This is a genomic window from Marinomonas gallaica (genome assembly GCF_001639745.1).
Taxonomy (GTDB): Bacteria; Pseudomonadota; Gammaproteobacteria; order Pseudomonadales; family Marinomonadaceae; genus Marinomonas; species Marinomonas gallaica.
Map to the genome: position 1 here is coordinate 1 of NZ_LTAX01000010.1, position 115343 is coordinate 115343.

Annotated in this window: 112 protein-coding genes and 3 tRNA genes (1 of these 115 running past the window's edge); 67 read left to right on the top strand and 48 right to left on the bottom strand. The window is 44.0% G+C overall.

Annotation, left to right across the window (positions count from 1 at the left end; genetic code table 11):
* Positions 1–2 precede the first annotated feature (2 nt).
* The 9 genes from AYW76_RS10770 (at position 3) to AYW76_RS10810 (ending at position 7116) form a co-directional block, all read left to right on the top strand.
* Positions 3–77, top strand: a tRNA-Gly gene (locus tag AYW76_RS10770).
* 57 nt (positions 78–134) lie between these two features.
* Positions 135–210 (top strand) — tRNA-Glu (locus AYW76_RS10775).
* 63 nt (positions 211–273) lie between these two features.
* A tRNA-Glu gene (locus tag AYW76_RS10780) sits at positions 274–349 on the top strand.
* Between the two features lie 44 nt (positions 350–393).
* Positions 394–1191 carry an aminodeoxychorismate lyase gene (gene pabC, locus AYW76_RS10785; protein WP_067219679.1) on the top strand — a complete coding sequence of 266 codons (798 nt, stop codon included), beginning with the start codon at positions 394–396 and terminating at the stop codon, positions 1189–1191.
* Positions 1191–2219, top strand: coding sequence for an endolytic transglycosylase MltG (gene mltG, locus AYW76_RS10790; protein WP_067219683.1), 1029 nt, complete (start codon positions 1191–1193; stop codon positions 2217–2219). The genes pabC and mltG overlap by 1 nt, the downstream gene beginning before the upstream one ends.
* 8 nt (positions 2220–2227) lie before the next feature.
* Positions 2228–2860 carry a dTMP kinase gene (gene tmk, locus AYW76_RS10795; protein ID WP_067219686.1) on the top strand — a complete coding sequence of 211 codons (633 nt, stop codon included), beginning with the start codon at positions 2228–2230 and terminating at the stop codon, positions 2858–2860.
* Positions 2857–3792 (top strand): DNA polymerase III subunit delta', encoded by a 936-nt coding sequence (gene holB / locus AYW76_RS10800; RefSeq protein WP_067219691.1) that lies wholly within the window; start codon positions 2857–2859, stop codon positions 3790–3792. The genes tmk and holB overlap by 4 nt, the downstream gene beginning before the upstream one ends.
* A 5-nt stretch (positions 3793–3797) precedes the next feature.
* Positions 3798–4595: a TatD family hydrolase gene (locus AYW76_RS10805; protein ID WP_067219695.1), complete on the top strand. Its 798-nt coding sequence runs from the start codon at positions 3798–3800 to the stop codon at positions 4593–4595.
* Positions 4596–4656: 61 nt separating this feature from the next.
* Positions 4657–7116 (top strand): Lon protease family protein, encoded by a 2460-nt coding sequence (locus AYW76_RS10810; RefSeq protein ID WP_067219699.1) that lies wholly within the window; start codon positions 4657–4659, stop codon positions 7114–7116.
* Here the strand turns inward: AYW76_RS10810 and AYW76_RS10815 are convergent.
* Positions 7113–7421: a hypothetical protein gene (locus tag AYW76_RS10815; RefSeq protein ID WP_231872598.1), complete on the bottom strand. Its 309-nt coding sequence runs from the start codon at positions 7419–7421 to the stop codon at positions 7113–7115. The two genes, AYW76_RS10810 and AYW76_RS10815, sit on opposite strands and share 4 nt — an antisense overlap.
* Positions 7422–7515: 94 nt before the next feature.
* Between AYW76_RS10815 and AYW76_RS10820 the strand changes: the two genes are divergently transcribed.
* The 7 genes from AYW76_RS10820 (at position 7516) to AYW76_RS10850 (ending at position 15221) form a co-directional block, all read left to right on the top strand.
* A complete protein-coding gene (locus AYW76_RS10820; protein WP_197467807.1) occupies positions 7516–9369 on the top strand; it encodes a methyl-accepting chemotaxis protein in 1854 nt (617 codons plus the stop codon).
* A gap of 108 nt (positions 9370–9477) precedes the next feature.
* The gene (locus AYW76_RS10825) at positions 9478–9909 is read left to right on the top strand and encodes a cytochrome b562 (protein WP_067219705.1); all 432 of its coding nucleotides are present in this window, start codon (positions 9478–9480) and stop codon (positions 9907–9909) included.
* Positions 9910–9979: 70 nt separating this feature from the next.
* Positions 9980–10312: a hypothetical protein gene (locus AYW76_RS10830; protein WP_067219708.1), complete on the top strand. Its 333-nt coding sequence runs from the start codon at positions 9980–9982 to the stop codon at positions 10310–10312.
* A gap of 69 nt (positions 10313–10381) precedes the next feature.
* On the top strand, positions 10382–11437 hold the full coding sequence (locus AYW76_RS10835; protein WP_067037942.1) for an AraC family transcriptional regulator: 1056 nt from the start codon (positions 10382–10384) through the stop codon (positions 11435–11437).
* A gap of 107 nt (positions 11438–11544) precedes the next feature.
* The gene (locus AYW76_RS10840) at positions 11545–13248 is read left to right on the top strand and encodes an acyl-CoA dehydrogenase family protein (protein WP_067219712.1); all 1704 of its coding nucleotides are present in this window, start codon (positions 11545–11547) and stop codon (positions 13246–13248) included.
* Positions 13249–13406: 158 nt separating this feature from the next.
* Positions 13407–13856 (top strand): YaiI/YqxD family protein, encoded by a 450-nt coding sequence (locus AYW76_RS10845; RefSeq protein WP_067037946.1) that lies wholly within the window; start codon positions 13407–13409, stop codon positions 13854–13856.
* A 75-nt stretch (positions 13857–13931) separates the two neighbouring features.
* A complete protein-coding gene (locus AYW76_RS10850) occupies positions 13932–15221 on the top strand; it encodes an NAD(P)/FAD-dependent oxidoreductase (RefSeq protein WP_067219715.1) in 1290 nt (429 codons plus the stop codon).
* 104 nt (positions 15222–15325) lie between these two features.
* Here the strand turns inward: AYW76_RS10850 and AYW76_RS10855 are convergent, their stop codons facing one another.
* The gene (locus AYW76_RS10855; RefSeq protein WP_067219718.1) at positions 15326–16966 is read right to left on the bottom strand and encodes an alpha-glucosidase; all 1641 of its coding nucleotides are present in this window, start codon (positions 16964–16966) and stop codon (positions 15326–15328) included.
* An 80-nt stretch (positions 16967–17046) separates the two neighbouring features.
* Positions 17047–17928 (bottom strand): LysR family transcriptional regulator, encoded by an 882-nt coding sequence (locus tag AYW76_RS10860; RefSeq protein ID WP_082866198.1) that lies wholly within the window; start codon positions 17926–17928, stop codon positions 17047–17049.
* 93 nt (positions 17929–18021) lie between these two features.
* Between AYW76_RS10860 and leuC the strand changes: the two genes are divergently transcribed.
* The 7 genes from leuC (at position 18022) to AYW76_RS10895 (ending at position 25462) form a co-directional block, all read left to right on the top strand.
* Positions 18022–19446, top strand: coding sequence for a 3-isopropylmalate dehydratase large subunit (leuC, locus tag AYW76_RS10865; protein ID WP_067219721.1), 1425 nt, complete (start codon positions 18022–18024; stop codon positions 19444–19446).
* A gap of 9 nt (positions 19447–19455) precedes the next feature.
* On the top strand, positions 19456–20106 hold the full coding sequence (leuD, locus tag AYW76_RS10870) for a 3-isopropylmalate dehydratase small subunit (protein ID WP_067219727.1): 651 nt from the start codon (positions 19456–19458) through the stop codon (positions 20104–20106).
* 9 nt (positions 20107–20115) lie between these two features.
* The gene (gene leuB, locus AYW76_RS10875) at positions 20116–21195 is read left to right on the top strand and encodes a 3-isopropylmalate dehydrogenase (protein WP_067219730.1); all 1080 of its coding nucleotides are present in this window, start codon (positions 20116–20118) and stop codon (positions 21193–21195) included.
* Between the two features lie 76 nt (positions 21196–21271).
* Positions 21272–22390, top strand: a complete 1119-nt coding sequence (gene asd / locus AYW76_RS10880) for an aspartate-semialdehyde dehydrogenase (RefSeq protein WP_067219734.1) — start codon at positions 21272–21274, stop codon at positions 22388–22390.
* Positions 22391–22531: 141 nt separating this feature from the next.
* Positions 22532–23587, top strand: a complete 1056-nt coding sequence (locus tag AYW76_RS10885; protein ID WP_067219738.1) for a DUF262 domain-containing protein — start codon at positions 22532–22534, stop codon at positions 23585–23587.
* Positions 23577–24257 carry an MAE_28990/MAE_18760 family HEPN-like nuclease gene (locus AYW76_RS10890; protein WP_067219742.1) on the top strand — a complete coding sequence of 227 codons (681 nt, stop codon included), beginning with the start codon at positions 23577–23579 and terminating at the stop codon, positions 24255–24257. The genes AYW76_RS10885 and AYW76_RS10890 overlap by 11 nt, the downstream gene beginning before the upstream one ends.
* 785 nt (positions 24258–25042) lie before the next feature.
* On the top strand, positions 25043–25462 hold the full coding sequence (locus AYW76_RS10895) for a hypothetical protein (protein WP_067219745.1): 420 nt from the start codon (positions 25043–25045) through the stop codon (positions 25460–25462).
* 391 nt (positions 25463–25853) lie between these two features.
* Here the strand turns inward: AYW76_RS10895 and AYW76_RS10900 are convergent, their stop codons facing one another.
* The 4 genes from AYW76_RS10900 to AYW76_RS10915 all read right to left on the bottom strand — a co-directional run bounded on the left by AYW76_RS10900 (position 25854) and on the right by AYW76_RS10915 (position 29197).
* Entirely contained in the window at positions 25854–26558 is a 705-nt protein-coding gene (locus AYW76_RS10900; RefSeq protein ID WP_156489066.1) for a transposase, read from the bottom strand.
* A gap of 264 nt (positions 26559–26822) precedes the next feature.
* Positions 26823–27797, bottom strand: coding sequence for a transposase (locus AYW76_RS10905; RefSeq protein ID WP_067219754.1), 975 nt, complete (start codon positions 27795–27797; stop codon positions 26823–26825).
* Positions 27798–28011: 214 nt separating this feature from the next.
* Complete coding sequence (locus tag AYW76_RS10910; protein ID WP_067219758.1) at positions 28012–28758, bottom strand: helix-turn-helix domain-containing protein; 747 nt, start codon at positions 28756–28758, stop codon at positions 28012–28014.
* Positions 28751–29197, bottom strand: a complete 447-nt coding sequence (locus AYW76_RS10915) for a carboxymuconolactone decarboxylase family protein (protein ID WP_067219762.1) — start codon at positions 29195–29197, stop codon at positions 28751–28753. Before AYW76_RS10915 ends, AYW76_RS10910 begins: the two co-directional genes overlap by 8 nt.
* Positions 29198–29701: 504 nt before the next feature.
* Here AYW76_RS10915 and AYW76_RS10920 point away from each other — a divergent pair.
* Complete coding sequence (locus AYW76_RS10920) at positions 29702–30079, top strand: hypothetical protein (protein ID WP_067219765.1); 378 nt, start codon at positions 29702–29704, stop codon at positions 30077–30079.
* Between the two features lie 160 nt (positions 30080–30239).
* Positions 30240–30923, top strand: coding sequence for a hypothetical protein (locus AYW76_RS10925; RefSeq protein ID WP_067219768.1), 684 nt, complete (start codon positions 30240–30242; stop codon positions 30921–30923).
* A gap of 179 nt (positions 30924–31102) precedes the next feature.
* On the opposite strand, the gene AYW76_RS10930 is transcribed toward AYW76_RS10925, so the two are convergent.
* A complete protein-coding gene (locus AYW76_RS10930; RefSeq protein WP_067219772.1) occupies positions 31103–32227 on the bottom strand; it encodes an App1 family protein in 1125 nt (374 codons plus the stop codon).
* A 269-nt stretch (positions 32228–32496) separates the two neighbouring features.
* Between AYW76_RS10930 and AYW76_RS10935 the strand changes: the two genes are divergently transcribed.
* Positions 32497–34209, top strand: coding sequence for a thiamine pyrophosphate-dependent enzyme (locus tag AYW76_RS10935; RefSeq protein WP_067219775.1), 1713 nt, complete (start codon positions 32497–32499; stop codon positions 34207–34209).
* Positions 34210–34381: 172 nt separating this feature from the next.
* On the opposite strand, the gene AYW76_RS10940 is transcribed toward AYW76_RS10935, so the two are convergent.
* The 4 genes from AYW76_RS10940 to AYW76_RS10955 all read right to left on the bottom strand — a co-directional run bounded on the left by AYW76_RS10940 (position 34382) and on the right by AYW76_RS10955 (position 40463).
* Positions 34382–35257 (bottom strand): mechanosensitive ion channel family protein, encoded by an 876-nt coding sequence (locus AYW76_RS10940; RefSeq protein ID WP_067219778.1) that lies wholly within the window; start codon positions 35255–35257, stop codon positions 34382–34384.
* 236 nt (positions 35258–35493) lie between these two features.
* A complete protein-coding gene (locus AYW76_RS10945) occupies positions 35494–37500 on the bottom strand; it encodes a GTP-binding protein (protein WP_197467809.1) in 2007 nt (668 codons plus the stop codon).
* Between the two features lie 238 nt (positions 37501–37738).
* On the bottom strand, positions 37739–39049 hold the full coding sequence (locus AYW76_RS10950; RefSeq protein ID WP_067219785.1) for an aminotransferase class I/II-fold pyridoxal phosphate-dependent enzyme: 1311 nt from the start codon (positions 39047–39049) through the stop codon (positions 37739–37741).
* 322 nt (positions 39050–39371) lie between these two features.
* On the bottom strand, positions 39372–40463 hold the full coding sequence (locus AYW76_RS10955) for an alkene reductase (RefSeq protein WP_067219788.1): 1092 nt from the start codon (positions 40461–40463) through the stop codon (positions 39372–39374).
* A gap of 292 nt (positions 40464–40755) precedes the next feature.
* Here AYW76_RS10955 and AYW76_RS10960 point away from each other — a divergent pair, with 292 nt between their 5' ends.
* Positions 40756–41673, top strand: coding sequence for a LysR family transcriptional regulator (locus tag AYW76_RS10960; RefSeq protein WP_067219791.1), 918 nt, complete (start codon positions 40756–40758; stop codon positions 41671–41673).
* A gap of 25 nt (positions 41674–41698) precedes the next feature.
* On the opposite strand, the gene AYW76_RS10965 is transcribed toward AYW76_RS10960, so the two are convergent.
* The 5 genes from AYW76_RS10965 to AYW76_RS10985 form a co-directional block, all read right to left on the bottom strand.
* Complete coding sequence (locus AYW76_RS10965; protein ID WP_067219795.1) at positions 41699–42475, bottom strand: DUF3307 domain-containing protein; 777 nt, start codon at positions 42473–42475, stop codon at positions 41699–41701.
* Complete coding sequence (locus AYW76_RS10970; protein WP_067219798.1) at positions 42468–43121, bottom strand: MarR family transcriptional regulator; 654 nt, start codon at positions 43119–43121, stop codon at positions 42468–42470. The genes AYW76_RS10965 and AYW76_RS10970 overlap by 8 nt, the downstream gene beginning before the upstream one ends.
* Positions 43122–43430: 309 nt before the next feature.
* On the bottom strand, positions 43431–44483 hold the full coding sequence (locus AYW76_RS10975) for an AI-2E family transporter (RefSeq protein ID WP_067219802.1): 1053 nt from the start codon (positions 44481–44483) through the stop codon (positions 43431–43433).
* A gap of 307 nt (positions 44484–44790) precedes the next feature.
* On the bottom strand, positions 44791–45030 hold the full coding sequence (locus tag AYW76_RS10980; protein ID WP_067219805.1) for an RNA recognition motif domain-containing protein: 240 nt from the start codon (positions 45028–45030) through the stop codon (positions 44791–44793).
* Between the two features lie 286 nt (positions 45031–45316).
* Positions 45317–46423: a DcaP family trimeric outer membrane transporter gene (locus AYW76_RS10985; RefSeq protein WP_067219809.1), complete on the bottom strand. Its 1107-nt coding sequence runs from the start codon at positions 46421–46423 to the stop codon at positions 45317–45319.
* Positions 46424–47189: 766 nt separating this feature from the next.
* On the opposite strand from AYW76_RS10985, the gene AYW76_RS10990 reads away from it, so the two are divergent.
* Complete coding sequence (locus tag AYW76_RS10990) at positions 47190–47774, top strand: YqaA family protein (protein ID WP_067219812.1); 585 nt, start codon at positions 47190–47192, stop codon at positions 47772–47774.
* Positions 47775–47852: 78 nt separating this feature from the next.
* On the opposite strand, the gene AYW76_RS10995 is transcribed toward AYW76_RS10990, so the two are convergent.
* Positions 47853–48710: a PA4780 family RIO1-like protein kinase gene (locus AYW76_RS10995; protein WP_067219815.1), complete on the bottom strand. Its 858-nt coding sequence runs from the start codon at positions 48708–48710 to the stop codon at positions 47853–47855.
* Between the two features lie 229 nt (positions 48711–48939).
* On the opposite strand from AYW76_RS10995, the gene AYW76_RS11000 reads away from it, so the two are divergent.
* Together AYW76_RS11000 and hpf are read left to right on the top strand one after the other, a co-directional pair.
* Positions 48940–49593, top strand: a complete 654-nt coding sequence (locus AYW76_RS11000) for an adenosylcobinamide amidohydrolase (protein ID WP_067219819.1) — start codon at positions 48940–48942, stop codon at positions 49591–49593.
* A 292-nt stretch (positions 49594–49885) separates the two neighbouring features.
* Entirely contained in the window at positions 49886–50281 is a 396-nt protein-coding gene (gene hpf / locus AYW76_RS11005; protein WP_067038016.1) for a ribosome hibernation-promoting factor, HPF/YfiA family, read from the top strand.
* A 214-nt stretch (positions 50282–50495) separates the two neighbouring features.
* On the opposite strand, the gene acnB is transcribed toward hpf, so the two are convergent.
* The gene (gene acnB / locus AYW76_RS11010) at positions 50496–53096 is read right to left on the bottom strand and encodes a bifunctional aconitate hydratase 2/2-methylisocitrate dehydratase (RefSeq protein ID WP_067219823.1); all 2601 of its coding nucleotides are present in this window, start codon (positions 53094–53096) and stop codon (positions 50496–50498) included.
* 227 nt (positions 53097–53323) lie between these two features.
* Positions 53324–55042 carry an SUMF1/EgtB/PvdO family nonheme iron enzyme gene (locus tag AYW76_RS11015; protein ID WP_067219827.1) on the bottom strand — a complete coding sequence of 573 codons (1719 nt, stop codon included), beginning with the start codon at positions 55040–55042 and terminating at the stop codon, positions 53324–53326.
* A 95-nt stretch (positions 55043–55137) separates the two neighbouring features.
* Here AYW76_RS11015 and miaE point away from each other — a divergent pair, with 95 nt between their 5' ends.
* Together miaE and AYW76_RS11025 are read left to right on the top strand one after the other, a co-directional pair.
* On the top strand, positions 55138–55749 hold the full coding sequence (gene miaE / locus AYW76_RS11020; RefSeq protein WP_067219831.1) for a tRNA-(ms[2]io[6]A)-hydroxylase: 612 nt from the start codon (positions 55138–55140) through the stop codon (positions 55747–55749).
* Between the two features lie 120 nt (positions 55750–55869).
* Positions 55870–56181, top strand: coding sequence for a hypothetical protein (locus AYW76_RS11025; protein ID WP_067038023.1), 312 nt, complete (start codon positions 55870–55872; stop codon positions 56179–56181).
* A 53-nt stretch (positions 56182–56234) separates the two neighbouring features.
* Here AYW76_RS11025 and AYW76_RS11030 read toward each other — a convergent pair whose 3' ends face one another.
* The 4 genes from AYW76_RS11030 to queC form a co-directional block, all read right to left on the bottom strand.
* Positions 56235–57014, bottom strand: coding sequence for a UDP-2,3-diacylglucosamine diphosphatase (locus tag AYW76_RS11030; RefSeq protein ID WP_067219835.1), 780 nt, complete (start codon positions 57012–57014; stop codon positions 56235–56237).
* A 4-nt stretch (positions 57015–57018) separates the two neighbouring features.
* The gene (locus AYW76_RS11035) at positions 57019–57516 is read right to left on the bottom strand and encodes a peptidylprolyl isomerase (protein WP_067038026.1); all 498 of its coding nucleotides are present in this window, start codon (positions 57514–57516) and stop codon (positions 57019–57021) included.
* A gap of 34 nt (positions 57517–57550) precedes the next feature.
* A complete protein-coding gene (gene queE / locus AYW76_RS11040; RefSeq protein ID WP_067219839.1) occupies positions 57551–58201 on the bottom strand; it encodes a 7-carboxy-7-deazaguanine synthase in 651 nt (216 codons plus the stop codon).
* Positions 58202–58292: 91 nt separating this feature from the next.
* The gene (gene queC / locus AYW76_RS11045; protein WP_067219842.1) at positions 58293–58952 is read right to left on the bottom strand and encodes a 7-cyano-7-deazaguanine synthase QueC; all 660 of its coding nucleotides are present in this window, start codon (positions 58950–58952) and stop codon (positions 58293–58295) included.
* Between the two features lie 176 nt (positions 58953–59128).
* On the opposite strand from queC, the gene AYW76_RS11050 reads away from it, so the two are divergent.
* The 5 genes from AYW76_RS11050 to cysS all read left to right on the top strand — a co-directional run bounded on the left by AYW76_RS11050 (position 59129) and on the right by cysS (position 64278).
* Complete coding sequence (locus AYW76_RS11050; protein WP_067219847.1) at positions 59129–60076, top strand: bifunctional helix-turn-helix transcriptional regulator/GNAT family N-acetyltransferase; 948 nt, start codon at positions 59129–59131, stop codon at positions 60074–60076.
* Positions 60073–60795 (top strand): AzlC family ABC transporter permease, encoded by a 723-nt coding sequence (locus tag AYW76_RS11055; protein ID WP_067219852.1) that lies wholly within the window; start codon positions 60073–60075, stop codon positions 60793–60795. Before AYW76_RS11050 ends, AYW76_RS11055 begins: the two co-directional genes overlap by 4 nt.
* Positions 60788–61117: an AzlD domain-containing protein gene (locus tag AYW76_RS11060; protein ID WP_082866200.1), complete on the top strand. Its 330-nt coding sequence runs from the start codon at positions 60788–60790 to the stop codon at positions 61115–61117. Before AYW76_RS11055 ends, AYW76_RS11060 begins: the two co-directional genes overlap by 8 nt.
* Before the next feature lie 100 nt (positions 61118–61217).
* Complete coding sequence (locus tag AYW76_RS11065; RefSeq protein WP_067219856.1) at positions 61218–62888, top strand: glutamine--tRNA ligase/YqeY domain fusion protein; 1671 nt, start codon at positions 61218–61220, stop codon at positions 62886–62888.
* A gap of 7 nt (positions 62889–62895) precedes the next feature.
* On the top strand, positions 62896–64278 hold the full coding sequence (gene cysS / locus AYW76_RS11070) for a cysteine--tRNA ligase (RefSeq protein ID WP_067219858.1): 1383 nt from the start codon (positions 62896–62898) through the stop codon (positions 64276–64278).
* A 72-nt stretch (positions 64279–64350) separates the two neighbouring features.
* Here the strand turns inward: cysS and AYW76_RS11075 are convergent, their stop codons facing one another.
* Complete coding sequence (locus AYW76_RS11075) at positions 64351–64788, bottom strand: universal stress protein (protein ID WP_067038044.1); 438 nt, start codon at positions 64786–64788, stop codon at positions 64351–64353.
* A gap of 54 nt (positions 64789–64842) precedes the next feature.
* On the opposite strand from AYW76_RS11075, the gene AYW76_RS11080 reads away from it, so the two are divergent.
* Positions 64843–65319: a hypothetical protein gene (locus AYW76_RS11080; protein WP_067219861.1), complete on the top strand. Its 477-nt coding sequence runs from the start codon at positions 64843–64845 to the stop codon at positions 65317–65319.
* Here the strand turns inward: AYW76_RS11080 and AYW76_RS11085 are convergent.
* On the bottom strand, positions 65294–66073 hold the full coding sequence (locus AYW76_RS11085) for a DNA topoisomerase I (RefSeq protein WP_067038048.1): 780 nt from the start codon (positions 66071–66073) through the stop codon (positions 65294–65296). The genes AYW76_RS11080 and AYW76_RS11085 overlap by 26 nt on opposite strands.
* A 179-nt stretch (positions 66074–66252) precedes the next feature.
* Here AYW76_RS11085 and topA point away from each other — a divergent pair, with 179 nt between their 5' ends.
* From topA to AYW76_RS11100, 3 genes are read left to right on the top strand one after another with little or no spacing between them, the layout of a single operon-like run.
* Complete coding sequence (topA, locus tag AYW76_RS11090) at positions 66253–68883, top strand: type I DNA topoisomerase (protein ID WP_067219865.1); 2631 nt, start codon at positions 66253–66255, stop codon at positions 68881–68883.
* Positions 68880–69356: a DUF6586 family protein gene (locus AYW76_RS11095; protein ID WP_067219868.1), complete on the top strand. Its 477-nt coding sequence runs from the start codon at positions 68880–68882 to the stop codon at positions 69354–69356. The genes topA and AYW76_RS11095 overlap by 4 nt, the downstream gene beginning before the upstream one ends.
* Positions 69356–69625: a hypothetical protein gene (locus AYW76_RS11100; RefSeq protein ID WP_231872599.1), complete on the top strand. Its 270-nt coding sequence runs from the start codon at positions 69356–69358 to the stop codon at positions 69623–69625. The genes AYW76_RS11095 and AYW76_RS11100 overlap by 1 nt, the downstream gene beginning before the upstream one ends.
* A 77-nt stretch (positions 69626–69702) precedes the next feature.
* Here AYW76_RS11100 and lexA read toward each other — a convergent pair whose 3' ends face one another.
* Positions 69703–70326: a transcriptional repressor LexA gene (lexA, locus tag AYW76_RS11105; RefSeq protein ID WP_067219871.1), complete on the bottom strand. Its 624-nt coding sequence runs from the start codon at positions 70324–70326 to the stop codon at positions 69703–69705.
* Positions 70327–70396: 70 nt separating this feature from the next.
* On the opposite strand from lexA, the gene dinG reads away from it, so the two are divergent.
* From dinG to AYW76_RS11180, 16 genes are all read left to right on the top strand, one after another.
* Complete coding sequence (gene dinG / locus AYW76_RS11110; protein ID WP_067219875.1) at positions 70397–72520, top strand: ATP-dependent DNA helicase DinG; 2124 nt, start codon at positions 70397–70399, stop codon at positions 72518–72520.
* Positions 72521–72608: 88 nt separating this feature from the next.
* Positions 72609–73937: a DEAD/DEAH box helicase gene (locus AYW76_RS11115; RefSeq protein ID WP_067038058.1), complete on the top strand. Its 1329-nt coding sequence runs from the start codon at positions 72609–72611 to the stop codon at positions 73935–73937.
* A 9-nt stretch (positions 73938–73946) separates the two neighbouring features.
* The gene (locus tag AYW76_RS11120; protein ID WP_067219878.1) at positions 73947–75365 is read left to right on the top strand and encodes a protein adenylyltransferase SelO; all 1419 of its coding nucleotides are present in this window, start codon (positions 73947–73949) and stop codon (positions 75363–75365) included.
* Between the two features lie 21 nt (positions 75366–75386).
* Entirely contained in the window at positions 75387–76418 is a 1032-nt protein-coding gene (locus tag AYW76_RS11125) for an NAD(P)H-dependent glycerol-3-phosphate dehydrogenase (protein WP_067219881.1), read from the top strand.
* Positions 76411–76692: a DUF4389 domain-containing protein gene (locus AYW76_RS11130; protein WP_067219885.1), complete on the top strand. Its 282-nt coding sequence runs from the start codon at positions 76411–76413 to the stop codon at positions 76690–76692. Before AYW76_RS11125 ends, AYW76_RS11130 begins: the two co-directional genes overlap by 8 nt.
* On the top strand, positions 76682–77161 hold the full coding sequence (gene sixA / locus AYW76_RS11135; RefSeq protein WP_067219888.1) for a phosphohistidine phosphatase SixA: 480 nt from the start codon (positions 76682–76684) through the stop codon (positions 77159–77161). The genes AYW76_RS11130 and sixA overlap by 11 nt, the downstream gene beginning before the upstream one ends.
* Positions 77162–77176: 15 nt before the next feature.
* Positions 77177–78037, top strand: coding sequence for an alpha/beta hydrolase (locus AYW76_RS11140; protein ID WP_067219892.1), 861 nt, complete (start codon positions 77177–77179; stop codon positions 78035–78037).
* A gap of 27 nt (positions 78038–78064) precedes the next feature.
* A complete protein-coding gene (locus tag AYW76_RS11145) occupies positions 78065–78865 on the top strand; it encodes a DUF4892 domain-containing protein (protein WP_067219895.1) in 801 nt (266 codons plus the stop codon).
* A gap of 18 nt (positions 78866–78883) precedes the next feature.
* A complete protein-coding gene (locus AYW76_RS11150; RefSeq protein ID WP_067038072.1) occupies positions 78884–79822 on the top strand; it encodes a patatin-like phospholipase family protein in 939 nt (312 codons plus the stop codon).
* A 79-nt stretch (positions 79823–79901) separates the two neighbouring features.
* Complete coding sequence (locus AYW76_RS11155; RefSeq protein WP_156489067.1) at positions 79902–80651, top strand: hypothetical protein; 750 nt, start codon at positions 79902–79904, stop codon at positions 80649–80651.
* A 53-nt stretch (positions 80652–80704) separates the two neighbouring features.
* Entirely contained in the window at positions 80705–81613 is a 909-nt protein-coding gene (gene prmB / locus AYW76_RS11160; protein WP_067219900.1) for a 50S ribosomal protein L3 N(5)-glutamine methyltransferase, read from the top strand.
* 9 nt (positions 81614–81622) lie between these two features.
* Positions 81623–82723 (top strand): chorismate synthase, encoded by a 1101-nt coding sequence (aroC, locus tag AYW76_RS11165; RefSeq protein WP_067038077.1) that lies wholly within the window; start codon positions 81623–81625, stop codon positions 82721–82723.
* A 59-nt stretch (positions 82724–82782) separates the two neighbouring features.
* The gene (gene yjjX / locus AYW76_RS11170) at positions 82783–83334 is read left to right on the top strand and encodes an inosine/xanthosine triphosphatase (protein ID WP_067219903.1); all 552 of its coding nucleotides are present in this window, start codon (positions 82783–82785) and stop codon (positions 83332–83334) included.
* Complete coding sequence (gene yjjG, locus AYW76_RS11175; protein WP_067219905.1) at positions 83331–84032, top strand: pyrimidine 5'-nucleotidase; 702 nt, start codon at positions 83331–83333, stop codon at positions 84030–84032. The genes yjjX and yjjG overlap by 4 nt, the downstream gene beginning before the upstream one ends.
* 472 nt (positions 84033–84504) lie before the next feature.
* Complete coding sequence (locus AYW76_RS18970) at positions 84505–84630, top strand: DMT family transporter (RefSeq protein ID WP_269448103.1); 126 nt, start codon at positions 84505–84507, stop codon at positions 84628–84630.
* A 288-nt stretch (positions 84631–84918) separates the two neighbouring features.
* Entirely contained in the window at positions 84919–85113 is a 195-nt protein-coding gene (locus tag AYW76_RS11180; RefSeq protein ID WP_067038091.1) for a hypothetical protein, read from the top strand.
* A gap of 40 nt (positions 85114–85153) precedes the next feature.
* On the opposite strand, the gene AYW76_RS11185 is transcribed toward AYW76_RS11180, so the two are convergent.
* Positions 85154–85915 carry a CLCA_X family protein gene (locus AYW76_RS11185; RefSeq protein WP_067219908.1) on the bottom strand — a complete coding sequence of 254 codons (762 nt, stop codon included), beginning with the start codon at positions 85913–85915 and terminating at the stop codon, positions 85154–85156.
* A 205-nt stretch (positions 85916–86120) separates the two neighbouring features.
* On the opposite strand from AYW76_RS11185, the gene AYW76_RS11190 reads away from it, so the two are divergent.
* Positions 86121–87332 (top strand): sugar transporter, encoded by a 1212-nt coding sequence (locus AYW76_RS11190; RefSeq protein ID WP_067219911.1) that lies wholly within the window; start codon positions 86121–86123, stop codon positions 87330–87332.
* On the opposite strand, the gene AYW76_RS11195 is transcribed toward AYW76_RS11190, so the two are convergent.
* From AYW76_RS11195 to AYW76_RS11205, 3 genes are all read right to left on the bottom strand, one after another.
* Positions 87313–87651: a hypothetical protein gene (locus AYW76_RS11195; protein WP_067038097.1), complete on the bottom strand. Its 339-nt coding sequence runs from the start codon at positions 87649–87651 to the stop codon at positions 87313–87315. The genes AYW76_RS11190 and AYW76_RS11195 overlap by 20 nt on opposite strands.
* Before the next feature lie 122 nt (positions 87652–87773).
* A complete protein-coding gene (locus tag AYW76_RS11200; RefSeq protein ID WP_082866202.1) occupies positions 87774–90314 on the bottom strand; it encodes a heavy metal translocating P-type ATPase in 2541 nt (846 codons plus the stop codon).
* The gene (locus AYW76_RS11205) at positions 90311–90745 is read right to left on the bottom strand and encodes a MerR family DNA-binding protein (RefSeq protein WP_067099432.1); all 435 of its coding nucleotides are present in this window, start codon (positions 90743–90745) and stop codon (positions 90311–90313) included. Before AYW76_RS11205 ends, AYW76_RS11200 begins: the two co-directional genes overlap by 4 nt.
* Before the next feature lie 153 nt (positions 90746–90898).
* On the opposite strand from AYW76_RS11205, the gene AYW76_RS11210 reads away from it, so the two are divergent.
* Positions 90899–91783 (top strand): AEC family transporter, encoded by an 885-nt coding sequence (locus tag AYW76_RS11210; RefSeq protein WP_067219915.1) that lies wholly within the window; start codon positions 90899–90901, stop codon positions 91781–91783.
* A gap of 39 nt (positions 91784–91822) precedes the next feature.
* Here AYW76_RS11210 and AYW76_RS11215 read toward each other — a convergent pair whose 3' ends face one another.
* From AYW76_RS11215 to sbcB, 5 genes are all read right to left on the bottom strand, one after another.
* Positions 91823–92317 (bottom strand): DUF411 domain-containing protein, encoded by a 495-nt coding sequence (locus AYW76_RS11215; RefSeq protein WP_067219918.1) that lies wholly within the window; start codon positions 92315–92317, stop codon positions 91823–91825.
* Positions 92318–92903: 586 nt separating this feature from the next.
* Positions 92904–93938 (bottom strand): dihydroorotase, encoded by a 1035-nt coding sequence (pyrC, locus tag AYW76_RS11220; RefSeq protein WP_067219920.1) that lies wholly within the window; start codon positions 93936–93938, stop codon positions 92904–92906.
* A 109-nt stretch (positions 93939–94047) separates the two neighbouring features.
* A complete protein-coding gene (locus tag AYW76_RS11225; protein WP_067219923.1) occupies positions 94048–95889 on the bottom strand; it encodes a DEAD/DEAH box helicase in 1842 nt (613 codons plus the stop codon).
* A 149-nt stretch (positions 95890–96038) separates the two neighbouring features.
* The gene (locus AYW76_RS11230) at positions 96039–97064 is read right to left on the bottom strand and encodes an AI-2E family transporter (RefSeq protein ID WP_067219926.1); all 1026 of its coding nucleotides are present in this window, start codon (positions 97062–97064) and stop codon (positions 96039–96041) included.
* A gap of 23 nt (positions 97065–97087) precedes the next feature.
* Positions 97088–98536: an exodeoxyribonuclease I gene (gene sbcB, locus AYW76_RS11235; protein ID WP_067219930.1), complete on the bottom strand. Its 1449-nt coding sequence runs from the start codon at positions 98534–98536 to the stop codon at positions 97088–97090.
* 76 nt (positions 98537–98612) lie between these two features.
* On the opposite strand from sbcB, the gene AYW76_RS11240 reads away from it, so the two are divergent.
* A complete protein-coding gene (locus tag AYW76_RS11240; RefSeq protein ID WP_067038116.1) occupies positions 98613–99116 on the top strand; it encodes a YchJ family protein in 504 nt (167 codons plus the stop codon).
* Here the strand turns inward: AYW76_RS11240 and AYW76_RS11245 are convergent, their stop codons facing one another.
* The 3 genes from AYW76_RS11245 to AYW76_RS11255 are packed head-to-tail and all read right to left on the bottom strand — an operon-like array spanning position 99117 to position 103461.
* Positions 99117–100145 carry an HD domain-containing phosphohydrolase gene (locus AYW76_RS11245; protein ID WP_156489068.1) on the bottom strand — a complete coding sequence of 343 codons (1029 nt, stop codon included), beginning with the start codon at positions 100143–100145 and terminating at the stop codon, positions 99117–99119.
* Positions 100146–100184: 39 nt separating this feature from the next.
* Positions 100185–102938 (bottom strand): hybrid sensor histidine kinase/response regulator, encoded by a 2754-nt coding sequence (locus AYW76_RS11250; protein WP_067219937.1) that lies wholly within the window; start codon positions 102936–102938, stop codon positions 100185–100187.
* 13 nt (positions 102939–102951) lie between these two features.
* The gene (locus AYW76_RS11255) at positions 102952–103461 is read right to left on the bottom strand and encodes a molybdopterin-dependent oxidoreductase (RefSeq protein ID WP_067219941.1); all 510 of its coding nucleotides are present in this window, start codon (positions 103459–103461) and stop codon (positions 102952–102954) included.
* Positions 103462–103763: 302 nt separating this feature from the next.
* Between AYW76_RS11255 and aroA the strand changes: the two genes are divergently transcribed.
* On the top strand, positions 103764–105041 hold the full coding sequence (aroA, locus tag AYW76_RS11260; protein ID WP_067219945.1) for a 3-phosphoshikimate 1-carboxyvinyltransferase: 1278 nt from the start codon (positions 103764–103766) through the stop codon (positions 105039–105041).
* A 48-nt stretch (positions 105042–105089) separates the two neighbouring features.
* Here aroA and AYW76_RS11265 read toward each other — a convergent pair whose 3' ends face one another.
* The 3 genes from AYW76_RS11265 to AYW76_RS11275 are packed head-to-tail and all read right to left on the bottom strand — an operon-like array spanning position 105090 to position 107870.
* Positions 105090–106520 carry a phosphohexomutase domain-containing protein gene (locus AYW76_RS11265; protein WP_067219949.1) on the bottom strand — a complete coding sequence of 477 codons (1431 nt, stop codon included), beginning with the start codon at positions 106518–106520 and terminating at the stop codon, positions 105090–105092.
* Between the two features lie 11 nt (positions 106521–106531).
* Complete coding sequence (locus AYW76_RS11270) at positions 106532–106753, bottom strand: hypothetical protein (RefSeq protein ID WP_067219952.1); 222 nt, start codon at positions 106751–106753, stop codon at positions 106532–106534.
* 10 nt (positions 106754–106763) lie between these two features.
* Positions 106764–107870 (bottom strand): mannose-1-phosphate guanylyltransferase, encoded by a 1107-nt coding sequence (locus AYW76_RS11275; protein ID WP_067219954.1) that lies wholly within the window; start codon positions 107868–107870, stop codon positions 106764–106766.
* A gap of 113 nt (positions 107871–107983) precedes the next feature.
* Between AYW76_RS11275 and AYW76_RS11280 the strand changes: the two genes are divergently transcribed.
* Complete coding sequence (locus AYW76_RS11280) at positions 107984–109285, top strand: tyrosine-type recombinase/integrase (protein WP_231872600.1); 1302 nt, start codon at positions 107984–107986, stop codon at positions 109283–109285.
* Between the two features lie 7 nt (positions 109286–109292).
* Here the strand turns inward: AYW76_RS11280 and AYW76_RS11285 are convergent, their stop codons facing one another.
* From AYW76_RS11285 to moaC, 4 genes are read right to left on the bottom strand one after another with little or no spacing between them, the layout of a single operon-like run.
* A complete protein-coding gene (locus tag AYW76_RS11285) occupies positions 109293–109514 on the bottom strand; it encodes a hypothetical protein (RefSeq protein ID WP_067038189.1) in 222 nt (73 codons plus the stop codon).
* A 37-nt stretch (positions 109515–109551) separates the two neighbouring features.
* Positions 109552–109995, bottom strand: coding sequence for a molybdopterin synthase catalytic subunit MoaE (gene moaE, locus AYW76_RS11290; RefSeq protein ID WP_067219957.1), 444 nt, complete (start codon positions 109993–109995; stop codon positions 109552–109554).
* Between the two features lies 1 nt (position 109996).
* Positions 109997–110251, bottom strand: a complete 255-nt coding sequence (locus AYW76_RS11295; RefSeq protein ID WP_067219961.1) for a MoaD/ThiS family protein — start codon at positions 110249–110251, stop codon at positions 109997–109999.
* A complete protein-coding gene (gene moaC, locus AYW76_RS11300) occupies positions 110244–110726 on the bottom strand; it encodes a cyclic pyranopterin monophosphate synthase MoaC (RefSeq protein ID WP_067038196.1) in 483 nt (160 codons plus the stop codon). The genes AYW76_RS11295 and moaC overlap by 8 nt, the downstream gene beginning before the upstream one ends.
* Before the next feature lie 129 nt (positions 110727–110855).
* Between moaC and AYW76_RS11305 the strand changes: the two genes are divergently transcribed.
* Both AYW76_RS11305 and trmJ read left to right on the top strand, forming a co-directional pair.
* On the top strand, positions 110856–112148 hold the full coding sequence (locus AYW76_RS11305) for a J domain-containing protein (RefSeq protein ID WP_067219964.1): 1293 nt from the start codon (positions 110856–110858) through the stop codon (positions 112146–112148).
* A gap of 29 nt (positions 112149–112177) precedes the next feature.
* Positions 112178–112948, top strand: coding sequence for a tRNA (cytosine(32)/uridine(32)-2'-O)-methyltransferase TrmJ (gene trmJ, locus AYW76_RS11310; protein ID WP_067219967.1), 771 nt, complete (start codon positions 112178–112180; stop codon positions 112946–112948).
* Positions 112949–113074: 126 nt separating this feature from the next.
* Here the strand turns inward: trmJ and AYW76_RS11315 are convergent, their stop codons facing one another.
* Positions 113075–113515, bottom strand: a complete 441-nt coding sequence (locus AYW76_RS11315; RefSeq protein ID WP_067219971.1) for a tellurite resistance TerB family protein — start codon at positions 113513–113515, stop codon at positions 113075–113077.
* On the bottom strand, positions 113508–113939 hold the full coding sequence (locus AYW76_RS11320; protein ID WP_067219974.1) for a DUF6942 family protein: 432 nt from the start codon (positions 113937–113939) through the stop codon (positions 113508–113510). The genes AYW76_RS11315 and AYW76_RS11320 overlap by 8 nt, the downstream gene beginning before the upstream one ends.
* Positions 113940–114072: 133 nt before the next feature.
* Between AYW76_RS11320 and AYW76_RS11325 the strand changes: the two genes are divergently transcribed.
* The 3 genes from AYW76_RS11325 to AYW76_RS11335 all read left to right on the top strand — a co-directional run.
* Positions 114073–114471 (top strand): YeeE/YedE family protein, encoded by a 399-nt coding sequence (locus tag AYW76_RS11325; RefSeq protein ID WP_067219977.1) that lies wholly within the window; start codon positions 114073–114075, stop codon positions 114469–114471.
* 10 nt (positions 114472–114481) lie between these two features.
* Positions 114482–114901 (top strand): DUF6691 family protein, encoded by a 420-nt coding sequence (locus tag AYW76_RS11330; RefSeq protein WP_067219981.1) that lies wholly within the window; start codon positions 114482–114484, stop codon positions 114899–114901.
* 252 nt (positions 114902–115153) lie between these two features.
* A protein-coding gene (locus AYW76_RS11335; protein ID WP_067220059.1) for a type III PLP-dependent enzyme crosses the window boundary here: on the top strand, positions 115154–115343 show its 5' end (the start). Its footprint extends 977 nt past the window's final position; the window shows 190 of its 1167 coding nt (coding positions 1–190); its start codon is at positions 115154–115156; its stop codon lies beyond the right edge, outside the window.

The following is a 115343-nucleotide window of genomic DNA, read 5'->3' on the forward strand; positions in this document are numbered from 1 at the left end:
ATGCGGGAATAGCTCAGTGGTAGAGCACAACCTTGCCAAGGTTGGGGTCGCGAGTTCGAGCCTCGTTTCCCGCTCCAAGTTCTCCTTGCGAGAAAATCCTCGAAAGAGGGTGCTTCTACGGAAGCAAATGATGTGTCCCATTCGTCTAGAGGCCTAGGACACCGCCCTTTCACGGCGGTAACAGGGGTTCGAACCCCCTATGGGACGCCACCGACTTTCTTTTATGAATGTGGCTCGGTGTAAAATATAGTCACTGAAGTACGCTTCAATTACGTCCCATTCGTCTAGAGGCCTAGGACACCGCCCTTTCACGGCGGTAACAGGGGTTCGAACCCCCTATGGGACGCCATTCTTCAATCTGATATGATTCACCTTTCGTTTGAGATCAATCATATGCAGTGGTTCAGAAACTATCTTCCTGACTCCTCGCTATCCATCACTGACCGTGGTTTATCCTACGGAGACGGATTATTTGAGACAATTGCAACGCATTCAGGATACATCCCAAAACTCGCTATTCATCAAGCTCGCATCAAACGCGGCTGTCGCCGATTAGGCTTTAATATTTCGCCTGAGCAATGGCAAATTTGCTGGGCCTTTATTGCTCAACAAGCGCTTAAAAATCCCAATTGCGGCATCAAGCTCATGCTCACGCGTGGTTCCGGTGGGCGAGGTTATAGACCGCCTACGGATGCAGCTTACGAGTTCCTTGTCGGTGTCTTTGATGCGCCTAATTACTCACAGCAACGAAGTGAGGGGGTATCGCTTGTTATGTCTCGTATTCAAACATCGATTAACCCTTCTTTAAGCGGCATGAAGCATTTAAATCGATTGGAAAACGTACTTGCCAAACAAGAACTGGCTGATCGTGCTTATGAAGCGGTTATGTTGGACGCGAATGGACATGTTATAGAATGTGTTCAAAGTAATATATTTTGGATTACACGTGGTGAACTGTTCACGCCAGCGCTTTCAAAATCAGGCGTTCAAGGAAGTTGTCGAACAAGTATACTGTCAAATTTTGTCGGTAGTGTTAATGTCGGTCATTTTTCATTGGCCAGTCTTCAGCAAGCCGATGAGATCTTTGTTAGCAATGCCCTTAGTGGTATTTTGCCTGTTGTAAAGTTTGATGATCGTATTCTTCAGCTTGGTAAACTAACCCGAACACTAATGGATCAAGTAAATACATAATGAAATTCGTTAAATGGATCGCCCTCGCTATCGTATTAGCCATCACTTTAACTGCAGTTGCTGCAACGTGGGCCTATAATGCGCTAACAGAGCCTATGATGGTGTCTGAAAAAGCAACCTTTGATGTGAAACCCGGGGCGTCGATTATAAAGCTTGGCCATCAGTTGTCAGAACGAGGATGGATTCAGTACCCTCAGCTTACCCGTTTGGCATTTAAGTTGGATCCAACCTTGGTGCCTAAAGTGGGGAAATATGAGATTAAACCAGACATGAGTTTAATGGATGCCTTGGCCTTATTTGATTCTGGCGACACATTGTTTTATCCCATTACCTTACTGGAAGGTCATACATTTCGTGATTATCTTGCTGCGATGAAAGCGAAGGGTAATATCGAAATGACCTTATCCGAGCTTACGGATAAGCAAATAGCTGAAAAGATGGGGTTAGAGAGCAACTCGCCAGAAGGTATGCTGTTTGCCAATACCTATCGCTATCACGATGGCGATACGGACTTAGATATTTTCATGCAGGCGAATGCATTGCTTGAAGCCGCATTGGATAAAGAATGGTCTGGCAAAGCGAAAGACTTACCGTACAAGACCCCTTATGAAGCATTAATCATGGCGTCTATCATTGAAAAAGAAACCGGTGTAGCAGATGAACGGCCTTTAATTGCACGCGTCTTTATCAGTCGCTTAGAAAAAGGCATGCGTTTGCAAACCGACCCAACGGTGATCTATGGTATGGGCGATCGCTACAAAGGTAATATCACTCGTGCCGACTTACGTCAGCATACACCTTACAATACTTATCAAATCAATAGATTGCCGCCAACACCGATTGCCAATGTGGGTGTTGAGGCGATTAATGCAGCGTTAAACCCAGGTGAAACCAAAGCACTGTATTTTGTAGCGAAAGGCGATGGTTCGCATGTTTTCTCGAATACATTGAGAGAACACAACAATGCGGTTGCGCGTTACCAGCGTTTTCAAAGACGTAAAGACTACACGTCTGCACCGGCGCAATAGAGGTTATTATGAACGCACAATTTATTTCTCTTGAAGGCGGTGAGGGGGCAGGAAAAAGCTCTGCGATTCAGTGTATCGAAGCGTGGCTAACTGAGCACGAAATCCCGTATGTATTGACGCGAGAGCCTGGTGGCACACCGATGGCTGAAGAAATTCGCGAGTTAGTTCTGTCTGCTCGTGATGAGCAGGTGGCTCCTAATACGGAACTGTTGTTGGTCTTTGCCTCCAGAGTTCAGCATTTGAATGAAAAGATACAGCCAGCACTGGCACAAGGAAAATGGGTTATCAGTGATCGTTTTGTTGATTCGAGTTATGTCTACCAAGGTGTAGCGCGTGGTATTAACGAATCCGTTATTGATAACTTAGTCGACACCTTTCTTAAAAATCAATTGCCGAATAAAACGTTGTTATTAGATGTCCCGGTAGAGTTAGGGCTGCAGCGCGTACAATCGCGCGGTGAATCAAACCGTTTGGATGGCGAGTCGTTAGCGTTTCATCAAAAAGTGCGTGATGGTTTTTTGCATCGGGCCAGTCAAGATCCAGAGCGTTTTGTGGTAGTGGATGCCAGTCAATCTATCGCATCGGTAGAAGCTCAAATAGTGGCTCAGCTAAATGCACTCTTGGCTGGACATAACGCATGAGTGTTTTAGCGCCTTGGCTTATGGCTTATTATGAGCAAGCGCAAGAGTGGCGTCGTTCGGGCAAGTTTCATCATGCGTTACTGATTAGTGGTATTAACGGTGTTGGCCAGAATGCCTTCGCAGAAGCGCTAACGAAGCTTTTATTGTGTGAACACATTGACCGCGCACCCTGTGGCAAGTGTCATAGTTGCCAGGTCGCACAAGCGGACACCCATCCGGACTTACAAATACTTGATGGGCAAGACGGCGGAATAAAAGTGGACGCCGTTCGACAAGTGGCAGCAAAAGTCGCCAATAAACCACAGCTGGGTTATTCAAAAGTTGTGCTAATACATGAAGCGCATCGTATGAACACCAATGCGGCTAACGCAATTCTGAAAGCGCTCGAAGAGCCGCCAGCGGCTACCTACTTTGTATTGACTACGCATACCTCCCGCGCCCTAATGCCTACCATTTTGAGTCGTTGTCAGCGTATGTTGCTCCCGACACCGAGTGAAGTGCAGGTGACGGAGTGGCTATACCATGAAGCTAAGGTAGATGTTTCCAAACTCATGTGGTTCTCGCAGACGCCTTATCATTTGTTGGCGTTATCTACGTCCAATAGCTTTGATATGTTACAGCAGCTTCCTGATTGGTTAGAGCAGTGGTTGCAAGGCGGGATGCGTACTGACGAGTTTGCTGGGAAGGCTAATAAAGACAATACGGCTGATTTTATTGATGGCTTATTAGCTTTACTCAGTGCCGCGGTGCAGTATTCTGCGTCGGGACAATGTAATGCTTTAGTGCAAGGTGCCTGTACAAGTTTATTAACACGTTACGATATCTATCGATTAATGGGCTTTGTTCAAAGTCTAACCGAATTGAAATCGCAACTTGATAAAACCCATTTAAACCCCACTATACAAATAATTGGCGAATTAAATTCTTGGTAAGGTAAATGTTAGTAGATTCTCACTGTCACTTAGACAAACTTGATATAAATGCTTATGAAAACGGTACCGAAGGTGCTATTGATGCGGCACGTGATGCGGGGGTAAATCAGATACTGACAATCTCTGTGGATCTTGACAGCTTTGAGAATGTTTATAAGTTTACAGATCGTTCTGGAATCATCGCCAGTTGCGGTGTTCACCCATTGCATAAAGAAGGTTTGCTGCAAGATCCTGAATCGTTGCTTGAACTGGCACGTCGCCCCAAAGTTGTGGCCATTGGTGAAACAGGGCTAGACTATTTTTATGACAAAGAGCCGGAGCTGCATCAAGCGCAAAAAGACAGTTTTGCCGTGCATTTAGATGTGTCGGGGCAATTAGCGCTACCGACGATCATTCATACTCGTGATGCGAAGCAAGACACGTTAGATTTAATCAAAAGTCATGGTGATCAAAACGTAGGTGGCGTATTGCATTGCTTCACCGAAGACTATGCCATGGCTAGGAGTGCTTTAGATTTAAACTACTTAATTTCTATCTCAGGCATTGTTACATTCAAAAATGCTGAGGATTTACGCGACACTGTGCGCAAATTACCCTTAGAGTCATTGATTGTAGAGACGGATTCTCCCTATTTGGCTCCCATTCCACATCGAGGTAAAAAGAACGAGCCGAAGTATGTTCGTGATGTGGCTCAGTTCGTTGCGGATATTAAAAAAATTCGCTTAGAAGAACTTATGGAAATCAGTTCTTCTAATTTCCATCGTAAGTTCTCTAAAGTGAATCGTAACGACGTACTTAACTAATAATTACACCATAATACAGTGTTCAGTGAGCCTGAGCGCTGTCCTCAAAAGGACCTGTTAGATGTCAGAAATGGTTCAACCTTTAGCGCCGAGCGCGCTGGCTGCCAAATTACAAGAAGGCAAATTGCCCTTCAAAACATTAAATGAATTAGAGTCACTAAGCGGTATTTTAGGTCAAGAGCGAGCAGTAGAAGCGATTCAATTTGGTGTGGCAATGCACCGCCCAGGTTACAATATTTTTGTCATGGGTGGCTCTGGAACCGGGCGTTCATCTTATGTGACTAGCTACCTAAAAAGCGAAGCGAAACGTAAAGAGTCGCCAAGCGAATGGGTCTACGTCAATAATTTCAAAGATTACCGCACCCCAAAAGCGATCGAATTTAAACCTGGTCAATCGAAAGAATTTGAGCAAGACATTCGTGCACTGATCGATGGCTTAATGGGAACATTCCCAGCAGCGTTTGAAAACCCAAACTACCAAGAGCAAAAAGGCGCTATTGATCGCGTCTTCAATGAACAATATGAAACAGCGATCAACCGAGTTGAGCGTCATGCTTCAAAGATTGGCGTAGCCATGTTTCGCGATGCCTCGTCAGTTAGCTTTGCGCCTATGCGTGAAGGCAAAGCATTAGATGAAGCTGACTTTGCCACCTTGTCAGATGAAGAGCGTGATGCGTTCCAAGCGGGTGTGTCTGAATTAGAAGGCATGTTGAACAATGAGCTGCTTAGCCTGCCAACATGGAAACGAATTTCTTACGAGCAACTGCGTGAGCTGAATCTTGAAACAGTGAAAGAAGCACTGGATCCATTGATTGAACCGCTTTTCAACAAGTATCTTGAAGAAGAAGCCGTCCAAAGCTTCTTAAAAGAAATGCGCGAAGACTTAGATAAAGTCATTATCGACCAGTTTGTTGACGATAAGGCATCTGATAATCGCGATGAAACCAGCCGTCGTGCCATGTACGAAGAAATGTACCTGCCTAATGTAGCGGTGACACACACTTCAGATGGCGGTCAGCCCGTGGTCTATGAGCCACATCCAACGTATCGCAACTTATTCGGTCAGGTTGAGTACAGCTCTGATCAAGGTATGTTGATCACAAGCTACCGTTTGATCCGCTCTGGCAGCCTACATGCTGCGAATGGCGGCTATCTGATTCTAGACGCTGAGAAGCTACTGACAGACCATTATTTGTGGGAAGCACTGAAGCGCGCTCTAAAAAGCAAAACGTTGAAGATTGAGCACCCCTATGCAGACATGGGTCTAATGAATACGACCACCTTGTCACCTGAAGACCTTCCGTTACAAGTGAAAGTGGTGTTGATTGGTTCTCGTGATATTTATTACTTATTACAAGATGCAGATCCTGATTTCCAAGAGATGTTTCGCGTATTAGTCGACTTCGATGACTCGCTAAAACGTAACGAAGAAACAGAATTGGCGTTCGCTCGATTGTTAAAAGACCGTATTGCCAAAGAAGGGTATTCCGATGTCTCGCAAAAAGGTGTCGCGCGTCTGATCGAATACAGCAGCCGTTTAGCTGAACACCAGAAAGAAATGGCGGCTAAGATCGGCGATGTATTTGAGTTATTAGGTGAGGCGGACTTTAACCGTCAACTTGCGAAAGACGATGTGATTACTGATGTGCACGTAGCGCGCGCATTGGCGGCTAAAAAAGACCGTACCGGCCGTGTTGCCGAGAAAATCATTGAAGAGATCGTAGACGGCACCATCTTGCTTGACAGTGATGGCGAAGCCATCGGTAAAATCAATGGCCTTACTGTCATGCAGATTGGTGACAGCAGTTTTGGTGCGCCCGCTCGTATCTCTACGACAGTGTATCCAGGTGGTAAAGGCATCATCGATATCGAACGTGAATCCAATTTAGGGCAAAACATTCACTCTAAAGGCGTGTTGATTTTGTCTGGTTTCTTGGGTCATCGTTACGCGCAAAGATACCCACTGGATATTTGTGCATCGATTGCAATGGAGCAGAGCTACGGCTATGTCGATGGCGACAGCGCTTCAACCGCTGAGTTGTGTTGTTTGTTGTCAGCATTGGTGAATGTACCATTACGTCAAGATCTAGCGATTACAGGCTCATTGAATCAATACGGGCAGGTTCAGGCGATCGGTGGTGTGAATGAGAAGATTGAAGGTTTCTTTAACGTTTGTAGTGCTCGTGGCCTAACGGGAACGCAAGGTGTCATTATTCCTAAATCAAACGTGATCAACTTGATGTTGAGTGATGAGGTGATTGAGGCCGTTGAAGCGGGTAAATTCCATGTTTACGCGATTGAAAATGCCGATGAAGCACTGCATTTGCTAACGGGAATTGAACCGGGTGTTCAAGACTCGGAAGGCAATTACCCAGAAGGCACGTTATCGAATATGGTTTTGAATCGACTAGAAGAGATTTCTAAATTGGGTCATGAAGACGATGAAGAATCAGAAGGCGAGTCGGACAAAGAAAAAGCTAAGTCAGACAAAGATAAATCAGACGACACTAAAAAGTCTTAATACTTGCCTTGGGTGCGTTTGATGAAGCCTGCTTTGCAGTCATCTGAAACGAGCCAAAAAAGCGTGTAATAGAGGTCGCCACTACGAAAGTAGGTGGCGACCTCTTTTCGTTTACTGGGATGATGACGCTTAAGAACTCTTGGTTTTCGAAAACTGTCGCCACCTACGATACTCCCCGAAGCCTGTATTGCGGCTTCAATAGCATTTCGATCAGAGCATTCCGCGGCCTTAGCTGTATTTAAGGAAAAAATACCGACTACGATAATGAATGCTGCGCACACATGTATATACTGTTTTCTGTTCATGGCATAACATTCAGTTATAGGATTAGGGGATTGTTTAACATATCTGCTGATTATAACGATTTCTATAAAACTTCTAAATAAAATGGAGTGGTCAATGACTCTTAGGCGTAAATTTTCAATGTTGGTTTTTGGTTGTGCTGTTTTGACAGCATTTGTTGTATGCAGTATCAGCTACATACAACTTAAAAGCTCTATTGAACAAAATATACGTAATGAAATATCTGCCATAGGTAATGGGCAAGTTGAAAAAGTAGTCGAGTGGACATCGTCTAAAGAAGCTGCCGTATCCGCACTTGCAAATTACTTGTCCACTTCAGAGGTTTCTCAGCAGTCTTTACAGCAAGCCACTGAAGCGGGCCGTTTTGCAATTGCCTATTTTGGTTCAGAGAAGGGTGTGATGTTGCAAAGCGATCCAAACGACATATTGCCTTCCGATTACGACCCAAGAAAGCGTCCTTGGTACAAAGCAGCTAAAAGTAAACAGGGCGTGATCTTTACATCGCCTTATGTGGGTGCTTCTACAGGTAAACTGATGATTACAGCTGCACAATCTGTCATTAAAAATGGGCAGCAAACGGGTGTCGCTGGCGCAGATATTAATCTTGATGATGTCACAAGTGGTATTCTGGATGTCAAACTGGCTGGCAATGGACACGCTTATTTGGCCGATAAAGACGGTTTAGTGTTGGCAGACAGTCAAAAAGAAAATTATAACAAGCGCGTGGAATCAGTATTTGGTTACCCATTATCTGATCTTACTAATGGGCAATTGGTGACGCTTGATGGTGATCTAATTGCCAAGTTTGATGTGCCGAACAGTAACTGGACGATTGTGTTTGAATTGGATCGTAAGGCTGTCATGGCGCCACTTAATACATTGCTATTCACTTTAGTGCCCGCGGCACTGGTGATTGCATTAATTATCTCAATGTTAATTTCGGTCATCAGTTCAAAGTTGCTGGTTGGTATTACTCAAGTCAGCGCAGCCTTAGAGGAAATCAGCAAGGGTGAAGGGGATTTAACGAAACGAATTGAAGTAGACAGTAAGGATGAGGTCGGCCAATTAGCGGCCCACTTTAACGGGTTCCTTGGTACGTTGAGCGGTTTGATTGCTGACATTAAATCGATGTCCAGTAGCCTGAACACGTTAGCGCACGACTCTAAAGCGTTATCGCAACAGTCTAGTAAAGAGCTTAACGTACAGCTGAATGAAATCACTATGGTCGCAACCGCAGTCAGTCAGTTATCGACTGCCACTCAAGAAATTGCCATTAATGCTGAACATACGGCCGGAGCCTCTCAAGAGGCGGCTGAAAACAGCAATGAAGGCAGCCGTATTGTCAATGTTGCCCAGACTGAAATAAAAAGCTTGGCGGATGAGGTGCATCAAGCTTCAGAGATAATTGCTAATCTTGGCGTGCATGTCCAAGGGATAAGCTCTATTTTGTTAACCATTCAAGACATCGCTGAGAAAACCAACTTGTTAGCCTTAAATGCGGCGATTGAAGCTGCTCGGGCTGGAGAGCAAGGTCGAGGTTTCGCTGTTGTGGCTGATGAAGTGCGACTGTTATCTCAACGCACTCAAAGTTCAACAGAAGAAATTCGTGATAAGATTGAAGGCTTAAATTCTGTTACATCTAGCGTAGTATCTTCAATGGAGCGTTCAACTACGATTGCGGACGGTGCAGTAAGTGAGTCAGCGGCCGCGGCCATCGCCTTGGATTCTATTCTTCAAGCGGTGCACAAAATAAGTGATATGGCGATGCAAATAGCCAGTGCGGCGGAAGAGCAAAATATTGTGACGACAGATATCTCTAAAAATAGCGAGTCAATTCAAGAGATTTCTCAGCGTTTATCTGGTGAAGCGAACAAAACGGCAGACGGTGCGGAGTCACTGGCGCAGCTCGCTGATCGCCTAGAGCATCAAATTGCACGCTTTAAAGTGTAAACAATAGGTTCCTGAAGCATTTTTTTATACGTTTCAGGAACCTTAATGCGTAAATCGGTTCTATAGAGTGTTTTTCGAAGATAACTTAACAAATACAGGAGAGAGAGGATGTTAAGTAAGAAAGTTTTAGTAAGTGGATTACTGTTATCTGTTAGTGGCTTGACGTTTGCTAATCAGTCCTGTGATGACACGGCACTTCATGAAGACATGTCGACGTTGAAAACTGAAATGAAAAGTCTGGCTTTTGACGTGAAAAAAGACAATTACGCGTCTGCTGAAGAGCGTATCGACACGATTATCACGGTGTTGCGTGATGCTCGTGAAGAAACGCCTTATCTTTTTGAAGAAAAGGGTCTGAGTGGAGATAAGTTGGCCGCACGTCAAGCCGATTACCAATCCGTTATTGATGACACTATTGCCGCCTTCATGGCGTTAGATGGTGCGTTAGAAGCGAAAGACAGCAGTAAAGCTAAGACCATGCTGGGTGAAATCGGCAACTTGCGTAAAAAAGGTCACCGAGCATTCAAAACTGATTGCTAATGAGTTTGTGTTCAGCGTGACCTAATTGAACTTGATTGCTACAATAGGTGTCTTGTTAGAGAGGTTAATTATGGCTCGCGTGAAAAAGTCCCGTAGTCTGAAAGGGAAACTTGGTAAAACTGGTACCAAGGAAATGCATAAAGAGCAGAAGAAGGCTCGCAAAGCTGCGAATCCTACTCGTTTTGATGCAAAGAAAGAAAAGCAACGTAAAGAGCAAGCTAAGAAAAAGCTTGAGCGCCTTGGCCTATTGCCAGAGCCTGAGGCAGTTCAGCAAAAAGTTCGCCCGAAACGCTTCACGTTTACTCCTAAAGTGGATGAAACAGCGAAGAAGGTGGATACGAAGGTTAGCGAAGAAGATACTGTCGTTAACGATTTGCTTGATGCGTTCACTGAAGAAAACTAATAATAAAACTAAAAGGCTGCATTCCTATGCAGCCTTTTTTTGTGCTTGATATTTTTAAGGAAGCTTTGGATGGAAATAAAAGCGACTGTTCCTGCACAGAGTGTTCGATATCTTCTTAATGCGGTTGAAAATCAAGGTTGTGATATTGCACCGCTGTTAAACGAAGTAGGGTTATCGCGCTCTGAAGTAGAAGAAGCGAAAGGTATCTCTGTATACCTTTATGGTTTGTTATATCAACGTATCATGCAGATGATGAACGATGAGTCGTTCGGTATATTAAGCGGTGGCCGAATGCCAAAAGGCTCATTTCGTATGATGTGTCTGTGTATTCTGCATTCAAAAAATCTTGGCCAAGCCCTTAAACGCTGCAGTGATTTTTATGAAATCTGTCGTGGTCCAACCATCAAGCCAATCGTCGTTAAAAAAGGGCGCTTCGCGAAAGTGACGTTTGCTCCGATCGAGTCACTTGAAGAGGGCGCTAATATTTCTCTAGATAAGGCGTTTGATTCCCCAGAACGTGTTCGTACCACCCTCTCAATGTGGCATCATTTTATCAGTTGGTTTATTGGTCGCCGTTTGGTATTAAAAGCGGCTTATTTTACCGCCACACGTCCAGACGACGTGGAGTATTATCAGACGCTATTCCAATCTGATGTGAAGTTCTCGCAACATGGCAATGCATTAGTATTTCCTGCCTCTTATCTAGACATGCCTTTGGTGCAGAACGACGACAGTTTACGCAGCTTCCTCAAAACGGCACCTTATCAGCTGTTAGTAATGGTCGATAATGACAACAGTTTGAAGTCTCGGGTGATTTCCATTTTGGGAAAAGATTTCTCACAAGAAATGCTGTCAGCCGAAGAAGTTGCATCCATGTTGAATATGAGTGTTTCAACGTTACGTCGTCGCCTGACTGACGAAGATACCTCTTTTCAGCAAATCAAAGATGAGTGCCGTAAAGAGGCGGCGATCACCTATATCAACGCACCGCAGCTGTCGTTTAATGAAATTGCAGCATTGATGGGATTTGAGGAGCCGAGTGCTTTCTATCGCTCGTTTAAGAAGTGGACGGGCATGACACCAGGTGAATATCGTAAACATGCCGATTATCAAACACTGAATTAACCCGTGTTGCCTGTGAGCCTATTTGTCAGCAAATTAGCAACCATTTGCCATTGTTGAATAGGCTCTAATTATCCACTCTTAAAAATAAAAATATGAGGAGTCGATCAATGAGTGGTTACCGCTATCCAGCCCAAGAAGTACAGTTTTGCTTAGAGCATATTGCAGGCATTGAGCGACTGGAACCGCATTTCCCAAACTATGGCGCCGACCTTCTTGAGCCTATTTTATCCGAGGCCGCTAAGTTTTCTGAACAGATCGTTGCGCCGAGTAATCGATTAGGTGACGTAACACCTCCTAAAATGGTGGAGCGTTGCGTTCAAGAAACGCCAGAATTCAAAGCGGTATACGAAGCCCTCCAAGACGCAGCATGGACAACACTGAGTGCCCCAGAGCAATACGGTGGACAAGAACTTCCGCGCGCACTAGAAGTCGCCTTCAACGAAGGTATTCAGTCTTCTAATTTATCTTTTTCGTTGTGTCCGCTGCTGACTCAGGGGGCTGTTGACGCGATTGATACCCACGCGAGCGATGAATTAAAAAACACTTACTTGCCAAACATGATATCTGGTAAATGGACCGGCACCATGAACTTAACTGAGCCAGGTGCGGGCAGTGATTTGGCAGCCATTAAAACCAAAGCGGTTCGTGATGGCGAGCAATATCGAATTTACGGACAAAAAATCTACATCACTTGGGGAGACCACTTGATGAGTGAAAACATCATTCATTTGGTGTTGGCTCGTCTACCGGATGCACCTGAGGGTGTGCGGGGAATTTCGTTATTCTTAGTACCTAAATATCTGTTGGACGACAACGGTCATCCAGGTCGCCGCAACGACGTATACCCCTTATCGATCGAGCACAAAATGGGCATTCATGGATCACCAACCTGTGTGATGCAGTTTGGCGAAAGCGAAGGCGCCATTGGTTACCTTGTCGGCCAAGAGAATAAAGGCCTTGCCGCCATGTTTACGATGATGAATAACGCGCGCCAGAGTGTGGGATTACAAGGCTTAGCCGTAGCAGAAGCGGCCTATCAAATGGCTTTGTATTATTCCTTTGATCGTGTTCAAGGTGCAGCAAAAGGTTCGAAAGAAAAAGTTGCTATTGCTGAGCATGGCGATGTGAAACGTATGTTGTGGCAAATGGCGAGTACCTTATCGGCGATGCGAGCCTTGATGTACACCGCCTCAGTGGAAAGCGATTTATCTGACCAAAATGGACAGCATTTGGCTCGAACGGAACTCTATACCCCGATCGTTAAAGGCTGGCTGACAGAAATGGCGCAAGAGATCGTTTCGCTGGCGGTGCAGGTGCATGGCGGCATGGGTTACATTGAGGAAACTGGCGTGGCTCAGCTCTTTCGAGATGCGCGAATCTTGCCTATCTATGAAGGAACCAATGGTATTCAGGCGTTAGACCTTGTGGGAAGGAAACTTCAGGGAGACCAAGGGGCTGCATTAACGGCTTTAATCGAAGACATTCGTACCGACGTGAGTCATTTTAGTGGAACGGCGCATTCAGATACTCTTGCTGACTATGTGAACCTTATCGAGCAATCGAAAGCGATGTTGTTAAGCAATGAGGTTGAATCAAGCGAAGCGGCATACGACTTCATGATGCTCTCTGGTTTTACCATTGGTGGCTGGTTGCTGCTGAAAGGCAATCAAAGTGATCAAGCAAGCGCCGCTTGGCAAGCCAAAACCGAATTTTACTTTAAACATGTCATTGGTCGTGGGCGATACTATTTTGATTCGCTTAAACAATTTGGACCTAGTGAGCCGATACCTTCTGCAGAACTGCTGAAGTAATAATAATCGTAAATAATATATTTATATTACGTTACTGTGCGGGCAGTGATTGCCCGCTATAACTGAAAATAATGATATTTTATAAAAACCATCACTTTCCCTATAGCCAAACAAACGCTGAGTCCGCAATAATAGAACTCTTAGTTAAGGAGTTCTCAATGCAAATATGGGTGGACGCCGACGCGTGTCCTAATGCAATCAAGCCAATTCTTTTTAAAGCGGCTGAACGCTGTGAAGTGCTTTGTACTTTTGTTGCGAATATGGCTGTCGCCTTACCACCGAGTAAATGGCTGGTGCGAAAAGTTGTGCCAAGTGGTTTTGATGAAGCCGATACCTACATCGAAGAAAATGTTTCCCCTGGTGATGTCGTTATTACCTCCGATATCCCGCTTGCCTCTGACTGTATTGCCCGTGGTGCGTTAGTGTTAACGTCCAAAGGTGAGCAGTACACCACTGATAACATCAAACAAAAGCTTGGTATGCGTGACTTTATGGATCAAATGCGTTCTAGCGGGTTTGATACCGGCGGCGCTGCGCCGTTTGGCGATAAAGATAAAGCAGCCTTTGCCAATGCGCTGGATCGACTGCTAGCGAAACGCGTACACTAAATCATTCCTCTGTTGAGGAGTGATTTGCTAAGCAACTCCAATGCTTAGCAAATCATTCACAGTTTGGGGTTTAATATGAAAAAAATTGTAGTATTAGGTGGTGGTGCAGGGGGCTTAGAACTTGCAACCCGTTTAGGTCATAGCCTAGGCAAGCGTAAGCATGCTCAAATCACCTTAATTGACCGTTCTCAGACGCATATTTGGAAACCGCTGTTGCATGAAGTGGCCACCGGATCCATTGATATCAACACTGATGGTCTTAACTATCGTGCTCACTCAACGAAACACCACTACACATTTAAGCTGGGCACCGCCTATGAAATTGACGCCATTAACAAGACGATTAGCCTTACTTCTATAAGCGATGATAAAGGCCACGAAGTCTTACCTGCTCGAAAAGTTGATTATGATATTTTAGTGTTGGCTGTAGGCAGTGTTAGCAATGATTTTGGCACGCCTGGGGTAGCAGAACACTGTTATTTTCTAGACTCTCATCGCCAAGCGGAACGCTTTCAACAAGCGCTTTTAACGCAGTTCTTGCGAATTCATCAACTTCCTGGAGATCAAAAATTAAATATCTCTATCGTAGGAGGTGGTGCAACTGGCGTAGAGTTATCTGCTGAGCTTTTCCATGTGGCAGAGCTGCTTAAATCGTATGGCATGGAAGAAATCACTTCTGAAAAGGTAAACGTGGAGCTCATTGAGGCAGGGGCTCGTATTCTTCCGGCGCTCCCTGAACGTATCGCTAACAACGCTAAGAAGGAGCTGGAGCAACTTGGTGTAAATGTCCTCGAAGATACCTGTATTACTGAGGCAAGTTACGAAGGCTTGATGACAAAAAAAGGCGAGCTTCACAAAGCAGATTTAATGATTTGGGCAGCTGGTGTAAAAGCGCCGAAATTTCTCAGCGAAATTGAAGGCCTTGAAACCACTCGTAACAATCAAGTGTTGGTAAAAGGTACGCTGCAAAGCACGAGTTATGATGATCTGTATGTGATTGGTGACTGCTGCGCCTGCAAGCAAGCCAATGGTTCATTCGTGCCACCGCGTGCTCAATCTGCTCATCAAATGGCGGCTTTAGTACACGATAATATTGTGGCCGAGTTCAAAGGGCAGCCTCTACAAGAATACGAATATAAAGACTATGGCTCATTGGTCAACCTCAGCAAATACAGCACAGTTGGCAGCTTAATGGGCAATCTGATGAAAGGGTCTATGTTTATAGAAGGCCGTTTGGCTCGTTTCGTATACGTATCCCTCTATCGCTTGCACTTAATTGCCATCCACGGCTGGTTTAAAGCGATGATTATTATGGCTGCGCAACGCGTTGGCAAAGTTGTTAAGCCAAAACTTAAGCTTCATTAGGCGCTAACGTTATAAGGCAGTCGGATTAAAAAAGGGGTTACTTCAATGAAGTTTCCCCTTTTTTGTGCCTATTTTATGATAACTGTATATTTAAACAGTATTGTTTACATGACGGTTTTAGTGATTTTTCCAAGGTAAACGGAATTAGATGGCAATATAAGCTTGCTGTTCTCATATTGACCAACTCTCAATCCCTCAGGCATAACGATATCTGTGACCTCATAACTTAAAGGGGAAGTGAAGTGCCCCTGATCGCCTACGTTAATGCCGACAAGAAGCATTTCTTCATCATGGGTACGGGTGAAGACCAAGATATCCTGATCGCTAAACAAGAACTCGATATCACCAGAGATCAGCGCCGGGTGGTGCTTTCTAAAATGTAAAAAGTCCCGATACGCGTGCAGAACAGAATGTCGATCACCCTGTTGTTCTGAAACGGCTAAAGGTAGGTGTAGGTCGCTGATCGGCAACCAAGGAGAATGATTGCTCGAAAACCCTCCAGTCGGTTGCTTTTCCCATGGCATCGGTGTTCGACAGCCATCTCGGCCTTTAAATTCTGGCCAAAAATTGATGCCAAATGGATCTACTAATTGATCGAATTCAAGCTGCGCTTCAGGTAGACCCAGCTCTTCTCCTTGGTACAGACACACACTACCGCGAAGCGACAATAGCATGGCCATATACACTTTGCTTTTTGCAGCACAGGCTTTGCCTTGGTTCCAGCGCGACGCCACACGCTCGACATCGTGGTTACTCATAGACCAGCAAGGCCAACCGCTTTCAAGCCCTTCCTCGATGGTCGTCATAGTGTTATGAATATGGGTCATGCTGCTGTCATGCGTGAGTAAATCAAACGAATAGCACATGTGCAGCTTGTTGTTACCTTGTGTGTATTCAGCCATGGTTTTCAATGAAAAATCACAGCCTACTTCGCCAACCGTTGTTATGCCTGTGTATTCATCCAGTAGTGCTCGCAGCCGCTCTAAAAAGGCAATGTTTTCGGGGCGTGATTTATCGTACAGGTGCAATTGGTAGCCATAAGGATTGTCCAAACTGACGCCAATACTGCCTTCGACAACCTCTTGTTTTGGCGGATTATCGCGCAGTTCAAGATCATGGAAGAAATAATTCGCCGTGTCTAAGCGGAAGCCGTCGACACCTCGATCTAACCAAAAGCGTACGCTGTCGAGTAACGCGTCTACAACCTGCGGGTTATGGAAATTTAGATCGGGCTGGCTGTTTAAGAAATTATGCAGATAATACTGTCGACGACGGCTGTCCCAATGCCAAGCGGGGCCACCGAAAACCGACAACCAGTTATTGGGAGCGGTGCCATCGGGTTTAGCATCGACCCAGACATACCAGTCTGACTTATCGTTGTCACGGCTAGAACGTGACTCTTTAAACCAAGGGTGTTGATCCGATGTGTGATTGAGTACTTGATCAATGATGACTTTAATATTGTGTTGGTGTGCTTTCGTAATGAGTTCATCAAAATCTGCTAGCTCACCAAAGATTGGGTCCACGTCGCAATAATTAGAAACGTCATAACCAAAGTCTTTCATGGGGGATGTGAAAAAAGGGGATAACCAAATGGCATCGACACCGAGGGATGCAATGTAGGCCATTTTTTGCGTGATGCCTTTTAGATCACCGATACCATCGCCATTTGAATCCATAAAACTACGCGGATAAATTTGATAAATTACGGCACCGCGCCACCAATCCGTCGTTTCTTTGCTCATCGCATACTCCTTAAAAACCGACATCTATATGTTTACCCTAGCACTAAATGTCACTAAAGCGTGTGAATTTTGATTAAGGATTAGGAATTCATTGATTGCGTTTGTAACAACTCAATAAATGCTGAGGCGGCACGACTTAACGTGCGTTGCTTATGATGAATCACACCCAATTTACGCTCTACGTTTAAGTCGGGTAGGTTCACCACGGCTAATTGATCGTTGACCACCGTCGATGGAATTAATGACCAGCCCCAGCCAATACTGACCAACATCGCTAAGGTATCAAGGTTGTTGGTGTTCATTTTGACCTGTGGACGAACGTTATTCACGGCAAACACTTTCTCGGCGATCTGGCGGGTAAAGGTGTTTTCGTGTGGCAAGACACATGGGTACTTGGAAAGTTCGATCACATCCACGTCGTCTAATTGAGCCAGCGGGTGATCAAGACTCACGACACACTGTAAAGGGTCCGACCAAATGGGAATGGCATTAAGCATGTTTTCAGACTGAGAGGACAGGGTAATGATGCCAATTTCCGCTTCGCCTTTGATAATTTGACGGTGCGCATCTTCTGACTGAGTAAAGTCGATCTTTATTTCCGCTTGCGGAAATTCTAGCTGAAATCGTTTGAGGGTCTTGGGCAAACGGTGTAACCCAATATGATGGCTAGTAGCAATGTTCAGCTCACCAGAAACATCGTCCATTTGTAACGTCATGCTACGTTTAATATCATTTAAATCATTGGCGAGGCGCTTAGCTTTGGGTAACAGTCGCGTTCCGGCCTCGGTTAAATGTATTTGACGGCCAATACGGTCAAATAATTTCACATTTAAATTCGACTCTAGTGCGGCGATGCGTTTGCTGACCGCTGGCTGGGTGATAAACAGCGCATCGGCGGCATCCGAAAAAGAATGCGTTTCCGCCACTTTAATAAACGTTAACAGCTCTTGTATGTCCATCATTCCAAATACTTATCCAAAACATGAAAAATATGAATTGGAGTAATTTAAGTACACGCAGTACTATAACGCAATGCTTAAGTAGGAGAGAAAGCAATGGCAAAAACACTTTACGACAAGTTGTGGGATAGCCACCTTGTTCAACAGCGTGACGATGGTAGTGCTTTAATCTACATCGACTTACAACTGCTTCACGAAGTAACGTCGCCACAGGCGTTTGAAGGCTTACGTCTGCATGGCCGCAAACCATGGCGTTTAACATCAAGCCTTGCTACGCCAGATCACAACGTTCCAACAACCGTGGAAGAACGTAAGAGCGGTGTGAACGGCATCGCCGATCCAGTATCAAAAATCCAAGTGACCACTTTGGACGATAACTGTGACGAATTCGGCATTACAGAATTCAAAATGACCGATATCCGCCAAGGTATCGTTCACGTAGTGGGCCCAGAGCAGGGCGCAACGATTCCGGGTATGACGGTTGTGTGTGGTGATTCGCATACATCGACTCACGGTGCATTCGGAGCATTGGCACACGGCATCGGTACGTCAGAAGTAGAACATGTACTTGCTACTCAGTGTCTAGTACAGAAAAAAATGCGCAACATGCTTGTACGCGTAGACGGTGAGTTATCACCATACGTCACGGCAAAAGACGTTGTGTTGGCGATTATCGGTGAAATCGGTACGGCTGGTGGTACCGGCTACGCCATCGAATTCGGCGGTTCAGCGATTGCATCACTTTCCATGGAAGGCCGTATGACCGTGTGTAACATGGCGATTGAAGCCGGCGCACGCGTGGGTTTGATCGCCGTTGACCAAACGACCATCGACTACGTTAAAGACCGCCCTTACGCACCGAAAGGCGCACACTGGGACATGGCTGTCGAAGCATGGAAAGATTTAGTGTCTGATAAAGACGCGGAATTTGACGAAGTGGTGGTTTTAAACGCTGCCGACATCAAGCCACAAGTAACTTGGGGTACGTCTCCTGAAATGGTCATTGCCATCGATCAAGACATCCCGCGTCCAGAAGATCAAGCAGATGCTGTGACTCGTGACGGCTACGCACGTGCTTGGAAATACATGGGCCTAGAAGGCAAGAAAACCCTTGCGGACATTACGCTAGATCGTGTGTTCATTGGTTCTTGCACCAACTCTCGTATTGAAGATTTACGCGCCGCGGCAGAAGTCGTAAAAGGCCGTAAAGTCGCTGACACGTTGAAACAAGCCATTGTTGTACCGGGTTCTGGTTTGGTGAAAGAGCAAGCCGAGAAAGAAGGCTTGGATAAAATCTTCACTGAAGCGGGTCTTGAATGGCGCGAGCCAGGCTGTTCGATGTGTCTTGCGATGAACGCTGACAAACTGGGTCACGGCGAACACTGTGCGTCAACATCAAACCGTAACTTTGAAGGTCGTCAAGGCTTCGGTGGCCGTACGCATTTGGTGAGCCCTGCGATGGCAGCCGCCGCTGCGATCGCTGGTCACTTTGTAGACGTAAACGAATTGGTTAAACACTAGGAGTTAGCGATGCGCCCATTTACAACACACACAGGTATCGCTGCGCCTTTAGACTTGGCCAACGTTGATACTGATATGATCATTCCAAAGCAGTTCTTGAAATCCATCAAGCGTACAGGCTTTGGTAAAAACTTATTCGACGAATTACGCTACGAAGACGAAGGTCAGCCAGACCAAGAATGTACTGGCCGCCCACTACGTAAAGACTTCGTGCTAAACCAAGACCGTTACCAAGGCACCAGCGTGTTGCTGGCCCGCAGTAACTTTGGTTGTGGTTCAAGCCGTGAACACGCGCCTTGGGCATTGGATGATTTCGGTATTCGCTCCGTGATCGCGCCAAGCTTTGCCGACATTTTCTACAACAACTGTTTCAAAAACGGCTTACTTCCGATTGTACTTAAGGAAGAAGAAGTGGATCAGTTGTTCGAAGAGGTCGAAGCAAACGAAGGTTACGAACTAACCGTTGACCTAGAAAATCAGACGGTTAAAACACCGTCTGGTACAGAATTCAGCTTTGACGTCGACGCGTTCCGTAAACACTGTCTACTAAACGGTTTGGATGACATCGGTCTAACACTACAGCAAGCCGACGCGATCCACGCCTACGAAGAAAAACGCATTCAAACAGCGCCTTGGTTATTCGAAGCGCGCGCATTGTAAGGAAAGAATATGTCTAAGAAAGTATTAATATTGCCGGGTGACGGTATTGGCCCAGAGATCGTTGAACAAGCGGTTCGCGTACTAGACGCAGTAAACGCTTCTTTTGACTTAGGTATTGAGCATGAGTCCGCATTAGTAGGCGGTTCTGCCTACGATGAAACGGGTTCGCCACTGCCTGAAACAACGCTAGACAAAGCCAAAGCGGCGGACTCGATCCTATTGGGTGCAGTAGGCGGTCCGAAATGGGACGGCCTAGACATGTCCGTTCGACCTGAAAAAGGTCTATTGGGTCTGCGTTCTAACCTTGAGCTATTTGCCAATTTGCGCCCAGCGATCCTGTACCCACAATTGGCCGATGCGTCCAGCTTGAAGCCTGAAATTGTTGCGGGCCTAGACATTTTGATCGTGCGTGAATTGACCGGTGGTATTTACTTCGGTCAACCACGTGGCATCCGCACGATAGAAAACGGCGAGCGTGAAGGCTTCAACACTTACGTGTACAGCGAGTCTGAAATTCGCCGTATCGCGCATTCTGCCTTTGAAGCAGCACGTCAGCGTGGCAAACGCGTGTGTTCTATCGATAAATCCAACGTACTGGAAGTGACGGTTCTGTGGAAAGAAGTCATGGAAGAAGTCGCCAAAGAATACCCAGATGTTGAACTGTCGCACATGTTGGTCGACAACGCTGCAATGCAGCTGGTGCGCGCGCCGAAGCAATTTGACGTCATGGTAACCGGCAACATGTTCGGTGATATTTTGTCAGATGCGGCAGCCATGTTGACAGGCTCTATCGGTATGCTACCTTCTGCTTCTCTGAACGCAAAAGGTCAAGGCATGTACGAGCCTTGTCACGGTTCAGCACCCGATATCGCAGGCAAAGGTATCGCAAACCCATTGGCGACGATCCTTTCTGTTGCTATGATGTTGCGCTATTCATTGAATGCAAAAGATGCAGCGGACGCGATTGAAGCCGCTGTAAGCAAAGTGCTTGACCAAGGTCTTCGCACAGCAGATATCGCTTCAGAGGGAAGCGAAACAGTAAGCACATCACAAATGGGTGATGCTGTACTTGCTGCATTAAGCGCTTAATTCATAATAATTAAGCATTAACTCGGGATACTGCTCTTGGTATGAGTAGACCCACCCTAAAAAAGGTAAAAAAACCATGTCAAAACACACTGTAGGTTTAGTCGGCTGGCGCGGAATGGTAGGTTCTGTGCTGATGCAACGTATGCGTGAAGAGAACGATTTCGATCATATTGATCCAGTGTTCTTCTCTACGTCCCAAACGGGTCAAGCTGGCCCAGATATTGGTAAAGATATTCCACTTTTACAAGACGCAATGGATATTGAGTCACTGAAAAAGATGGATGTCATTATTACGTGTCAAGGTGGTGATTACACTAAAGCGGTCTACCCACAGTTGCGTAATGCTGGTTGGAATGGCTACTGGATCGACGCCGCGTCTTCGCTGCGTATGGACAAAGATGCCATCATCGTCCTAGATCCAGTCAACCAAAACGTGATCAAGCAAGGTTTGCAAGATGGCGTTAAAACTTACGTGGGTGGTAACTGTACTGTTTCATTGATGCTTCTTGCTCTAGGCGGCCTGTTTGAAAAAGGCCACATCGAGTGGATGACCTCCATGACATACCAAGCGGCGTCTGGTGGCGGTGCACGTCACATGCGTGAATTGATCAATCAGTTTGGTCTATTGAACGCAGAAGTGGCGTCTGAGTTGGCTGATCCAGCCAGTGCGATCCTAGACATCGACCGTAAAGTGGCAGATAAAATGCGCTCTGGTACGCTTCCAACTGACCAGTTTGGCGTACCACTAGCGGGTTCTTTGATCCCTTACATCGACAGCCAACTTGATAACGGCCAAAGCCGTGAAGAGTGGAAAGCACAAGCGGAATGTAACAAGATCCTAGGCATCGATGGCAAGCCAATCCCAGTGGACGGTCTATGTGTACGTATCGGTGCGATGCGCTGTCACAGCCAGGCGTACACCATCAAGCTAAACAAAGATATCCCAGTCGCGGACATCGAAGGCTTGCTTGCAGAGCACAACCAATGGGTTGATGTGGTACCAAACGACAAAGAAGCCACTATGCAGCGTCTAACGCCTACTGTTGCCACTGGTACACTTGGTATTCCAGTCGGTCGTATCCGTAAACTGAACATGGGCCCTGAATACATCAGCGCCTTCTCAGTCGGTGACCAACTACTTTGGGGTGCAGCAGAGCCACTACGTCGTATGTTGCGTATCCTGATTGAAGGCTAATTGGCTTTTGGTGGATTGAGTTTGAAAGACCCGCTGCTGGAAGGTAGCGGGTTTTTTTGTTTTAGTTTAATGTCAGCAATTCCATTTTCATATATTGTTTTTCATTGGACTTTGCACTAGTTAATTTATGAGGGAGACAAATTGAATATAATCAAAATACAAGACCAACTCGATCGAAATCGAAGGTCAGTTGCTTTTGATAGCTATGACATTACTCTAAAACAAATTTACGACATGGTGCTTGAGGGAATGGTAGATATAGCACCTGAATATCAAAGGCATTTTGTTTGGGATGATGCAAGGCAATCAGCCTTGATAGAGTCACTTTTTCTTGGTATTCCAATTCCTAGCTTATTTATGGCAACAAATCGTGATGCATCATGGGAAGTTATTGATGGTTTGCAACGCTTAACCACAATTCTTAATTTTATTGGTGATGAAGATTCCTTATCTAGACAAGGAATCCAACATAAGAAATTGAAGTTAAGTGGACTTGAAAAATTAGACTCAATGAATGGACTCAGATACGAGGATTTTCCAAAGTCAATGCAGTTCATGCTACAAACTAGGGCGCTAAGAATCACAGTTCTGAATGATCGAAGTGACTTCAATGTTCGATATGATCTCTTTGAAAGGTTAAATACTGGTGGTGTTACTCTTCATGAGCAAGAGATTAGAAATTGTGTATTTATTGGTGAGTTTAATGACTTTCTAAAGGAGCTTTCTGATAATGAGGACTTTAGATCTGTTGTAAAAATGACTGAGAAGTCAGAAAGACTAGGTAGCTATGAAGAGTTAGTTCTCCGATTTTTTGCATATCATGAGGACTATGATTTATTTGCACATGGAGTTAAAGAATTTCTAAATGACTTTATGGAGAAAAAGACAAAAGAGTTTAAAGATAAGAAAAGATTGAAAGAGTTATTTGAAAGCACTTTTAGAGTTTTGAATGAGAACTTGCCAGATGGTATTGTCAGAGGAGTAAGAAAAAATATAACTCCTATAGTTCTTTATGAGGCAATATCTGTCGGTTGTGCTAAAGCACTGTTTTCCGGTCAAGCATGTACATTTGAAAACCTTGCAGAATTATTGAACAATTCTGAATTGAAAAAATGTACTACAGGTGCAACAAACAGTAAAAAGATGCTTGAAAAGAGGGTGACTATAGTTAGGGATTCAATTCTAAATGCCATTTAGTTTCGTTCGATCTAAGTCTAGAGAGCGCTTTTCTGAAGTGTTAGTGAATTTAGCTTTCATAGAACATAGTGAAGGATTGACAGATTACTCCGTAGAGTCAAAAATTATGCGAGGGTTATATTATGTTCATTTGTATTCGGCCTTAGAAAAAACTGTTAACGAAGTAATCGAACAAACTATTTTGCTTGTTTCGCAATGTCAGGTTAAGAATAGACATTATGAGAACTCCTTCAATGTGATCTCTTTAAACTCAAAAATGCAAGCTTTCAAACAGTGTAGTAGTAAAAACTATTTTTCTAAATCTATAGAATTGTTTGAAAGCATAGAGTCTGATGAAATTTTTACTTTAAATAATACGGTTTTAGCGGAAAACCTCCAGAATGTTTGGTATAAGACTTTGGTTGAGACCATTAAAAGCTTTGGAGCAGATCCAATCAATGTAGATCCAAGAATTAGGGCTACAATTGATGAGGTAGTTAATAACCGTAATGCTGTTGCCCATGGTAGGGAGACTCCTGTTTTAGTTGGTGAAAGGCATAGAGCCGAAATCTTAAGAAGGAAGACTCAGGATATACAAACAGTGATTGAGCAATTTATATCTACTTTTGAAGACTATGTAAATAATAGAAAATATATAAATCCTTTACATTTAAGTGAATATGACATTTAAATTATTTGATAGACCGAGATTAATTGAGACATCCACCCTAAAAAGTGGCTCGTAGCTCAATTCTAATCAGTTCTTCTAAATAGGCCAGTTCTAACCATAGCTGGCTTTCTGGAGTTACTCAGAGTAATTAATTAGGACACCAAACTAATTAAGACACCCACCTAAAAAAGTGACTCATAACTCAATTCTAAAAGTGTCAAACAACCAGCCAGTTTCAATCGAGACTGGCTTTTTTGTGCGTGTTAGTTGGGAAATAGGCTTTATTTAAACTGTTTTGTTGAATTTGAGGCGAGTGGGTGCCTTACCATTAAGGTAATAGCAAAAGGGCGAAGGGGATTTGTTAGACTAGTAGCTGTCTCTTTGGCCTTCGTTAAGTTAATCAAGACACCCATCTTAAAAAGTGACTTCTAGTTCAGTTCTTCTAAGTTAGCCAGTTCAGGGTTAATCAAGACACCCACTTTAAAAAGTGACTGGCACTTCAATTCTAACCAGTGCCAAACGCCTAGCCAGATTCAGTCGAAACTGGCTTTTTTACGTCTGAATTGACACTTAAGGGGGTTATTTCGTAGATTTTAACGAATTAAAGGCGATTTATTACCCTGCAAGGAAAGCAATATAGAAAGTAGAGAATCGACAGTTATTGGGACACCCACCCTAAAAAGTGACTCGTTGAGTTATTGAGATACCCACCTTTTAAAAGTGGCATATAGTCTTTTTGTTTTATATATGCTAGATTTATTCAAATTTTTTAAATAATTTTACTTTAAAAAGTATAAGGATATATTTTGATTATTAAAAATAGATTTCTACTTCCAGCAATTGCACTATCTTTAACTGGCTGCGCTCAGCTTCCAGCAGATACAAATGAGCGTTTAGGTCAATTTACAGCGGCCTCTTCATTCAATGTCAGGCATCTGGATTATGAAAAAGATTCCAACACAGTTTCTTATACAAAAGGGAAAGCTTGTTATAGAGTAAACCTACACAATTTAGCCTATATTTCAGGCCCAAAAGATAATCTAATGCAACGCGCAATGGATGATGCTATCAGAGCTGGTCAGCAACAAGGTATTGATGGCGATCTTTTGGTGAATACAAGAATAGAACGAATTACCGAGTATGAAGAAGGCAGCTTCTTTTTGGAGCCAAAGAAAAGGTTTGAGTGTCTTGTTGTACAAGGTGATTTAGTCCGCTTAAAAAAGTAAAATGCTAATTGAGACGCCCACCTTAAAAAGTGTCTCGTAACTCAGTTCTAACTAATGCCAAACAACTAGCCAGTTTCAGCCGAGACTGGCTTTTTTGTACGTGTTAGTTGGGAAGTTGGCTTTATTTGAACTGTTTTGACGAATTTTAGGCGAGTGGATGCCTTACCGATGAGGCAATAGCAAAGGTGTGGAGGGAGAAGTTAATCAAGACACCCATCTTAAAAAGTGACTTCTAGTTCAGTTCTTCTAAGTTAGCCAGTTCCATCCAAGGCTGGATTTTTATGCATTTTAGTTGAAAGATTGGCTGTATCAGAGCTGTTTTGGCGGTTTTAAAGCGAGTAGGTGCCTTACCCATTAGGCAATGGTAAAAGCGAGGAGGGGAATAGCCCGATTAGGCCAGTAGCTTTTTAGATTTCCTGATCTTAGGTCTTCGTTTGTAGCCTGCATTTTGGTAGTAGTTGGATAGAATGGCTTCTGTGCCAACGGCGGCTAAGGTATGTTGTTCAAATTGTGTCGCGATGGTGAGCCAGTTTTCGGATGGGATATTGAGACGCTGCAAGATGGGGGCAAAAGATAAGTCGATGCTGCCGCGTTTATCTTGGCGCACAATGCGGCCAGTCAGATCGACAAGTTCAAGATAATCTTCGAGTTTAAAGGGTAAGCCTTTGGGTTGATCTTCTCGTGGATTACCAATAAATGGATGAAGTGTTTTAGGCTGTTGGTTTTGCTTAGCGCTGTGAATGCGTTTTTTGATGCTGGTATGGTCAGAGTGCTCAGGTGTATCAGTCATTTTAGCGCGTACTGGATTTAGATCGACATAGGCCATGCAGGCCATCAGTGCGGCTTCGTCGAGTAGGGCTTGGGATTTGAATCGACCTTCCCAGAACCTACCGGTACATTGGTCTTCGAAGTTGGCATGACGTGCGATATTTTCATTTAGTTCTCTCAGAAACCAACTGATGTCCATTAGCCGTTGGCGATAAGATTCGACGGTTGCATCCAGTAATGGCTGTAAGTAGTCAGGCACTTGGCCTTGCAGCATGTATTGTTGAGTGATCATTGTCCCTTTATGAATGCTGTGCCAGCGCTGTAACACTTCATCTGCTGTCCAGTTTTTGGCAGTCTCGCCATCGATGAATAATACGAGGTGGGTGTGATTAGTTAATTAGGACACCCACTTTAAAAAGTGACTGGTACTTCAATTCTAACCAGTGCCAAACGCCTAGCCAGATTCAGTCGAAACTGGCTTTTTTACGTCTGAATTGACACTTAAGGGGGTTATTTCGTAGATTTTAACGAATTAAAGGCGAGTGATTACCCTGCAAGGAAAGCAATATAGAAAGTAGAGAATGGAGTGGAGTTAGGCGAGTAGCTGTTTCGCTTTGCTGATTTTTGGCCTTCGTTTATAGTCGGCGTTTTGGTAGTAGTTGGATAGAATGGCTTCTGTGTCGACGGCGGCGAAGGTGTGTTGTTCGAATTGGGTGGCGATGGTGAGCCAGTTTTCCGACGGGATATTGAGGCGTTGTAATATTGGGGCGAAGGATAGGTCTATGCCACCGCGTTTATTTTGGCGCACGATACGTCCAGTGAGATCGACAAGCTCTAGGTAGTCTTCAAGTTTAAAGGGTAGACCTTTGGGTTGATTTTTTCGTGGATTGCCAATAAATGGATAGAGTGTTTTAGGTTGTTGGTTTTGCTTCGCGCTGTGAATACGTCTTTTGATACTGGTGTGGTCAGAGTGCTCAGGAGTATCAGTCATTTTAGCGCGTACTGGATTTAGATCGACATAGGCCATGCAGGCCATCAGTGCGGCTTCGTCGAGTAAGGCTTGAGATTTGAATCGACCTTCCCAGAACCTACCGGTACATTGGTCTTCTAAGTTGGCTTGACGTGCGATATTTTCGTTCAACTCTCTCAGAAACCAGCTGATGTCCATTAGCCGTTGGCGATATGATTCGACAGTTGCATCCAGTAATGGCAGTAGATATTCCGGTACTTGTCCTTGCAGCATATATTGCTGGGTGATCATGGCGCCTTTATGAATGGTATGCCATCGGGTTAGGACTTCTTCTGTTGTCCAGCTCTCTGCAGCTTCATGATCTATAAAGAGAACTAGGTGAGTGTGGTTGCTCATGACCGCATAAGCGCAAACCTTGATGGCAAAGGTACAGCTTAGAAATAGCAATCGTTTTTCAACCCACTCCCTTCGGTGTTCATAGCTTTGACCAGTCACTGGGTCTTCGCCACAAAGAAAGGCTCGACGAACACAACGGGAAACACAGTGGTAGTAGGGCGTGTCGGCAATACTTATGAGTTGGCTTCTTGGCTTTGGCATATTTAATTCTCGATCCTTGAGATAATTTGTTAAGTTTAGCTCATAACTGTATAAATATACAGTTATGGTTTTTTCTCTTACCGTTTATGAGTGCGATCGGGGAAATAGCTTCTAGGGTAGGGGCGGTGCCAACGGTAGAAGAAGTGTTGCTAAAACAGTAACAGTTATTCGAAGGTGATGTTGAATGATATTTTACGTATATAAGTTATCGATCTTATCTTTTTTGTGCTGCAATAAGTGTTCGGTACTTTGCTGGTGTAATCTTAACGATGCTCTTAAATTCTCTCACTAAATGAGACTGGTCAGAGAAACCGCACTCCAAAGCGATATGAGTTAGAGTGCTATCTGTTTTTGTTTTGATCTCATTCATTGCATGGCGAACACGATATATCCGCTCCAAATGCTTTGGTGTAATGCCACACTGATGCTTGATATGTCTTTCTAGCTGGCGCTGACTAAGGGGGATTTGATCGAGGGCATCAAGAAGAGAAGTGTGCTCGCTGAGCTGTTGAATAAAAGCTCGCGTGAAATCGGCAATATGATTATGCGTTTGGCTAAAGTCAAAAAAGGGCTCTAAGACTTTTTTAAAGTCTGTTAAATCGGAGCAGCATCTTGCTTTTTTCGCAATGAAAGCTAGGTTTTTAGGATCAGTTAGAGGATGTCCGAAAGATTCTAATTGAGTGAAGCCTGCCGGTTGAAAGCGAAGCCCAAAAAGTAACATTTCAGATGAGTACCTAAGCTTTTTGGATTGTATAGAATGTCGTTGAAAGTCATAGGCGTATTTGATTGGTGCATCGTCAACGAGGGCACTTCCTTTTATTAAAAATGTGACGCCTGTCCCAGCATCACTTGGAAGCCATACCTCTCCAGCCAAAGCGCTACGTGCAAGCCAAATGGCCTGCACATACTTACTGGCATCACCTTGAGGTGCTTCTATATCGAGAGAAAGCGCTTCAGTCATTGAAGTCCACGTTTGGCTTAAACATTTTGACGACTCGATTCCAGCTATTGATCGCATTAATAGCAATCGTTAGGGTTAACAAAGCCTCATCATCGAATTCTTGGGTCAATTTTGCATAAAACATATCGTCAATCGCTTCAGATTGCGTCAGTTTTTCACACAACTCAAGCGCTAGGCATTCTTTAGCGGTGTAAAAGGGCATATCACGCCATGCACTCAATCCAATAATTCTATTATTATTTTCCCCATACTGTCGCGCTTGCTTCGTGTGCATTGCAATACAGTAGGCACATTGATTTAGTTGTGATGAGCGTAGCTTAACTAACTCCCAAATCGTGAGACCAAAAGTCTCTTCCACATTTTGCTTGATCAATACCTCTTGATCAAAAAGGTGATTTAGTAAGGTAGAGGGTAAATTGACGTAATCAGCTCTTTTCATTGCTTCTCTCCGTTAGGTTTGAAAGGCAGTATAAGTGCGAAGATTGCTGAATAATTGAATAAAATCGACGTTTATTCTGAATTAAACCTGTCATCAATAATTAATGGCAGGGCGCTATTTTCCCGAATCAAGTGCGAGTATCTTGCGAGGTGAGCAATATTGTCTTTAATTAGGTAAGTTATATGTTGCTATCGGATGTGAATCGTCATTAGTCAGCAAGACTATTTTTATGAGTTCACTTTCAGCGTAAGCGATCTTAATCAGCCATTCAAAAATGGTGTGCTCACATGCTATCTAAGAGATAAAGAAGCGTTAATTAAGACACCTACCTTAAAAAGTGACTCATACGTTCTGTACAGAATTTAGTTTTTCTTTGCTTCCCGTAAGAATGATTGGTCGTAGATTAACGCGAAAAGGCTTTTTGTAGGCAAGCGTACGGTTTGGTGAGGTTTCGTTAATAAGGTAAAATTACCAGCACATTCATAGGTCTATTTAGGTGGTATTTTGGGCTTTTTTAATAACTGGAATACGGCTGGTAAGATTGGTTACGTGATGCATGGGTTAACCGTTGAGCAGGGGGCTTCTCTTAAGGAAGGGGCATGTCACTCTGTGGTGAAGGCCTATGGCTGGAAGCAGGCTACGTTGTTAGCGGAGGAGCTCAAGTTAAGGCTGGATGAGTTTGAAGCCTATCGTGTGGTGTCGAAAATGATTGCTTACTACGTATATGGTAGAGCACTAGGAAGCCAAGATGCGCAAGCGGCGGCGTATGCTTTTTTAGAAGGGACAGGTGCGCTTAATGATTTGAACTGGGAAGATGAGAGCGATCCAGTTGTGTCTAGAATATTGGCTCAGCAAAGTTCATCTGACAACGCTAAAAACTAATTTGAATCCTATATTTTGATTATATTTGTCAATTTAGCGTACAAAGTGGATCTTAACGTCGGTCGGTATTCAAAGCATTTTATTAGGCGTAGCATGGGTTGCAATATTTAAGACGAATACCGTCTCTATTGAATGCAGGCGTTCCAACAAGGAGTACCAGATGCAACCTAAATTTACTGTTCAAATTGATTCTTTCAAGAAAATTAAGCAGATCGATAATGCGTGGTCTGATTCTGACTATAAAGCCATGCTAGCGTTGATGGGCTTTGATGATGATGTTGAAGCGATGAGTTCGTCGGAGCTGCGCGAAATGTGCATGATGTCATTTAACGATCAAACACCTCAAGAGGCGGCAGCGATTGTACTAACACATCTTTTCCCTGAGTTGACAGAAGGTAAGGTAGATCAAATAAGTCACGACATGCTGGATGATCGCGCTTGGGAGCAGTATCCAAACTGCCTTTATCACGAATCTTTGTTTAGCGCCTACGCACTGTTGCGAGAAGCCTTCAATGGGACCTTTGCGCAGCCAACGGGTGTTGCATTAGAGCTGACGGTATCGGCGGCCAATGACGAGGATATGGAGATTTTTGATACCTCACCGCAGTCTGCGATGGTGCGTTTATTGGCCAACGGTCAAAGTGAAGATGCTTTAATACACCGCCTTTATGAAGATCAGATACAAGGTGATACGTTCGAAGAAGCACCTGGCATTATTTGGCAGCTGCAACAAATCACTGATAACGGCTCATCTCGTCAATTCAGCTTGCTGAGCTCTGAATTTTGGTTTGGAAGTTTTGAAGACATCGAAACATTTGAAGCTACATCACATGCGGATTCTTAAATTTCAATAACCTCCACTGACATTTTTTGCAATCAGCCAGCTTTATTAACAGCTGGCTTTTTTATAATGCCATTAAAGTGGCATAGCCATATTTTGGTTCTTTGATTGTAGTCTACAATTTCAGCATCCTAATCCTAGATAAGGTACCTGCTTACTAAAAAGTAAATTTCGTAATTACACTAATCAATAGTATTTTCAGACTTATCTGCCGCGGCATCCATTTTAACGGATTTGACGGCTTGATCTGTTACCAAGCAGAGTCCTTTAGCATGCTCGACGGCATCGCCAGCACTTTGAATAAAAGCAAAAGGTACTTGGTAATCAGCATATTCATTGGCTGCGGACGTGATTTTTTCCGATCGATCGTTAGGTTTTAAGTCACGAATATAAACGGCTAAGATCCTGTCTGGATAAGCTTTAGCAATCTTTAAATAGGCGTAAACATCCTGCTGTCCTGAATCACCGACCAAGACTAACTTTAAGTTTGGGTATGTTTTCAAGATGGTTTTAATACGATCAGTTTTATAATCTTGGTGGCCACTTTTAAACCAGCGGTCTTCACGTAAGCCAAAATCTTTTAGCAATATTGGCCCTTTTGGAAGGTTGTTGATACGTATAAATTCGGCGATCAAATCGTAAATATTCCACGGGCTGCTGGAGACATAGAAAAACGGGTTATTAGCGTTACCCGTAGTGCCTTTATGCAAGGCGCTGTAAAACTCCGACGTGCCAGGTAATAGCGTGCGACTGTGGGCATTGTTGAACAGGACGGTTTTTGTATGTTTCAAAAAGCTTGTGGCACCTGTGTGCATGATGGTGTCGTCCACATCGCTGACTACGCCAAACTCGGTATTATCATCAGGTATGGATATCTCTGCCACGGTATACTTTTGCGCTTTGGGCAGCCCAGTGTCAGCGGGTTGTAACGTGACTTTTGTCCAAGGTTGTTCGACATCTTTTTTGGGTGGAGTAGGCCATCGGTAGTGAAAGTAGCCATTGCCATCGGTATAGACATTTCGTTTGTCAGCACCAAGTGTCAGTTGAATTTCTGTGAAAGGGATTTCCGCGCTCTGGTAACGACGCATCATGTGTACGAAGTTTTTCCAGTTACTGTCTTCGATGGTTCCTTGCACACCCTTGGCTTCTAACAATCGACCGGAAACCCATAATTCATCTCTCGTACCGTAGGTCATATAAGGCTCTACGATCACTGGTGCGTAGCCACGCCAACGTTTGAAGCGATGCTTGAGCTTGTCATAGCGCCTCTCAAGGCGGTATACACATCGGCGAACAGTTTTATGCATTCTAAATCCTAGAAATAAGGCCTGATGATAGTTGAACGGTGGTTTATGCTGTGAGGCTATCAAATATGCTACGTATAGTAAAAAATAACGTATTAGTCTTGTCTTTGATGACCATTGTTCGATGAATTATAGGGGATGAACCGTATTCTTTGAACATTGTGTTTTTAGCGTACTTCTTTGCATATTCGAAGAAAGTCATCCAATCATTGAGACAGCGATAAGTTACTGCGTCATTATTAGTTTACACGTTACGAAAGGAGTAAATGAAGATGAGCAAAGATGTTGCTGAAGTAATCGTTGAAACATTGGCTAACGCTGGCGCAAAGCGCTGCTATGGCGTTGTTGGCGATACAATCAACCATTTTACAGATAAAATTCGAACCTCTGAAATAGACTGGGTGCATGTTCGTCATGAAGAGGTTGGGGCATTTGCTGCTGGCGCGGAAGCCTACATGACTCAAGAATTAGCGCTTTGTGCAGGAACATGTGGGCCAGGCAGTCTTCACTTCATCAATGGTATTTTTGAATCTCATCGAAATGGATCACCTCTAGTATTCATTGCATCGAATGTTGATCGCCAAGAAGAGGGGCTTAATTTCCCTCAAGAAGTCGATCAAACTAAGTTATATGAACAATGCTCTGTGTTTTGTGAAAGGATATCTCACCCTGATCAAGCTCAGCGAATCGTGACGCAAGCGGCTCAAGCAGCATTAGCCCATCAAGGTGTGGCCGTTGTGGTTGTAAATGGCGATATGTTCAAAGAAAAAATGCACAGTGATATGCATTGGTCAGTGCATCGAACTCAGCCTGTTACTCACCCAAATCCCGAAGAGATGGATAAGCTAGTTGGGCTTATCGATGAGGCCGAAAAGATTACGCTCTATGCGGGCATTGGTGCAAAAGGTGCCAACGAAGAGCTTATTCGATTAGCGAAATGTCTTAATGCTCCGATCGTCCACAGTACGCGCTCCAAAGAATTTATTGAGCCAAATAACCCTTATAATGCTGGAATGACAGGAATTTTGGGTAATAAAGCAGGAATGGAAGCCGTTCTGGATTGTGACCTATTAATTTGTTTGGGAACGGATTTTGCTTATACACAGTTCTACCCGACAAATGCCAAAATCGCACAGGTTAATCTCGATACCACCCATCTAGGTAAACGCTGCCCAATTGACTTGGGTTTGACGGGTGATGTTAAGGCAACCGTTCAACAGTTGTTGCCAAAATTAAGTCAACGCAGCGATGAAGCTCATCTCGATAAAGCCCTAAAGCAATGGCAGAAAGACTTAGAAGGTTATCGTAAAGAAGAAGTCTCAGATCACTCTTTGATACACCCACAAACGGTGACGCGACGACTCAACGAGTTAGTCGGTGATAATGCTATCTTTACCGCAGATGGTGGCTCACCAATGGTATGGTTGTTACGTCACTTAGAAGCAAAAGGGTCGCGTCGTTTTCTTACTAGCTTATCTCATGGCACTATGGCCAATGCTTATCCTCAGGCAATGGGTATTGCGAAAGCATATCCTGATCGTCCAGTCATCGCACTTTGTGGTGACGGTGGCATGACCATGTTGATGGGGGATTTATTAACCTTGGTGCAGGAAAATATCCCAGTAAAACTGCTTATTTACAACAATGAATCCCTTGGTTTTGTTGAAATGGAGCAGCGCGTTGAAGGGCAGCTAGACAGCTTCACTAAGTTGCAAAACCCTGATTTTGCAGAAGTAGCGAAAGCAATGGGCTTGGATGCTTGGCGCGTTGAGCAACCAGAAGACATTGATAATGCTATGAAACAATGGCTAGCTTCAGACAAACCTGCTTTGTTGGATGTCAAAGTCAGCCCTATGGAGCTTGTTATGCCTCCTAAAATTGAGGCAGGCCAAGTTGCTTCAACCGCCTTGTTCGGTATTAAAGCGGTACTAAACGGTCGTATGAGTGAAGTGACAGATTTGCTTAAAGATAACTTTCTTCGCTAAAAATCGAGCTCAGTGAAGTGATTTTTACGCAATCAGAATTCCCCATGAACAGCAACCATGTTCATGGGGATTTTTTGACCTCTATTTCTGCTAGAGATATGGGCGAAGAAATCGAGACACTGGCCAAGCAATTCGCCAGCTAAAAAGAAACGCTCATCTTTCTCTTGGCTGTTTATTCGGTCTTTGAGTCCTCTTCGCGACTCGTTAGGCTCAAAGGTTCCTTAAACGTCAGTGTACGATATGGGAATGGAATTTCAATGCCAGCATTATCAAGCCCATATTTGATAGCAGTAACGACTCGATCCCTACTTACGTGCATGCTCAGCGGGTCAGATTTCGCCCACCAGCGCACGGTAAAATCCAGCGAAGAAGCGTTAAATTCTCGGGCGTATACCTCAATACCGCGGTCTTGATCGATCTCTTCAATGTTTTCAAGTGCTCCAATGATGACCTCACGTGCTTTGTTGACATCCTCACCGTAGGCCACACCAACGACAAGGTCGAAACGCCGTATTGCAAGGTCTGTCAGTATATAAACAGGGTTTTTAAACAAAAAACTGTTCGGCACGACAATAAGTTGATCATCGACTTCACGAAGATAAGTTTCTCTAACTGTAATTTTTTCAACTCGACCGCTAATGCCTTCACACTCGATGTAATCGTTTATGCGCATAGGCTTTCGAAGCATGATCAAGATACCCGCAAAAAAGTTTTCGAAGATATCTTTAAACGCCAACCCAACGGCAACGGAGCCTAGGCCTAATACTGTAAGTAATTTGGCCGGAGTGAGGCTTGGGAATATAACAGTGACCGCAAGCAATACACCTATCGTCCATAGGGTTACTTTCGTTAAGGTAATAAATAGGTCGCGTAACGAAGGGCGTATATTGGAGCGTTTGAAAGATTGTCTTAGTAGGTGTGTTAAAACAGCGGATACACACCAAGTAAGGAATAAAACGATGGCGGCAATAAAGAACAAAGGCAACATTTCAATTGTTCCCAGCCACATGCTGTGAGCTTTCTCTTGCAAAGGCTCCATAAATTTCATCAGTATACTCCTTAAAATGACTGAAACTTGAATGCCAGCGCTCAGATTGGGGATGAATTCTAGGTCGATTATAGAACAAAGTAGGCACGCCTCCCACGCAAAAGAATTGATTTTGAGGTATCGCTTGGACTAGAAAAATACGTGTAGAGAAATGAAATGGAAAGAATGAACAGTATCCATAAAAAATAAAGCAATTTATTTTAGTTTTATGATCTGGGTGAATATCAGGCGCACTACTACTGCAGTGCGCCGCGAGCCCAAAGTATGTACTTGTCTCGATCTAATGGACTGATGCCACGGTAAGCAGTAGTTTGTCCTTGTTCGGGCGAGCAGATCTCATAGCCTGATAAGCGTGTGCTCATTTTTGCATGGCCCCCACTCAATGAAGCGAGTTTTATTGCGTAGTCTAGTGATGTAGCAGCAGGGAATTTTCCTCGTATGATGACGCGATTTCCTTGGAACTCTGGAGCGTCAAAATGCCCGCGCATTTTAGTGATGTCACTGGTGAGGGTACCAAGCAGCTCACTATCCGCTTGAATCTGAAAATCTAGAATAGGCTCGAGTAAATCGGTATCAGACTCGTTTAAACCATTCATGATCGCCATCGGTGTGGCAATTATAAAGTCACCAGGGCGGCTGTGTTGAACATGATCGGAGCCATCGATGAGGGTAATCTTAACATCCGTGATGCTCCAACCTTTGATACCTTGTTTTAACGCTTTAGCGAGATTGGCTTGAATCTCATTTTGATACTTTGCAGCGATTTGATTAACGCTGACTTTTGATTCGTAATGCACACCTGAGCCTCTTTGAGCTGGCTCAATCAAGAACCTTACAATAGCCCAACAAGGTTTCGGCATCCAGTAACACTCATACCCTTCAACAGGTTGGGTCGGAGTTTCTTTATAGATAATACTGGGTTGCTTGAATGTAGCTTGAATAGCAAAACGCTGTTGAAGTATTGCTTGCAACACTTCTACTTGAATCCAGCCATTGATGTTGACGTGAAGCTCTCGTTGTTCGACTAGCCATTCAAGATTAAGCAGCGGATCTTCATCAGCGAGCTCCGTTAGTGCACTTGCCAGCGCGCTAAAATCTTTTTCATTATCTGGTATTACTTGAACGGTTAAAAGTGGCGCTGAGAGCTGATAGGCATCAGGAACAGCATCACCAAGCCCTAATATATCACCTATTTTTGCGGACTGGAGACCACTGACAACGCCAATATCACCTGCTTCGATACAATCCATATCTTGATATTTACCGCGTATCACACGCTTAACTTGGCTTGCTTTGTCTTCAATAACATATGCTTCGTGACTACGAGTAGCGTTGTGAATTTTATCTCTTGCGTTGAGAGTGCCTTCAAACACTCGAACATAAGCCATTTTGCCAATACGCTGATCATGCTCAATTTTAAAAACGATCGCTGAAAGTGCGGCATTATTATTTTGTTTAGCATTAGGTAAGTAATGAATTATGGCGTTTAGAAGTTCATTGATGCCAATTCCTGCTTTGGCAACACCCGTGAATACAGGATAAATTTCGTTGCAAGAAATAGCATGACTAAGTTTCTGGTCCACTTCCTCGAATGTTACTGGCACACTCTCTATAATGGCCTCAAGCAACTCATCATCTAACTCGGTCAAGCGTTCAAGCAACGGCTGTAACCATGGTTCAAGTTCTTCACTTGTGAATTGGCTAGGGCAGTTTGCTTTAAACCAGCTATCCGATATTCCGGCATTCGTTTGACCTAAGTTGCTTGGTTGCTGTAATAAGACAGCATTGGGGCTGAGATTTTGATGGATTTCAGCCATGACACGTTCAACATCTGCACCTGCTCGATCAAGCTTGTTTATAAAAATAAGTGTTGGGATATTGAGATACTGTAGCGCATCAAAAATGCTGCTGGTATTGGCTTGAACACCTTCGACTGAACTAACGACAAGAATGGCGCAATCTAACGCGCGCAAAGAGCGTTCCACTTCCGCACTAAAGTCAACATGCCCTGGGGTATCAATCAGATTGATTTGATGATCGTTCCAATAGAAGGTTTCTGTTGCTAATCGAACAGAAATGCCTCGCTCACGTTCTACTGTTAGAGAGTCCGTTGCTGTCGTTCCGTCATCGACACTGCCCACTTTTCGAGTCGCGCCTGAAGCAAATAGCAACTGTTCAGTTAAGGTGGTCTTGCCAGCATCTACATGGGCCACAATGCCAATATTTTTACAAACCTTCGTCACGTGCAATCTCTAGCTAAAAATAAGCGCATAGTTTACTTTGGTTAATGCAGGAGTTCGAATGACAAAAGATTGTGAAGACAGTGAAAATAGGTATTAACGTTAATAAGTCGGATATTTGGTCTTTAATCGACACAATCCAAGCTGAGCTTTTCAATTGCCTTAAACTAAAAAGAAGGATCTCATTTTTAAAAAATGGGTGAGATCATTCTTTGTCTAAATAACTACTTATAGACTATCTTTAATGTTTAAGCGAATCGTGTAGCGCTTTAAGACGCGCGGCTAGATCGTCTAGCTGTTCGTCTTGAACTTGAGAAACACAAGCTCGAATGCCATCGGTATGCTCCGAACCGGTATTTGCTAAGGAAATTGCACTGATACCGAAGCACAACAGCGTTTTCATTAATGTGTCGCCATCCATGTCGGGATGAGACAAAGTGAAGTAAAAACCATCACTTAATGATTCGCCATTGTCATTTTCGTAAACCAACTTGAAGCCGTTTTCAAGAAACATTCGCTTCATCTTTTGAGCTCTATCTTTATAGATTTTTGTGATCTGCAAAAATGGAAGCTCGCCATCACTAGCAGCCTTTAACATTGCGGCCAACCCATATTGTGCTGAGTGAGTGACACCCGAAGAAAAGTTATGCAAAGCCCCTAATGTGATGGCTTTACCAAACAGAGTTTGACCAAGTGATGGTTTTAATGTCGGGCATTCTCGCGCAAACAGTGCGTCTGATATCACTAAACAACCGACCCTTTGACCTGCATAGCTGAATACCTTAGAGCTAGAAATCAGCAATATATGTTGGTCTGTATAGAGGGCAATGCTTGGTTGGAATGGTGCTTGGAAAGGCTTTGCATAGTCCTTTCGATAGTCCATTCCGAAATACGCCAAATCTTCAATGACAATAACATCATAACGCTTTGTTACTTTGGCAATGATTTGCAGTTCTTTCTCATCAAAGCAAATCCAAGCTGGGTTATTGGGGTTTGAGTAAAGCAGCGTTGTATACTCTCCACTAGATAAGTGTTTTTCTAACGCCTCTTCAAGTGCATCACCCCTGTGTTCGTAAACATCAAAGCTTCCCCATTGTTGCCCTAGCATTGTCAATTGACGCTTTTGGTTAGGAAACCCAGGATCAATAAACAGTGTTTTTCCATTTTCGCGAAGTCGGTTTGCCACCACAAATGAGGCTAGGGCGCCTTGAGCAGAACCAACGGTTGGAAAACACCCAGCTTGATCTACTTGAATATTTAGAAATGCTTTACAGAAGCGACTAATCTCATGCTTTAAAGATGAAACACCCTCAATCATAGGATATTTAGACGCTACACCAGATTTTAAGGCTGTGATTTCAGCCTCAATCCCAATTGAAGGCGCCTCTAGGCCTGGTACGCCCATTTCCATTCGAATAAACCGCTGCCCTGACTCGGTTTCAAGTTGATTAACCAAGGACACCAGCTCTCGAATACCTGCACGAGAAAGTGCAGAGATGTTTGCTTTGTCTAATGCGTTGTTGATCAGTTCTTTGTCGATAAGAGTTGTCATTGAATAAGCTTCATTATCAAATTTGTGAATGTTTGAAAGATGCTAACTCAACCCACCTAGTAGAATGTAACGATTAAAATGCATCAAATCACAAGATAAAATTGCGGAAAATAAATTGAAGGGGTTGCTACAGTACAACGAAGTGCCTTAGAGGCGGGCGTTTTGACAACACTCCGGCAGCCACTATTGATACTGAAAACTCGAATGTTCTAACGTTTCATTTGGATAGGTCTTAATAGACTATTCATTTTAATATAAAACAATCAATAGTTTTTAAATTTTTTAGGGTACGAGTCAATAAAACTCGTACCCTAAAAATGTATTATCGGTATTCTGGATAATCGGTATAACCATTTTCATCACCACCAAATAACGTTGAACTATCCAGTTCTGCTAGTGGTTGCTCATGCTTAAAACGTTTTACCAAGTCTGGATTAGAGACAAAAGGTCTTCCGAACGCGACTAAGTCTGCATAGCCTTTCTGAAGTATTTTTTTTGCTAGTTCTTGGTTGTAGCTGCCGGCAACAATAATAGTATTGGTAAAGAGCTCACGAAGCTCAATACGAAAGCTCTCAGGGATAATTGGAGCGTCATCCCAGTCGGCTTCCGACAAATGTAGATAAGCAATATCACGTGATTGAAGCTGTTTTGATGCCTCCAAGATCGTCGGCACAATATCTGGGCAGTTCATATCCTTAAACGTGATAAAAGGGGCCAGACGAACACCGATCTTATCAGCTCCAATGACTTCACTAACGGCATCAACTATTTCTAGTAAAAAACGAATACGGTTTTCTCGTATGCCACCATAGTTGTCATTTCTATGATTAGAGTTGGTGCGTAAGAACTGGTCAATCAGATAACCATTGCCACCATGAATCTCCACACCATCAAAGCCCCCCTCAATTGCGCATTTTGCTGCATTAGCAAAATCACTCACGACACGGTTAATATCTGATTGCGTCATAGCTCGTGGTTCCACGCAATCTACCATGTTGCCATTACCTTGCTCGTCGGCTATCCATACTTTTGTTTCAACAGGCTTACATGCTGAAGGTGCAATGGGTTGCTCACCATTTTGAAAAACAGGGTGAGAAACACGACCAACATGCCATAGTTGACAGAACATTGCGGCACCTTGCTGCTTTACTGCCTTAGTAACAGCTTTCCAGCCAGTGACCTGCTCATTAGTATATACCCCCGGTGTGAATGAATAACCTTGTGAGTCATCAGAGATTTGCGTTGCTTCAGAGATAATTAAGCCTGCCGTGGCACGTTGTTTGTAATACGTTGCCATCATTTGATTTGGAATATTACCTGGCTGACTAGTTCGTGCACGAGTCATTGGTGCCATCACTATACGGTTCTGTAGTGCCAACTTTTTAATGTGTGTCGGCTCGAATAGAGTGTTCATGGTTACCTTCTTATTTACGTAATAGTGTTTATTGCTAACAGATTAGATCTAACTCTACACGCCAGTGATGCAGTACAATTGAGTACTAATCGAAATGCGTTCTGTTAGCACTTACTATTAATACCCCATATATTGTGTCGCATTGGCCCACTTTGTTGCCTGCTGAGATGACGTCATTCTCCTGTCATCACTTCGATAAGGAGATTATAAGTATTGAATTTGATATTTATAATTGAGTAATATTTGAATTTATTATTCAGGTAATCCGAATAATGATATTTGAGGAGAGGGTATGGACAAGTTTTCTGATATGACATTGTTTGTCAGTATCGTTAAAAATCAGGGCCTGGCTGCAGCCGGCAGAGAGCTAGGCTTATCCCCCGCAACTGTAACGGCAAGAATGCAAGCTTTAGAAAGCCGCTATGGGGTTAAATTGCTTAACCGTAGTACCCGACATATTTCTCTGACAGACGCAGGTGCTATGTACCATCAATCCTGTATAGACATTATTGACAGGGTTAAGGAAACGGAAAATATACTCCATACAGGAATAATTGAGGTTCGGGGAACTTTGAAAATCTGTGCCCCTAGAGACATTGGAAAACAGTACATTTCACCTATTATTTCAGAATTTTGTGAATTGTATCCTGATGTGATCCCTTACCTATATTTGAACGACAACCTATCTAACGTGATGGAATCTGGTCTAGATTTAGTCATTCGTTACGGTGAATTAGCAGACAGCAACCTCGTTTCTCGTAAGCTTGTCTCTAGTCAACGGGTTTTATGTGCATCTCCAAAGTATCTAAGAAAAAGAGGTACTCCGATAATTCCACAAGACTTAGTAAACCATGACTGCTTAGTAATGGTACGTAGTAACGAAGAGCTAAAAACATGGTATTTTCAAGATGCCGAGCATCGTAAAGCGATTACTGTGATACCGAAGCGTTTTTCAGATGATGGTGAAATTATTAGGCAGTGGGCACTAGATGGCATAGGTATCGCTATGAAATCATATATTGATGTGCAAGAAGATATAAAAACACAGAGATTGGTTACTGTACTCAACGCTTATACAAAGAACTTTAATTCGTCAACTTCATCTGCTGGGGCTGACTTAAATGTTATTTATCCAAGTCGTCAGCATCAACCTAAAAGACTTCGCTTGTTTGTTGATTTTTTGATCGCTCATTTTTCTGAAAATACTTAGTGTCTTGTGTGCTTGGTTCAAATTTTTATGGCTTATAAAAACTCAAACTTGAAAATGAGTTGAGGCATAACAAAGTAGTGAGTGTGCCCACTATCGTGGTGATTACAACCGACAGTAGCGACCCAATCAATACGTATTCAGTCATGCTGCGATCATCGGATTTATTTAGCTCGCCAAAACGAAAGATGGATTTTGCGGCAATAACAAAGCCTACGGCGGTATAGCTTCCGGTTAATGTAAACGTCAAAATGAGTGTTCGCTCTAAATAACCGATTAGTTCACCTCCGGCGATGAGACCATTGGCTTGTGTGCTGCCTTGGCTTGATAAGGGGTATTTCTTCAAGATACTACCTATCACAATCGATGTTGGTTTTAAGATCAACAAATATGCGAACGATACCAGCATGACATTATCAAGGTTTTTGCTTTGAACTAGGGCCGCTACTGAGACACCATCGCTGAGAAAAAAAGCTATGCTAACAAGAACGAGGATATGTAAGACTTGGTCAATCAAAAAATACGAAAAAGAGTCACCTTTTGGCATGACGACTTTCCAGAGGTCAATCGCGAAATGTGTGGTGGTAACCAGCGCTATCGCATAGAGGATAAGAGTCCAATCAATTCCGAATATCAACGCTGGAAAGATCAACCCTGTGCCATGTAGCAGGGAGTGGATATACAGAGCCCAAGATCTGTGTTTATGCGTTCGTTTTGCTATAACCCAGCTTTTGGGCTGCAAGTAAAAGTCGAAAATCACATGAATCAATAAGAACGACGCAATTAGACCGATGAAATCAGGCATTTTTGTATTCCAGCACGTGGTTTTTAAACTTTATGATCAGTTCATCGATCAGCTTCCAGCCAGAAGCTTTAAGGGATTTACTGGCGGTAGCGGTTGCAATATCAAGTTTGGTGGCAAGCTCACTGACAGTCAAATCATCATCACTTTGCAGCATCGTCAGGAGGACTTCACATTGGCGCGAGGTCAGCTCAGATAACTGTTTATCTAGATATTTAAGAAGCAGTTCAAAGTGCTCGGTGAGCGAAAGGCTATCAGACGTAAAAATAATGCGATCATTTTTAAGTGCTTTTAAAGCTCGACCAGAGAGTATAAATGCAGTCCCCATTGATTCCGAAACTGAGCTACGTATATCTGCATGGGCGGCGATGGCAAGACTAATACGACTATCGAATGGTTTGCCTAGCGATTTTATAGCAACACGATAAACGATCGCATAACGTAAAACATTCTCTATGTCTTGCTGGATCACGGTTTGAAATTCATCACCTCTGTCAATACTGTGAGCATTGCTCGCATTTTTAGCGGTCACCCAAGCTTGCACAGTTTTAATCCTGCCTAACACTTCCTCAAACTGATGGGTGGTCAATTTAGTTGAGTTAATCAAATCACCCGTTATAACGGCTATTGAACTGTCGGTGTGCTGCACATCAGTGCTCCTAGAGGGTATTTATTCAAATTTAGCCAATTATAGCTAAAAATTCAAATTTTCCTTTTTATGGCTAATTTTTAACAGTTAGCCTATTTAGGCTTAATTTATATCGAACTAAAAATGTCATGGTGATGTCGACTGTGATCGCACTAAGCCACTGAATCTCGTGAGTAACTGTAGTTGCGACGCAGCTGAATCAGGTTGTTAGGCCATTATCATGTTATCTATCACGCGCTTCCTGCCAATTGAAGAGTAAGGGGCTTGGCCCCAAGACTCGGCATATAATAGGCGATATTGTTTAGCGGATTATTGGCCTAAAGGACGAACCTTTTCGCCTAGTACATCGCATATATAAAGCATTTGTACGAGGACAATCATTGATACTAGCAATGGGGTAGATAAGGCTAAACCCTGTAAGCCGAAAATAGCCCCCATTAACATTTGGCCACTCAACATAACCGCTGGCGGAAGTGACACGGCTTTCGTTTGAACATAAGGCGTTAGAACATTACTTTCCAGTAGTTGTACTGAAAAATAAACAATAACAACATATAAAGCTTGGGTTGGGCTATCAATGAAGCCAACCAAAACAGCTGGAATAGCTGCTGCAATAGGACCAATAAAAGGCACAAATGACAGTAGGCCTGCTAACAAGGCGAGAGCCATCACTAATTGCATATCGAGTAACCAGAGACCTAGCGCTGTTAACACCCCGACAGCAGCCATTGATGTTGCTCGCCCTATTAACCACCATTTTAATGCATGGTAAACTGAGAGATTAACCTCGTTCAGTCGCTCGCGTTTGTCACGCGGAAACAAATACAAGAACCCCTGAATGTAAGGCTTTGGATGCAGGGCTAAGTAAAAACCAATAAAAAACATAACGAACAAATCAGCAAAGGCACCAAATATCGTTGAAAAAGCGCCGGTCACTTTGCCCATTAACTTTCCTGGAGACAATGGGGCTTGCTCCCACTGTTCTCGAGCCCAACTTATAAGGGGCTCTCCCCATGCTTGATTTTTTAGATACCCCTGTATCTGATTAAGACCACCGCTTAGTTGCTCACTTAATTGTACCATTTGGTCAGCAATAGCAGGGCCAGCCGTTAAAACAGCAAGCAGTGTGAGACCAAAAAATAAGGCGGTTACGAGTAATACTGAGCCCCATCTAGGTAGTGGTAAAATTGCTTGAAGCGGACTAGCAAGGCCAGTCAAAAACACACCAAACAAAACGCCGCCAAAAATCAATACAAGCACATAAGCTAAATGCCAGAGTAATAAAAATAGGCTCAACGCTACGGTAATAATACCTACGGTAGCCAACAAGCGCCGCAAATATTGGCTATATTCAGATCCCATCTATTACATCCTTTGTTTGTGTAGACATCTCGACAAGGAGAAAAATTAAATAAACCGTGACACTTCGCTACAACAACCAAAGCACAGCGAGAAGTGACGAAAAGTAAGTCGTATCGCGACAATATCAGATTCATGCCTGCTTAGACTAATGTATAAGTTGTTACATAGTATATGCTTGATATTTATGATCCGTTAAGGCAACACTGCTTAAAGCATTGATTTCAACTGTGGTATGAATTTTTACAGAGGTTGGGGTGACATCAGGAAGGAGATAGAACCAGAATCTGAGACTCTGGTCCAAAAAGTACTAGTTTTGCGAGTATTTCACTCGGATTTTACTGTCATCAATGTTGGCATGGTGCAGATTTTTTAGTGCTGTATCCGCTTCTTTTTGATCTGGCATTTCAACAAAGGCAAAGCCTTTGGACAAACCTGTTTCTTGGTCTAATACCAAGGTGCATTCTTCAACAGTGCCATGAGCAGTGAAAAGAGTGCGAATTTGTTCTTCAGTTGTGGTGCGCGCAAGGTTGCGGACTAAAAGTTTCATAGAGATGTTTGCCTATTGTAATTAGTGTCTATTATCTCAGTTCTGTATGACCAAACCAAGTAAAGAATAAAATCCATCATTACTTAGCGGCGATAGAAAATGCGTGAATGGCAAAGAGTAGGGGCGAGGCTGTGGTGAATTGAGCTATTTTTGAGTATTACGCTGGTGCAAAGCAAATGCGGAACTAAAAAAACACCGAGAGTGCCGGTTGTGACAGTCTCGGTGTGAAGGGACTATTGTCCATTACCTTTTAGGGGAAGGTATTTAAAAGTCGAAAAACTTTCTATTAGAAGCTGTACTGAGCAGAGTACATTACACGAGTAGCATCTGCATCGCCGCCATTGTAGTAATCGCTCTTGAAGTAACCAACCTCAACGCCCATCATAACGTTGTCAACTGGGTACCACATGTAGTTAACGAAAGCGTTAGAATTAGATTCGTTATTACCACCAACGTTACCTAGGTCGTTATTCATATCGTCTAGGTCCATTTTCACTTTACCGTAAACAATATTCAGGTCACCATCACCCACTTTAGTGGATAAACCAATTGTGCCGCCATAAGCAGAAACTGTTTCTAGGTCGCCGTTATGAAGGTAAGCATCGGTTCCACCGAAGTTTCCACCTGAGCGGTATAGGTACGCGTTTGCGCCATCAGAATAGTTAATTGCAGCATGAAGTGTCACTGCACCCATGTTGACGTTAACGCCAGTAAATGCACCTACACCTACAGCAGACTCATCAGTAGTGCCATCATCAGATGCCAGCATGCGGCCTAAACCTGCTACGACAAAATTTACATTATCACTTGCAGAGCCTTCATAACGTGCAGTGAATGTAGGCATGCTAGACTTAGTTGTAGCGCCATTACCTAGGTTTGGATAGTAGTCTTTCTCTAAAGAGAACGACATGCCGCCATCAGTGTAACGTACTTGTTCAACACGATCCTGTACACCTGGGCTACCCGCAGTTGAATCGAAATCTAGAGTCGGAGTCCAGCCAGTCCAGCTGTTGTAGTTAGACCAAGTTTTACCAACAGTCCATTTTTCGTAAGAACCGTAAGCATGGCGTAGACGGAAAGTGCCACCACGGAAATCACCCTCAACAACGACTTTAGCGCCGTCTTTGTGTTGAGCAGAGATACCAATACGAGATTGCTGTGCATCAGCGTCAAAGTGACCTTCAGCTACATTATTAGCATCTGTTAATCCGCTGAATTGGCCAGCTTGAGTTGTAGAGCCGATGTCTTCGTTAACGTCATAAACAGCGTTTAGTTGAGCGTAGCCGTATACATTAGCTGTCACATCACCAGCATTGATATCAAATGCGTGAGCGGCTTGAGAAAGACCTAAAACACTTACACCTAGCGCTAAACATACTTTGGATTTGATCATAAATCGTTCCTATTTATTATTTATTCCGAGTTAATTTGTTATTGCCCAAATGTTTGGGGCAGAAATTAACAAATTCGTAATAAAACATATCATGCTTAAATTGTGCACGCCAATAGCAATTTATAAACAAAGCTTATTTGAATCTGATTTTTTAATTAAAAATGAATGTTGATTCGAACGGTCAGAACTCATTAACTGACATAGTATAGATACATCAATAAATATAAAATATATATATATTTATCAGTAACTTATGGTTTACATGACTGAGTATTTTTAGCGTGATTCATTAATAAATTCATATATTAGGTTTCAATAAAACGACAGCATAAACACTAATAACGACCAACAACTAATCAATTAAATTAATAAATTATGTGCAAAAAATATTTATACTTTTTTTATCTATTAATAATCGTTAGTCACAAAACGACAACTATTGAGCATGAGCGACAAAAATTATTTTCAACTCAATGTATTGCAACATGAAAATCAAGGTGACCTGATCAACTAATTGATCAATAACACCTTTTTGCCGGTCAGCGTAAGAAGGGGTTGTAAGCCTGTTTGGTTTTCAAGTCTTAAGAAACACTACCTAGATCCGTTCGCTAAATACTTCACGAAATGAAGCAGCATTCTGTAAACATTACACAAGTGCTCTCCGAGCTCTTTATGAGCCTTTCATGACTACATAGTATGGGGAGACCGTTTAAATTGGATGGATTGATCACCTAGGTTAGGTGCATTTTCAAAATTAGGGATAAATATGAGTCTTATTGATACGCTCAAGCAGCACACTGAAAGCATCGTAAATTCAAAGCACATGCTAAAAGGCATCACTCTGGCGTCTTTTTTTGAGTCCACCATTGTCCCCATTCCTCTCGAGGCCGTGATGATTCCACTTATGCAGGCGCGACGGGAAAAGCTTTGGCTGATTGCCTTAATGGCGACCATTGGGTGTATCGTCGGTGCTATAGCTGGCTATGCATTGGGGTACTACTTGTTTGACTTGGTAGGAGACTGGATCATTGAAACGTTTTCAAATCAGGATCAATTTGAACAAATATCCAGCAGGATGGAAGATCAGGGCTTCTGGTTTGTTCTAACGCTTGGAATCGTCCCCATTCCTTTTCAAATTGCTATGTTAGCGGCAGGCGCGACGAAGTTTTCTTTGATGTATTTTCTGGTTGCGACTGCGATCGCACGTTCGCTGCGTTATTTCGGGTTGGCGCTAGTGGTATTTTTAGCCGGTAACAAAGCAGAAGAGCTTATAAGGACCTATAAAACGAAAGCTATTGTCATCATAACAGCAATCGTAGCATTGCTTTGGTGGCTATCTACTTTGATTTAAAAAAGGCATGGGGTGATTTGCCACATGCCTTTGTATCTTTATGAATTGGCTATTAGATACTAATCAGCACCGTCAGATTTAATCATCGTCATTCGCGTTAGCGATTCGGTCTAAGCGGTCTTGCTCTTCTTCAAAAGCAGCTTCAATCTCGATGAGAACAGAATCTACATCCGCTTCTTCTTCCGGCTCATCGAAATGACCTGTTAACACCGTTTCGGTGGTTAACTTGCCAGCTTCGTAGATCGACCAAATTTCTTTCGCGTATTTTGTCTCTAACAGTTCGGGAGCGAAGGTGCCGTAATAGTCACGCATATTGTTCACATCACGTTCTAACATCCATTCTGCGTGGTTGTTAGCAACCGCATCAACGGCTTGTGGTAAATCAATAATGACTGGTCCATGGGAGTCTACTAAAACATTAAACTCTGATAAATCGCCGTGAACTAAGCCAGCGCATAGCATGCGTACTACGTCATTAATAATTTGTGCATGGTCTGCACGCGCTTGCTCAGGCGTGAGTACCACATCATTAAGACGAGGAGCGACTTCACCGCTGTCATCTGTCACTAGTTCCATGAGTAAGACGCCATCAAAGCAGCCATAGGGCGTTGGTACACGCACGCCAGCTTGGGCTAGTTTGTATAACGCATCGACTTCAGCATTATGCCAAAGCGTTTCCTGCTCATCACGACCAAACTTAGAGCCTTTCTCCATGGCACGAGCGCGTCGACTGTTTCGTACCTTGCGACCTTCGCGGTATTGAACGGCTTGTTTGAAGCTGCGTTTGCCGGCATCTTTATACACTTTGGCACAACGAATGTCGGATCCACAGCGCACCACATAAACAGTTGCTTCTTTGCCACTCATTAATTGGCTGATCACATCGTCAATCAACCCATCTTCAACAAGAGGTTGAATTCGTTTAGGAATTTTCATTGGGTTCCTTTTGATAGGGTTTGACGACTCATAGCGCGAGTGTAGTTATAAATTGAAATGACTTGATACCTTGTAATCTGAATGGACAATGTTTCAAATAGCGAGTATCGGACGCTTGAACGCTTTATACAATAGCGCACCGCTTAAAAATTCATTTAACCATCAATTATAAGTAGATCAATAACAAAAAAGCCTAATATGTTGGCTGTTGAAAGTGAAATAAAGGTTTATGTCTCAAGTTCAGTTAATCCAAGATGCACACTATATTGCCTTAATATTGCCTTGTGAGTGTAAGGTTCTAAGCTCTTCTGTTCTAAATGGTGGATTGAGTTGTGCGAAGTCTTTCTTAAATTTGAAAGTAGATCAATATGCTCCTCCCCCTTGGCCTGCCCCAAAAGAGACATTACGTAGTAAGGCAATGGAATTGACTCTACCTCAGCCGACTACGGCCATGATGACAGCGGCTTCAATGGATTCACTAGGGTACTGTGAGGAAAGTAGGGCGGAACTAAGGGTTGAGTGCTGGGTAACGGCTGGATTGAGTAACGTTCGCCGAGTTGGAGACCGTTCAAGTGAACAGCCAAGGGCAGGTACCATCAATATTAGTTTATACATCAATCATGTTTTGAGCGATGCAGCGTTAGTGGAAGCATTAATGATGGTGACTGAGAGTAAAGTAACAGCCATTCGTGATGCGGGAATTGTTAGTCCAATTTCAGGTTTGCCAGCCAGCGGCACAGGGACCGATAGTCATGCTGTGTTTTGTGAAAAACAGGGTGAGGCGCTTAATTATTGTGGTAAGCATACTCTGATTGGTGAATTAATCGGCAAAGTGGTTTTGAGTGCCTGTTCTATTAGCATAGAAAAATGCATGGCCCAATAAAAATATGTTCGGCTGAGACAGGAGTTCAATTAATGATCAGATGAAATCATAAATTAGCGCCTTTAATGAGTGTTTTTGATTAATACTTGATCGAATTCGTAAGCGCTGTATTTAAGTAATTGTCTTATAAAAGTTTCTTTGTATTGAGGGTGTCTTAATTTTTATCAATATTTCTTTCCCTTTTTACATAAAGGGAGTTGAAAAACATCTCTAACGGCCTTACGTTATTAGTAGTGGCAATGAAACGCTAAACGTCCCTAACCGAATGGGATAGGTAGAAGGAATATAAATTATGTATACATTAGATATCAGCGGTCACCATGTTCACACGACTGAAGAAGTTCAACAAACAATCAAAGAAGGAATGGATCAGCTAGCCGACATTAATAGCAACATCACCTCTATTAAAGTCATTGTTAATTCAGAAAGTCATCAGAACAAAAGTGAGCTGATTATTGAGGCTCGCGTCCATATTCCAGGTCACGATTTATTTGCTTCTGTAACAACAGACAAACAATTGAGTGCTGCTGTTGACGCTCTAGTTGAAAAGCTTGAAAAGCAGCTTCTAAAACATAAAGCGAAACACGAAGGTCGTAAACATCATCCAGATGCACGTGATGTCGAAACAAACGAAGAACGTGAAGAGCAAGAAGAATTCAATGAATTAGAACGTCGCGACGTCGTTTAAAAAACGTTCGACCTAATCTAGATAGAGAAACCCGCCCCGGCGGGTTTTTTTATCTCTGTCTGATTAGAGAAACCCGCCCCGGCGGGTTTTTTTATCTCTGTCTGATGGAGTAGATAGACCATAAGGGCAGACCAGTTACAGGCAAACAATAAAAAGCCGATGTTGATTCAACATCGGCTTCTTTTTAATCAAGCGTTAGCGATCGCTATTAAGCTTACGCAGAAGCGTCAGTTGCAATAACGGTTGATGCTTTCTTAACGTACTCGCTCATCTTATCGAAGTTTAAGTAGCTGTATACTTCGGCAGACATGCTGTTGATCTTGTTCGCGTATTCTAGGTACTCAGCAGGCGTTGGCAATTTACCCATTAGGGAAGCTACTGCCGCTAGCTCAGCAGAGGCTAGGAATACATTCGCACCATTACCTAGACGGTTAGGGAAGTTACGCGTTGACGTCGAAACAACCGTTGATTTATCCGCCACACGTGCTTGGTTACCCATACATAGAGAACAACCAGGCATTTCCATGCGTGCGCCAGCTTTACCGAAGATGCTGTAGTAACCTTCAGCGGTTAATTGCTGTTGGTCCATCTTAGTCGGTGGCGATACCCAAAGACGTGTTGGTACCACTTTACCCGCTGATTCAAGCAGTTTACCTGCTGCACGGAAGTGGCCAATGTTTGTCATACAAGAACCGATGAATACTTCGTCGATTTTCTCACCTTGTACGTCCGACAATAGGCGAGCATCATCAGGATCATTTGGCGCACAAAGAACAGGCTCTTTAAGGTTATCAAGATCAATTTCAATAATTTGCGCGTATTCAGCGTCTTCATCCGCACGCATCAAGCTTGGGTTGGCTAGCCATTGTTCCATCGCGTTAGCACGACGCTCAAGCGTACGTGGGTCACCATAGCCTTCAGACATCATCCAACGAAGCATAACGATGTTAGAACGTAGGTATTCAGCAACTGACTCTTCAGATAGGTTGATGGTACAACCCGCTGCTGAACGCTCTGCAGAGGCATCAGAAAGTTCAAATGCTTGTTCTGCTGTTAAATGTTCAAGACCTTCGATCTCAAGGATACGGCCAGAGAAGATGTTCTTCTTACCTTTTTTCTCAACCGTTAGGTGACCTTCTTGGATAGCTTGGTAAGGAATCGCATGAACAAGATCACGTAGTGTGATGCCTGGTTGCATTTTACCTTTAAAGCGAACCAAAACAGATTCAGGCATATCAAGAGGCATTACACCTGTTGCTGCAGCAAATGCTACTAGACCAGAACCCGCTGGGAAAGAAATACCTAGAGGGAAACGAGTATGTGAGTCACCACCTGTACCGACTGTGTCAGGAAGCAACATGCGGTTCAACCAAGAGTGGATGATACCGTCACCTGGGCGTAGAGAAACACCACCACGGTTCATGATGAAGTCTGGAAGCGTGTGGTGAGTTTTTACGTCAACAGGTTTAGGGTAAGCCGCTGTGTGACAGAAAGACTGCATAACAAGATCTGAACTGAAACCAAGACAAGCAAGGTCTTTCAATTCGTCACGCGTCATTGGCCCTGTTGTATCTTGTGAACCAACAGTTGTCATCTTAGGTTCGCAGTAGGAGTTAGGACGAACGCCTGCAACACCACATGCTTTACCCACCATTTTCTGAGCCAGTGTGAAACCTTTATCAGAACTTGCTACTTCGCCAGGTTTTAAAAACAACTCAGAACCTGACAAACCTAGAGATTCACGTGCTTTGTTAGTTAGACCACGACCGATGATTAGAGGAATACGGCCACCAGCACGTACTTCGTCTAGTAACACTTGAGTCTTAAGCTCAAAAGTCGTGATAACGTCATCAGTGCCGTGTTTTTTCACAACGCCTTCGTATGGGAAAATGTCGATGATATCGCCCATTTCCATACCGTCTACATCCATTTCGATCGGTAAGGCACCCGCATCTTCCATGGTGTTGAAGAAGATCGGAGCAATTTTACTACCAATACAGACACCACCAGCACGTTTATTAGGGATGAAAGGAATATCATCTCCCATGTGCCATAGTACAGAGTTCGTTGCAGACTTACGGCTTGAACCTGTCCCCACAACATCACCAACGTAAGCAAGAGGGAAGCCTTTCTCTTTTAGTTCGTTGATTTTAGTGATAGGGCCGATTTCACCGTCTTCATCTGGTGTGATGCCATCGCGAGCCATTTTAAGCATCGCATTTGCGTGTAGAGGAATATCAGGACGCGACCATGCATCAGGTGCAGGAGATAGGTCATCTGTGTTGGTTTCACCTGGAACTTTGAATACCGTAACAGTGATTTTATCCGCAAGTTTGGGTTTCTTAGTAAACCACTCGCCATCTGCCCATGACTGAATGATTTGCTTAGCAAACTCGTTACCTGCTTTTGATTTCTCGTCAACATCGTGGAATGCATCAAAGATTAAAAGTGTGTGAGAAAGAGCGCTTACAGCAATCGGCGCAATTTCAGCGTCGTCTAGGCAATCGATCAACGGCTGAATGTTGTAGCCACCAAGCATACTACCAAGTAGTTCAGTTGCTAACTTTTTATCGATAAGTGGCGAAGACGCTTCACCTTTAGTGATGGCTGCTAGGAAGCCTGCTTTAACGTAAGCAGCTTCGTCAACGCCGGCAGGAATACGGTTTTTCAGTAGGTCAAGTACAAACGCTTCTTCACCTGCTGGCGGGTTTTTAAGAAGCTCAACAAGTGATGCTGTTTGATCTGCATCGAGCGGCGTCGCTGGAATACCTTGAGAGGCACGTTCTTCGACGTGTTTACGGTATGCTTCTAACACAATAGATCCCCTTATCTGGACATCAGTGTAATCACTAATGTTGTTAAGCGTTGACTCTGCGGATTCGAGTTAATCTATTAAGAGTTAACTCGAGCAAAGCTCAGCACTGGCAAATTAATCTGTCCGCACATTCTATATAAAAATCAGCATCATGAGTGGGATATCACCATACATATTTAGAATAGGTAATATTTACCTTACTTATTCTGTCGCCGCTTCTTTAATAGCTACGGTGATATTAGTCGTACGATTCGGAAGCCCCAATTGCTTGCGCGTAAGGTTGGCTCTGCACGATAACGTGTCGCGCTTCGGCCTACTGTGGGCACATCAAACCAAGAACCACCTCGTAATACTCGCCCATCGCATTGATCAGACAACCACACCTGATTCGTGCTCGGAGCGCCAGCGTAGTTTTCGTGGTAACAATCTTCCACCCATTCAGCAACGTTACCGTGCATATCGAAAATCCCCAACGGGTTACTGGCTTGAGAGCCTACAGGTGCGGTTGAAATGCCATCCCATTGGCTGCCACAACTATCACACACGCTGTAGCCAGGTTGAACCTCATTACCATACCAATAAGCTGTCGGAGATCCTGCACGTGCGGAATATTCCCACTCAATTTCCGTTGGCAATCGATACTCAGAGCCAGTCTGTTCCGATAGCCAATTGGCATACGCCTTTGCGTCATACCAACTAACATTTATCACCGGACGATTACCACGTCCCCAGCCGTTGTCTGGGGGGGCAGGGCGTCCTGTAGCGGCAACAAAGCGATCATATTGTGCAAAGGTGACTTCATTTTTACTGAAGTAGAATCCTTTAGGAATGTTGACCTCATGAACTGGCGACTCATTTTCATCGCCAGCGCCATTTATGTCACCCATCTGGAAGGTTGCTGGTGCGATTTTTTCAACTTTAGGAGCTTTGCCACCATCGTTTAAGTCTTCCTCCAATACTTGAGGGAGCCCGTCAAAACGACTTTCTGCCGTCACTGTGGGAGTATTTTCTGTCGTAGTGTTAGCAGGGGGTGGTGTCGGCCATAACAGTGTTGCCGCGATTGCGGTAACGGCGACTAAGCCAAGTCCAGCACCAGCATACAATGCAACTGGTTTCTTATTTCGTGGCGGCGGTGGAGCATCTGAATTGGCCTTAGAGCTGTTTACAAATAAGTTTGCTCGAAGCAAGCGCATCACTTCGACAAGTGATTTAGGACGATAGCGTTCAGCAGGTCGCGCCCAACCTTTAATTTTTTTCCACGTTGCTTGGTCAAGCGTTTCGACATGATCAGGCAAGTTATTAAGCTTACCGTTATCCAGCCAAGATTCACCCACAAGAGAAGCGATTAATAATCGCATAAACATATAATGATCGGATGAAACACTAATGTTTGGATTGCGCTTAGTGTATTCAGGCGGGATAAAGCGGCCATCCATGTCTTGATCAGTAATTTTGTCTAGCCAACTGTGGGTGCCAAACCCTGTTAATATGCCAGCACCGTTTACAACATGAACGCTGCTGAGATCTAGATGACCATGGATATAGCCATGCTGATGCACTTGGTCTAGTGCTTTGGCAATGGGATCAAAAATACTTAATACGATATTGAGTGATGCACCATCTGGATATTTGCCTAAATAGCTAAAAAGACGTTCGCCTCCACATAGGTTGTAAATAGAAAACACCCATAAATTGGAATAAAATGGTGGATAGCTACGCGTGATAGCCGGATGTTTAAGTTTTGCGTGACGGCGGGCGATGGAAAGAAACTGGTTTACATCACCACGTTCCGAACGATAAAAGCGCAACACAAATGACTGACCGCCTTGATCGGCAACCCAAACACTTTTGTCGTCACTTAATGGATAGTTAAGAACGTAAGGGTCAACCTCTACGCCAACTTGTTGTCCAATGCTAAGTTTTGATACGTCATAATATTGATTCATTAGCGAATTGATATCCAAATCAATGTTTTGCTTCTGCTGATTAAAAGGCCTAATCAGAGTATAATCCGTTTTTTTTCAGAGAAAAGGTAGCTTTGATGTTAACTGATTATCCCGAACTGGTAGAGTTTTTACCATGTGAATCCCCAAAAGAATGGGTTCAATGGGCATTGGAAAACGAAACTTTACTATTAATTGATCATGCTCACTGTGAAAAGAAGGCTGCTTCAACCGCGATGAGCCTTATGTATCGTTACGTTGATCGGGAAAATCTGCTGCATAAAATGTCACAGCTTGCCCGTGAGGAGTTACTGCATTTTGAGCAAGTACTGAACATCATGCGTAATCGTTGTGTAGAGTACTGTCATTTGCAAGCCTCTCGTTACGCGGATGGGCTTCGTAAGCATATCCGAACTCACGAACCGGCAAAACTCATTGATACTTTAATCATAGGCGCGTTTGTAGAAGCACGGTCATGCGAACGATTTGCAGTTTTAATCCCCCACCTCGATGAAGAAATTGGTAAGTTTTATAAATCTCTACTGAAATCTGAAGCGCGTCATTTTGAAGATTATCTGTCTTTAGCAGAAGAATACGCTGGGCATCCTATTGATGATCGTATTGCGTTCTTTAGAGAAATTGAGCACCAGCTCATTATCGAGCCAGATGACGAGTTCCGTGTACACAGTGGACCACCAAAAGCGGCTTAAATCAAAAACTGGATACAAACGTTTACGTAATTAGATCAAACGTTTGTACAGTTTTCCCTTCACAAACCGTTTTGATGTGCTAATCTCGAAGTAACTACTCTCACAAGAGGAGGGCGTAAGATGGGCACACAAATGAATGATTTACTGCCAGATGTTACTTATTGGCTAACTCTACAGATTGCTAAAAGCGATCCGGGTATTGATCTTGAACAGGTCTATCAAGGTACTGTAGAGCTTGATTACTTATACCAGGTATTAACCAGTAAAGCTCAGCAGCACTGGTGGTCTACCTATGGTGTAGAGTTGAGCCCGGTAACGGTCAATAATGCATTTTTCCGTGCTATTGCCGTCCTCCATGATCGTAACCTAGAGTACAAACGATCAAAAAACCGATCTGAAACGGACTGGGTAAGAGAGTTACTACATTTATAAAAAGAGCAGTGTTACTGCTCTTTTTATGTCCTACATAAACCATTGAGGCCGTATTATCCTGTTAATGAATGGATTTTCTGCCATTCCTTAAAGCATGGTTGATCTGACAAATAATGCTCAACCAGCACATTAAGATGCTCAATGCCTCGGTCATCCATGATGGCTAACCAAACATGCTTATCCCAGTCACCAAGCACGAGACGACTGTACGTATTCGCTTTATGCAGCGCAGGGCGGTGGGTGTGACCGTGAATCAAAAGCGATACGTGTCCTACCACACTTTCTTCAACTGCGAGAGCGTTAACATCCATAATAGCGTCTTGCTTGTCTGCAGACATACTCTTTGAGTCGTCACGCAGCTTTTGTGCTAAGGCGAGTCGTTGTTCTAACGGCATGGCTAAGACTTGTTTCTGCCATATGGGTTGTCGAACCATAGTGCGAAACTCTTGATAAGCATGATCGTCTACACAATATTCATCGCCATGAGTCAGCATAATGGCCTGCCCGTTTTGATGAATGATGTGCTGTTCGGCCAACGCTGTAACGCTATTACGCTCAAACCACGCATCACCTACCAAGAAGTCACGATTTCCGGCAATGAAATAGGTCGCTATATTTGCGCTTGCTAGCTTGGCAAATTGAGCATCTAGAATCTTGATCCAGTCAGGCTGGTAGTCATCGCCTATGTAGGCTTCAAACAAGTCTCCGAGAATATACAATTCTGAAGACGGCTCTTCGCATTGGCAAAGTTGATCCGTCAGATACACAAACGCCTGGATTAAATCCAGGCGTTTGTCACTCAAATGAAGATCTGAGATGAAGTATCGAATCATGAACTTATTCTTTGATCAGTTCTGCAGACTCAATGATAACGTCTTCCGCTGGAACATCTTGATGACCTGCTTTGATCGTTGTTTGAACTTCTTTAATTTTGTTCACAACATCCATACCAGCCGTCACCTTAGCGAATACCGCGTAACCCCAACCATCTGGTGTTTTAGCGCGGTGGTTTAAGAAGCTGTTATCAGAAACGTTGATGAAGAACTGCGCAGAAGCTGAATGCGGATCCATCGTACGCGCCATTGCTAGAGAGCCCACAACATTTTCTAGGCCATTGTCCGCTTCGTTTTCGATTGGCGCACGCGTTTCTTTCTGTTTCATACCTGGCTCAAAACCACCACCTTGAACCATGAAACCGTTGATCACGCGGTGAAAAATAACACCGTCGTAAAAACCTGATGTTACATATTCTTCAAAGTTTTTAGAGGTCTTTGGTGCTTTTTCGTAGTTAAGTTCGATTGTGATGTCGCCAAAATTCGTATGAAAAACGATCATGTAACTTTTCCTTTAGTAGGTTAGGTGTAATAAATTAATCAATGCCAAGCATTTTATGTGTTTGTAAACTTAGACGCCACTGTGGATTCTGTAAACAATAGCGAATTGTCTGGGCCTGAGCGTCATCAATGCGAGCTTGACCGGCTGGAAGTGCACTTTGATCCATGGGTTGGAGATAGAAGTGCTCAAATTCAAGATCTGTAAACAAATTTGGTGGCAAATGCTGTTGAGGAAAAATAAGTTTTAATTCACTGCCTCCATTTACGACCAATGGCTCAGCTGTTTTAGGGCTGACACATATCCAGTCAATGCCTACGGGGAGCGGTAACGTCCCGTTGGTTTCAATCGCAAGAGTGTAATTAGATGCTTTCGCGGCTTGAATTAGCTCATCATCCAGCTGGAGTGCAGGCTCACCCCCAGTGAAAATTAAATATTTATGCTGTGTATTCTCTGGCCAAAGTGTATCAAGGTGTGCGATCAGAGTATCGGCGTCATGAAATTTGCCGCCATTTTGACCATCTGTGCCAACAAAGTCTGTATCACAAAACTGACATTGAGACGTGGCGCGGTGTTTTTCTTTCCCGGTCCACAAGTTACATCCTGTGAAACGACAAAAAATTGCAGGTCGACCCGCATGCGCGCCTTCTCCCTGCAGGGAATAGAACGCTTCTTTAATTGAATACATGGTTCATCCTTCAATCACCCGAAAACAGTCGGGGCTGACAGTGATAACGATCACTAGCAAATTGCTTGGCAAAAGCTAATGCTGGTTAATACTATACTTCGTATGACAGAGGGTCCGTCACACCTTGTTCGTTAAATGCTTCCATACGCTCATTACAAGCGCCACATTTGCCACAGGCTTTTTCACGACCGTTATAACAGGTCCAAGTATCACCGTAATTTAGGTCCATAGCCAAACCAGCTGCCAAGATTTCACCTTTGGAGCTGTTTAAGAACGGTGTAACAATTTCAACGGGTTCATAATTAGCAATTTGCGATACTGCATTCATGGCATGAACAAATTCAGGTCGACAGTCTGGGTAAATATGATGATCGCCTGCATGCGCACCGTAATAAACTTCAGGCGCTTCAAGGGACACAGCGTAAGCAATGGCCATTGATAAAAGCACCATATTCCGGTTCGGAACGACGGTATTCTTCATGCTGTCTTCAGCGTAATGACCTTCTGGTATCTCAATGTCATCCGTTAGAGAAGAACCGGCCATAAGACTGTTGATAGCAGAAATGTCGACGACTTTGTGTGGAATGTTGAATTTTTGACAAACCTTTGCCGCAACATCCAGTTCTTTGCTATGGCGCTGACCATAGTTAAATGACAGTGCATACACATCTTTGCCCGCAGCCAGTGCTGTATGAAGTACGGTGTAAGAGTCCATTCCTCCTGAATAGACCACAACGGCTTTGTTTGACATGAGTTGACCCCTTTATTTCCAAGGGCGCGGATTATAGCAAATCACGTTTGAGTAACTAGCCTTTGTTAAAAAATTAAAGTGAATGAGTCACAATGGCTTGTCGGTAACTGGTTACGCATATAATATAGGTAACCAGTTACCTATATTATTTAATGCATAGTTTTTGAGTAAAGTTTATGGAGCAGTTTGGTGTTTTGTCTTTAGGCAGCCGTCTAAAGCGATTGAGCGATTTCTTGTACAGTGAAGTGCAGTCTGTATATCTAGCGGAATCGTTGATGATTTCATCAACGTACTTTCCCATTTTACGTCTGTTACAGCAGCAAGGCGCTTTGTCTGTTATGCAAATAGCGGAAGGTTTGGGGCTGTCTCATCCAGCTGTCAGCAAACAAGTCAGTAAAATGCTAAAAGAAACCCTGTTAGTGAAAATTCCAGATCAACACGACCAAAGAAGATCTGTTATTTGTTTATCAGAATTCTGTTGCCAAGAAATGGTGAAAGTTGAACCGGTACTTGAAGCAATAGGTAAAGAGCTCGAATATTACTTAGATGCGCAAACGGGATCGTTTTTAACACAACTGTCAGGGCTTGAATCACAGTTGTTGAATGGCCCTTATGCCATTCGGGTCATTCTTAGGCTGCACCCCGAAAAAGTTGACATTCAATCACTGAGCTCAAAGACGGACTGCCTAGTGTTTAAGCAACTGAATGAAGCTTGGCTACAACGTTTTTTCCCAAACGACATTTATGAACGCGATCATCGTATTCTTAATGACCCTTACAGTGAGATCATTGAGCAGGGCGGAGTTGTGCGATTAGCTTTCGTCGATGGAAAACCCATTGCGAGCTATTACCTTATGCCATCAGACAATGGTTTTGAAATCGGTAAGCTGGCAGTAGATGAACGTTTTTCCCGTCTTGGTATAGGTGAGCGCATGCTTAAAGATGCGCTGACTAAAGTCGTTGAAATGGGTGGGCAATATGTCCATTTAGAATCCCACACATCCTTGGTACCGGCGTTAAATTTATATCAAAAACTAGGTTTTACTATTGATGAATCCTGTGCCGTATTCAGCGTACCAAGAGCCAACCTTCGCATGACTAAAAAACTTGGAGGCAAGGTGTGAATTCATTTCAAAATGCACAGCGTGGTGCTTTAGCGTCAATCCCTATGATTATTGGTGGCATTCCATTTGGTCTACTTTTTGGCTCTCTGGCGGCCGCCAATGACTTAAGCATTTGGTTTGCGGTAGCCATGTCGAGCATAGTGTTTGCTGGCTCAGCTCAATTTGTGGCACTGGGCCTGATTGCAGCAGACGCGCCACTTTGGGTCATTATACTGACGACTTTTGTTGTTAACTTGCGTCATATTCTCTATGCAGCCGATTTATTACGCTATGTGAGGCATTTGCCGCTCAAACTTAGACTTTTAATGGGCTTTGGTTTGATCGATGAAACCTATGCCGCGGTTAGGCCTATGTACGACATGGGATCAGCAGATAAAAGCAATGGTCATCAGGTCTATATTGGATCATTTTTAAGTTTCTATTTGATGTGGAATATCACCACAATAATGGGTGTGCTCGCAGGAGAATTTATTCCTGGGCTAAGTGAGTGGGGCTTAGAGTTTGCGATGGTGGCCACCTTTATCGGCATTGTAACCCCTTATTTAAAATCAACTCCTTACTGGGGGGCGTTTGCTGTTGCCGTGGTGTGTTCGGTGGTCTTCCGTGACATGCCGAATCAGATGGGATTAATCGTAGCAACGTTATTAGCCGTTGCCACAGGCTACCTACTGGATACAAAGGCATCAAACAAGAAAGCAAAGGAGCCTGCTCGTGTCTAATGTTGAATTACTGTTAATTGTTGTAGGGATGTTTCTAGTGACTTATGGCATTCGTGTAACGCTGTTCGTGGGCGCTAATCGTGCTGAAATGCCTGAGTGGCTTGATAAAGCGCTAAAATTCGTCCCAGTCTCGGTATTAACGGCCATTATTGCACCCATGGCGTTAACCAACGATAACGGATTGGCAGTCTCTCTGCTGAACCCTTGGTTTGTCGGAGCATTGGCTGCACTGATAACGGGGTTAGTATTCAAGCGACAGCTGTTAACCATTTCTATCGGCGTGGTCGTATTTTTTCTGATGAAAATGGTAACAGGCAATTAGAATTACGTTTGGGCGTACCCATCTTTGAATAAAATCAGATATACTTGAACGCTATTATTTTTATTCGTTACATGAACACCAATTGGGATTCGAACATAACATGTCAGAAGCGTCTAAACCTGGGAATTTCATCACCCAAATCATTGATAAAGATACCGAAGCTGGCAAACATGGTGGCAAAGTGCATACACGCTTCCCGCCAGAGCCAAACGGTTATCTTCACATCGGCCACGCAAAATCTATCTGTCTAAACTTCGGTATTGCAGAGCGTTACCAAGGCCAATGTAACTTGCGCTTCGATGACACTAACCCTGAAAAAGAAAGCGTTGAATACATTGAATCGATTAAGCGTGACGTTGAGTGGCTAGGCTTCGAATGGGCGGATGAGCCTAAATACGCATCCGATTACTTCGATCAGCTTTTTGCCTTTGCCTGTGATCTTATCAAATCAGGTAAAGCGTATGTCTGTGAACTTAACGCAGAGCAAATGCGTGAATACCGTGGCACATTGAAAGAGCCAGGAAAAGACAGTCCTTACCGTGACCGCTCACCAGAAGAAAATCTAGCGCTATTTATGGAAATGCGTGACGGCAAATACGCTGATGGCGAAAAAGTCTTGCGCGCTAAAATTGATATGGCAAGCCCAAACATCAACATGCGTGATCCGATTATCTATCGTATACGTCATGTACATCATCACCAAACTGGCGATAAATGGTGTGTTTACCCGATGTACGATTTCACACACTGTTTATCCGATGCGCTGGAAAATATTACTCACTCAATTTGTACGCTGGAGTTCCAAGACCATCGTCCGCTATATGACTGGACTCTGGATACACTTGAAACGTTCCACCCGCAACAGATTGAGTTTGCTCGCCTAAACTTGAACTACACAGTTACAAGTAAACGTAAACTAAAACAGCTGGTTGATGAAAACCACGTTGAAGCATGGGATGATCCTCGCATGCCGACGATTTCAGGGATGCGTCGCCGTGGTTTTACACCAACATCTATCCGCAATTTCTGCGAACGTATTGGTGTAACAAAATCTGACAGTGTGGTTGATTTTGGCATGCTTGAACATGCGATTCGCGAAGATTTAGATGCGAACGCTAATCGCGCTATGGCTGTACTAAATCCAATCAAGGTGACGTTGACTAACTATCCAGAAGATAAAGAAGAAATCTTCTCAGTGTCGAATCATCCAAAGAACGATGAAGCCGGTAAGCGCGAAGTGCCTTTCAGCAGAAATCTATTTATTGATGCCGCAGACTTCGAAGAAGTGCCGCCTCGCAAGTGGAAGCGCTTAAGTCTTGGGACCGCTGTTCGTTTACGTGGGGGTTATGTAATCACCTGTGACGAGGCGATCAAGGACGAAGAGGGTAACGTCGTTGAGCTGCTATGCAGTTATGATGAAAACACGTTAGGAGTGAACCCTGAAGGTTACAAGCCAAAAGGTGTGATTCACTGGGTCAGCGCAAATCATGCGGTGGATGCGACGGTGCGTTTGTATGATCGCTTATTCAACGAAGAAGCCCCAGATGCAAAACACGAAGACAAGACCTTCTTAGATTTTATTAACCCTGAGTCTATGACCGTGACAACTAATGCGAAACTTGAAGCATCATTAGCGAAAGCAGAGCCCGGTGTTGGCTTCCAATTCGAGCGTGAAGGTTACTTCTGTCGTGATCTAAAAGAAACGGGCATGGTATTCAACCGTACCGTTACGTTGCGTGATTCTTGGGTAAAAATCGAAGCAAAGGGATGATTCTGTAATGCTTAAAATTTTTAATACTTTGAGCGGTAAGAAAGAAGAATTCAAACCGATTGAAGACGGCAAAGTAAAAATGTATGTGTGTGGCATTACGGTTTATGACTATTGTCACATTGGACATGCGCGAGCAATGATTTCATTTGATGTGATCACACGCTTCTTGCGTCATGTGGGTTACGATTTAACCTACGTACGCAACATTACGGATGTTGATGATAAAATCATTAAGCGTGCCGCTGAAAACAATGAAACACCAAGCCAGTTAACAGAACGCATGATTGCTGCACAAACGGAAGACGAAACAGCGCTGGGTAACAAAGCGCCAGACCAAGAGCCGAAAGCGACAGAGTTCATGCAGCAAATAATCGACATGATTCAAGTGCTGGTCGATAAAGGCTACGCCTACCAAGGTGAAAGTGGTGACGTGTATTACCGCGCAAGCAAGTTCGCCGATTACGGTAAACTGAATAACCGTAAAATCGAGGACATGCTTGCTGGCGCTCGTATTGAAGTAGAAGCTTCTAAAGAGCACCCTGCGGATTTCGTGCTATGGAAACCGGTAAAGGAAGGTGAAGTTCATTGGGAGTCGCCTTGGGGCAAAGGTCGCCCTGGTTGGCACATTGAATGTTCAGCCATGTCGACACATTGTCTTGGTTCGCATTTTGATATTCATGGTGGGGGCCCAGATCTTAAATTTCCACATCATGAAAATGAAATCGCTCAGTCAGAAGCGGCTACGGGTGAGCAATACGTAAATTATTGGATGCATTGTGGCGCAGTACGCGTAAACAACGAGAAGATGTCTAAATCTTTGGGCAACTTTTTTACCATTCGTGAAGTACTTGAAAAGTTCAATCCAGAAGTAGTTCGTTACCTGATGGTGTCTAGCCAGTACCGTAGTAGCATTGATTACTCCGATGCTAGCTTGAAAGATGCTAAGACGGCGTTAGAGCGTCTATACACGGCGCTTCGCGATCAAGAAATTGCCTCAAGCTTTGTTGCAACAGAGTTTACAGAGCGCTTTGAAGACGCCATGCGTGATGACTTCAATACGCCTGTAGCGCTGTCTGTTATGTTTGAGCTGGTCCGAGAGCTCAATAAAGCACGTGCAGAAGGCAGCGACACAGCTGCTACGCTTGCCGCTGAATTAAAAGCGCTTGCTGAAGTGTTGGGTTTGCTTTATCAAGACCCTGAATACTTCATGCAAAACAGCACCGTGAATGAAGGCTTGTCAGCTGAAGACATTGAGGCCTATATTGTTGAGCGTGCTCAAGCACGTAAAGACAAAAACTTTTCTCGTGGTGACGAGATCCGTGACCTATTACTGGAGCAGGGTATTACATTGCTTGATAGTCGCGAAGGCACAACGTGGACTCGTGGCTAACTAGCTTATAGGCCATAAAAAAGGGAGACTCGCTGAGCCTCCCTTTTTGCTTGTTATAAAAGACAGTTAGCGCTAACTCTCCGATTTAACGCGCACAGCAAGCACATCACACGGCGCACCGTGTAATACGCCATTTGCTGTTGAACCTAGTAACAGAGCTAGCCCGTGGCGACCATGACTGCCGACGACAATTAAGTCAGCGCTCGATTCTTCTGCAACACGATGAATTTCACTTTCAATACCACCTTGAGTAACAATAGTGGAATGAACAGGGACCTCTAGTTGATCAACGAGTACCTGCATACGGCTTGTGGCCGTAGTGTGGAGTTGTTCTTGAATGTCACTTACGTCAATTGGCACATCACCGCCGTAAGCGTAGTTAAGGGATTCAATTACGTGAATAATAGTGAGCTGGCCGTCGAAGGCTTTGCACATGGCAGCCGCCTTGTTGGCAACAAGGATACTTTGGTCCGTTAGGTCCACCGCCAAAATAATGCGTTGGTAGGGCATGGGATACCTCCAATTTTGGGTTCCATTTATTCTCAACATTTTAAGAGTAAAGCAATGACAGCTTTAATTGTAGTATTTATTACCCTTTCCTTGATGGGATCGGCATTATGGATCATGCCTACACGGCGTGAGCGTGAAAAAATGGCATTACGCATGCAAGCTCGTCAACACAATATTACCGTACAGCTAACAAGTGTAAACCTGCCAGACAAGTGGGATAAGATAAAGGTCAAAGAAAGTGGTCTTTGTGCTTATCATAAATATCGTGAAAAGCCGCTTAAAGACTTTTCTGATATCAATATCTACCCTTATGAGGTATGGAAGCACGAGTCAATTTGTGAGGGCTGGTACGCCAATTTGCCGTTTTCACTGGATTCAGATATAGCAAATCTACTGGAAAAGCATCACGCTGTCTTTGTGGCGATAGAGATATCGGCTAACAGCGTGAGTTTGTACTGGAGAGAAAAGGGTGACGAAAGCACCGTAAACGATGCTAACGCCATCATTACTCGTCTTTTAGAGGTTCGCTAGCAACGCCTGCGGACAGATCCTCAATGGAGTGGACAAGCTCTGAAAGCACTTCTTCAGGGTTTTCTGCTTCTTGAATCGCCATAATTTGCGGAGCCAAGATTTCTTGCATCCGTCCATCAACAAATTTTTCTAACTCTTTTTTCTCTGGTCGATCCACATTGTTGGACTTTAAGTGTGAGTGAATAACACTGTAAAGGGTTTGCGCAACGCGCATATCACCAGAATGAAAGTTCTTATTAGCCTGAACGATTTGGCGATTCAACTGAATCCAAAGGTTCAGCCAGCGTAAGTAGACATAGCAGAGCTTGTAATGGGTATTGCTTATACGGCCTTTGCGGCGCATATAAAGCAGCATTTTTGCCGCTTTGGTTAACCGTTCTTTGTATTTTGTTTTCTCATGAAAACTCATTTCATCTGGTTCAACATTCATATGTGCTGGGGCTTCTTCCCGTTCAGCCTCAGCCTTAGCAATACGCTGTTCTATTTTTTCTGGGTCATCCGTATATGAGATGAGCTCTCGTAAATTTTCTAAATAAAAGTCATAAAAAACATCGCTGACGATCATATCGGTATTAATTGACCGTAATCCGATGATATGTTGCTCCATGCGATCAGCGCGGTTTTTTAACTGTAGAAGTTTTAATCGACGTTCTTTTAACTCCAGCTCTTTTTGATGAGCACGCGAGCCAACGACCACTGAAACCAGCACGATTATGAAAAGAATGACTATAGTTAGGATCTGAAGCGTAGCCATGATTGTCCTTTGTAAGTGATTTCAGTATGTTAAAGGGCAAATGCTAGACACAGCAATAGGAATGTTGCGAATCTCTCAGGGATTGCTTGTCATATATTAGCGCTTTGCTTAATATCTGCGCCCCTAAGGTATTCTAAGCACGTTCATCTTTCAAAAGTAATTAAGGCTCGAACAACCCAATGGCAAAATCTCTGGTTATCGTGGAATCGCCAGCTAAGGCAAAAACAATTAACAAATATCTCGGCAACGACTTCGTCGTGAAGTCGAGTGTTGGTCATATCCGAGATCTCCCGGCTGGTACGACGTCCACATCTACACCGCAGGAACGTGCTAAACAAGCCGCGTTGACGCGCAAAATGAGCCCGGAAGAGAAAGCGGAACACAAACGTACAAAAGCACGTAAACAGCTGATTAACCGTATGGGCGTGGACCCTGAACATAACTGGGCTGCACAATACGAGATTTTACCCGGTAAAGAAAAGGTTGTTGAAGAACTACGCCGACTAGCTAAAAATGCTGACACCATCTATCTCGCAACCGATTTGGATAGAGAAGGTGAGGCCATTGCATGGCATTTACGTGAAGCCATTGGTGGTGATGATAATCGTTATAAACGGGTTGTCTTCAATGAAATCACAAAAAATGCCATTACATCGGCTTTTGAGACACCATCAGAACTAGACATGAATCGCGTTAATGCTCAACAAGCGCGCCGCTTCCTTGACCGCGTTGTAGGGTTTATGGTATCACCGTTACTTTGGGCAAAAGTAGCTCGTGGATTGTCCGCTGGCCGAGTCCAGTCGGTTGCAGTGCGATTGATTGTTGAACGTGAAAAAGAAATTCGTGCTTTTATCCCAGAAGAGTTCTGGGAACTTGACGCTAATTTAGCGACTCAAGATAAAGCCAACATTCCTTTTGTCACAGTGAAACATCAAGGCAAAGAATATCGTCCGACCTCTCAAGAACAGTCAGACGAACACGTTAAACGTCTAGAAAATGCAGCGTTCAATGTTGTCAGTCGTGAAGATAAACCGACTCGCTCTAAGCCGTCGGCACCTTTTATCACATCAACATTGCAGCAAGCCGCGAGCACTCGCTTGAGTTTTGGCGTTAAGAAAACAATGATGCTTGCGCAGCGTTTGTATGAGGGGGGTTATATCACCTACATGCGTACAGACTCGACCAATCTAAGCGCTGAGGCCGTTGAAGCTGCTCGTGAGTACATTCAAAGCAAGTTTGGCGACGCTTACTTGCCACCGGAAGCATTGCGTTATTCGAGCAAAGAAGGCGCTCAAGAAGCCCATGAGGCGATTCGTCCTTCTAGTGTGGATGTAACCCAAGATATGCTGCAAGGCATGGATAAGGATGCACACCGTCTTTATGATCTGATCCGCAATCAGTTTATTGCATGTCAAATGACGCCCGCAGAATATACCTCTACCACCATTACTGTGATGGCAGACGAATACGAACTACGAGCAAAAGGCCGAATCTTACGCTTTGATGGTTATACTCGTGTTATTACACCGGTAGGTAAAAAAGTCGAAGACACTATTTTGCCAGATGTGAAGCAAGGTGAGCAGTTAACATTGATTAACTTAGACCCTGAGCAACATTTCACCAAACCTTCGGCACGCTACAGTGAAGCCAGCTTAGTAAAAGAGTTGGAAAAACGTGGTATTGGTCGTCCATCAACGTACGCGTCAATTATTTCAACCATTCAAGACCGTGGTTACGTGCGTGTTGAAAACCGCCGTTTCTACGCAGAAAAAATGGGTGACATCGTTACCGATCGACTGGTAGCAAGCTTTGATGACCTCATGGATTTCAGCTTTACTGCGCAAATGGAAGAAAAGCTTGATGATATCGCAGAGGGCGAAAAAGATTGGATAAAAGTACTGAATAGCTTTTATGCTGATTTTAGCAAAACCCTAAATAAAGCCGAAGCGGTTGACGGCGGTATGGCACCAAATGAGCCAACGCCAACGGATATCCCATGTCCAACGTGTGAACGACCTATGCAGATTCGAACTGCTAGCACCGGTGTATTCTTGTCCTGCTCTGGTTACGTATTGCCGCCAAAAGAGCGCTGTAAAGCAACCATAAACTTAGTAAGTGGTGATGAAGCGGTTGCGGTCGATGACGAAGAAGGCGAATCTAAAGCCCTGATTAACAAGCGTCGTTGTGACATTTGTGGATCAGCGATGGACAGTTACTTGGTCGATGAACACCGCAAATTACACGTTTGTGGTAACAACCCTTCTTGTCCAGGTTTTGAAGTCGAAAAGGGGACGTTCAAGCTCAAAGGCTACGATGGCCCTACACTTGAATGCGATAAATGTTCTTCTGAAATGCAGCTAAAAACTGGTCGTTTTGGTAAATACTTTGGCTGTACTAATGAAGAATGTAAGAACACACGTAAGCTATTGAAAAATGGTGAAGCCGCGCCGCCAAAGATGGACCCTGTTCCGATGCCTGACTTAGCATGTCAAAAGGTGGAAGATCATTATGTTCTACGTGACGGTGCAACGGGGCTTTTCCTTGCGGCCAGCCAATTCCCACGCAAGCGTGAAACGCGTCCACCATTGGTAAAAGAGCTAAAACCTTACATGGATCAAATTGATCCTAAATATCATTACTTTGACAGTGCTCCATTGCAAGATGAAGAGGGTAACCCAACCGTTATTCGCTTCAGTCGTAAAACGAAAGAGCAATACATTATGACTGAAATAGAAGGCAAGCCTACAGGCTGGAAAGCCTTCTACGAAGGTGGTAAGTGGAAAATTGATCACGGTAAAAAGAAAAAATGATGTCATCTAGTTTGGCAAGTAGCACTAATCAACGCTTAGATGCGGCGCGTCGCCTGCTGGTTCAAAGCCAGCAGGAAGAAGGCGAATGGCTCATGAACAGCTATGAATCTTCTGCTGTGTTCCAGCTACGCAGTGGTTTGAATGGTTTACTTCAAGAGGTGATGGCTTCTTATAATCTTTCCTGCCAAGTTGATATTGACGTCATGGTTCGTGCCAGCGAAGAAAGAGGGATTGCTGTCCCAGTGCTGTTAGAGTTAATGCAACTTAAATCATCTAGGCAGTCTTGGTTGTCTCAATTGCTAGATACATTTGATGCAGCACTTGAGTGTCGTGCTGCAAATCAGGCATACTCCGCAGCGGGTAATGTTGAGCTGATCGGTCGAGGTTCTGATGCTGGTAGCTCAACCAAACACATCTTAAGCTCTTTAACTGAGCTCGTCTTACGTTTTCGTGAAGACGCCGCAGAATATTAATGATGAAAGATACGTATTTAGAAATAGTAGAATTAGAAAATGGCGAGATTGTCTTGCGCCCAGCAGGGGAAGACGACGATAAAACACCGATTGCCACACTAACCATTTCTGATGACACGAAAGACTTTTTGAAGGATCGTTATTTTGAATTGGCCAAATGCATGTTCCATGCGGGCATAGATTTTGTTTATTCAGATGACTTCGATGGTTTAGATGGCTCTGATTCCGATGTGTATGATGAAGAATTCATGCCTCGGATATTGCACTGATAATTAAAGTTAAGGGTTAAAATTCATGGCCGCTATAAGTAAAACACTTAAAGCAGCCATGATGGGGTTCTCAAGTTTTACAGCCCACGTCGAATAACACCAACCGATAAGCCTTCAATAGCGAAATCTTCGCTTTCAAGATCAACGATGATGTCACTGAACTCTTCGTTTTCTGGAATCAGCCGAACTTCACGACCTTTTTGCTCGAAACGCTTTACGGTTACTTCGTCACCAATGCGCGCAACAACGATTTGTCCATTACGAACCGTATGTGTTTTATGAACGGCTAATAAGTCACCATCCATAATGCCGGCATTTTTCATACTCATACCGTTAACCGATAATAGATAATCAGCTTTAGGGGTGAACATTTCCGGCGCAACACTGATACGTGAATCGATGTTTTCTTGCGCTAAAATAGGGTAACCTGCTGCTACTCGACCAACGATGGGCAATGTTCCATTTTCATCGTTTGCACTGACAGGTTCAGGATCGACAAGACGAATGCCTCGCGATGCACCAGAAAGCATTTCAATAGCGCCTTTCTTGCACAGAGCCTTTAAGTGTTCTTCTGCAGCGTTTGGGGATCTAAAGCCTAGGCGCGCAGCAATCTCGGCACGAGTCGGTGGAAACCCCGTTTCGATAATGAATTCGCGTATAGTCTCTAGTACATCAGACTGTCTTTTCGTTAATTTAATCATATGGCATCTGTTTGTTTATACAGTTACTGTTATTATATACAGCTATCAATTAATTGCTCAACTAAATTCAATGCTTTCAGACTCAATTAAACAAAATATTCAAACGGCTTACCGCGCTTACCTTGAAGCAAAAGGCCATAAAGCACGTGTTGGGCAGCGACAAATGATCGCTACCATTGCGCGGACCCTTGGTGCCATTAAGCAAGGCACAGAAGGCGAACGCCTAGGTGAAAAGCACGTTGCGGTGGTAGAGGCGGGGACCGGTACGGGCAAAACCCTATCGTACTGCTTGTCTGCTATTCCGATTGCTAAAGAGAAAGGCGTCAAGCTGGTGATTTCCACGGCTACAGTGGCTCTACAAGAACAAATTCTTCATAAAGAGCTTCCTAGTCTACTAGAGCTAACCGATTACAGTTTTCGCTATACCTTGGCGAAAGGTCGTGGGCGTTATATGTGTCTGAATAACTTGGAAGGTTTTTTAGGTGCCGAAGAACAAGCCACGGATGATATGTTTGCTGGATTATTCGAACAGCATCTTGCTGCCGACGACATCAATACAGCGCTTTATCAAGAAATGGATGAAGCATTAGAAAGTGGCAAATGGGACGGCGATAAAGACAACTGGGAAGGCATCATCCGTGAACAAGATTGGCGTCGACTCACCACTGATCACCAACAGTGTACAAATCGTAACTGTGCTAACTTTTCAGTCTGTCCATTTTTTAAAGCCCGCGCAGAGTTAGAAACCGCCGATGTGATCGTTGCCAATCATGATTTGGTCCTAGCAGATTTATCGTTGGGCGGCGGTGCTATATTGTCTGATCCCAAAGAAACCATATATGTATTCGACGAAGGTCATCACCTACCAGACAAAGCCATCAGCCACTTTCGCCATGAAGTTAGATTACAGCAGAGCATTAGCTGGCTAAAACAGTTAGATAAAAACTTGATCAACTTACGTCAAGAGCTAACCAATGAGGTAAGTTTAACGGGTCAGATCTTATTAAAAATTCCACAGCAGATCCAAAGCACTATTAACTTTATTCAATACGTTCAGCAGGGGCTGGCTCCGTTTATTCAAGAGTTAGGCTTGGATCAAGATTCTCGTCAGCATCGTTTTGAATTTGGCGTCATTCCAGATGAACTACGTCAACTGGCGTACAGTTTGGCTATGTCTTATCAAAAGCTGTTTAAGCAGATTGAAAACATTCAGGATGAATGTAAAAAAGTGAAGCAGAATGAAGGAATGGGCATTAAAGAAGATACCGCAGAAAGCTGGCTGCCTATCTTAGGTGTCATTTTAGGGCGCCTAGAAACCTGCACCGAACTGTGGAAGCTTTATTCAGCGCTGGATGACCAACAATACCCACCTAATGCCCGCTGGTTGCTTGTCGTGGGGCAGGGCATGGATCAAGACATTGAATTGGGTGGTTCACCTATCTTGGCAGCTCATACGCTGCGTATGCAGCTGTGGGACAAATGCTTTGGTGCAGTCGTCACCTCCGCCACATTGACGGCATTAAACGAATTTCACCGCTTTAATATGCGCTCTGGCGTGCCCAGAGAAAGTGAATACCTTCGTGTTATCAGCCCATTTGATTTCGCCAATAAAGGCACCCTTATTGTGCCGGACATGGAGGTTGAACCAAATCAAGCCGATGCACACAGTAAAGAACTGATTCGATATTTGAATGACAAAGTAGATCCATTGTTAGGTTCATTGGTTCTATTTTCATCACGTCGTCAAATGGAAGAAGTCGCCGCAGGCTTAAAAGACACACTTAAAGATATTTTGTTGATACAAGGCGAGCAGTCAAAACGCATTATTTTAGAAACCCACAAAGAGGCGATTGACGCTAAAAAAGGCAGTTTGTTATTTGGCTTGGCCAGTTTTGCAGAAGGTGTCGATTTACCTGGTGACTATCTCACGCGCGTATACATTGCTAAAATTCCATTTGCGGTGCCAGACGATCCGGTTGAAGCGACTTTGGCGGAGTGGATTCAAAGGCGTGGAGGTAACCCATTTATGGAAATAACGATTCCTGATGCGTCTCTGCGCCTTGTTCAAGCCACTGGACGTTTACTTCGTAGTGAGAATGACAGTGGCGAAATTCACATTCTCGATAAGCGTCTTCGCACTAAACGTTATGGCTCACAGCTGATCAATAGCTTACCGCCTTATAAACAGATTTAACAAACTAAAGGTGATAACTGAGTGCCATTTAGGTACACTCGGAGCCCTGTTAACAAACATTCATTTAAAAGAGATTAAAGACTCTCACATGGAAAAACAGCAAGAAGCCGCGCGCCCAGCCTCTAAAGGGCCAAAGCGCCAGCGCAGACCCCGTCGTAAACACAACAAAAGCAGTGCTAACGCCACGGGAGCTAACGCTCCGGCTGCTGAAAAGGAAACTAATGTGCTTTGGTCTATTGATGACTTTAACGTTCCAGAAGTAGAAGGCAAAACTCGTTTCCACGATCTAAATCTTCCAGATCGCGTACTTCGCGCAATTCAAACCATGGGCTTTGAATACTGCAGCGAAATTCAAGCAGCAACGCTACCCGCTACATTACAAGGTTATGACCTGATCGGCCAAGCTCAAACTGGCACAGGTAAAACTGCCGCCTTTCTGATTGCTATGATCAGTGACTTTTTGGATTACCCTGAAAAGCAAGAACGCCAAAACCATTTTCCACGTGGTCTAATCATTGCGCCGACACGTGAATTGGCTCTTCAAATTGCTGATGAGGCAGAGAAGCTCACTAAGTTTACAAACTTAAATGTTGTGTCTCTAGTCGGCGGCATGGATTACGACAAACAACGTAAACAACTTGAATCTCTGCATGTTGATCTAGTTGTTGCAACACCTGGTCGTTTGCTCGACTTCGCGCGCAACAAGAAAGTGATGCTCAACAAAGTAGAATGCGTCGTGCTGGATGAAGCAGATCGAATGCTATCTATGGGCTTTATCCCAGACGTTAAAAGTATCATTCGTATGACCCCTCATAAAGAGCGTCGTCAGACCATGCTGTTCAGTGCTACGTTCCCAAAAGATGTTCAAGCACTGGCGCGACAGTGGACGTATCATCCGCAAGACGTATCAGTTGTACCGAAAGAGACGACGAACAAGAATATCGATCAGGTGATTTATACGGTTTCGGCTGGTCAAAAATGGCCTATTCTTAAAAAGTTGATCGAAGATAATGGCAACCAACGTACCATTATTTTTGCTAACCGCCGTGACGAAACACGTGAACTTAATGAAAAGCTAAAAAAAGCGAACATTAACTGCGCGATGTTATCGGGAGAAGTGTCTCAAGAAAAACGAGTTAAAACGCTTGAGAAGTTCAAAGACGGTAGTCTTCAAGTCCTTGTTGCGACCGATGTCGCCGGCCGTGGTATTCATGTTGACAACATTGAGCTCGTGGTTAACTACACGTTGCCAGATGATCCTGAAGACTATGTTCACCGTATTGGTCGTACAGGCCGAGGTGGCGAAATGGGTAAATCCGTCAGCTTTGCAACGGAAGATGATTCGTTCATGATTCCTGAAATTGAAGCGACAATCGGCGCCTCGATCCGTTGTGAATACATGCGCGACCAAGACTAAAGAGGGTTCATGAAGCTACACCATCATTTTGCTCAGCTGGGCAATGAGTTTTGTGCTCATACCCTTATTCAACCCTTAGCTGAGCAGCGATTGGTAGAGTATAACAAAACTCTAGCAAGCGAATTAGGTATCGACTTTTCGGATGAAAAGGTTCAAAAGATCTTAAGTGGTCAAGAGCCAATCGATGAGTCCCTTAGTATGGTGTATGCTGGCCACCAGTTTGGAGGTTTCAGTCCTCGACTAGGTGATGGCCGAGGTGTTTTGCTCGGTGAGGTAAAAGATCAGCATGGTGTATTACATGATCTTCATGTTAAAGGTGCAGGGCAAACCCCCTTTAGTCGTCAAGGTGATGGAAGAGCTGTGCTGCGCTCCAGCATTCGAGAATACCTCGCAAGCGAAGCGATGCATGCTCTAGGCATCCCGACCTCTAGAGCACTAGCACTGTACGATAGCAAGCAAGCGGTTTATCGAGAGCGCCCTGAGTCGGGCGCTTTATTAATCCGTACTGCGCAATCACATGTTCGATTTGGTCACTTTGAGTACTTTTTCGCACATAAAATGTATGACCAACTGCAAGAGCTCATCGATTTCACACTCGACACTTATTTCTCACATCACAAAGACAAACCAGAACCGCTAAAAGCTATGTTAATCGAGGTTGTTCAAAGAACAGCTCGCATGATCGCAAAATGGCAGTCAGTCGGCTTTCAACATGGTGTGATGAATACAGATAACTTTTCAATTCTGGGTGAAACCATCGACTACGGCCCATTCGGCTTCATGGAAAACTTCGATGATAAGTGGGTATGTAATCACTCTGATCATGAAGGACGATATGCCTATTACCGACAACCGGGCATTGGTCTTTGGAACCTGAATTGTTTGATGTTTGCTTTCTCAAAACATTTCTCGCGTGATGAATTGATTGAAGTGCTAAAGCATTATGAGCCTACACTGCAAACCCATTATGATGAACTAATGATGGCAAAGTTAGGCATAGCAAGTACTTCTGAGTTAGAACCTATGCTGGAAAAGTTGTTTGTTGTACTCAGAAAAGAGCATTTTGATTTCACGATTTTCTTTCGTTTGTTGAGTCAGGTCGATACAGATCAGCCGGAATTACTCATGGATGAAGTCGTAGATAGAAAAGCAATGGCAGATTGGTTGGATTACTATTGGTCAATTAGAAATGACGGACGAGATCAACAGGCCGTCAGTCAACAGATGCAAAAAGTGAATCCAAAATTTGTTCTAAGAAATTACCTTGCGCATGAAGTTATTGAAGCAGCAGAATCGGGTAATTACTTGCCGTTTAGACAGTTGCTTAACGTACTCAACAGTCCATTTGAAGAGCATGAAGAAAGTAATGCTTTTGCGATGCGAGCCCCTGATTGGGCTCGTCACCTAGAAGTAAGCTGCTCTTCATAACGATAAGGTATTAGTGTAACCATGGATAAACAATCGGTTTGTGTTTTAGGTGGCGGAAGTTTTGGCACCGCTTTGGCGAATATCATGGCCAACAATGGTCATCAGGTTAGCCAGTGGATGCGAAACGAAGAGCAGGTCGAGGAAATCAACCTGACAGGTTTGAACAGTCGTTATCTACCTAACGCACCTTTGCATCGTGAGCTTTTAGCGACTAATAACCTAGAAGAAGCGATTCGTGCGAGTGATACCATTTTTGTATCCATTCCATCAAAGTCCTTCGAACAGGTTGTTGAACGCATTAAGCCGTTGCTGACACCAGAAAAAATTCTAATCAGCACCACGAAGGGTTTTAACCCAAGTCGATTTGAGCTGATGAGCGACATTTTACGTCGCAATGGTATTTCGGATCGAATTGGGGTTCTCAGTGGACCAAACTTGGCGAAGGAAATTGCTGCTGGTCAGCTGACGGGGTCAGTCATTGCCAGTGAAGACGATGACTTGCGTGAAACCGTGATCGAATTATTGAAATCTCGCACGTTTCGAGTTTACGAAAACCATGACAGTAAAGGCGTAGAACTGGCGGGCGCTTTGAAAAATATCTACGCAATTGTCTGTGGTTTAGCAAAAGCTAAAAAGGTCGGTGAAAACACCATGGCCATGATTATGACTCGAAGTTTGGCTGAAATGAGCCGCTTCGCTGTGCACTTCGGAGCAAATCCAATGACATTTCTTGGTTTAGCTGGCATGGGGGATTTGATCGCTACCTGTACGTCGCCTTTAAGCCGCAACTATCGGGTCGGTTTTGCACTGGGCTCTGGAGAAGAGCTAGAAAAAGCAATCGGAGCGATCGGTGAGGTGGCAGAAGGTGTGAATACTTTGCGCATGGTTGTAGAAGAGGCTGATAAACACGGTCTTTACATGCCACTCGCGTCGGGGTTGTACAAATTGATTTTTGACAATGCGAGTTTAGACTCCTTGATTGGAACCCTGATGACAGGTGAACAAAAATGGGATGTTGAGTTCGCGACAGCTGGAGTAAATAGAAATGAATAAACCTGGTTACGCTAATCAAGACTTTTGGATCAGAATGTTGTTTATGCTGATTTATTGGGGGCTTCTAAACATTGCATTAACTGTGTTTGGCTTCCTTGTGATCATTACAACACTGGTTCGCTTTGGCTCTAAAACGGAACTTACTTCGTTGAACTACTGGTTATCTTCAACGGGTGTATTTATTAAGCAAACTATTTCTTTCTTGTCGTTCTCGAAAGAAGAGAAACCTTTCCCGTTCCAGTCTTGGCCTGAAAAAGATAGCCGTGAAGACTAAGCGTCTCTATATATTGCGTCATGGTAACGCTGAGCCTTATTGCTATGAGCAAGATGCTCAGCGTGCGTTAACCAAACAAGGGATTGAAGAAGTGCGCAGCACTGCTCAACAATTCTCAGTCCTTGGTGAAAAACTTGATGCTGTGTTTGTGAGCCCGTATCTACGGGCTCAACAAACCGCAAACGAATTTTTAAGAGTATCAGGGTCTCAAGCTACTCCTGAAACCCTAGACTCAATTACCCCCAGTGGTAAAGAACTTGATGTAGCGCTTTGGCTGCATGACCTTCCTTATGAGTCCATCCTGTTAGTGACCCATCAACCCTTTGCATTTGAATTAGTTGAAATGCTTGCTGATGCGCCTTTGCCATACAATTTTCAAATGACGACAGCGACCATGGCGTCTTTAGAAGGGGAACTATTTGCTACGGCATGCTGTCAATTTAGATGGGCAATTTCACCTAATTACTAAATAAGCAACGTTACAATGTCCAACGACACAGTATTCCAGCTTGGCCATACAACCATTGCAGCAACCCAATGGCTCTCTGTTAACCCAGATGCTACGCATATCGTGATGTTACACGGCTGGCTGGATAATGCCGCGTCATTCGCAACTTTAGCGCCTGAACTTTCTGATTTTATTATCACCGCATTAGATTTAGCCGGACACGGGAAGTCTCAACATCGTCCTGATGGCTGCTTTTATCATTTATGGGACTATGTGCTAGATGTCATTGCGGTGCTTAAAACGTCGACTCAAAACGTTTGGCTTCTTGGACACAGCATGGGAGGAGCAGTCGCCATGTTGGTAGCAGCGATGGTGCCAGACAAAGTCCGTGGTCTTGTTATATTGGATAGCATGGGCCCAGCAACGGCGACTCCAGATCAACGTGTAACGACAATGCAGCGCTCAATGCAAAAAATGCTTAAGAAGAGAACGATTAGATCGTCTCGTTACCAATCAAAAGAAGCTCTTGTTCATGCTCGGATGCATGGATTTACTGAACTTTCCTATGAAGCCGCTAAGCCACTTGTTGAGCGCGGTGCTACCTTTGAAAATGGTGAGTGGAAATGGCGAACAGATCATAAGCTGTCCTTCCCATCCCCCTTTCGCATGGATGAAGCTTCAGTTGAAGCTTACATTCAGGCAATAAAATGCCCAACTTTAGCCCTTGTTGCCAATCAAGGGATCTTTGCACGACAACAAGAACTGGTAGAAAAACGAGCAAAAGCATTTCCTTGGATTAAACTTAAACGATTAGAAGGCAACCACCATTTCCATTTGGAACCTTCAACGTCGGTTTGCGTCGCTCAGGAAATCCATCGATTTATCGACCAAAATTAGATTATTACAATCTAAGGAGTAGTGGTTATGTTTCGAGTTATTGGGGCAATGATGTCTTCCTTGCTATTAACCAGTGCCAGTACGGTATTGTTTGCGCAGGACACAGAAATCCCTGTTTATCGAGGGGCGAACATCGTCAAAAGCAAACCGGTAGAAAAGAGCTACATTGAAATACCTTTAGCAAAAATCTATCGCTCTGGAAGAGGTTGGGAGCCTGAAAAGATCGAATTAGTAGAAGGCACCGCTGTTCAAACCTTGTATAAAATTGGGCGTAATGTACCAATGGAAACCGTAGAACAATTTTATCAAGAGGCCATCCAGAATTTATCTGACGTCGAAATGCTGTTCACTTGTCAAAGTCGATCTTGCGGCAGCTCTAATGCGTGGGCAAATAATTTCTTTAACGATTATCTGTTGTACGGATCCGATTCCAGTCAGTCACTTTGGGTACTTAGGGACCAAAGCATGCATTACTGGGTGGTGTATCTAAACCGCCGAGGTGCAGGCGACATCATGGTTCGAATTGATGAAGTTGTTCCAAGCGGCAACGATCTGGGGATTAATATTCTGGCTCAACTTAACGCGACAGATGTTCCTCGAATTCGCCGCTTTTTATCTGATTTAGAGACATTAGATGGCCTGGTCGCGTTTGTGACCAGTGAAGCGGACAATCGTAGTGCGATTCGCGTAGGTGATGCTTACATTGAAGAAATTCGGCGCACCTTAAACCCTAGTGAACTATCCAGTATCCGGTTTATTAATTTAGCCAACATGGGTGACTCCACTTACGGGTCACATCGTGTTATTTTTGTGCGTGATTCCAACTAGCTAGGAAAGCGTACATACATGTCTCAAAAAACGGTCTCTTTAGTGCTTGGCAGTGGTGCTGCCCGTGGCCATGCTCACATTGGCGTTATTAATGCGATAGAGGAGCAAGGCTTTAAGGTGGTATCTGTGTCCGGCTGTTCAATCGGTGCCATCGTCGGTGGTATATATTTGTGTGGTAAATTAGCAGAATATCAGAAATGGGCCGAGTCATTGGATCGATTTCATGTCTTAAAGCTACTGGATATGGCCGTTTTAATGGGGGGCTATGTCCGGGGAGATCGCTATTTCCAAGTTATTGAAGACCTGATTGGCAATAAAGTCAGTATTGAATCACTCCCTTTACCTTTTACTGCGATAGGCGTCGACATTTTAAGCCAAAAAGAATTTTGGTTTCAAAGAGGCAGTTTGTTACAAGCTATGCGTGCCTCATCCGCAGTACCTTCAGTAGTCAGCCCTGTACAAGTAGGCAGTCGCGTCTATGTTGATGGCGGCGTGCTTAACCCTCTTCCTATTATACCAACCGTTTCAGCTGGTGCAGACTATATCATTGCCGTGGACCTAAATGGCCCAGCTCAACATCCTGCAAACCCTCCCTTTGTTGTACCGGAAAAAGAGTCAGAATGGTGGCACAACATCAAAGATTTTTTCAGCAAAGCGAAAGAAGAAAGTGGTGGTGGAGAGGTTATGGAGCCTGAAAAACGCTACGACACCCAAAGTTGGGGCCGCATTCAAACCATTAACATGATGTTTGAAACGATGCAGGAGTCTCTAACTCAATATAAAGTGGCAGGCTACCCACCGGATCTTTTAATTTCCATTCCTAAAGACGCATGCAGTTTCTATGAGTTCTGGCGATCGAAAGAGCTAATCAAACTTGGTTATGATGTTGCCACAGAGGCGCTATCTCAATTAACCAATCGAGAACGACGACATTACTCTTTTCCGAGTGGTGGCTAACCCACTGGATATTAATGGTAAATAAAGTAAAATGCCTATCTATATTTTACTTTATTTAACTACTCCGAGCGTATGGCACATGGCAAGAAAAGCAAACATCGCGAAAGAAGAAATCATCGAAGCGTGTTGGCGTTTAATTGAAACCAATACTTTTCCAAATATTCCGCGCTTAAGCGAATACTTTAAAGAGCTTGATGGGCGTGGATGCTCTAACACAACGTTGTTAAATGCCATTAACGACTGGGAAGAAGATTACCGCGAGCATCAAGAAACAGAGTTAAAAGACATTACTGAACAATTGACGCCTACGTTTAAACGTTTTGAACGAGATGTCATTCAGCAGCTGTCAGTTCTCCTTGATGAAAAAATACAAGCTAATGAACATCAGCTGGCGTTAAAAAAAGATGCGATAGAAGGGCGCGATAACTCTTTGGCAGATGCCTATATTCGATCTGAACAACAGTTAGAGGAGACGCAAGCACTGCTCGATTCTGTTCAGCAATCAGAACAAGACTTATTACACCAGAATCAACAGATAACGCAGCGTTATGAAGATACACTTTCACGAACGCGCGTTTTGGAGTCGGAACTTGACGACAATAAGCGTCAACTACGTGAGGCAGATACCAAACTCAATCAAGCACAAGTGGATTTGGCCAAGCAAGATCAGCAGATCAAGATGCTGACTGAAACACTTAAAACCACTCAACAACAGTTAGCGAATTTGGCACATCAGACCCAAAGCCAACACGAACAAATGTTGAGCAATGCATTGGCTGAAATAAAAGAATTAAGCAAATCACTTAAGCCCAATAAACCTGACGCATAGAGTCTCACGGTTATTACCGTTATAATGTGTCATTTGCTATAAGACTGAGTTTCATGAGCCGACACCAATCCGCCGTACGTGATTTACAATCGATCCAAGACTTTATTCGTTGGACCTATTCACGCTTCCTACAATCTGACATTTTCTTTGGTCATAGTACTGACAATGCTTGGGATGAAGCGATACAGCTTGTCTTAGGCTCTTTGTCGTTGCCACTGGATTTCCCCAAGGAATATTTAGACAGCCGACTCACTGCAAATGAGAAAAAACGTATTTTAAAGTACGTTGATCGTCGAATTAAACAGCGCGAACCGTTACCTTATATCCTTGGTGAAGCTTGGTTTATGGGGCTACCATTTAAAGTTACTAAAGATACTTTGATCCCAAGATCGCCGATTATGGCATTAATAGAAGGGGAGTTTCAGCCCTGGTTGCAACAGTACCCACTTAACATTTTAGATATGTGCACGGGATCAGGCTGTTTAGGCATAGCGGCGGCATTAACCTTTGAAGATGCAAGCGTAGACATTACGGATATCAGTGAAGCCGCTCTAGACGTTGCTGCAGAAAACATCACTATGCACGATGTGAATGACCGCGTTACCGCCATTCACTCTGATATGTTTACCTCATTGGCTGGTAAGCAATACGATTTAATTATATGTAATCCACCCTATGTGGACGCCAATGATTACGAAACAGCACCTAAAGAATTCCATAATGAGCCGCAGCTGGCGTTAACGTCAGGCGATGATGGTTTAGATTTTACCCGCGCATTTCTTGCGCAAGCAGCGAATTACTTACAAGACAATGGTATTGTTGTTTACGAAGTAGGCAATTCTGAAGTCGCACTCCAAGACGCTTACCCAGACACTCCATTTATGTGGGTAGACCTAGAGCATGGCGGCAATGGCGTTTTTGTCCTGACAAAAGACGAATTAAAGACATTACAACAAGAGTAATCTAACACAATGGCTGGCAATACATTTGGTACATTATTCACAGTCACCACTTTTGGTGAAAGTCACGGCCTAGCATTAGGAGCAATCGTAGACGGTTGTCCGCCAGGGCTTGAATTGACAGAAGCAGACATTCAACGTGATCTGGATCTACGTAAACCAGGTACGTCTAAACATACCACTCAACGCCGCGAACCCGATGAAGTTGAAATATTATCGGGTGTGTTCGAAGGCAAGACAACAGGCACGCCGATCGGCCTATTGATCCGTAACACTGACCAACGTTCAAAAGATTACGGTAATATCAAAGATACATTCCGTCCGGCGCACGCCGATTACGTTTATGATCAGAAATTTGGTTTCCGTGATTACCGTGGTGGTGGCCGTTCATCAGCACGCGAAACAGCAATGCGTGTGGCTGCCGGTGCGATTGCAAAGAAATGGCTTAAGCAACGATATGGTATTGAAATACAAGGCTTCTTGTCGCAACTTGGTCCTATCAAGCTTGATGTAAAAGACTTAAGTCAAGTGTACGATAATTCCTTTTTCAGCCCAGACCCAGATGCTATTCCGGAGCTAGAAGAATACATGACGAACCTACGCCGGGAGGGTGATTCAGTCGGTGCTAAGATTACCGTGGTTGCCAAAAATGTCACACCTGGACTTGGCGAACCTGTATTTGATCGTTTAGATGCAGACATTGCTAAAGCAATGATGGGCATTAACGCGGTAAAAGGCGTGGAAATCGGTGATGGTTTTGCGGTTATTGAACAAAAAGGCAGCGAGCATCGCGATGAAATGACCCCCGAAGGTTTCTTAAGTAACCATGCCGGTGGCGTTATTGGTGGCTTGTCTTCCGGGCAAGACATTGTTGTTCATATGGCCCTTAAACCAACATCAAGTATTACGGTGCCAGGCAAGAGTATTGATCGTCAAGGTAGCCAAATTGACGTCATCACAAAAGGTCGTCATGACCCATGTGTTGGTATTCGTGCGACCCCCATTGCTGAAGCAATGTTGGCTTTGACGTTGATTGACCATGTATTGCGCAACCGCGGCCAAAATGCTGATGTACACTGTGAAACCCCAGTGATCAAAGCAAACGCGGAATAATGTAGTTTGTGATTTCAAAAGGTCGCTTTGGCGGCCTTTTTCTGTTTAAAGGATTACCTATGTCTAATGCTGTCATCCGAGTACTAGTAGGTTCAAACAACCCAGTTAAAAAGGGCGCTGCAATGAAGGCTTTTGCTAAAGCGTTCCCAACTCGCGCTATCCACTGTGAAGAGATATCGGCACCATCTAACGTTGCCGACCAACCCATGAATGAAGCGGATACTAAACTAGGCTCACAAAATAGAGCAACATTCTGCGCTCACAGCGATAGCAAACAACAATTTGATTATTATGTTGCCATGGAAGGTGGCGTGGATTCATTCAGTGAAGGTCCTGCAACATTTGCATACGTCACCATACGTGATCAACAAGGCCGTATTGTCACGGGACGCAGCGCAAATTTACCCTTACCACGTAAGGTGTACAGCAGATTAGAGCAGGGTGAAGAACTCGCTCATGTAATGGATGATCTATTCAATGATCAAAACATTCGCCAAAAAGGCGGTGCCATTGGCATTTTCACCAATAAGATTGAAACTCGAGAAAGTGTCTACATGCAGGCGTTGATATTGGCATTGGCACCATATTTACATGAAGAGATTTATCAATGATCAATCGTTACAGTCATTTTCTATTTGACGCAGATGAAACACTTTTCAAATTTGATGCGTTTGCAGTGCTGCAACATATGTTTCAGCAATTTGACGTGTACTTTGATGTGGCACATTTTGAGGAGTATCAGAAACTTAATAAGCCGCTTTGGGTGCAATATCAGAACGGAGATATCAGCGCAGAAACACTGCAAATTACCAGATTTGAATACTGGGCCAATACGTTAAATGTTTCAGCTAAGCATCTAAATGAGCGTTTCTTGAACAGCATGGCGTTAATCTGTGAACCATTAGCGGGTGCAAAAGAACTTATTGAGCATTTGTTAGCACAACAGAAATCCTTAACCATTGTGACGAATGGATTTACCGCATTACAACAAAAGCGCCTTAAAGCAACGGGCTTAGAGTCAGCGTTTGAACACATCGTTATTTCTGAGCAGATTGGTTGGGCGAAACCAAACGTAAAAGTATTTGAACATACGTTAGATTTACTAGGATTAGGCAGCGACGATAAAGCAAAGGTTCTGATGATCGGCGATACGCTCGAGTCAGATATTCAAGGCGGAATTAATGCTGGCATCGATACGTGCTGGCTAAACCATAACAACGCCAGCCATCAGGGCATTAAACCAACATACAGCGTAACAAATCTGAATCAGTTATTAGACATGCTTAAACAAAAAATGCCACGAGATTAGATTAAGACAACACGGAAAGACGCCCACTATTTCCGATAAATGTTATTATCGGAAATAGTGTAATATTAAGAAATACGGCCTTTTTGGATCTAATTACGCTTTTTATTTAAGCTTATGCATAACTTTGATCTAAGCATCATTTTCCTTAGTGACTCAAGAACTGCACTTGTTAAGTCCTAATGCTTGACGCTGTCTACGACGGTTATAGCCGTTATCGCATATTTAGACATCAAGCTATGCACCACACCTTTTTTGTTGAAAAGTATGTTCTTGCCAATATGGCGGCTCACCATAAACTTCTGAAAAATAATCAATCACAGCCCGTACATTCGTTGATGGGTGCCGCGAGTTTGGGTAAATAGCAGCCACATATTGATCTTCTGTTTTAATGGCACATTCATGGCTTGTTAATAATCGGACTAATTCACCAGACCCTAAATATTGACCGATAAGCCAATCTGGAAATAATACAATAACGTTAATGGATGTGCCTAAATGGCAACTGCTCGGTGCTATGCTTGGGGTTCCCTACGTTGTGATCATGGTATTAGCGATGCAGCGTATTGGTATGGCGATGGCTGATATGCATATTTTTTAAACAATTTGATCGTTGACTTAGATCTCTATTTAAACGTTAATAGGACTGTCTTTTAGACAATTTTATTCTATACACATAACGCGAAATTTAGGAGGCAGTTATGGAGCATTTTCATTGCGTGGCGACATCAATTGCTAAACCTAATCTCTATGCCCGAAATGTCATCCGAACATTTGGACTTAGTCGCGTTTAGTGTTTGATTACAACATTGACCGCGGAACTTACGCGGTCAATAAAGTTTTCCTTTCTTCGTAAGTTCTATCGGTCTCATACTTTTGGAGACTTACCATGAGCTTAATCGCCTTAATGAACTACCTTAAAGATTCACTTGAGCAGCGTCGTACTAACGCAACGTTCAAACACTTAGACGATCACGTATTGCGTGATATCGGCTTTATTCGTGACCAAGGTAACATTCGCCCTCTTTCTGGCACTCAAAAAGAGCGCAGTAGACCACCCGAAAAAAGGTTAAGTGATAGTTGATGAACAACTTAGGAATTAGCTAATAAGCAGACAATATCCATTATATATTAGCTAATTCCTGATATTTTCGATTTTCTTGTGCTGCTACAGCTGTGCCTAGTAACGAAAAGTATTGTCGAAACATTTCATTAATCATCTGCCTTTGTACACCTTTAGGATATAACCCACGTTCTGCCTCCTCCGAATAACGGCTACCACGAACTAAAAATCGACTGTTAGGAGCGCAATCTTCTATAAAGGCTTCAAACGCGCGGGCGCACATTTCTTCTGGCCTTGAGTAATACAGTACGCCTAAACGATCATCCGTTTCCTGCGACGCAATAAACATATCACTGGCTTGCTTGGCATCTTGTGACAACAAGATCACTTCAAAACATTGAGCCAGTAAATCATTTAAAGCATGTGGTCCATATGGGTATTCATGTAACCAAAGTTTAGAGGCAAATTGCATGCGATCGGCGATGGGAAACATCTTTTGTCCCATATAATGATCGAACGCATGAAACCATTCGTGTGCGAGACTGCCTGCACCAGCATTTTTGGCTAATGAAAGCTTACGTATTGCAGGCACATAATGTGCTGAAACACCTGGTCGCCCTCCTTTACCGTATTGCAACCCTAACGAATGACGTAGAGAAATCACCGACTCCGGAACACTTAATACGTTCATAAGATCCATTAGAGCATAATAAAAATTGCTCGCAGCTCGATCACGCTCTTTCGGTTTAACCCACTGTCCGATCTCAATACTCTTAAAATTGAATTGCTGGCGAATCGTGACGAAATTGATTGGATGGCTCATGGGGTGTCTATAGCAACTAACAGTATTTCGGGCACTTTATCACACCCATGATGAGTCATATACAAACAAGCGACACTAGAAAGCCCTTAAGCGATCTTTCATCGCTGCTAATACATGTTAGATTCTCATTTATGGCTTTATCTTATCGCTATAAAATGAAAAATATACAGGTTCTAATACGCCTAAATAAGCCCTTGGTATTCATATGACACAGCTTGCCCCAGCAGAAAACACACCTCGCCGCATACAATATTTACGCGTATTCGCGCTTGGCTTTTGTGCTTTCATTTTTAATACCTCAGAATTTGTACCTGTAGGGCTACTGTCTGACATCTCTAACGATTTCGGTATTGCACCGTCACAGACAGGCTGGATGCTTACCATTTACGCATGGATTGTGGGCGTTATGTCATTGCCCATGATGCTGATTACCAGCCGAATGGAACGTAAATTACTGCTGCTAGTAACCTGTACGGTTTTCATTATTAGCCATGGATTATCAACCATTGCTTGGGACTTCCAGAGCCTGATGATCAGTCGAATTGGTGTAGCGTTCGCCCATGCTGTGTTTTGGTCCATCACGGCATCCATCGCCATTCGTGTTGCTCCCCCAGGAAAAATGAACTTCGCTTTGAGTGTGCTTGCAACCGGTACCGGCATGGCCATGGTTCTAGGCGTTCCGTTAGGTCGTATGATTGGACAAGCAATGGGTTGGCGGATGGCTTTTGAGGTGATTGGACTCGCTGCATTAGTGATTACATTTCTAGTCTTTCGTTTATTACCTAAGCTTCCGAGTTTGACTCGTGGCGATTTGAAAAACAAAGTCCAGTCTGTGTTTAAGAATAAACCGTTATTTGTGATGTACTTCGCTGTATTTCTCGCCTTTACCGCTCACTACGGCTCATACAGTTACATTGAGCCTTTCTTGATGGATTTTGGCGGTATCTCAAGTAGTTTCACCACGGTTATTCTGCTGACTTTTGGTCTCGCAGGTATCATCGGCAGTACACTATTTAGTTATCTTGGCGAGAAGTTTGGAAAGCAGCTAATGATTGGTAGCGCGGCTGGTATGACCATTTGCATGTTCTTTTTAGCCTATGCTTTGTCTTCCGCAACAGCCTTGATGATTATTACAGTGGTTTGGGGAGCGGCATTGTTATTAACGTGTTTAGCTATGCAGGCGCGGGTACTGAGTGTCGATAGCAATGCTTCGGACATCATCATGTCACTGTTTTCCGGCATCATCAATTTAGGAATTGGTGCTGGGGCGTTAGTTGGCTCTATTTCTATCGAACAATTGGGATTGGGAAGTATTGGTTACGTGGCTTCTGCCATTGCCTTTATTGGTATCTTTGTCGCGATTTACATTGCTCGTATGGGGATTACCCCAGTCGCCACTAACGGCGCAAGCCATTAGGTGGCTTGCCGCAGCAATGCGGTACATGCCTAGCATTTGAGCGAATGTTACGCTCTAGATAATAGACGAAAGCCAGTTTGCAACGCCACCAATAGGAGTCTCGATAAAGACGAATGCCTAATGCATCAAGAACGTCAATAACGATGTCTAATTCGAGCTGAGAAGCATCATATCGAAACGATATGATGCTTTTTTTTGATTCAAAGTGTATTCGATCCACATATTCAAGTTGGCCTAAACACGCCATTACTAGCGATTCATCTACTGACGAAATTTGTTTAAACTTTAGACGAACGGTGTGACAAAAAGCCAAATTCATATACACCTCAAACGGGCTAAACACGCAATGATTAAGCGTCTTTGTTGAACCAAAACCACCAAACAATAAATACAATCGCCGCAAAGCCCAACACATTAATAAACAATGACATTATTTAATTCCTATTTCACAAGTGGCTTAAACAAACGTAACCGATTTGCATTCAATACGACCGTAACGGATGAAAGCGACATCGCGGCCCCAGCAACTACTGGACTCAGTAGCCACCCCGTAAATGGAAACAATAACCCCGCCGCGATTGGAATACCCAAGGCATTGTAGCCAAAAGCTCCCCAAAGATTTTGTTTGATGTTACTGAGGGTCGCTTTACTGATGGCGATCACACTGGCGATATTATTTAAATCATTACCAATCAGCGTGATGTCGGCACTTTCCATCGCCACATCTGTTCCGCCTCCCATGGCAAAGCCAACGTCCGCTTGAGCCAGTGCCGGAGCATCATTAATACCATCGCCAATCATGCCAACCACTTCGCCTTTGGCTTGTAATTGTTTCACATAATCCAGCTTATCTTGTGGACGCATGTTCGCTTTGTAATGATCAATCGATACATCCTGAGCGACCGCTTTAGCAGTCGCTTCATTATCACCAGTGAGCATGATCACTGTGATATTCTCTTTGTGCAGATGTGTGATTGCTTCACGAGCCGTTGACTTGATTTCATCTTCTATCAAAAACACAGCCTGAATAGTCTGTTCATTAGCCAAGTAAACTTTAGAACCCACTATTGCATCATTTTTGTCTTCAATAACAAGGTTATGACTTTTCATCAGTGCTTCATTACCGAGAAGATAAAGCTTATTTTCAATCTTTGCTTTGACCCCTTGTCCATTTACAGACTCAAACTCTGTGACTTGCAAAGAATCCGATTGGTTAGAGTGCTCTGCGTATTCTAGGAGCGCCTGCGCAAGCGGATGATTGGCCCCAGACTCTAAAGCATAAACAATCGCTTTCACTTTATCTTCGTCGTGATGCAGTGTTACGTCCGTGACTTTAGGCTTACCTTCAGTGATGGTGCCCGTTTTGTCCAAAACGATAGTGGTGATTTCACTGGCTTTTTGTAAGGCGTCTCCATTGCGAATCAAGCCCCCATACTCAGCGGCTTTGCCGACTCCGATCATAGTAGAGATAGGCGTTGCCAAACCTAACGCGCATGGACAAGCAATAATCAGTACGGATACAGCGGCAACCAACATGTTAACGGCGACAGGTTGAGGGCCAAAGTTAAACCAAGCCAGCGCTGAACAAATTGCGATAATCATAACGCTTGGCACAAATACCGCCGACACTTTGTCGGCTAAGCGACTAATTGGTGGCTTTGAGTTTTGAGCTTTGCCTACCATGCTGATGATCTGTGCTAATAACGTATCGCCACCCACTTTCGTTGCACGATACACAATGCTCCCATTACCATTTACCGTCCCTGCTGAAACCGCATCTCCCTTAGATTTCTCCACTGGGATAGGTTCTCCAGTGAGCATGGACTCATTAATCGATGAACTTCCCTCAGTGACTAAACCATCTACTGGAATTTTCTCACCGGCTTTGACTCGAATAAAATCGTCTATAGCGATGTCAGATACGCCTATTTCGTAGGTTTTGTCGTTACGAATGACGGTTGCCTTACTTGGACGAAGGTCTAGTAAGCGCTTTAATGCCGCGCTGGTTTTGCCGCGCGCACGTACTTCAAGTGCTTGACCTAAGTTGATCAAACCTAGAATCATCGTACTGGCTTCAAAATATAAATGCCGCGCATTGCTTGGCAGCCATTCAGGGTTCAAGACGACGGCCATTGAATACAGCCATGCAGACCCAGTACCAATAGCGATTAAGGTGTCCATATTGCTATGGCGATGTTTGAAAGCTCGCCAAGCACTGCTGTAATAATGACGCCCTGCGTACACCATTACTAACAAGGAAATAAGACCAACAGCTCCCCATATCATTTGATCGTGCGTGGTTTCAACATGCATGGAGCCACCAAGCAAGCCCCAAAGCATGAGCGGCCCCCCTACAACCAACCCCGCAACAGAGTAGCGAACTTTCCTCAGGTACTCTTTTTTCTCTTGTTGAGCGCGCTCATCTTGAGCTTTTGCAGGATCAACAATTTGTTCCGCACCATAACCCGCATCTTGTATCGCTTTAATCAGCTCATCTGTACTGGCATTCCCTGATACCTGAGCAGTTCGACTCGCAAAATTAACATCCGCATGCGTTACAGTTGGTAAAGCGTCGAGCGCTTTTTGAATCGTGTTAACACAACCCGCACAGGTGATTCCTGACAAGGATAATTGTATGCCTTCATCGACGTTTTTATTTGACTGAGCGTGATCATCATCACTAGGTTTGGAACTGAATGCCTCATCCAGATGAGCATTCGATTGTGTGTTGTTATCTAGATGAGCAGGTTCATTAAAAGCCCCTTGATAGTGAAACCCTGAAGACTCAATAACAGTCACAATCTGCTCTGAATCTAATATACTTTCAACAACTAAGCGATTCTCCTTTGGGTACCCTGTCACGTCAGCATGAGGATCATGGTGCTCTATGGCTTTGCGCACCTTACTCACACATCCCTGGCAGGACATACCAGATACATTAAGCTCCAAAGTGCGCGCTGTATTCTTCTCTGTCATGCTCATGCTTGATCTCCTTTCGAACAACATTCAGGGTTTTCCCATTCCTCAATAAGACAACATATAGAGTGCCCATTTGGCACACCGTCGGCCATCTCTTCCCAAGCTGCTAAGGCGGTTTCCATTTTTGCTAGATGAGATTGCAACTGAGCAATCTGCTGTCGAATCTCAGGGACTTTTTGACTCAACAAATCTCTAACAAGAGGACATGGCGAATCACCAGAATCGGCTTGATCTAAAATTTCTTTTATTTGCTTAACGCTAAAACCAAGTTCTCTAGCTTGCTGTATAAAACGCAGTCGTCTACGGGCTTCGATACTGTATTCTTGATAACCATTATTGGGGTTACGACTCGCAATAATGAGACCTTCGCGGGTGTAATAACGAACGGTTTCACTTGTCACATCTGCAAATTTAGCTAATTCACTGACTTTCATAACTGACTCCAATGATTGAATACTTTCAGTTTAAAACCTATGTGTAACACATAGGTCAAATGCATTTTCAAAATTAACTCAATAACGAAGCAGACAGCGGCAAATCGACTGGGTAAAGTAGAGCTCTTTTATCTTCTACCTATTTGACCTTTTATGATGACAGCATTTATCACGGCGTTAACACCCGTTATATTATTAGCAAGCCTTGGTTTTTTATTGGCAAAAAGTACACCGTATTTAGACAATCCGCAGCTGAGTAGCCTAGTTTCTAATATCGGCCTGCCGGCTCTTTTACTAACAGCCGTTTTAAAAATGAATATGGATTTTGGAGGAATGCTTTTAATTGTAGCGGCCACCCTTTCCTGTTTAGCCGGCATGGCCGCAGTCTCGTTTGTTTTTTTGAAAACGGTGAGGCTTTCCACTCAATTCTATTTAGCACCGCTGGTTAACCCAAATACAGGCAACCTTGGCATTCCAATCGCTTACGCATTATTTGGTACAGAAGGACTCGCTACAGCCGTGGTCGTCAGCTCCGTAGTCCAAGTTAGTCACTTTACATTAGGTGTAGGCTTTATGTCCGGCGATTACCATCCGAAGCAACTATTAAAGAATGGGCCTGTGGTCGCTTTATTGTTAGGTTTATTGTCACTGGGATTAGGGGTGTCACTCCCAACGCCCCTAATGAGCACGCTAGAAATGTTAAGCGCAATAACTTTACCGATTATGTTGATGCTACTTGGCAAGTCGTTAGCGAACTTAAACTTTAGCGATTCAACCAAACTGTATCGTACCATTGGATTGGCCTGTTTTAGACCAATCGTTGGGGTTTTGATAGCGTCATTAATAGTACCGTGGTTTGGTTTCAACTCTGCTCAAGAAGCGACCATCATTGCTTTACAAGGCATGTCTGTCGCTGTCATTAGCTATATGCTAGCAACTAAGTTCGCGGGCCCTAAAGATGAAATAGCCTTAATGATCCTGATTTCATTACCTATTTCATTAATCTCAGCTGCAGCAGTGTGGTGGCTATACCAATAAAAAACGGCCAGGTGCCATGAAGCACTCTGGCCTATCTGATTAGTATTGGTCTTCAGGCTGATTAATTTCTGCGTACGGTGAAACAGAGCCGTCATCATTTAACAACAATACTGAGTACGACATAAATTGATTGTTGTACTCCATGCCCGGTGAGCCAATTGGCATGGCTGGGACAATCAACCCAAGAGCACCTTCAGGTGGGTTTGCTAAGAACTGAGTGACAAATTTAGCCGGTATATGACCTTCAAAGATAAACCCTTCTTTTGAAATGGCAGTATGACAAGAACGAGCATTGGCTGGTACACCGGACCGATTCTTAAGCTCCGTAAGGTTCGAGGCGTGATGTAATAGGGTTTTATAACCGTTTTCCTTCATATGCTCTACCCAACCGGTACAGCAACCGCATGTTGGGCTTTTGTGTACATCAATAACTTTCTGAACCACGCTGGTATCGCTGGCAGCAATTGCTCCACCGGCGAAAAGAGAGACATTTAAACTCAATAAAGTGGTAAGAATGGACGTTCTGTTTATCATGGTATGACTCCAAAATGCATACGTGTTAAAGCGACTTTAATTACAGTTGAATTTAAGCGTTTGCTTTTTTTGGAGGGCGCTCAAATGGCTCAGAAAACCACAGAGGTTTTGCGTTAGGATACCTTTCAGGCTTGATAATATTGGCCCTACGGCTGGTAAGGTTCTGGGGCGGCATTGCGTAAATCGCATGACATATAAAACAGCAGGATACTTTTATACAGTTTTCATCAATGTAATGATGCGATGCTGGCGCGCGCGTCATTACGCCCACAATGCGTGTTGTATCATGAGTGCTGGCATTAAGTGAACTAGAAAAGCTGAACATGCTCAGTAAAATACAGCTAATCACGAATAGTAATCTCATAGGCGATAAAAATTGATGCACCGTAAAAGTCGGTACTAATCTTATCAGCTCGGACATGAATTAAATCTGACTCAAGTTCTAAATCCCATGATTTACCTTAATTATACGTCATGTTTACATGATTTGAATAAAGTACATATCTGTTTACAGAGCTGATCTATAGGCGAAAAAAAGAGACTCAAAGCCTCTTTCTTGTACATCGTATACTGTCTTGTACTTTGACTACGCTTTTAATCGCCAGCCAACCGTTTTACCCGCATAAAATGGTACGATCGGCTCATCAGATGGAAGCATAATCGAATCAGGTACCACCCACTCATCACGTACAAGCGTAATGGTATCCGCATTACGAGGCAAACCGTAGAAATCTGCACCATGTAGACTTGCAAAGCCTTCTAATTTATCTAATGCATCCAGTTCATCAAACACTTGCGTGTAGAGCTCTATCGCAGACCACGCACTGTAACAACCAGCACAACCACAGCTTGATTCTTTACGATGTTGGGCATGCGGCGCAGAGTCTGTGCCTAAAAAGAACTTTGATGAGCCTGATTTCACCGCAGCTCGAAGTGCTTCTTGGTGTGTAGAACGCTTCAACACAGGTAAGCAATAGTTATGTGGACGTATACCGCCATCTAGCATGTCATTACGATTTAGCAATAAATGCTGTGGTGTGATCGTTGCGGCAACACCGTCACGTGCAGACATGACAAAATCTGCTGCGTCTTTGGTGGTGATGTGCTCAAACACAACTTTTAATGTTGGAATACGCTCAACGATTTTAATTAAATGCTGATCAATAAACTCTTTTTCACGGTCAAAAATGTCAATATGTTTCTGCGTCACTTCACCATGAACCAGCAATAACATACCTTCATCAGCAAGTGTTTCAAACACAGGATACAAAGAATCCAATGAACTAACACCCGAATCAGAATTTGTCGTTGCACCTGCGGGATACATCTTAGCAGCGACAACACCTGCCGCTTTCGCAGCACGGATATCTTCTACCGACGTTTTATCTGTCAAATAAATAGTCATTAATGGCGTGAAATCTGAACCGACAGGAATGGCTGCTTCAATACGGCTACGATAAGCCACAGCAAGTTCAGCATTTATAACAGGGGGAACAAGGTTTGGCATGACAATCGCACGAGCAAAACAGCGTGCTGTTGCTGCTACAGTTTCCTTAAGCATATCCCCATCACGAAAGTGTAAATGCCAATCATCGGGACGAATAATCGTAATTTGATCCATCACTAAACCTGCCTATCTCTATTTTTTACCGTTATCGCACGAGTCTATTAAATACACCATGCGTAAATATTGTTCATTAAAAAGCCGAGCTAGGCTCGGCTTTTTGCAATTAACTGTCGTTCGAACGAGGAGGACGCGGTTTGCGTTCCTTACCACTCGGTGCACCACTACGTGGTGGCTTGCGATCGTTACTTGGACGACGGCGAGCATTACCTGCAGGACGCTCAGCACGTGGTTCGAAAGCTTTCTCACCAGCATCTTCTAGTGCAGTTAGATCACAGCGTTGACCACAAACACGCGTCTTAGCCAATTTGCTAAGTGCTTGCTTGTCCATTTTCGCTGGAAGATCAACCGTTGCAAAATCTTCAAAGATTTCGATGTGACCGATTAAACGGCTATCTAGATCAGCTTCATTTGCAATCGCACCCACGATGTTGCCTGGCTTAACACCATCACGATAACCGACTTTCAGGATGAAACGTTTCATTTCAACTGATGGGTCATCTTTAAGTGGCATTGCTTCTTTAGTAACATTACGCGGCTTATTGTTACGTGGTGCGCGTTCGCGTTCACCACGATCTGGTCGATCGCCACGCTCAGAACGCTCACGAGGAGCTCTAACTTCAGCCTCTTTCAACACTAATGGCGTTTTCTCTTGAGCCATGAATGCTAGTGCTGCAGCAATTTTGGTTGGGTCAACTTCGTTATCTTTCTGATAGCCTTCCATCAGTTCAATAAAGAAGTCTAGATCGGTATTATCAATTGTATCTGTAATACGGTCTTTAAAACGAGTGATACGCTGCTCATTGATATCGGACGCAGTTGGAAGCTGCATACGCTCAATTACTTGGCGAGTAGCACGTTCAATTTGTTGCAACATACGACGTTCGCGATGACCAACGAATAGAATCGCAGTGCCTGAACGACCTGCACGACCAGTACGACCGATACGGTGAACGTAAGACTCAGTATCGTAAGGAATGTCATAGTTTACAACATGGCTTACACGTTCAACGTCAAGACCACGAGCTACAACATCTGTCGCAACCAAGATGTCAATTTGACCTTTCTTGATACGGTCAACAGTACGCTCACGAAGGTTTTGGCTGATATCACCATTCAACGCTTCACACGCATGGCCACGAGCCGTTAGCTTTTCAGCCAGTTCAACGGTTGCTGCTTTGGTACGTACGAAAATGATCATACCGTCGTGTTCATTCATTTCTAGGATACGAGTTAACGCATCTAGCTTATGAAGACCGCTTACTTGCCAGTATTTCTGGGTAATCGTCATAGCTGTAGACGTTTTAGTCTGAATCTTAACTTCTTTAGGATTGTTAAGATGCTGGTTAGCTACTTTACGAATAACCGAAGGCATTGTTGCAGAGAACAAAGCAATTTGGCGTGTTTTAGGCGTGTGCTCAAGAATCCACTCAACATCGTCGATGAATCCCATGCGAAGCATTTCATCGGCTTCATCAAGTACTAGCGCTTGTAAGCCATCCAGTACAAGCGTCTTACGACGAATGTGATCCATTACACGGCCTGGTGTGCCGACTACAACTTGCGCACCACGTTTAAGTTGACGTAATTGCGAGTCATATGACATACCACCGTAAATCGGTAATACATGGAAATTAGGAATGTGGCGAGCGTAGCTCTGAAACGCTTCAGAAACTTGAATAGCCAACTCACGAGTTGGCGCCAACACCAATAACTGTGGAAATTTGTTTGCTACATCAATGCGAGATAGCAATGGCAGTGCGAAAGCCGCCGTCTTACCCGTACCTGTCTGCGCTTGTCCTAGAAGGTCATGCCCTTCTAACAAAAATGGGATACTTTGCGCCTGAATGGCAGAGGGTTGTTCGTAACCTAGTTCGTTTACCGCTTTAAGAATTGGGGCGGCCAGACCCAGAGAATCAAAAGTAGGCTGAATATCAGCGTCAGACATGTAGATTGTAACCTTTAAATAGGATAAGAGACGTGCGAGTGTTCGCACCGAAAAAATCAATCGCGTATTCTAATGTAAAAACATAGATTATGCTAGCTCTTATACCTAGCCACTCAAAACATTCTAAATGTTATGTATTTTACGACTGATTAAGGATGTGCTTTTGAATCTAGCAGAATTGCCAACCAACGCATCTTAGGGTTGGTTTCAAAAGCAAACTTTAAAATGATTGTTAATGGGATAGATAATAGCATACCTACGGGACCAAATACCCATCCCCATAGCATTAATGACAAAAATACTACTAATGGTGACAAACCGACACCTTTACCCATAAACCTAGGCTCGATGAAATTCCCCATCACTAAATTGACCAGTATGAACCCTAATCCCGTTAACAATGCGTCAAACGTGCCCAATTGAACAAAGGCTAGGAACATCGCCGGAATCGCCGCAATAATAGAACCAATGTTGGGTATGAAGTTTAGCAAGAAAGCGCAGACCCCCCACAGGATAGGAAAATCCACACCTAGTACAGACACCCAAATACCGATAAACAATCCAGTCGCGATACTGATCAGTGTTTTAATCATTAAGTATCGATTCACTGTTGTGATAAATCGCTCAATCTTTTCCATTGATGAATCAGCATCATCCAATGCATAACTGAGTTTTTTTGGTATCTCAGCCGCTTCCAGCAAGATAAACACAACGATCATCACTACTAGAAAGACATTGGTTAACACGCTACCCAAGCTTGTTAATGTATTCGTGAATAAATTCATCAGAGACGAAGGATCGACATAGCTTTTGATTTGCTGATAAGAAATGTTAATCCCAACACCATTTAATTGGGTAAACACTGTCGACATTTCTTGTCCAAAGCGTTCACGATAGGTTGGCAATTGTTGCGAGAAATTATCGAGCGAAGCGGCCACTAGTAATCCAATCGACCCTAAACAAGCCAAGATGATCAGCACAATGATGATAATCGATATCCAAATGGGCACATTGTAGCGTCTGAGGGTGTTTTGCAATGGTGAACAAATAATCGCAATAAACACCGATAGCATGAAAGGAACAACAATCTGTGATGCTTCCTTTAACCCTGCAATGATCAAGATAAAAGCCGCTATTGCTAATAGCCATTGTGTTGTACCTCGAGAATCGCTCATTCGCCCTACTCCTTTGTGTCCCATTAAAAGGGATAAATACCTTGGGCGTAATCCGCCAAGTCCTGCAACATAATGCGCTTACTATCCGATATTGACTCATCCATTGCCAGTTCATTTAGCCTTTTAAAATATTGATCCATAGTTAGGCTGCCGCCCCCATCTTCTTGCAACAACTTTACTCGGCGATATTCTTCCCACTCTTCGCGTTGCTCGTGATTGAGCTGATCAGGATAGTTACGTGCAAGATAGCGGGTAAACATTTCAGGCAAACGACGATCATCAAATGTCATTTCAAGTTCACCTAAGATATCACTTGGGGTATTTCTGATTTCTTCCATACGCGTTTTGTCATCACGCGAAAAGAATCCACCACTGTATAGCATCAGATCAGGGTCTTTATCGATTCGCTCAAAAGTTTGCATAAACACTTGCGACAACTTGGCTGCTAATCCGGGGGCGTCGCGCAACAACGCTAGATTTTTACGGCATATATCGCCATTCAAACCAAGCCGAGTAACCACTTGCTGGTCTTTTAGAAACGTCGCTGGCGCCACAGCAGGACACTTATTTAGATGAATGGTTTTCAAAGGTAAGCGCTCAGTATCACCAAGCTCTTCCTTTGTACTAAAGACGCGCTTCTGTATTTCCTCAATAGACAAGTCTATTAGCGGTTGCGCATCCGCCATTAAATCATAAACGATCACACCATTTTTATTGGTCGGGTGTGGGGCTAAAGGCGCCACAAAGGCTGAAAACTTTTTTTCTTGGCCAAACATACCTGAGATGTGTAAAAACGGCTTCATACGAACGGGGTCTACAAACTGCTGTAATGACCCTTTATCACGCATAGAGTAATAGTAATCAAACAACTTTGGTTGCCTGTCTTTAATAAGCTTAGCGATTGCAATCGTTCCGTGCACGTCGGATAGAGCATCGTGCGCCTGTTCATGTGCAATGCCATTTTCTTTGGTTAAGTCTTCTAACTTAAAAGAAAACGTCCCATCTTCTTTTTTAGGCCACTTAATACCCTCTGGGCGCATGGCGTAAGCCATACGTACAAGATCAATGACATCCCATCGAGAGCACGCGTTTTGCCACTCACGAGCGTAAGGATCAATGAAATTGCGATAAAAACCGTACCGAACCACTTCATCATCAAATCGCAGAGTGTTGTAACCTAAAGAACACGTGCCGGGATACGAAAGTTCTTTTTCGATTTGAGCCATAAACTCAGCTTCTGATAATCCCTCACGGATTGCATCTTGTGGCGTAATGCCGGTCAGTAAGCACGCATCCGGATGAGGCAGCACGTCATCAGCGATTTTGCAGTACAGCATAATTGGCTCGCCAATGGGATTAAAATCTAAGTCCGTGCGCAAGCCAGCAAATTGCATTGGTCTGTCTTTTGCCGGGTCAACACCGGTAGTCTCAAAGTCGTACCAAAAAAACGAAGTGGTCGCACTATTACTCACAAATTAGTCCTGTTCGGTTTTATTAAAACGGGTATTATACGCATCTAAACAAGAACTTGGCGATGAAGGATTGGATATGTCTACCCCTGCTCAATGTCCTTGCGGCTCAAAAGCGCACTACGAAATCTGTTGTGGAATGTATCACAACAATCCAGGAACTGCCCCAACTGCAGAAGCTTTGATGCGTTCGCGCTACAGTGCGTTTGCGTTACAGAAGTTTGATTACATTGCTGCAACCCAGAAATTGACTGAAGATCCCGAGCAATCAGCTCAGGATGTTGAAGGTAGTAACGCTGAAACACAATGGGTCACGCTAGCCATATTGGACACTCAAGACGGCGGAGCAGATGACAAAACCGGCATGGTGTCATTCGAGGCCCATTTTAAGGAAGGCAGTAATACGGGTAAGTTAAGCGAGCGATCATTGTTTGAGAAAATTGATGGGGCTTGGTTCTACGTATCAGGTGAGCATGAGATACAAGGTCATACACCGTATGTTGCGCCCGACGCTGAACGCACCGGGCGTAATGACCCCTGTATTTGCGGCTCTGGTAAAAAATTCAAAAAATGCTGCGGATAATCACTTCCCCGCAGCATGCCACTTTTGCTTAACCGCTTTTATTTCTTCATCCTGAGAAATAAACCGCTCTACTAGTTCTGGGTCGAAGTGTATTCCCGCGTTCTCGCGCATGAATTGATAGGCTTCTTCAATCGTCCAGGCTTTCTTGTAAGGGCGTTCCATCGTCAGGGCATCAAATACGTCGGCGATGGCGACAATACGAGCAGACAGAGGTATGTCATCCCCTTTTAATTCATTTGGGTAGCCGCTGCCATTCCACTTTTCATGATGACCCAATGATATCTCAGCCGCCAATTGAAATAGTGGGGCTTGGCTTTTACCTAAAATATTAGCGCCGATAATAGGATGCTGTTTCATCAACTCCCACTCTTCCGTCGTTAACTTACGCGGTGCTTTTAAAATGCTGTCCGGTATACCGATTTTGCCCGTATCATGCATAGGCGCAGCAAGCCGAAGCGTTTCCACCTTTTCTTCTGACCAACCAACCGCGCGTGCGAGTACTGCACTGTAATCCGCCATGCGCCACATATGTTCACCCGTGACTTCATCATTGTACGTCCCAGCTTCACTGATCATATTGACGGCTGATATTAACGACTCATTCAACTGAGCAGTTCGTTTCGCTATGATGCGTCGATTTTGCTTATCTTGATTTGCTAATGCTAAGTGATTGGCGACACGCGCAAGTGTGGTCAAAGGGGTGATGGGTTTTGTTATATAATCGACAGCTCCCGCTGCAAAAGCTTTTTGCTCATCTTCAATCGTCGTCATGGCTGTAATGAAAATGACAGGAATATGCTTTGTGACAGAACTCCCTTTGATCTGCTGACAGACTTCGTAACCATTGATATCCGGCATCATAATATCTAACAGCACAATATCTGGCATCTGTGAATCAATAATTTTAAGCGCCATTTTGCCATTTTTAGCGATCAAAACATCATAATGATCTTTTAAAATTTCTTTTAAGATGTCGATATTGTCTACTAAATCATCTACCACCAAAACACGGCTTTTAATTGCTTCCATATGACTTCCTGGCATTTTCTTGCTATGAGGCATGCTTTACTAAAATTTTGTTCTCAATTGTTTTAGTTGATCAATAGCCAAATCATAGTCGTAGTTATTAATCTTATCTTGAACATTTTTCAGGTCTTTTTGGTGTTTCAGGTCAGATTGCGCGATCAGACTATCAAGCGTTTCCGAAACATCAGCGACCCCCATATCCAAAACATCAATCAGTTGATCGATACGTTGAAGGCTCTCACTTTTACTTAACGAAGCGACCTCACCTTCACTCTTCGTAGCGCGTTGAGGCGCTATGTCCTTTTCCATGTAAAGAGCAATTAATTTACTAAGCTCATCAGCCGCTTCTTGTACTCTAACAAGTTGTACCGTGTGCTCTTTATCTCCACTGTTTCCTCCTTGTGATAAATCTAGCTCAAGTTGGGCGACTTCAGCAGCAAAACGTTCACCGCCAATATTGGCGGCACCCCCTTTAATGCTATGAAGCTCATAGCTGGTTTTAGGCGTACTGGCTTTTGACTGACTCGTATAAGGAAGCAATAGTGTGACAAAACGTTCAAGCATAAGCCGATAACGTGATTGGTCGCCACCGATGCGATACAAGCCTAATTCAGGAGCAAATACACGCTTTGAGTCTATTGGTCCTTCATTGATGAACTCTGCACTGTTCCCAACCAACCATTCCTCGAGCTTATTCAACAATAACAAAGGGGCTAACGGCTTCGTAAGGAAGTCGCTCATCCCTGCACTGTAAGCATATTCACGATCCGAATCTAACGCACCAGCCGTTAATGCAAGAATGGGTGGGTGTTTATCACCAAGCTTTTGAATGATCTGTTCTGTTGCTTGATAGCCGTCCATGATGGGCATCTGCACATCCATCAACACAAGATCAAATGATTCTTTGCCTGCAGCGTCAACTGCTTCTTGACCGTTCTGTGCAACGACCACTATTACGCCAAGTTTCTCGAGTAACGCACTGGCGATCTCTGCGTTCACGGGATTGTCTTCCGCAAGTAAGATTTTGCGCCCTAAAAGGCTGTCACATTCATGGTATCGGTTTAAAGGCTCAAGATCAGAGTTCGTTTCCTCTGGCTGATGAGAAGAAAGATAGCTGTTCAATTTCGTTTTCGTGATTAGCGATAGTTTGCGCCAAGGGTATAAACTGTCATGGCTAACCGATCGACCGACTATAATCACTCTACCGGTAAAAGAACTTTGAAACAGTCTTTCTTCATCGATACTGAGCTCTGAATACTTGCTATCGCTAATTAGAAGAAATTGATCAGAATGCGGACAATATTTTTCATCAATAACGTCATGTGGAATATGAAATGCCCCCAGCTTTTCTAAAGCCAAAGTGTCATACATCAGAGCGCATAACTGAGCTCTTAAGGGCGTTGGTTTTGAATCATTTGCAGGAACTAGAGGAACCTCTACACAAAAACATGAACCCTTTCCGACTTCACTGTCATAAGAAATACTGCCGCCCATAAGCTCAAGAAGGCGTTTAGAAATACCAAGACCTAACCCAGTACCACCATATAAACGTGTGGTACTGGTATCCGCCTGGCTAAACCCTTCAAAAATATCGTTACCAGAAGCAATCCCAATACCTGTATCGGTAACCGTAAACACAATACACTGACGCCTACGTTCAACGTATAACGTTACCTTCCCTTCATGGGTAAACTTCACCGCATTACCCAGAATATTCACTAATACTTGTTTTAATCGAGTGGCGTCGCCGACTAGACCATCTGGTATGTCAAAATCGCGTGCGACGATGAATTTAAGATCTTTTTCTTCGGCGGTGTTGCGACATACTTGATATACATATTCAAGCACTTCATCTAAAGAATATAGCGTGTCTTCAAGGTGAAGTTTACCTGCTTCTACTTTGGAAAAATCTAAAATATCATTAATAATAAGCAACAGGTTGTTAGCAGAACTTTGAATTTTGGTAACGTAATTACGCTGTTTGGGTTGCAAATCTGAATCAAGCACAAGGTGGGACATACCAAGAATAGCGTTCATCGGAGTCCGTATCTCGTGACTCATTGTGGCTAAAAAGTCTGACTTTGCACGGGTTGCAGCTTGAGCGGCGACTGCTGTTTGCTGCAACTCGTTCGCCAGTTTCTTGGTTTTGTTATAGGACACGATACTCATGCGAACTTGACGGACCAAAATACCAATGATGACTAACATGACAAGCGTTAAGGCACTCACCAATAGACCGAGATATCGGTAGAGCGTGGCCATACTGTTTCGTTCAGTTACTTTATCAAGTGATCGGCGTTCCAATGCATTAAATACAATGGATTCTGTTGTCTTGAGTAGATCTTCTACCTGCTTAGAAATGTAAGTCTTATCAATTATATTTGGATCATCGACAAACAGCACCCGATCAATTAAATCTAAGCGCTTCCTAAGATCTGCTCGATACCGATCTGCGTTTGGCAACTTGTTAAACAGGATCTTCAACTGTCCAGCTGAAATAATATTTACACGGCTGTATAAGATATCAAACCTAAGTTGCGCTTCATCCAGTCTGTCTAGGCTCTCTGGGGTATTGCGAGAATCAATGAGAAGGCGCACGGCATTGCGGAGCTGAAGAGCCTCTCTATCCAATTGATAGGAAGCCCACAAGGCATCTTCTTCAGCCGCAGACAGTAGCGCCTCTTGTCGTTCTAAAAGTTGCACATAAAGAAGCACAACGACAACTAAAAAAATTGACGCCGTACCGACCAATACTCCGATAAACGTGCCGAATTTGTACTTCAGAACAGACTTCATTAATGTCCCTAAATTACTTTACGGTGATCGCTTTCACTTGCCACACCGAGCGATTATGGATGACCTCATTATTTAAAGATGGATCATCAGCAAATGGGTAAAGTACAAAGATAGGTCCTTTATCACGAACCGACATCTTTTTTCCATTTACATCCATGGCTAACATAATGTTATGGTCATACGCATCTTGGACGGGGAGATTTGCACTGTAATTATTTAACGCAGTGACTGAAAGGCTTTCTCCCTTAGCGCCTACCGTATCAAGCAGCGCCGCTAGACGTGGACCAGAGAACGTATTCACCCCTTCCGTCCACGGCGTGCCTGTGTCCATAGAATCAACCCCCAGTTCAAGCAACATCTCACGGTCAAAGAGTGCACCTTGATCACTGTTTGTTTCTGTAATATTGCCAGATACGGTTAAGATTACTCGCCCCTTTGGTGCTTCTAATGCCAGCGCTGTTTGACAAACTAGCATTGAACCGATCGCTAGCGAGCATATTTTTATATTGAGTCGTTGCTTCATGGCCAGTCTCCACTTCATAGCATAAATATGTAGGCCAGTAATAAGTAGGATTCTAGCCCAAGGTGATAAGCCTAAATATTACTCGCATAGCCTAGAAATAGTCTGCGCCTAATTACTAAACGTTACGCAAACCCAACTTATGTAAACGCAGCACTCAACTTAAGCTTACATTTGTAAGGTGTTAAAGCACTTCAGTATGCAAAACTATTGCAGTTAGCTATGAGTAAACGTATCGTACGGATACTTGTAATAAAATAACGAAACTAACGCTTCTTTGCGTGAGTTAGCATACGGAAAAATCCATGAATTCCATTACTTTAGGCCCACTTAACAGCGCCAACGGCGAGATTCAAATTCCAGGATCAAAAAGCTTATCTAATCGTATTTTGCTTTTAGCAACACTTGCCCAAGGCACCACTAAAATCACCAACCTTTTAGACAGTGATGACATTCGTCACATGCTCAATGCTCTTAAGACAATGGGTGTTCGTTATCAACTAGAAGATGAAGGACGTACCTGTATTCTTGAAGGATTAGCCGGCCCTATTAATGTTGACCATGCCGATCTTTTCTTAGGCAACGCTGGCACAGCCATGCGCCCTCTTACAGCAGCATTGTGCTTGGGTACAGGTGAATACCGTCTACACGGTGAGCCGCGCATGCACGAGCGTCCAATTGGCGACCTTGTCGATGCGCTGCAATCGTTAGGCGTAGACGTTCAATACGAAGGCACCAAGGACTACCCACCGCTAACAATTAAAGCGAATGGTATTGCTGGTGGCGAAGTATCAATCAAAGGCAATATTTCAAGTCAGTTCCTAACTGCTTTGTTAATGAGCGCCCCGCTCGCGAAAGGTGATTTAACCATCAAAGTTGACGGTGAACTGGTGTCTAAACCGTACATCGATATTACCTTGCACGTCATGAAGCAATTTGGTGTCGATGTGGACAACCAAGATTACAAAGCATTTGTCATCAAAGGTAACCAGACCTACCAAAGCCCTGGCGAGATTATGGTAGAAGGCGATGCATCATCCGCGTCTTACTTCTTAGCCGCTGCGGCAATTGCCGGTGGTAAAATAAAAGTACACGGTGTTGGTAGCGACAGTGTTCAAGGGGACGTGAAATTTGCGGAAGCACTAAAAGCGATGGGAGCTAACATCACCTATGGTCCGACTTGGATTGAAGCGGAGCGTGGTGAACTCAATGGCATTGATATGGATATGAACCACATTCCCGATGCCGCTATGACGATTGCCACCACAGCATTGTTCGCAACCGGCCCAACGACCATTCGTAATATCTACAACTGGCGGGTGAAAGAGACCGATCGTCTTTATGCCATGGCCACAGAGCTGAAAAAGCTCGGCGCCGATGTGGTTGAAGGCGAGGACTACATTACGGTTCAGCCATTGAAAGACGTGCAACACGCTGCGATTGATACGTACAACGACCATCGTATTGCTATGTGTTTCTCACTCGTAGCTTTCTCCAACTCTGCCGTCACAATCAACGATCCGGGTTGTACCTCTAAAACCTTTCCGACCTATTTTGAGCTGTTCCAACAAGTGACTCAGTAACGTCAAATAACGGTTCGCCAGTATTTCTGGCGAACCGCTTTAAGTGCACTAAGGCTTCTGCTGAGCTAACAGTGACATGGCCTGTTGCAGCAAAGCCTCCGCCGCTATTTTGCTACCTGACTCACAGTAACAGCGTAATTCTGGCGCATTTCCCGACGCTCGAACATGAATAATATCACCATTAGTAAAGGTCATCCGTAAGCCATCAGTGGTATTCACGTGGCACACTTCATCCGTTCGCCCAAGTTGTCGCACCACCTCTTCAAGGTCGTCCTGCCAACGGCGCAGCAGCGTTTGACTAAACGCCCAACTAACGTCAGTGATCCGAGAGCTCGAGGTCACCCGATGGGTTACCTGTTGAACCAGTGCGGACAAACTCACGCGCTGTTTATTAATTTCCTGCAACACCATTAACATTGGCAGCAGCGCATCTCGAGTGGGCAGCGCTGCCAAAAGGGTCTCCTGCACAGGAATCGCAGTCGCCGTCAGAAACCCACCATTGGCCTCAAACCCAACGACTTGAGGATAGGTTTGAGCAAGCGTCGCCATCGCTTCAATGACATAAGGCGACCCAATCTTTGTTCGTACCACAGGAATATTTAGATAAGACTCGATGCCACTGTTACAACTAATGGGGACTACCAACGCCGCCGGTTGCAATAGGCGTGTACACAACATGCCGATCACATCACCCGCTAACCAACGCCCTTCATCATCAGCCATCATGACTCGGTCACCGTCTCCATCGGTGGTCACAATCGCGTCTAAGTCGTATGCGGTACACCATTGTCGCGCTAAATACTGATCACGCTCACTGATTGCTTCCGTATCCAACGCCACAAACTGGTTGGTTTTCCCTAAGCTTACCACCTCGGCACCGAGCTTCTTTAAGATGGTACATGTCAGGTCACGCCCCGCCGCGGAATGCTCGTACACCCCAACCGTGAGGTTAGACAAAGCATGGCTGGCAAAGGCGTCTAGGTAGCGCGCCTGATAGTCTTCTCGGGCATGATCGGAGGGTAAAGGTAAGTGAGGTGACCAAGTCGGTAGCGCTTGACGCTGGCGAAGGATAGCTGCTTCATCTGGCTTATCGATCTCGCCATCAGGCCGGTAAAACTTAATACCATTGCGCTCAAACGGAATATGGCTGCCAGTCACCATAAGGCTAGGGATAGATTGCGAAAATGATTGTAGCGCTAAGGCTGGGGTCGGCAGGATGCCATAGTACTTCACCTCACACCCCACCGCCTTCAAAGCGGCGTAGATAGACGCAGCGATCGCAGGGCTCGAGGGGCGCCGATCAATCGCCAAGGCGATCACTGAGACGTCGTAGCCTTGATCGGCTAAGGCTTGGCGAAACGCCAACGCAAAGGCTCCCGCCACTGGGTCGCTGAATTGTGACACAAGACCTCGCGCACCACTGGTACCAAAAGCCACCCCACTGTCAGCAATGATTTGGCCGATGCATATATCAGTCATCAACCTGTCCGTTAGCGTTGTTGCCAGCGCACACGAAAGTGCCACACCAACCAAATAAAACACCACAGCAGCACCAAGGACAGCCCGACAAAGGTAGCTATCCGAACGCCATCCTGCTCAATCAAGGGCGCGCGAGTGGCCAACACAAACGCCGTTAGCAGTGACAATGGACGCAATAACCAAAGTGATGGCGCGCGATCGCCAAATTTCAACATAGTAAGCCATTTGGGCATAACACAATTCCTATGAACGTTTATGAGTTAGTTGGGTAAGAAGTTGTCCTAGTGCGGGTTGTGCATCTTTATGAGCGATGAGCAGTGCCTCGTCGGTATTCACAATGATCAAATCTTTCACCCCTACCGCGGCGGTCAGCGCATTAGGGCTATGGATGAAGGTATTGTGCGTATCGAGGAGCTGCACTTGCCCATGTACCTGATTGCACTGCGCATCCGCTTCCCATAAATTTGCCCAGGCCTGCCAAGTACCGATGTCACGCCACCCCAAGTCACAGGGCACTACACAGGATTTATCGGTGTGCTCAAACAGGGCATGGTCAATAGAGATCGAAGGTACCTGGGTAAAGGCGCCAGCATCGAGCTCTAAGCAACTGCCTGTAGCACTGTGGCCACTTTCACCTTGCCGAACAGCACATTGCACAGCTTCGACTAACTCAGGCGCATACCGTTGCATTTCACTGAGCAGCGTACTGGGCGTTAAGCAAAAAATACCGGCATTCCATAAATACTCCCCACTGGCAACGTAAGCTTGTGCGGTAGGTAAATCCGGTTTTTCAACAAAGCGCTCAACGGCACTAAAAGGACTTCCAGTAGCTACAGCCGCTTTAATATAGCCAAACCCAACTTCGGCAGATTTGGGAGGGATGCCAAACGCTACCAATTGGCCTTCGGTCGCCAAATCGTAAGCGATGCGTACGGCCTCAGAAAAAGACGCCTCATGCTCAATCAAGTGATCCGAGGGCATCACCAGCATCACAGCTTGGTCAGAATACAAGGCCTGAACGCGTAAGGCAGAGGCCACGATGGCCGCCGCTGTGTTACGAGCACAGGGCTCTAGCACATAGTGTTGTTGTCCATCTGTGTCAGGCACCACATCAACGACTTTGCGTACCGTATCTTTCGTTTGAAAATACAGCTCACGATTGGTCACATTCATTAAATGCGCATTAGGTTGAATCAATAACGCTCGTTGCAGTGTTTTGACCAACAGCGAGTCGCCATCTGGCAACGTGAGAAACGGTTTAGGGTGTGCAGGACAAGACAGGGGCCAAAGTCGACTACCGACACCACCGCTTAGCAGCACGGGGATTATAGGTTGGTCTGGGGCATTCATTACCGTTGCTCTAGATAGGGTTAACGAGAGGCGACGTATATAGGACGACAAGCCGAGGAGCGAGATGATAACTGAAATCTGCGATTGAACCTAATACTGGATAGGGCTAACCTATGATTTTATTTCACTCTAAGTATCGACTGAATAAGGCGTTTTTGCTGGTTATGAACTCTCCCCTGCCGTTAATTGACAATCTAGAGCACCTTCCCAATCCCTTTACTCAGTTTCATGGGATACTTGAGCCACTCAAAGCTGATATTCCGCAACTCCAAAAAATGGATTATCAAAGGGACTTACAGCTCGCGCTTTGCTTTATCTACAGCTACAACGGTTCTCAAGCGACATTCAACTCTTATCGTCGTGAAGTAGAACGCCTACTGTTATGGTCATGGAGTACACAGGACTCACCAGCTTTATCTTTACGCCGTGATCAGATCGAAGAATTCATTCATTTTTGTAACACCCCTCCTGAAGACTGGATCGGTACAAAAAATGTGGCGCGTTTTAAGAATAAAATGGGCGAACGCGTGCCAAATGAAGAATGGCGCCCGTTTGTTGCGCACGTCTCTAAGATGGAGTTTCGCAACGGACAAGTGCCACTTTCACAACATTACAATTTATCTCAAGCAGCTATTCGCGCTACTTTTTCTATTCTGTCCTCTTATTATGGATTTTTAATGCAAGAAGAAGCAGTTCAACAAAATCCCGTTGCGTTGATTCGTCAAAAAAGTAAATTTGTTAAAAAAGAAGTGACGAGACGCCAAGTGCGTCGTATTTCAAACTTACAGTGGGACTATGTGATCGAAACCGCAGAGTTGCTTGCTGAAGAAGACCCAGCGACCCATGAGCGCACTCTGTTCATCATGAATGCATTACTTGGCATGTACTTGCGAATATCGGAATTGGTCGCTGACGAACGTTCCGCACCCATTATGGGCGACTTTATTAAAGATTCAGACGGTCATTGGTGGTTTAAGGTCTTATCGAAAGGCAATAAAGAACGCCTTGTAAGCGTGTCTGATGAAATGCTAAATGCCCTAGCGCGCTACCGACGCTTTCGACAACTACCAGATTTACCAACCGTTGCAGAGCAAACCGCATTAATCCCCAAAACTCGTGGACAAGGCGCCATGACCAGTTCAAGGCAAGTACGCAATATCGTGCAAAACTGCTTCGACCAAGCCTATTACCGTATGTGCGATGATGGACTAAAAAGCGATGCCGACGACCTACGTGTCGCCACTGTCCACTGGCTACGCCATACGGGTATTTCAGAAGACGTAAAAGTTCGACCTAAAGAACATGTGAGAGAAGACGCAGGCCACGCCAGCATGGCCACCACCGACCGATATATTGATACCGAATACCGTGAACGTCATGCCAGCGGGCGTAAAAAAACATTAAAGCCGCATTAATAAACTTTTAACGCTTGTTAAGCCTATCTTTTAAATGCCATACCAGCCAAATAAAACTCCATAATAGAATGACGGATAGGCCAACATAAGCAATGGTTCGTTGTGTTGAATCTTGCAGTTCAGGCGCTTTCGTTGCGAGTAAAAAAGCAGTGATAAGCGATAAAGGTCGGAGTAACCAAAGCGAAGGTACTCGACCCCGAAGCATTAAAAAACGTAACCAGTTAGGCATCGTAAACCTCAATAATTTTTTTGATTTCAATACGCTATTACGTCCAGCGCTTTAAACTTGCCTCATCGCTCTGTTTCGCTTCGACCCATTCTTCTTTTTCAGGCGTGATTTCTTTTTTCCAGAATGCGGCGCGGCTTTTCAGGTAATCCATGATGAAATCACATGCAGCGAATGCTTCAGCACGATGTGCGGATGAAACGCCTACAAAGACGATTTGGTCGTCGACTGATAGTTTCCCGACACGGTGTACCACTTTTACATCCAAAAGAGTCCAACGCTGCCTCGCTTCTTCAACAATTTTCACTATATTATGCTCAGTCATGCCTGGGTAATGCTCTAGCATGAAACTCGATTGTGTTGGATCGTCGCTAAAATCACGGACACGGCCAACAAACATCGCAACGGCACCGGTTTTGTGGGCGACACAGAGGGAGTCGTAGAGAGTTTGAACATGAAAATCGGCTTCTTGAACACTGATCACACTAACCTCCAGTCACTGGCGGAAAGAAAGCCACTTCTTTCACGGTGAGAACATCAATAAGGTCTTCGTCACGGGCGAAATCAAAGTCAATCGCGGCTTTCACTTTTTCCGTCAATAAAGAAGGTTGATTAAGCTCTGACGCCAGTTGCTCCTTTAACTGACGGACCGTTAACGGTGCATCGAAACTTCTTTCTAATTCGTCACACTGCATGCTTTCTCGCAATGAAGCAAAAAATACAATTTTTACATTAGCCATTGTTTGCGCTCCATGAACCGCTTTTGCCACCGTGCTTTTCTAACAAAGCCGTTTCACAAATAACAATGCCTTTGTCAACGGCCTTGCACATATCATAAAGCGTTAAAGCCGCGACGCTCGCGCCAGTCAACGCTTCCATCTCAACTCCCGTTTTACCACTTAGCGAGCACGTACACAGGATCTCGATGTGTTGATCATCGAGTACATTAATGTCTACGTTTACTTTAGTTAGCATCAATGGATGACACAATGGAATTAAGTCTGGGGTCTTTTTCGCTGCTTGAATGCCCGCGATACGCGCTGTCGCCAACACATCCCCTTTCGGCAAACCACCTTCAATGACTTTTTTCAATGTGGTTGGTAGCATTTTAACTACAGAGCGAGCCGTGGCTGTTCGCTTGGTAATTTCTTTGTCACTTACGTCAACCATGTGTGCGTTGCCGTTCGCATCTAGATGGGTCAATGTGTCGCTCATATCACTACTGCCGTCAAAAAATGCCTATAGTGGCAAATCTTCAGGACAAATCAAGCCCTGAACAGACTACGTCTTTGTACTCAGACGTTATTAAGGCATAATGCATGCAAATTGACGTAAGTTGAACCTATGAGCCTAATCGACGATTTTAATCTTCTTGAATTGCCCACCAATGCAACGGAGCAGGAAGCCAAAGCCGCCTACCGTCGCTTAGCGCGTCGCTTTCATCCTGATAAGAACCCAGGACAAGACACAACCGAACACTTCCAACGTATTCATGACGCGTATCAAAATGTTTTATCCGCTATTAAGCGAAGTCAGGGACAAAGTTGGGAGCCTTACTCGTTTACTGAACGTGCAACTCGTTCGAATAAGTCGGATTTTACACGCCATGAATTTGAAAGCGATGTAAAACAAAAGGAATACGTTAAAGAGCAACAACGCGCCTACGAGGAAATGAAACGTGGCAATGCTGGGCAAGAAAGAGCGCGTGAAGAAGCGCTAAAAGCAGCCCGTAGCACCTTGCACCAACGCAGAATGAATGCGCTCTATGAAGAAATGCGTAAAACGGACAATACGCAAACAACTGAGCAAGGCTATGCCGAGTACGATTCCTCCGCGGATCAACCACAAAGCCAAGCGCATACAGACCCCTCTTTCACGACTCACCAAGACGCTAATACGCGCTCTAAACCAGTCAAAAAATCCATTCGTCTTAATGCGGCAAAATCCGCTTTTGTTGCATGCACCTACATTGCAACGTTTACAATGGGGCTTTACAGTGCCGCTTTTTTTGATGAATTACTCGACACTGACCAAGATAATACCGGAGCAGCGTACATCAGCGGTTTGTATCCCCAATATCAATTGGGGGAGCACTATACGCTACGAGACACCCGCTTATTTACTGAGCCCAGTGTCGCCTCCTCTATTAAGACGGCAATCCCGAGCATGAAAGATGTAAAAGTTTTAAAAGCAGACAGTGATTGGCTGACCCTGAGCTACAATGGTTCGACTGGGTGGGCGAAAGCCGAAAACTTTGCATTTGGAAGCGCTGAAAATGCGTTGCAAACTGGTTGCATTGGCCATCCAGGTATCGCCCCAAGTCATGGTCAAGTAATAGGTGATGCGTCCGGTAACAGCCGTTTACGTATATTGAACCAACTGCCTACTTCTAGCCTACTAACCTTTCAGTCATTAGAGGGACAACCCCCCTTTTCTGTCTACCTACATGCCAATCAACCCTTTGCCGCCAACTTTATACCGAAAGGTAACTACCGGTTGGTGTTGGAGACAGGTTCGCTGTATCATCAGGCTTGCCAGCGTTTTCTCTTTGATGAGCAACAACGTGTCGTGTTGGATCAGGTGACTTTCGCCAGCACTGAACAATCGCTCACACTTAGAAACCTCACTTCGCCGTAATCCGATAACGTAAACGAGTTACCATTTTCATGCTCAGCAATATTCGCATTGTCCTAATCAACACATTCCACCCAGGTAATATTGGCGCTATCGCTCGCGCCATGAAGAACATGGGGCTTTCTAATTTATATTTAGTAGACCCAAATGATTACCCTTCTGAAGAAGCAACGAGCCGTGCAGCCGGTGCCGTCGATTTACTCGAAAATGCAACGGTCGTTAATACGCTTGAAGAAGCCATTTCTGATTGCAGCCTTGTCATCGGAACCAGTGCTCGTCATCGTACTTTCCAGCTGCCAATTATGAATGCGCGCGAGTGTGCAGAAGCGGTTATTCCAGAAGCGAAAGATCATAACATTGCGATTTTGTTTGGCCGCGAGACAATGGGCCTATTAAACGATGAAATTGCTCAGTGTCACCGCCAAGTGTACATTGACGCAAACGATGAATACCCTGTGCTTAATATCTCTCAAGCTGTACAAATCGTCTCCTACGAAATTTGGATGGCGCACCAAAATGAAACCATGCACGAGAAGTCTGTTCCTGAGTATCCGCGCAAAAAGGAAATGGACTTATTCTACGAGCACCTAGAAGAAACCCTGTATGGAATTAACTTTGTCGTACGCAATCACCCAGGCAAGGTATTGGATAAGCTCAAGCGCTTCTTCAACCGTTCTCGCCCAGAGAAACAAGAACTGGGGATCTTACGAGGCATGTTAGCTGCCGTCGATCGCGAAGCGGGCTTAAACGAAGGCATGAGCCACGAAGTAAAGAAAGCCAAACAAGAACAAGAACAAGAATAAACAAACGTACGACCCGATTCTATCGGGGATCTACAGATTCTAAATCGCCGTCGGGAGACGGCTCGTACGACCTGATTTCATCTGGGATATAACTCCAAATCGCCGTCGGAGAAACGGCTGATAGGTTTAATTTTTATGTTCGTTTTGCACAGCAAGCTTAGCCTGAATAAATTCAGAATGCTGCATAAACAAAAGTTCACTGATTTTACGAATTCGTTGATCTTCGTACGCGTCTAGATTGCCATCTGCGTAGGCCACTCGCCATAAGCATTTTAACAGCTCAAATTTTTGCTCTAGTGTGGCTTGTTCATTAACAACTTTGGTAAATTGATAGGCGTCGTTTGCATCTTCAATGGTACTCTTAACCTCATCAAAAAGACGGTCTACGTCGTCGCCTAGATCACTAACGGCTTTAATGGCGTCTTTTGCCGCCTGCTCTTCATACGGGTGAATTTCATTATCGGCAATTATCACTTCAAGTAGCAACGCCGTCACGGCACGTTGATAGCTTATGGGGTCTTGTGCTTCTTGAGCTGAGCTAAACAGACTTTTAATGGCGTTAATCATAATATTCATCTCGATAAATTTGGTGGCGGAGCGTGTCAATTAGGGCATTGGGAAACTGCCGATAATCCAAATATGGCACCCAATAAGTCGCCCCTTTTTTGATTGCATGATGTTTCTCATCCCCCAAATACGTACCATCAAATGGAATGGCGCACTCTTTCTCAAAAGTTTTACCGACAATAAAAAGATATTGCTCAGTATTTGGTAGGTCGTTAAAACAAAAATACAAACGTACACGCTGCCAAATGTATTGATCTCTAACTATACGCCAATCTTCATCAGGCTTAGCGCTCAATTTTGCAATGATTGTGAGAATTTTGCGCCAATGATTGCCATTGATCGAAATGAGATCAACGGGACTGCAGTGAAGGTAGTTCGCGCAGCCATCCGGTAATATAGGTGGGTTAGGTAATAGGAAATTCATAGACGGATAATAAGCTTATTTTTAACAAAACGACAGATGCTAGCTTCCTGGTCAATTTCCTTAATCGGCACTACACACAATAGATATATTAGATTATACTTATATTAAGTTCACTTTTTGAGACTAAACCTATATGGATGCTTACATTTACCCTCTTATGGGGGGCCTAATAATAGGGCTTTCAACCGCTGCATATTTACTACTCACCGGCAAGGTGGTTGGTATCAGTGGCATATTGGCACAAGCACTTTTTAGTAAAGAGCGTCTGTTACCAGTTATATTTATCGCTGGGCTTATTATCGGAGGCAGTGCATACGGTGTATTGATCGAACCGTCTGTACCTTTTCCTGAGCTGCGTAACCCCTTGCTATTGATTGTTTCGGGGTTATTGGTCGGTTATGGCACCAGGATGGGCAGTGGCTGCACCAGTGGACACGGTGTGTGCGGCCTATCAAGGCTTTCGCCTCGTTCTCTTGTTGCGACAGTCATTTTTATGGCGACCGCTATTTTGACTGTGTTCCTAACTAAATAGGAGTTTATGTATGATCGCACTTGTAACGTTTTTAACGGGTCTTTTATTTGGCTTAGGGCTTGCTGTTTCTGAGATGACAAATCCTGCAATTGTACTGGGATTCTTAGACATCTTTGGCAACTGGAACCCATCCTTAGTATTTGTTATGGGGGGGGCTGTAGCAATAGGTATGCTAGGGTATGTCATTCGTAACCGCCGCACGAAACCTTGGTTAGCCGATAAATGGTATGTGCCAACGCGCCGGGATATAGATAAAAACCTGATTATTGGCTCCGCTATGTTTGGTATAGGTTGGGGGTTAAGTGGCTACTGCCCTGGTCCAGGCTTAACGGCACTTACCAATAACCCAGCCGAAGCGGTTTACTTTGTCGGAGCATTAATTGCAGGGGCTGGATTATTTCACTTTCAAAACCATCGAAAAAATAGTTAGAACACTATACAATCAGAGGCTCTTCGGGGCCTTTTTTATATCTTTAAAAAAGTACAAAAAATTCTTGACGCAGCGCACTTTGCATCATAAATTTCGCCTCGCGTCGTTGCTGAACATTTTCCGCACCGCTTCAACTGCTGCGCTCGTCGCTTAAGGCCAAATTGGCCGGATAAGTAACAGCCAAAAGTAGGATGGAGGGAGGTAAAGGCGTATTTTCGGATTATGTTTTTTCAAGATGAGGAGCAATGCGCCATGTCAATTGACGTTCATTCTTTTTACACACCAGAGCAATTCAACCGTATCAAAGCGGTTGCTGATACCAAAGAAACCCCCTTTGTTGTCATCGACACACAGATGATTGACGAGGCTTATACTGAGCTAACAAAAGGCTTCCCTACAGCCGATGTGTTTTACGCCATCAAAGCTAACCCAGCACCAGAGA

Coding starts and splice junctions, on each gene's coding strand:
- AYW76_RS11100 (WP_231872599.1), top strand. CDS start 69,356: ATGATGAAAGATACGTATTTAGAAATAGTAGAATTAGAAAATGGCGAG.
- AYW76_RS11200 (WP_082866202.1), bottom strand. CDS start 90,314: ATGAGCATGACAGAGAAGAATACAGCGCGCACTTTGGAGCTTAATGTA.
- AYW76_RS11050 (WP_067219847.1), top strand. CDS start 59,129: ATGGAGCAGTTTGGTGTTTTGTCTTTAGGCAGCCGTCTAAAGCGATTG.
- leuB (WP_067219730.1), top strand. CDS start 20,116: ATGTCTAAGAAAGTATTAATATTGCCGGGTGACGGTATTGGCCCAGAG.
- AYW76_RS11275 (WP_067219954.1), bottom strand. CDS start 107,870: ATGAATGCCCCAGACCAACCTATAATCCCCGTGCTGCTAAGCGGTGGT.
- prmB (WP_067219900.1), top strand. CDS start 80,705: ATGAGCCGACACCAATCCGCCGTACGTGATTTACAATCGATCCAAGAC.
- dinG (WP_067219875.1), top strand. CDS start 70,397: ATGCTTTCAGACTCAATTAAACAAAATATTCAAACGGCTTACCGCGCT.
- asd (WP_067219734.1), top strand. CDS start 21,272: ATGTCAAAACACACTGTAGGTTTAGTCGGCTGGCGCGGAATGGTAGGT.
- AYW76_RS11025 (WP_067038023.1), top strand. CDS start 55,870: ATGGGCACACAAATGAATGATTTACTGCCAGATGTTACTTATTGGCTA.
- AYW76_RS11185 (WP_067219908.1), bottom strand. CDS start 85,915: ATGAGCCATCCAATCAATTTCGTCACGATTCGCCAGCAATTCAATTTT.
- AYW76_RS10915 (WP_067219762.1), bottom strand. CDS start 29,197: ATGAAAAGAGCTGATTACGTCAATTTACCCTCTACCTTACTAAATCAC.
- AYW76_RS11255 (WP_067219941.1), bottom strand. CDS start 103,461: ATGAAGCAACGACTCAATATAAAAATATGCTCGCTAGCGATCGGTTCA.
- AYW76_RS10820 (WP_197467807.1), top strand. CDS start 7,516: ATGACTCTTAGGCGTAAATTTTCAATGTTGGTTTTTGGTTGTGCTGTT.
- aroC (WP_067038077.1), top strand. CDS start 81,623: ATGGCTGGCAATACATTTGGTACATTATTCACAGTCACCACTTTTGGT.
- AYW76_RS11155 (WP_156489067.1), top strand. CDS start 79,902: ATGGCAAGAAAAGCAAACATCGCGAAAGAAGAAATCATCGAAGCGTGT.
- AYW76_RS10845 (WP_067037946.1), top strand. CDS start 13,407: ATGCAAATATGGGTGGACGCCGACGCGTGTCCTAATGCAATCAAGCCA.
- AYW76_RS11035 (WP_067038026.1), bottom strand. CDS start 57,516: ATGATCGTTTTTCATACGAATTTTGGCGACATCACAATCGAACTTAAC.
- AYW76_RS11000 (WP_067219819.1), top strand. CDS start 48,940: ATGTCTCAAGTTCAGTTAATCCAAGATGCACACTATATTGCCTTAATA.
- AYW76_RS11145 (WP_067219895.1), top strand. CDS start 78,065: ATGTTTCGAGTTATTGGGGCAATGATGTCTTCCTTGCTATTAACCAGT.
- moaC (WP_067038196.1), bottom strand. CDS start 110,726: ATGAGCGACACATTGACCCATCTAGATGCGAACGGCAACGCACACATG.
- hpf (WP_067038016.1), top strand. CDS start 49,886: ATGTATACATTAGATATCAGCGGTCACCATGTTCACACGACTGAAGAA.
- cysS (WP_067219858.1), top strand. CDS start 62,896: ATGCTTAAAATTTTTAATACTTTGAGCGGTAAGAAAGAAGAATTCAAA.
- AYW76_RS11325 (WP_067219977.1), top strand. CDS start 114,073: ATGGATGCTTACATTTACCCTCTTATGGGGGGCCTAATAATAGGGCTT.
- AYW76_RS10930 (WP_067219772.1), bottom strand. CDS start 32,227: ATGCATAAAACTGTTCGCCGATGTGTATACCGCCTTGAGAGGCGCTAT.
- lexA (WP_067219871.1), bottom strand. CDS start 70,326: ATGATTAAATTAACGAAAAGACAGTCTGATGTACTAGAGACTATACGC.
- AYW76_RS11065 (WP_067219856.1), top strand. CDS start 61,218: ATGTCAGAAGCGTCTAAACCTGGGAATTTCATCACCCAAATCATTGAT.
- leuD (WP_067219727.1), top strand. CDS start 19,456: ATGCGCCCATTTACAACACACACAGGTATCGCTGCGCCTTTAGACTTG.
- AYW76_RS10830 (WP_067219708.1), top strand. CDS start 9,980: ATGGCTCGCGTGAAAAAGTCCCGTAGTCTGAAAGGGAAACTTGGTAAA.
- AYW76_RS10940 (WP_067219778.1), bottom strand. CDS start 35,257: ATGAAATTTATGGAGCCTTTGCAAGAGAAAGCTCACAGCATGTGGCTG.
- AYW76_RS11205 (WP_067099432.1), bottom strand. CDS start 90,745: ATGAAAGTCAGTGAATTAGCTAAATTTGCAGATGTGACAAGTGAAACC.
- AYW76_RS10850 (WP_067219715.1), top strand. CDS start 13,932: ATGAAAAAAATTGTAGTATTAGGTGGTGGTGCAGGGGGCTTAGAACTT.
- AYW76_RS11240 (WP_067038116.1), top strand. CDS start 98,613: ATGTCTACCCCTGCTCAATGTCCTTGCGGCTCAAAAGCGCACTACGAA.
- AYW76_RS11180 (WP_067038091.1), top strand. CDS start 84,919: ATGAGCTTAATCGCCTTAATGAACTACCTTAAAGATTCACTTGAGCAG.
- AYW76_RS10805 (WP_067219695.1), top strand. CDS start 3,798: ATGTTAGTAGATTCTCACTGTCACTTAGACAAACTTGATATAAATGCT.
- AYW76_RS10860 (WP_082866198.1), bottom strand. CDS start 17,928: ATGATGGACATACAAGAGCTGTTAACGTTTATTAAAGTGGCGGAAACG.
- pyrC (WP_067219920.1), bottom strand. CDS start 93,938: ATGGATCAAATTACGATTATTCGTCCCGATGATTGGCATTTACACTTT.
- trmJ (WP_067219967.1), top strand. CDS start 112,178: ATGCTCAGCAATATTCGCATTGTCCTAATCAACACATTCCACCCAGGT.
- AYW76_RS10960 (WP_067219791.1), top strand. CDS start 40,756: ATGGACAAGTTTTCTGATATGACATTGTTTGTCAGTATCGTTAAAAAT.
- AYW76_RS11125 (WP_067219881.1), top strand. CDS start 75,387: ATGGATAAACAATCGGTTTGTGTTTTAGGTGGCGGAAGTTTTGGCACC.
- AYW76_RS11280 (WP_231872600.1), top strand. CDS start 107,984: ATGATTTTATTTCACTCTAAGTATCGACTGAATAAGGCGTTTTTGCTG.
- AYW76_RS11285 (WP_067038189.1), bottom strand. CDS start 109,514: ATGCCTAACTGGTTACGTTTTTTAATGCTTCGGGGTCGAGTACCTTCG.
- AYW76_RS10980 (WP_067219805.1), bottom strand. CDS start 45,030: ATGAAACTTTTAGTCCGCAACCTTGCGCGCACCACAACTGAAGAACAA.
- AYW76_RS10955 (WP_067219788.1), bottom strand. CDS start 40,463: ATGAACACTCTATTCGAGCCGACACACATTAAAAAGTTGGCACTACAG.
- holB (WP_067219691.1), top strand. CDS start 2,857: ATGAGTGTTTTAGCGCCTTGGCTTATGGCTTATTATGAGCAAGCGCAA.
- AYW76_RS11150 (WP_067038072.1), top strand. CDS start 78,884: ATGTCTCAAAAAACGGTCTCTTTAGTGCTTGGCAGTGGTGCTGCCCGT.
- AYW76_RS10815 (WP_231872598.1), bottom strand. CDS start 7,421: ATGAACAGAAAACAGTATATACATGTGTGCGCAGCATTCATTATCGTA.
- AYW76_RS11330 (WP_067219981.1), top strand. CDS start 114,482: ATGATCGCACTTGTAACGTTTTTAACGGGTCTTTTATTTGGCTTAGGG.
- AYW76_RS11120 (WP_067219878.1), top strand. CDS start 73,947: ATGAAGCTACACCATCATTTTGCTCAGCTGGGCAATGAGTTTTGTGCT.
- AYW76_RS11215 (WP_067219918.1), bottom strand. CDS start 92,317: ATGATAAACAGAACGTCCATTCTTACCACTTTATTGAGTTTAAATGTC.
- leuC (WP_067219721.1), top strand. CDS start 18,022: ATGGCAAAAACACTTTACGACAAGTTGTGGGATAGCCACCTTGTTCAA.
- AYW76_RS10810 (WP_067219699.1), top strand. CDS start 4,657: ATGTCAGAAATGGTTCAACCTTTAGCGCCGAGCGCGCTGGCTGCCAAA.
- AYW76_RS10835 (WP_067037942.1), top strand. CDS start 10,382: ATGGAAATAAAAGCGACTGTTCCTGCACAGAGTGTTCGATATCTTCTT.
- AYW76_RS11075 (WP_067038044.1), bottom strand. CDS start 64,788: ATGCCCTACCAACGCATTATTTTGGCGGTGGACCTAACGGACCAAAGT.
- queE (WP_067219839.1), bottom strand. CDS start 58,201: ATGTATTCAATTAAAGAAGCGTTCTATTCCCTGCAGGGAGAAGGCGCG.
- AYW76_RS11295 (WP_067219961.1), bottom strand. CDS start 110,251: ATGGCTAATGTAAAAATTGTATTTTTTGCTTCATTGCGAGAAAGCATG.
- AYW76_RS11270 (WP_067219952.1), bottom strand. CDS start 106,753: ATGCCCAAATGGCTTACTATGTTGAAATTTGGCGATCGCGCGCCATCA.
- AYW76_RS11085 (WP_067038048.1), bottom strand. CDS start 66,073: ATGGCTACGCTTCAGATCCTAACTATAGTCATTCTTTTCATAATCGTG.
- AYW76_RS11210 (WP_067219915.1), top strand. CDS start 90,899: ATGATGACAGCATTTATCACGGCGTTAACACCCGTTATATTATTAGCA.
- AYW76_RS11190 (WP_067219911.1), top strand. CDS start 86,121: ATGACACAGCTTGCCCCAGCAGAAAACACACCTCGCCGCATACAATAT.
- AYW76_RS10995 (WP_067219815.1), bottom strand. CDS start 48,710: ATGAAAATTCCTAAACGAATTCAACCTCTTGTTGAAGATGGGTTGATT.
- AYW76_RS11195 (WP_067038097.1), bottom strand. CDS start 87,651: ATGAATTTGGCTTTTTGTCACACCGTTCGTCTAAAGTTTAAACAAATT.
- AYW76_RS11230 (WP_067219926.1), bottom strand. CDS start 97,064: ATGAGCGATTCTCGAGGTACAACACAATGGCTATTAGCAATAGCGGCT.
- AYW76_RS10925 (WP_067219768.1), top strand. CDS start 30,240: ATGCAACCTAAATTTACTGTTCAAATTGATTCTTTCAAGAAAATTAAG.
- tmk (WP_067219686.1), top strand. CDS start 2,228: ATGAACGCACAATTTATTTCTCTTGAAGGCGGTGAGGGGGCAGGAAAA.
- AYW76_RS11320 (WP_067219974.1), bottom strand. CDS start 113,939: ATGAATTTCCTATTACCTAACCCACCTATATTACCGGATGGCTGCGCG.
- AYW76_RS11030 (WP_067219835.1), bottom strand. CDS start 57,014: ATGATTCGATACTTCATCTCAGATCTTCATTTGAGTGACAAACGCCTG.
- AYW76_RS11080 (WP_067219861.1), top strand. CDS start 64,843: ATGACAGCTTTAATTGTAGTATTTATTACCCTTTCCTTGATGGGATCG.
- AYW76_RS11315 (WP_067219971.1), bottom strand. CDS start 113,515: ATGATTAACGCCATTAAAAGTCTGTTTAGCTCAGCTCAAGAAGCACAA.
- queC (WP_067219842.1), bottom strand. CDS start 58,952: ATGTCAAACAAAGCCGTTGTGGTCTATTCAGGAGGAATGGACTCTTAC.
- AYW76_RS11225 (WP_067219923.1), bottom strand. CDS start 95,889: ATGTCTGACGCTGATATTCAGCCTACTTTTGATTCTCTGGGTCTGGCC.
- AYW76_RS10840 (WP_067219712.1), top strand. CDS start 11,545: ATGAGTGGTTACCGCTATCCAGCCCAAGAAGTACAGTTTTGCTTAGAG.
- AYW76_RS10965 (WP_067219795.1), bottom strand. CDS start 42,475: ATGCCTGATTTCATCGGTCTAATTGCGTCGTTCTTATTGATTCATGTG.
- AYW76_RS11115 (WP_067038058.1), top strand. CDS start 72,609: ATGGAAAAACAGCAAGAAGCCGCGCGCCCAGCCTCTAAAGGGCCAAAG.
- AYW76_RS11015 (WP_067219827.1), bottom strand. CDS start 55,042: ATGAATCAATATTATGACGTATCAAAACTTAGCATTGGACAACAAGTT.
- miaE (WP_067219831.1), top strand. CDS start 55,138: ATGTTAACTGATTATCCCGAACTGGTAGAGTTTTTACCATGTGAATCC.
- topA (WP_067219865.1), top strand. CDS start 66,253: ATGGCAAAATCTCTGGTTATCGTGGAATCGCCAGCTAAGGCAAAAACA.
- AYW76_RS11305 (WP_067219964.1), top strand. CDS start 110,856: ATGAGCCTAATCGACGATTTTAATCTTCTTGAATTGCCCACCAATGCA.
- AYW76_RS10990 (WP_067219812.1), top strand. CDS start 47,190: ATGAGTCTTATTGATACGCTCAAGCAGCACACTGAAAGCATCGTAAAT.
- AYW76_RS10910 (WP_067219758.1), bottom strand. CDS start 28,758: ATGACTGAAGCGCTTTCTCTCGATATAGAAGCACCTCAAGGTGATGCC.
- AYW76_RS11245 (WP_156489068.1), bottom strand. CDS start 100,145: ATGGAAGCAATTAAAAGCCGTGTTTTGGTGGTAGATGATTTAGTAGAC.
- AYW76_RS10905 (WP_067219754.1), bottom strand. CDS start 27,797: ATGCCAAAGCCAAGAAGCCAACTCATAAGTATTGCCGACACGCCCTAC.
- AYW76_RS10985 (WP_067219809.1), bottom strand. CDS start 46,423: ATGATCAAATCCAAAGTATGTTTAGCGCTAGGTGTAAGTGTTTTAGGT.
- aroA (WP_067219945.1), top strand. CDS start 103,764: ATGAATTCCATTACTTTAGGCCCACTTAACAGCGCCAACGGCGAGATT.
- AYW76_RS11250 (WP_067219937.1), bottom strand. CDS start 102,938: ATGAAGTCTGTTCTGAAGTACAAATTCGGCACGTTTATCGGAGTATTG.
- AYW76_RS10890 (WP_067219742.1), top strand. CDS start 23,577: ATGCCATTTAGTTTCGTTCGATCTAAGTCTAGAGAGCGCTTTTCTGAA.
- AYW76_RS11095 (WP_067219868.1), top strand. CDS start 68,880: ATGATGTCATCTAGTTTGGCAAGTAGCACTAATCAACGCTTAGATGCG.
- AYW76_RS10950 (WP_067219785.1), bottom strand. CDS start 39,049: ATGACAACTCTTATCGACAAAGAACTGATCAACAACGCATTAGACAAA.
- AYW76_RS10855 (WP_067219718.1), bottom strand. CDS start 16,966: ATGAGCAAAGAAACGACGGATTGGTGGCGCGGTGCCGTAATTTATCAA.
- AYW76_RS11140 (WP_067219892.1), top strand. CDS start 77,177: ATGTCCAACGACACAGTATTCCAGCTTGGCCATACAACCATTGCAGCA.
- AYW76_RS11265 (WP_067219949.1), bottom strand. CDS start 106,520: ATGACTGATATATGCATCGGCCAAATCATTGCTGACAGTGGGGTGGCT.
- AYW76_RS10825 (WP_067219705.1), top strand. CDS start 9,478: ATGTTAAGTAAGAAAGTTTTAGTAAGTGGATTACTGTTATCTGTTAGT.
- AYW76_RS10975 (WP_067219802.1), bottom strand. CDS start 44,483: ATGGGATCTGAATATAGCCAATATTTGCGGCGCTTGTTGGCTACCGTA.
- AYW76_RS11130 (WP_067219885.1), top strand. CDS start 76,411: ATGAATAAACCTGGTTACGCTAATCAAGACTTTTGGATCAGAATGTTG.
- yjjX (WP_067219903.1), top strand. CDS start 82,783: ATGTCTAATGCTGTCATCCGAGTACTAGTAGGTTCAAACAACCCAGTT.
- AYW76_RS10935 (WP_067219775.1), top strand. CDS start 32,497: ATGAGCAAAGATGTTGCTGAAGTAATCGTTGAAACATTGGCTAACGCT.
- mltG (WP_067219683.1), top strand. CDS start 1,191: ATGAAATTCGTTAAATGGATCGCCCTCGCTATCGTATTAGCCATCACT.
- pabC (WP_067219679.1), top strand. CDS start 394: ATGCAGTGGTTCAGAAACTATCTTCCTGACTCCTCGCTATCCATCACT.
- yjjG (WP_067219905.1), top strand. CDS start 83,331: ATGATCAATCGTTACAGTCATTTTCTATTTGACGCAGATGAAACACTT.